Origin of the sequence: Carboxylicivirga mesophila (assembly GCF_018271975.1) — a bacterium.
GTDB classification, from domain to species: Bacteria; Bacteroidota; Bacteroidia; order Bacteroidales; family Marinilabiliaceae; genus Carboxylicivirga; species Carboxylicivirga mesophila.
Window position 1 is genome coordinate 1 of the sequence record NZ_JAGUCN010000004.1, and the last position, 115343, is coordinate 115343.

Genomic DNA, 115343 nt, shown 5'->3' on the forward strand with positions numbered 1-115343 from the left:
TGTGAAATGATTCCGTTTTTCAATTCCTTGCCTAGAATATCATACAGTTTGTAAGCTAATTTGTTGTTAATGCCTGAAATCTGAATAAGCTCTGTCGCAGGGTTCGGGTAAACACTAATGGTATTGGGCGATGTCACATCCTCAACGTCTGTTGATACAAGATTAAGCTTCACTATTTTGCCGTCTTCCTTTGAAATATACAGATCGTTTCCATTGTGAGCAATACCTAAGGGTAGTGACAGGTAGCTTATAACATCAATTACATCAGGATTCGTTTGTGTTACATCAATCTTGGAAACTTTGTTATGCTCATAGCGTGCAATATACAGTTCATCTCCTATGAAATGTATATCTTCTAAATAACCTAAGCCACTGGCTATGGTAACGGCATCAGCAGAAGGATTGGTAGTGGTAATTTTGATTATAGTTCCGTTGTCATACTGAGCAATATATAATTCATCATCTCTGAATGCTAATCCGGCAGGTCCTGATAAACCAGTCTTAACATCTGTAGCAACCGGCGTTGGGTCATTAAGGTTGATTTTAACTACTTTATTTCCTTGATAGAGTGCGATATAAAGTATGTCATTGATAAGAACCAGACCATCAGGTTCTGTCGCACTTCCAAAGCTCATAATTTCAGTGGCATTTGGAGTGGAGATGCTTAAGTCCATCTTGATGACTTTAAATTGAGAAGCATCGGCTATGTATAATTCATTTCCTCTATATGCAAGTCCCCATGGTTTAAAAACTCCTAAGATATCGGTTATAACCGGATTAGGACTGTCAATATCAATTTTGGAAACTTTATCATTATCAGCATCTGCAATATATAGTTCATTTTCAATAAAAATAATCCGTGTAGGCTTGCCGAATCCATTAACAACTTCAGTAACCTGAGCAAAAAGGCTATTTGTAGTGAAAAGCAAGGTGATAATAAGTGATATTCTGAAAATATGACGAGGGTATATAATGTGTTTCATATTGTATATTTTTAATAAATGGTAATATGGCTCTAATGCCAAAAAAACAAATCGTTTTACTGTCAATTTATTTTCCAGCATGTGCATCTGAAAATCTGGTGTACATTGATTTTATACACGATACCTGTTTGCTTCGCTTTAACTTGTCAGAGCAATGTTATGACTTTTGTTGCTAAAGCTTAGTTGTATTGTGCTTTACCGTTTAATACCAAGTTCTGATGCATAATAGGTATTTAATGCATGCTCTGTTGCGAGGGCACAGTAAATCCGGACCGGTACATAATAGACCCGGCACCGGCGTGTTATGGTGCGTAATGCATTAAATTGAATATGGAGGGGCCCGAAGTGAAGTGGTATTACGAAACCTCTCAGGCGGTACTTTTTTGTTGATAGCAGCCGCGTATCCGATAGTTTTTTTGATAACAAACTTTCTGGCTGGACTATGATTTACAAAAAAGAGCGAAGGTTTATCCTCTGCTTCATTGTTGACCGAACTGATTGAAAAAAAACAAGTTTTACAATCATGTTTTTCATGTTCATGCTCCAGGTGAGAGCAAGCATGGTGTTTGAATAACAGGTCGTTTAGCGCATCGATAGCATCGCAGCATGCTATGGTTGTATCAAGTGCAACCGGCTGATGGTTATGGGGTATTACATTGTATGAAAATACAATGCCGTACAGCAGTAACAAAACCGAGGATATGTTGGAGCGCCATAAAAACATTTTGCAAGTATACTCTTTTTTTGGCTTGATACAAACATCAAAAGGCCTTGTAAATACTGCTGATTATAAAAAGTTTAGTCCTTCAAAAATGGTAGGAAATAGCCATGGAAGTTGTGCAGAAAGGGTTTTTAGCTGATTATCGAGTGATTCATCTTACCTGTTAACCTTTCAACTCTGTTTTATAAGCTTTGGGTGACATATTCATAACTTTCTTAAATATTCGGGAAAAGTAAAAAGCATCCTCGTAACCAACTTTTAAAGCAATTTCCTTGATTTGTAAATCACTATGGTCGAGCAGGTGGCAGGCCTGTTGTATGCGTAGGTGGATGAAGTAGTCAAGTGGCGGTTTACCGGTGTTTTTCTTAAAAGCATAGGAGTAGTGGGAGGCCGACAGCCCAACGTTTTTTGCCAGCTTATCCAGGGTAAGTTTGTCACCAAGGTGCTGACGCATATATATAATAGAACGATCAATCATGTTAGTGCTTTCTTCGTTGCTTATTTGCCTGAACTGGCTCAGGTAGCGAAAAGAGCCAAGCAGATACCACAAGCAGATGTTGGCATAATTGATGTTGTCAGGACTAAATCCCATCTCAATGTTGGCAAATATTTCACTAAACAGGCGCAGCCGGTCTTTTATTCTGTCGTATGAAGAGGGGAGGATGTTTTGGGCAGACCTGCTGTTGTTTGAAAAATGATGGGCAATACGTCCATTGTAGTGAATCCAATATATTGTCCATGGATTATCGTTGTTAGCTGCATATGAATGCGCTTTTCGGGGAGGTATTATATAGTACTGGTTGGCCGTGAGCGTCACCTTTATGCCATCTACAGATACCCATCCGCCACCTTCAGTACAATATATCAGAATATACTGGCTGCAGCCTTGTTGACGACAGCGATAGTGGTTGCTCGCTTTGGGATAGAATCCTATATCCGTAATGTATAGCTGGCCGTTATGAGGCTCCTCTTTAATGAGCTCAATAATGTGGTCTGGAATAACAAAAGTACGTTCGCCGTCAAAGCCTTCTTTTTTGATCATCACAGGGAATAATAAGTGTATTGGCGAAAGTAATAAAATAGTCCATGTATTTAGTAGTGAAATCCATTTTAAAGCCCGGTTGCTATTAGTTTTTTTGTCTATGTCAGAAGCAATAGAAAAAACTAAATAACAGCACAAAGATGAATTCGGTTAATTACAATATAAAATACATTTTCGCTATATCCATGGTTTCGGCCATGGGAGGCTTACTTTTCGGCTATGATTGGGTTGTAATAGGTGGTGCTAAACCATTTTATGAGCTGTATTTTAATATCTCTGATTCGACCTCTCTACAGGGGTGGGCCATGAGTTGTGCATTAATTGGTTGTTTACTGGGAGCTATAACGTCGGGGGTGTTGAGCGACAGGCTTGGGCGTAAACGCCTGTTGCTGACTTCTGCATTTCTGTTTGCTTTGTCTGCTATCGGAACCGGTGCCACCAGTCAATTTAGCTTATTTGTGTTTTATCGTATTGTTGGTGGAATAGCCATTGGCCTGGCTTCCAATTTATCGCCAATGTATATAGCTGAGGTTTCGCCGGCTCATTTGCGGGGTAGATTTGTGTCTCTCAATCAGCTAACTATTGTGGTCGGTATTTTGGCTGCTCAGCTTGTTAACTGGCAGATAGCAGAGCCTGTGCCCCTGAATGCCGATAGTTCAGCTATTCTTGCTTCCTGGAATGGACAGGTTGGTTGGCGATGGATGTTTTGGGCAGAGCTTATACCGGCCGGTTTGTTTCTCATTTTATTGTTTTTTGTGCCTGAAAGTCCCCGTTGGCTGGCAAGAGCAGGCAATGAACAGCAGGTTAAAGGCATCTTGGCGAATATAGGAGGGCAAAACTATGCCCGAACCGAGTACCAGAATATTGTTTCTAGCCTTGATGCCGATAGTGATAAAATAAGTTGGCGAACGCTTGTTCAGCCTCGGCTGAAGAACGTGCTGTTGATAGGGGTGGTGCTCGCTGCTTTTCAGCAATGGTGCGGCATCAATGTCATATTTAATTATGCCCAGGAGGTGTTTGCCGCGGCAGGGTATGGTGTGTCCGAAATTTTATTCAATATTGTGGTGACAGGCAGTGTCAACCTTATATTTACATTTCTGGCTATTTACACGGTCGATTTATTTGGTCGGCGTGTTCTAATGTTGGCCGGTGCCGGCGGATTGGCCGGTATCTATCTGTTGATTGGTGTGGCTTATTACTTTAATATTATTGGATGGCCATTACTTCTGTTGGTTGTGGCGGCCATCGCCTGTTATGCCATGTCATTGGCCCCCATAACCTGGGTGGTTTTGTCAGAAATATTCCCCAATAAAATAAGAGGAGCCGCAATGGCGGTGGCTACTGTTTCGCTCTGGTTAGCCAGTTTTCTGTTGACCTATACATTTCCGATACTCAATAGATGGCTTGGCGCATATGGAACCTTCTGGTTATATGGGCTGATATGTGTGGCCGGGTGGGTGTTTATCTATCGGAAACTGCCTGAAACAAAAGGAAAAACCTTGGAAGAATTAGAAGAGGAATTGGTTAAGTAAGTCGCGTTCGATTTCGTGTTTTTAACCAGTACGCTTACAACCGTAATTATTTAGTGTGTTTAACTATGTGCAGTTGGTCCGATTGGCCATATATCTGGTTGTGCAACTGTATGTAAGACAATATAAATTTGAAGATGAATAGTATAGTTAAGGCCTGGAGCCAGAAAATAATTATCCCAACCTACGAAGTGGGGCAACCAGAAAAGAATCCGATATTTCTTGAGAAAAGGGTATATCAGGGAAGTAGCGGAGTTGTATATCCTTACCCGGTTATCGAGAAGATTGAAGATACTAAGGTTGATAAAGAATGGAATGCTGTTTATCTGGAGAATAAATACCTGAAGATAATGATACTGCCAGAGCTTGGTGGGCGCGTGCAGATGGCTTATGATAAAATTAAGCAGCGTCATTTTGTGTATTATAACCAGGTTATCAAACCGGCCCTGGTGGGCTTAACAGGTCCATGGATATCAGGAGGTATTGAATTCAATTGGCCACAGCATCATCGCCCGTCCACTTATGAACCTGTAGATTCATGCATTGAAAACAATGCCGATGGCAGTGTTACAGTGTGGTGCAGCGAAGTGGAACGGATGTTTCGGACCAAAGGCATGGCGGGATTTACTTTGTATCCCGATAGGGCCTATCTCGAAATAAAAGTTAAATTGTATAACCGCACTGCGCATCCTCAATCATTCCTCTGGTGGGCAAATCCGGCTGTTAAAGTCAATGATGATTATCAGTCTGTTTTTCCTCCTGACGTGGATGCGGTGTTTGATCATGGCAAACGGGATGTATCCAGTTTCCCAATTGCAACAGGTACCTATTATAAAGTCGATTATTCGGAAGGAGTTGATATTTCGCGCTACAAAAATATACCTGTCCCCACCAGTTATATGGCCATTGCTTCCAAATATGATTTTGTTGGAGGATATGAAAATGATACCCAGGGCGGGTTGCTTCATGTGGCCGACCATCATGTGTCGCCCGGCAAAAAACAGTGGACCTGGGGCAATGGCGACTTCGGACAGGCCTGGGATCGCAACCTGACCGATGAAGATGGGCCTTATATTGAGCTGATGTGTGGGGTTTACACAGACAATCAACCCGATTTCTCGTGGTTGCAACCATATGAAGAGAAGAGCTTCAACCAATATTTTATGCCATACCGTGATTTGGGTGTGGTCAAAAATGCGACCAAAGAAGCGTTGCTGAATCTTGAAACAAAGGATGGAAAGACACGCCTGCAGGTGTATGTGACAGGTGAGTACCAGGGGGCGTCTATCACTCTTATAAAAGATAAAGAGCCGGTGTTACAGGAAACACTGGACTTGTCACCCGACAGGGGCTATGAACGTACGCTCGAAGCAATGGATATAGTGCCTGGCCTACATGTTTGTGTGCGGGACCATTACGGGCGGGTACTTGTGGAATGGGAGCCTGAGCAGGAAGAGCTTAAGCCCATCCCGGATCCGGCAAAACCGTCAAAAGAGCCGAAGGATATTCAATCCGTTGAACAATTATTTCTGAGAGGACTGCACCTCGAACAATACCGTCATGCCACCTACAGTCCACTTGACTATTACCAGGAAGCTCTGAGAAGAGAGCCGGGTGATGTGCGTTGTAATAATGCCATGGGACTATGGCTGATGCGAAGGGGGCAGTTTGCCAAGGCAGAGCCCTATTTCAGAAGGGCTATTGCAACGCTTACAGAACGAAATCCTAATCCGTATGATGGAGAGCCCTACTATCATTTAGGTTATTGCCTGCGTATGCTAGGCCAGCAGGAGGAGGCTTATGGCGCCTTTTTTAAGTCAGCGTGGAACGGAGCATGGCAGGACAGTGGCTTTTTTAATGCAGCTCTCATCGACTCAGAGAGAGACGATTATGTCAAAGCTCTGGAGTTAACTGACCGGTCGCTGTGGCGCAATTGGCTCAACCAGAAAGCACGTCATCTGAAAATTGTGTTGCTGCGTTTGTTGAACAGGCAGGAGGAGGCCCTGAGAACAGTGGAGGAATCATTGGCCTTGGACCAGTTTAACTTTGGGGCAATCTATGAAAAATACCTGTTGTTGGATGACAGCTCCGTATTAGAACAGCTGCATATACTGATGCGCGGTAATGTTCATAACTTTATTGAGTTTTCTTTGGATTATGCCATGGCCGGCAGGTGGCAGGAAGCCAATGCCTTTATTTCGATGTATATTGAGGCATGCAAGGGCGACATCTACCCGATAGCCTCTTACTTTAAGGGCTATTACCTGATGAATGCAGGCAACACAGCTGAAGCTAAAGCAGCGTTTGAAGCAGCCCGTAATGCCAAAGCCGATTTTTGCTTCCCTAACAGGCCTGAAGAGTTAATGGCATTGCAACAAGCAGTATGTATCCATCCTGAGGATGCGAAAGCCTACTACTACATGGGTAATTACTGGTATGCCGGACGTCAGTACAACGAGGCCATTCAATGCTGGGAGAAGTCACGTAGTCTGGATGCAACGTTTCCAACCGTACATCGTAACCTGGCATTGGCATATTTTAATAAGCAGAATAACAGTCAGCAGGCTCTGGATTCCTTAGACAAAGCTTTTGAACTGGATACAAGCGATGCGCGTGTATTCATGGAATTGGATCAGTTGTGCAAAAAGCTGAATTTATCACCTGAAGAGCGCTTGCAGAAGCTTGAAGCATATCCGCAGTTGGTACTTGAGAGAGATGACTTATACCTCGAAAGGGCCACGCTGTACAACTTACTTGGGGAGCACCATAAGACCCTGGAGTTGATTTCGAGTCGCCAGTTTCACCCCTGGGAAGGTGGTGAAGGTAAGGTTACCGGGCAGTTTGTGATGAGCCATATCGAAATTGCCAAAGAAGAGATTTCTAAAGGAAATGCCAGTGAGGCTATCAGGCATCTGGAGGCAGCCCGTATCTACCCGTTCAACCTGGGTGAAGGAAAGTTACCCGGTACACAGGAGAATGATATTGATTATTGGATGGGTTGCACCTATGAAATGTTGGGGGAGCATGAAAAAGCAAAAGAAGCCTGGGAGGCTGCTTCAACAGGGTTATCCGAACCCTCAGTTGCAATGTATTACAACGATCAACAGCCCGATAAGATTTTTTATCAGGGACTCGCACTCCTAAAACTGGGAGATGAGAAAAGGGGCAGAGGCCGATTTAATAAACTTCTTAAGTATGGCGAGAAAAACTTGTTTGTGCCATTTGCCATGGATTACTTTGCGGTATCGCTGCCCGACCTCTTGATATTTGAAGATGTGTTGCAGGAACGCCATGAACAGCATTGCTATTATTTAATGGGTTTGGGCTACCTGGGACTTGGAGAGAAGCACAAAGCCAATGCTGCCTTTGAGAAGGTGTTAAGCGGCAATGTTACACATCCAGGCGCATTAATACACGTCAAAACATTTATTTAGGATACTTATTCGATGCAATTAAAAAAAATTAAATACAGCACAATGAACAGTAAAATAGTAATGCTATTTGTTAGTTTCCTGCTAGTTGGTAATATATACGGTCAGTATAGCATCGACTTGCAGGGGACCTGGAATGTTGAACTTGATACCGAAAATGTCATCTTCAAACAGACAGATAATACGTTTAAAAAGAGCGGCACAATACCTTTGCCAGGCTCTCTGGCTGAAAACGGATATGGTGAAAAAACAGTAGGATCGGATTATGGGGTGCTTACACCCGAATACAAGTATATTGGCAAGGCCTGGTACACGCGTACGGTAGATATACCTAAATCATGGAAAGGTAAGAGGCTAACCTTGACTCTTGAGCGGGTATTATGGCAGTCCAGAGTATTGGTGGATGGTCGGGAGCTGAGTGTGCAGGATGCCTTGGGCACCCCACACATCCATGAACTGGGTGCCATATCTCCGGGGCGGCATGAGCTGACAGTTATGGTGGATAACGAGATGATCTTCAATATTGGTGATAAAGGGCACGCTTACGGCGAGTACACGCAAAGCATCTGGAACGGGATGACTGGCAGGATGGAATTAAGCGCCAGTGACCAGGTCCGGATCGATGCCGCTGATACCTATTCTGATATCACACAGCACAATCTAAATATAAAGGTGCAGGTGCAGTCAGCTCTAAACACCTCAGGGACTATGACGTATGAGATTCGATCGGTGAGCACGGGAGAAGCCCTTATCACTGGTGAGGCAGCGTGTAATTTTACCAAAGGCGCCAACGGATTTGATATTGATGTGGATGTGGCCAATAAGCTGACTAAATGGAGCGAGTTTACGCCTGAGACCTATGTATTGCAACTTGATTTGAAAGCAGGTAAGGAGAAAGGATCGTTTGAGACAGAGTTTGGTTACTGCGAGATAAGTCATAACGGCACACATGTGCTGGTTAACGGAAACCCTGTCTTTTTGAGGGGCAATCTCGATTGTGTTCATTTTCCACTTAAAGGATATGCATCATCTGACCTGGACGACTGGATAAGAATATTCAGAATATATAAGGAATACGGATTGAATCACGCACGCTTCCATTCGTGGTGTCCGCCTGAGGCTGCCTTTAAGGCGGCTAACCGGGTAGGTATCTATCTGCAGGCCGAGGCATCTATATGGATAGATTGGTGGATGAGTGTTGATATGACTAAAGAAGGACGCCCCGAAATGAACACCAAAGGCTTTCCAAAGGGACTTGGGCATGATAGTGTGCGTGATAGTTTTGTTGTGGCAGAAATGAATCGCGTGGTCGACGTATATGGCAATCATCCATCCTTTACAATGTTTTGCATTGGCAATGAACTGGGTAATTCAGATTTTGAAGCAATGAGCCAGTGGGTTGCCGAGTTGAAAAAGAATGACAACAGACGGTTGTATGCGGTTTCAACTGCCAGAACAATAACTGACGTGGATGATTACTGTGCAACGCACTACATACAAGGTGTTGGGGGCACACGAGGCCTGAAGGGTGCTCATACAGATTGGGATTTTGAGAAAGTGTATTCGAAAATGAATATTCCCATTATTGCCCATGAAATTGGTCAATGGCCTGTTTATCCGCAATGGACAGAAATTGAAAAATACACGGGTGTGCTGAAAGCTAGGAATTTCATGGAATTCAGAGAACAGGCGGAGGAAAATGGCATTGTAGATCAGGATTATGACTTTGCAATGGCTTCCGGTGCATTAAACCAGATATTGTATAAATATGAAACAGAATCGTTTTTGCGCACAAAAAGCTGTGCCGGTGTTCAGCTACTAAGCATGCAGGATTATCAGGGACAGGGTGAAGCTCTTATTGGTTGGCTGGATGCACACTGGGAAAGCAAAGGCATTGTTACCCCCAAAAAGTTCAGGGAACATTTTAATACCACCGTTCCCTTGTTGCGGATGAAGAAGTTTGTTTGGTCGGCCGATGAACGTTTTGAGGCAAGTGCTCAGTTGGCTCACTTTGGCAACGCGGAGCTGTTGGCTGATTGTATATGGGAAGTTAAAAACTCATCAGGTCAGATGGTACAGGCGGGAGTGTTTAAGGGTAAACAATTTCCTATGGGCTCATTAACCGATTTGGGAAAAATTAATATCGACCTGGATGGATGTGACAAGGCTGATAAGCTGACTGTGTGCATCAGATTAGAGGGAACAGAGTTTCAGAACGGCTGGGACATATGGGTGTACCCTAAGAGTGTGCCAGAAAAACAGACAGGCGACGTGTATGTAACGGAGACGCTTGATGACACCGTCAAAAGCATGCTTGAAAAAGGAGAGAAGGTGCTGCTGATAGCCAATGAGCTGGGTGTGACTGAGAACTCTGTAAACGCCGGCTTTTATCCCCTGTATTGGTCCTTAACTTTTTTCCCGGGGCAAGGCAAAACAAATATTGGTCTGCTTGTGCAAAATAATCACCCTGCTTTTGCATCATTTCCCACTTCCTATCATTCCGACTGGCAGTGGGAAACAATCAGCAATGATTCAAAAGGGTTTATTTTAAATGAGCTGCCTAAGGCCTATAAGCCAATCGCACAACCCGTTGACGATTTTCATCGCAATAACAAAGTTGGTTCCATCTTCGAACTAAAGGTGGGACAGGGCTCTTTAATGGTGTGTGGTTATAACCTAAATGCGTCGCAGCCTGTGGCCAGACAGCTAAAGCAATCATTGCTTGACTACATGAATACACCTGAATTTAGTCCGTCGCAGGAGGTGAGCTACAAATGGCTTCAGCAGCTGCTGCCGCATGTGCCCAAAGCAAAAGCCGCCAAACTGCCCAAAGAGTTTGACAATGCAATATTGTATGTCAATGCAGCTGCAAAGGTGACCGACAAGGATGTTGATTCGAAATGGACAAAAGAGGCCGATGAGGTGAAGATGGCTGATCATACAGATTATGCGGTTGAGGCCGGTGGTGTTTGGAAAGATAACGATGGCGCAGCATGGTATGGTGCTCAGATGGAAGTGCAAATTGATGTGCCTGGTGGTATACTGGGAACTTTGTATGTGCATTTTCACGATTGGAACAAGTTAAACCGAGGCGGAATTGTGGAGTTTGAGGGGCGTAAGGTTAAACTGGAGAAACATGCAGGCAAAGGGCAATGGGTGCAGTTTCATGTTATGCGCGAAGATAGCAATGATGGTAAATTGGTGTTGAAGTCGAACGCTGAAACGGGGCCCAACTTAATGATTACCAAGCTTGTGTTGGTAAAGGAATAAGGGCGTATTAACTGAGGCTTATCACTGCACAACAATAAGCCTGTTGCACGCAGCCACATGTGCCTTGTTTGGTGCAATGGGCTTTGCTACGGCTGCTCGCCTGTGCTACGTGTGTTGATAATAGAATTAAGATGAGTAGTGTGGTTTATTGCTCATTGGTCAACAATAGGATGGTTTTCTTCGGGGGCTATTGGTTTTTAATAATCGATAGACCCCGATTTAGTTTACCCTTATTTGAACATTGTCGTAATGAGATGAAGATAAAAACAACAATAATGTTAGAATTGGAAATTTTCGCGTGAATCAAGCCTATTCATATAGCAGAACATGTGGCTAAGGTGAAAAGGGCTTAGTAACCGTTGCAGATGAAACTGAAGAGTATGGTGGTGTGAGAAATTTTCGTATTAGCAATAGAAAAAAAACAACGTAACCTCTTATCAAGTTGTCAAATAAGTTCAAAAGACCTTCTGAACTTAGCTGCATTCATTTTGAACCAAATCAAATTGTTATGACACTCAAATCAGAACGCGACGTCAGCTATGGGCGTGAAAAAATTTTCCGTGACCAGATAGTCACCATCGGCGATTTAAAAGACTTCAAAGAGGACCTGTTGCAACAGCTCAGCAAGATTGTAGCTGACAACCTCACACCCACCAAGAAGTGGATAAAAAGCGCCGAAGTGAGGGAGCTGTTGGGCATCTCACCCGGTACATTGCAGAACCTGCGCGACAATGGCAGTCTGCCATACACCAAAGTAGGCGGCACCATCTTTTACGAAATCAAAGACATCCAGAAGATGATCAGCAAAAACAAAGTCACCGCCCTAACTCGTTTTGAGCGATGAACTACATCCGGCACCTGAATCAGGTCTTGGAGAGTTTCACATCGGATAAGCGCATCATACCGCGTCATATCAGCATGTATATGGCGCTGTTCTTTCTGTGGAATAAATTCAAATTCCCGGAAACCATCTATTTTGCGCGTGGCGAACTGATGCCCTTATCCAAAATAGGCTCCATGAGATACTACCACCTGACCTTGCATGAGCTGGATGAGTGGGGCTATATCTCTTACCAGCCCTCCAAAAGCATGTACAAGGCTTCCTGTGTGACAATCATAGCATGTTGCAATAGTGCTACAAGTGGTGAAACATGCAGTGCAACTTCTACTGCAACATCTGGTGCTGGTAGCACTGGAACAAGTAGTGATTCATCCACTGGAATAAGCAGTGCTACAACTAGTGAAGCCATTAAAATAAACACTAATAATACAGTATTAAACACTATAAACAATCAGAAAACACTAGAAAACCTTAATGAGCACGCACGCGATGCTCACCCCGCACCAATCGATAACGAAGTGCAGTCAACCAGGAATGCCGCTGGCGAAAAAAGACAGCGCTTTCAGAAACCCACCCTGGAGGAACTGGAAAATTATTTTCAAAGCCGTGAAGGCCCGGTTGAAGAAGCGCAGCGCTTTTTCAACCATTTCGAGTCCAATGGCTGGCGGGTAGGAGGCAAAAGCCCCATGAAGGACTGGAAGGCGGCTGTGCGTAACTGGCTCCTGAATAGGAATAAATACCAACGCAATCATGCTGTTGGGAGAGATAATCCACTGGCTACCTTAAACGATAAAGACTATGGCGAACCCCTCTAATACCATCCGGTGGCAACAAGATGGCTGGATACACTATAGCTTTTCGGCCTCATTGGCCTGGATAGAAGCTGCAGGTAAGCAACGCTATGGTGCTCATTTTAGCTTGCAGGAGAAAGATCACCCCATCCTGTATAAACTGCTGATTTATGCCATTGGGGATAAGGATAATATGGCAAAACAGGGCCTGAATCCCGATAAAGGCTTGCTCGTATCCGGTCCCGTTGGTTGTGGCAAGACCAGCCTGATGCAACTGGTCAATTACTTTTTTCCGCCCAGGCAGCGCTTTACGATGCTATCCGCCCGACATCTTTCTTTTAGCTTTATACGGCAGGGCTACCAGGTGCTGCACAAATACACCGAGGGCTCTTACCAGTTTCAGTTTGGTTGCTATCAACCCAAAACCTATTGCTTTGATGATATCGGCATTGAACGGCCCGTTCATTATTTTGGCAATGAGTGCAATGTGATGGGTGAGATACTGCTCAGCCGCTACGACCATTTTGTCCAGAAAAAGATGATGACCCATCTGACTACCAACCTGTCTGCTTCAGAGCTCGAAGGGCTGTATGGCAACCGCCTACGCAGTCGTATGCGGGAGATGTTTAACCTGGTTAGCTTCGACCGTAGCTCGGGTGATAAGCGGCAATGAAAAATTAAAAAATCCTGATTAATTTTACGGCATGAATAAGCAGGAAGCGGATTTTACAGAACTGGTAAAAAAACACATCCAATCCATTGATGAGACAGCAGAAATTATGCTGTTGTTTCCACAAGGGAAGCGCCATGAGGAAGCCATTCAGATTTATGTACTGACTGCCGGTAAAGTGACCTTTGAAACAGAACAATCCTACTTCAAAGCCTGTTACCAGCTGGAGCTGGCCAGCACTTACAACTTTTCCATCTATATCTATGCCAAAGACAAGTGGCACCAACAACTTAAGAATACCCCTATCTATCAAAAGGTCACCAATGAAGGCATCCTTTTGTAAGCCAATGCCCCGGGCCCATTGAGAAAAGCCAGCACAATAGTAGCCATCTGTTTAATTCAATAGCAGCCATCATTCCCCAAAGCGCCCTTTTAGGCATAATAGCCTGATAGTCTCACCGACTCGCTGAGTTTGCCTTAGACCCATCCTAACCATACTCAGCTCATCGCTTTGACAAACAGGTCCGTATTAGCAGCTGATAGACAGTGATGCCGTTTTTTAAGCCATGACATCAGATATCGCGCCCGCAAAGGTATTACGGGAGGTGTGATGTGCAAAAGCGATTCTTGGCACCACAAAATTGATGCGCCTGCTATTGGCTGATCAAACGGGTGAAACACAGGTGGATTTTAGCAAAAATGGTGTGCTACGTTTCATTTCACCGAAGAAGCGAAAATAATCCACCTAAGTTTCCCACCGAATGAGGTCATGCCCATCAATTATTGCTCACTGCCAGAATTTCCTTTTGCAAATGACACCAATCCCTATTTATAAAGTGGCTTACGCGATATCAAAATGCCCCAATCCATATCAATAGAAAAGAATTTCTATCAACCTGTTAGCAAGTTGTCAAGTTTATTCAATCCAGGGTTGAAACTTTGTATCATGGTTGTTCTGAAAGCAGAATCGGACCATTGCAAACAACGATTTACTAACGCACAGCCCATGTTTGGATTAGAAGACATCACCCACTGGCAGTTTGCCAAAGGCATCCTACTCTGTTTGACCGGTTATTACCTGGTCATAGTGCTTTATCTGGCTTTGAAGAAAGGTAACCAACCACAAGAGACCAGCTTTGAAGCAGAAGCGCATCAAGTGCATCATATGGCACAGCCCAGAGCCATTAGGGCAAGCGACTACCCATCGGCACCCGCTCATTATGAGCTGAGGGATGAGGATAGCCTCCAGGTGATTATGAACGAGGAGCCTGACTTTAGCGGCTACGTGTTGGATGTGCTCCAGGGCTCGCAACTGGAAGATAAGGACACCTTTCTCAGCAACATCGAATACGAGCTACAGCAGAGCTAACGAATCCCCCATCTCTCTAACAGAATAAACAACATCACAAATCATAAACGCCTTATGAAACAACTAAGTAATCTCAGAAGAAGCCTGTTGATAGCCGGGCTGCTTGCCCTGCGCATCACCGCCACATTGGCCCAATCGGCACAAGGCATCGACCAGGCCACCTCCGAAGTCCAATCTTACGTTGACCCCATTGCCAACCTCATTATCGCCATTGGAGCTGTCGTGGGACTGATAGGAGGCATCCGCGTCTACATCAAATGGCAGAGTGGCGATCAGGATACTCAGAAAGCCCTGATGGGCTGGTTTGGCGCCTGTCTCTTTCTGATATTAGTGGGCGTGGTGATACGGGCCTTCTTTGGCTAGGATATGAAGGGCAAGCCAGTCTATCGCATCAGCAAGGTAGATACCCGCATCTATGTCAAAGGCTTTAGTGGTGTGCTTGTGTATAAAGCCATGTATGCCATCCTGATAGCCCTGGGTGTATTTGTCGGGCTCTACCTGCTGACCAGCCCTTTTATCGCTTTACTGGTCGTGCCCCTTTTACTAGTGGCGTTGTACCGACTCAATAAGCTACAACAGACACTGGGACCGGACGGCTATCAGAAAAGGCAGATCGCCAGACAACTACCGGCCTTTATCAGCATTAAACAAGAAATCAAACAGCTGTTTTAATCAAATCACTGCAAATGAAAGTCAAAAGTATTAGTGAGACGCTTCCTGTTTTAGGGTTTGATGGTGATATCCTCTTATCAACCAACCTGGATATGACCATTGGTTTGGAACTACAATTACCCGAGCTATTGGCCTGCAGTGAGTCCGATTTAAGCAAGCTGCACGATACCTTTCGGCGATTGTTGGCCATGTTACCGGCCGGTACGCTTCTGCACCGGCAGGATTATTTTATTGAGCAGGCCTATCAATGTCAGGATGAAGCGCAATCCTTTCTCAGCCAATCCTACCTGAAGCATTTTAAAGGCAGGAGCTGCCTGGAACATAAAGCCTACCTGTTTATCAGCCTTTTGAATACAGGACTATTGAAGACTTTTCTGGGCTCCAGTTTGATTCAGCCGGGAAGAGTCAGACAGAACGCCCGACAACAAACCGACCAGCTGGAAGAAATCCGGGACAACGTGGTGGCCCAGCTCAGGCAGGGCGGTATACCAAGTCAATGCCTTAGCCAAAGCGACCTTTGTAACCTAATGCAAAACTACCTGGGCATGAATTTTCAGAAGCCAACCCACATGCTGGGGAACCTGGATTTTCGGGATCACCTGAAAGTGATGAACCACTTCGTGGAGTGTTATAGCCTAAGTGACTATAATCATGTACCCTCAGAGGTTAGTTTTGCCTCTGCCCATGAGGGCACCCGGCTCCCTGTCTCCATGGTTTATCCCATTAGTTTTGGCTTGCCCTTTTCACACATCACCAACTGTTTCATTTACAAAGGCCCTCAAACTGCCATCAAAGCCCAATTGGAAGCGGCCCGTAAGAAAATCTATTCGCTCAGCAAGTTTTCGACAGAGAATAAGCTCAATGCCGAGCTCATCAGTCAGTTTCTGGAACAAGTGCAACAAGGGGGTGAGCCTATTGTGCAGGTGCATGCCAATCTACTGCTCTTTGATGAGTCTTTGCAGGGCTTGAAGGAAAAACGCAGCGAAGCCGGCACCGCTTTCTCACAGATGAATTGTTTGCCCTATCGCCATAGCTTTGACCTGCCCTTGATGCACTGGGCCAATATGCCCGGCAGCACCCAGCTGCCTGAGACCGAGCTGATGCTGATGCAAACAGGGGAGGCCTGTTGCTTTTTAAACTTTGAAGGGGCCATTAAAAGCAGTGATTCTTCTTTTTACATCCATTTCTCCGACCGACAGAATGGTTGCCCGGTGAAGGTGGACATCTCCGATGAACCCATGCGAAAATACCAGATACACAACCGCAATAAAATCATCATCGGCGGTTCCGGCTCCGGCAAATCCTTTCTGACCAACCACCTGATGCGCCACTATGCTGAGAGTGACAGTTGCCATGTGGTCTTGCTGGATGTGGGCCGTAGCTACGAACTGCTGGTGCATTACCTGAATGACTACCTGAAAGACAAAGGAGGCGCCATGCACGTGGAATTCACGGAAGCAAGCCCCATCTCCTTTAACCCTTTCGTGCTGACGGATGGATTGAGTACCGAACGCAAGCAAACCATCCTGTCGGTGCTCTATACCATCTATAAACCCAATTTATCGGAAATCGATAAGGACGTCATTGCCCAATCGCTTACTGCCTATTACAAAGTACATAACACGCAGCGCAGTTTTAACAGCTACTATGAATTTGTGCAACAGTGGATACCCCAACTGGTGAAGGACAAAGGCCTCATGTTCAACTGTGGGGAGTTCTTTTTTATCCTGAGTAAATACTATGAGGGAGGCGAGTACGACTACCTGCTGAATAAAGAGATGCAGACCGATGAATTCTTTCAGTGTCCCTTTATTGTTTTTGAACTGGATAACATCAAAGACCATCCCATCATCTTTCCGGTGGCCACATTGATCATCATTGACATTTTTATGCAGAAGATGCGCCGACTGAAGGGCACGCGCAAGGTCATCTGCATTGAAGAAGCCTGGAAAGCCATTGCCACGCCCCAGATGGCCGATTACATCAAGTATTTTTTCAAAACCATCCGCAAATTCTTTGGTGAAGCCATCGTCGTTACCCAGGAGATAGAAGATGTCATATCCAGCCCCATCATCAAAGATGCCATCATCAACAATGCCGACACCAAGGTACTGCTGGACATGCGCAAGTTTGCCAATAAGTTTGAGACCATCAGCCAGGTGCTGGGTCTGACACCCTTTCAGAAAGAACAAATCCTGTCGGTCAATAATAACCTGCCCACCAAGCGTAAGCTCAAAGAGTGCTTTATCGGCCTGGGCAGTTACTCACGTGTGTTTGCCGTGGAAGTCAGCCAGGCAGAATACTACTGCTATACCTCCGAAGAAAAAGAGAAGGAACACATTAAACAGCAGCTGCCATATTATGACAGTTTTATTGAGTTTCTGGCAAGTGTAGCAAGCTCATAAAGCATTACCGTTCTAATATAGCTCATTGCCTCTGCGATTCTCTGTTTATTTATTAACCATGTAAATCATTAACCATGTAAATCATTAACCATGAAAACCATCTACACCATTATTCTAACAAGCGTATTACTCATTGCAAGCCATCAGCTACATGCCCAGGCGGCCGTGAGTGATGTGGGAGCCGGCATCCAGCGGGAAGCCTTGTGGACACAGGAAAAAGGTATCCTGAGCAAGATGAACTGGTACAACCTGCTCATCAAAGCCCTGAACGGTGATATCAAAGGGCTCACCGGTGAGCTGCTGGGCATCGACCAGGAGCTGTTGGATGCCGTGGAGAATGTGTCCGGCCTGATAAAAGATTATAAGCGCATTCAGGAGACACGTCAGATGCTGAGTAAGATACTGGATATCTACACCGAGAAAGTGCCCCGGCTGATACAGGACCACAACTTCACACCCCAGCAGGCCGCCGCCATCCTCCAGGCCTTTGATATTATCCTGACGGACAGCCGTGACTTGGTGACCGAGGTGCTCAATACCATCACCATTGATAAAGCCTTTCTGATGGATGACAAGGCCCGCTACGATGTGATAAACGGCATCTATCGGCAGGTGCACCGTCATTACGGTACCATCTGCTACCTCTATAATAAAATCCTGTATGCCTCTTACATGAAAAGCTACCAGCTGGGCGACCTGAAAACCTTTGCCTTTTACTACAGCCTCTACGAAACCAATTAAACCATCCGTCATGAGAAACAAAGTACTACCACTACTAATCGTCTTTTTATTGATATCGAGTGCAGCCATGGGGCAAGGAGCTTTCGCCATCAAGAAATGGAAAGGACGCTACCCCCGCATGAACAATGACTACCCCTTGGCCTTTGTGAGCTGGAAGGGCTGGTTGCCACCGGTACCGCACTTTTTTGTACGGCTCTACCCCAGCCATTATTACTACTACCTGACTTCATTACCCGTGATAGATGCCAAGAGCTATCTGGATATGGGGCTATATGGCGGATTAAAGATGGTATTGAAAAACATCGATAAGGACGCGCTGTATCAGAGCCTGCAGGCCATTGAAGGAACTCAGCTCAATCAAATGGCCCATGAAGAGATAGCCGCCTTTATGCGGCAGAGTCGTTTGGTATCTATGCCCGATATCTACCAGACCAGCCTCTGTTTTGATAAGGCCATCCAGGCCCTGCATGACTTAAAACAGCAGGATGCGCCATCGGCTATCCACGCAGGTTTTGAGCAGGACATCCGTCATTACCTGGAGGAGCTACTCATGATCAACCAGCTGGATGCCAGGCAAGGCGATAAGCTGCAAGCCATGGCAGAACTGAACCGGAATGTGCAGCAATTAACCGGCACCATCCATTACACAACACATAAGATTCGGGCCTGCCAACACTGCAATGAAGAATGGCCATCCAACCTGGGTTTCCTGGGGAAACTGTAAGCAAACATATCTCCAAATACCATCATTACAAAGACCACTACCATGAACATCGAGCACTTCTTTGAATTTACCAACGGCCTGATACAGACAGGTATTGACCATGCCCGCCTGCTGGTGGATATGGCCCGGGCCATAGGGGGCATCGCCGCCTTTTTATTCATCGCCAAACGCATTTTTGAGCAGCTGATAGCCGATAATCCCATTGTGTTATTGCCCTTGCTGAGGCCTTTTGCATTGGTCTTGGTCATTACCTTCTGGGGCGCTTTTATCCAGCTGCTGCTGGTGCCCACACAAGGCCTGACCCACCTGTCAGAGGAAATCTATAATGGCCAGCAACCTCTGGTGGCAGAAAAGCTGCAGGAGAAGCAGAACGCCATCCTGATGACCGACCTGCCACTGTTTGTTGAGAACCAGGAGAAGGAGGCCGACCTGTGGGACAAAGGCATCAATGTGCTGCTCACCACCTATAATATTTTGAGTGGACGGGCGCTGCGCAATCAGATCAGCTATTACATCATGGAGGGGCTGCGGCAGGTTGCAGAAGTGGCTTTTGAAGTGGTGGTTTACCTGATAGCCTTTTTGCGCACCATCTTCTGTGTGCTCTTGGTCATCTTTGGTCCCTTGGTCTTTGCCATCTCCATCTTCGATGGTTTTCAGGAGAGCTACCTGCAATGGATAGCCCGTTTTGTCAATGTGAACCTTTACCTGCCCATTGCCATGCTTATCCTGTCACTGACGCAGCACCTGCTGATATATGTGCTGGATTTTGAGATTAACCTCATTAACTCCATGGGTATGTACCAGTCCTCCCTCTTTTTTGTGTCCGGCCTGATAGTGCCGGTGTGTGGTATCTGTGGCCTGGTGATGGTACCCAAGATTGCCACCTGGATAGTCAATGCCTCCGGCACCAATACAGGCGGCAGCCGCATGCTGCGTACAGCCGCCATGATGGCGGTCTCCAAAGGCACCCGTGGTTAGGAACCACAGCCAATAATTGATTTACATGATGTATAAAATGTAGCATGTCTAATAATGTGATGTAAAGTAATATAAAAAAACTCTGCGTCTCAGTGTCTCTGCGTTAAGCATTAAAAGTCAACATCTATTAATCTAAAAATGCAACAACTCATCCATATACAACGGCAGTTTCGAATGACCGTTTATGTGCTGCTGGCCACCACTATGCTGTCCATTGGAGCAGGTTTATATACCTATATCACTTCGCTTCAAATGGTGAAGGAGTCGCGCCAGAAAATTTATGTGCTGGATAACGGGCAGTCGCTTTTGCTGGCGCTCCGGGCCGATATATCAGAGAACCGCTCTGCCGAAGCCCGTCACCATGTGAAGCGCTTTCATGAGCTCTTCTTCACTCTGGAGCCTGACAAAGCCTATATCGAAAACAATATCCGCGAAGCCCTTTACCTGGCCGATAAAAGTGCCATGAAGCAGTACCGCACCTTCAAAGAAAACAACCTGTATAACCGGGTAATTGCTTCGGATATCAGCATGACGCTGCAGAGTGATTCCATCAGGGTGGACTTCTCCACCTATCCCTATCGCTTCCATTATTATGGCAGGCAGAAGATTGTTCGTAAGTCCAATACCACCATCCGGCAACTCATTACCAGTGGTCAATTGCGCAATATATCACGTACGGATAACAATACCCATGGCTTCTTAATCGAAGGCTGGATGATAAACGATAACAGTGATTTACAAACCACCCGGCGCACTAATTTTTAGTTGCTTAGGCAAACCTATCGGATATGAAAAACCAGATTAAGAAATATATCAAGGACTTGTTACAGAGAGCTGACGAACAAGATAAAGGACTCAGTCAGCAAAAGCGAAAGATTAAATGGATGGTCATTCTGGGCATCCTATTCATGTTCTATGTGCTGTCATTTATGCAATCCCACCTGTCCCTTAACCACCATTTGATGAAGGCCCCAAGCGGAGAGCCGGTGGCAGATTCCTTGGGCAATGACAGCACCCAACGGCCCCAAAGCCCCTTTGCCTTGCCCGTCGATTCATTTGAGCAACTACTAAACCAGCAAATCCATGAAGAAGCAGATTAAACAACACAAAGCCCTTTTTATCCTGCCATTGGCACTCTTACCCTTTATCGTACTGATATTCTATATTCTGGGAGGAGGGAGTCCGGTGAGTGACACTAGCCAAAGCGCGAGCTCAAGCGGTGCCAACTACCAATTGCCCGATGCCAACAGGGATATTGCCATCATGGACAAGCAGGAGGCATACCGGCAACTAGGGGAAGAAACGGTGGTAAAACCAGTCCAGTTGGATATTGACACGACCATGGTGCTCAATCCTCTAGAATTGACAGAGAACATGCCTGAAGAGCAAATCAATGAAGTGCTATTGGCACATGTCAAAAAACAGGAGGCACAATCCCGGGAAGCCTTGCAAGGCCAAAATCACCTAATGCCCCAAAGTCCAACAACGCGAAGGGATAATACAAACGCTGAACCGGTGACAAAAGAGTCGGATACCTATCGGACATACACTGGTTCACCTAAAGCGAGAAGAAGTTCCTATATATCAAACGATATGGAGCAACAGACCCTGACTCAATTACTAGAGGAGCACGAACGTTTACTTCGCCAGAATGACTCCTTGAACCATCAGCTTCAAAAGGCGACTGCCAATAAACAGGCGGTAGAGATTCAGGCCAGGTTGGATGTGCAAATCAACACAAATAGCGGCTTTGAGCCTGTGACACAGTCAAGGCAAGGTATCAAAGCCCTGGTCGTGGAAGATACCAAGGTATTATCCGGTAACCGGGTCATGCTGCAGCTGATGAACGATGCAGTTATTGGGGATAAGACCATTCGAAAAGGCACCCTGATATATGGCCTTTGCAAAACAGAGAATGAGCGCTTGCAGCTAGTCATTACCAGCGTTCCCTATCGGGATGCGTTTCTGCCGGTCAAGCTGAGCGCGTATGACCTGGATGGCATCAGAGGGCTTTACGTGCCGGATAACGTGCAGCGCAAGGCCTATAAGGATGTGGCCGGTGATGTGAACCCATCCGTTTTATTGTCACCATCGGACCATCCCTTGTCATACCTGGGGGTTAGTGCAGCAGCTGACCTGAGCAAGACCATGGTTAAGCGGGTCAGGCTAAAGCGGGTCTACCTGAGAAAAAACACGGTCCTGATACTTAAAAATGATAAATCCCTTAAAAACTAAGATGATGAAACTATCACTGCTATTGCTATTATTCCTTATGCTTCAATTTGAAACATTCGCACAAAACCATATTCAGGTGGCGGAGCACTCAACGGTGCATATCATCTGCCCCGAAGCCGTCAGCTACGTGCAGGTGGGCAGTCCTACTAAACTATTGGCCGAAGCCATTGCAGATTATCCCCATCTAGTGCGCATCAAAGCCCTGACTGCCATTAGCGATACCAGTTCGTTAACCCTGGTGTGCGGCAATGAGCTTTATGCCTTTCAGGTGAGCTACAACAGGCAATGTGCCTTACAGCTGAATCTGGACGATTTTAAAGGTGATGCGATACAAGAACAACAAGGAACTACCATGCCTTTGCATCAATTGCTGGCGTGCATGCGACAATTACAAGCTTCTAACAGTCGTCGAAAGCCCATCAAGTCAAGCAAACAGGAGCGGATAGAATTACTATTAGACGATATCAGGGTCAGGCAGGAACTACTGTTTGTTAAGATCACGATAAAGAACCACTCCAACCTGGTGTACAAAGCCAATGTGCCTGTTTTTATGATGCGCAATAGACAGCCAAAGAAAGCCGCTAATGTGCAGAAATACCTGCTGGAGCCCTGGCGTGTCTCTGAATCTGAGCTGATGGTTACACCACAGGAAGCAAAGACCGTGGTATTTGTTTTTAAAAGCTTTTCTATCCCCAAACACAAACAAGTGGAGGTCCTCCTGCAGGAAGAAACAGCCGCTTACACCGGGCGTGACCTGAGCCTCACCTTTGACAATAAAGCCATTGTCAAGGCGAAAGCACTTTAAACAGGAAGGCAAAATAGAAGGCACAAGGAACACAATACTCTAAATCTAAACAAAAAAAATGTCACAATCCGAAGGCATACAATTGATACGACTGCATGAAGCCTTTCGCTTTATCAGCTACCTGTTGTTACTGCTATCGTTTTACCTGACCTGTCAGGATTATTTTGTGGCGCAAAACTTTTATTTGAAAGGATTGGACTTTGTCTTTGAAAAGCTGCAGCAATTAAGCTTTCTCTCCCAATTGATTCCTTCCAAGCTATTGACCCTGGGCGTACTGCTCATCACCTGTATGGGCACCAAAGCACAGAAACAGCCGGACTTGAAAGTAACGCTGATAGTGCTGCAAATTCTATCGGGCTTAACAATATACTGGGCGAGTTTATGGTTACTGCCTCAGCAGCCATTGGTTTATATGCTCAGCTCCCTAATTGCCTTTGTGATGGTCAACGTAGGTTTTGATAACGTCAGTAAGCTCATCAGTGTCAACCTGATGAAAGACCGCTTTAATACGGGCAATGAGAGCTTTCTGCAGGATGAAGCATTGAGGACCAACGAATGGTCGGTGAACCTAAGAAGTGAGTACGTTTATAACTGTAAAGCCCGTCATGGCTGGATCAATGTGGTCAACCCCTTTCGGGCCAGCATGGTCATAGGTACGCCGGGCTCAGGTAAGTCCTATAGCGTGGTGCAGCCCTTTATCTCGCAACATCTGCGAAAAGGTTTCTCCATGTGCGTTTATGATTTTAAATACCCCGATTTGTCCGCCTTGGCCTATACGCAATACCTGCGTGGCAAAGTCAATGGACGCCTGCCGGTTCATACGCAATTTTGTGTTATTAACCTGGATGATATCCGTAAGAGTCAGCGCTGTAATCCGCTGGCGCCAGAGCTGATGGATAGTCCCATTGATGCCTTTGAAGCATCCCGCACCATTCTTTATAACCTGAACCGCGAATGGATACGCAAACAAGGGGAGTTCTTTTCCGAATCCGCCGTTACCTTCTTTGCTGCGGTAATTTGGTTTTTAAAACGCTACGAAAAGGGCAGATACTGCACTTTGCCTCATGCCATTGAACTATTGCAGCTGGACTATGATGAGCTCTTTGATATCATGGCCACCGAGCAGGATGTGGTGAACATCATCAACCCCTTTATCAATGCCCATCAGCGAGGCGCCAGTGAGCAGCTGGAAGGGCAGTTGGGTAGCCTGAAGATTGCCATCTCCAAAATCATCACGCCTGAAATCTACTGGATTTGCTCGGGCAATGATTTTACCCTGGATATCAATAATCCGGCATCCCCCAAAGTGCTTTGCCTGGCCAATAACCCCTTACGCATCGAAATCTATGGAGCCGTGCTCTCTCTGTTTATCACCCGCATGCTGAAGATCATCAACAAGAAGGGGCAACGACCATCCTCCTTAATCTTTGATGAGCTGCCCACCATCTATTTCAGAGGCTTGGACACACTCATTGCAACTGCCCGTAGCAATAAGATATCGACATTACTGGGCATACAAACCATCGATCAGCTGGTGAGGGACTATGGCAAGGAAGCGGCCAACGCCATCCTGACCAACATTGGCAATGTATTCTCCGGCCAGGCTACAGGCGATACGGCGCGTTACATCCAGAGCCGCATGGGTAAAGTCTTACAGGAGCGGCAGTCGATAAGCATTAACCGGGCCACTCAGTCCTCTACCATCTCCACACAGATGGATTACCTGGTGCCGGAAGGGAAGATAGCCACCTTGCCGCAAGGCTATATGGTGGGGCAGGTGGCTGATAGTTTTGAGCAGCCCATCACTCGCAAGAGCTTTAACGCCCTTATCAAGCCACAGATGGTGAATACCCAAAAAGAAATAGCCATGCCGGATTATTACGCTTTTGATAATAAAGAGAAGGTGCTGGAAGGCAATCGGCTGCGCATCTATAATGATATCCAAAGTATCTGCAGGCAGCGGATATCACCAGGTTGAAACCGACTATTGTTAAACCCTTAAATACAGAAATGATGGAACAAAAAACACGTTATGGACTGGATGAAGTGCCCATGGACAAACTGGAAAAGATGGGCATCAAAAGAGACTTCATCGACAAGATGGAGCAGAAGGAATTGACCGATTTTTTGAATGGGTTTCGTTCGCAGAAGTTGTATACGGTCAGTGCCAGAATCAATGACGAAAACTACCGCATACCGGCGAAGATAAGACTTCAGCGAGAGGAGGGAGAGATCAAAGTACGCATCCACCCGATTCAACGCCTGCATATACCGGATAGCTTTATGGGGCATGCCTTTTCAAAGGAAGAGAAGGCGGCCTTGCTGCAGGATAAAAACATCGGGAAGACGATTGAACTGCAGGATTTCTCCGGAAAGAAAGATAAGTACTATATCGGCATTGACGCCAAGACCAATGAGATTATCCCCCTAAAACAGAAGAATATTCAGATAGCAGATGCAATCAAAGGGGTGACCCTGACCGCTGCTCAGAAGGAAAAACTGTCCAATGGCGAGAAGGTGCAGCTCAAGGGTATGACCGGCCGTAACGATAAGAAGTTTTCAGCTACGCTGCAGATTAATCCGGCGGAGCGGAATATCGGGTTCAGCAATTTCAAGCAGGAGAAAGCTGCGACACAGACACAAGAAAAATCCGAAACACAAAAGCAGGGAAAAACTGCCAAAGTGGGTGGATGATTATAGCTGATTAATAGTCGAAAGGAAAAGTGGAAACGTCCTCTTTTCCTTTTTTTTAGCACTTATTTTTAACCCCAAAGAAGAGCTGATAGATACCTCTTACGAAGTGGAAGCAAGATGTGTTTTTTAGTACCTAAAAAACGAAAGGACTTGCCCCGTGGGACCGAAATGAATAAGAGTGAAAAAACAACAAAACCTTAATCATGACACCAAGAAAATCCCCAAAACAGCTGCGGACTATTCAGTTTAAAATCTACCTGACGGAAGCGGAGAAGCAGAAGATTATAACCAGCGTTAAGCAGGAAAAACACAATTCCATCAGCGACTATGCCCGTGAACGACTCTTGAAGGATCGTCTGTCAAAACGGATAACGGTCAGTGCCGAATACATTCGCATTTTTAAAACGATGGATTATAACCTGACCAAAATAGGCACCAACCTGAACCAGGTGGCACACAAGCTCAATGCCTACAATACCTATATGCTGACCGATGAGGATGGACAAACCTTCAAGGCATGCTTTGAACACTTAAAAAACTGTTATGTCTTATTGGGGCAGCACCTAAGAAAGATCAACTAGTGGTTATTAAAATCCACCAGACCGCCTCCACCAAAGACGCCTTTTACTACAATGAGCAAAAGGTAATGGAGGGTCATGCGCAATTTTTTCACAGTAAGAACACCACTGAATTAAGGCCTTTTGCTTATCCATCATCTCAACGTTTAGGGCAATTACTGGCAATAGAGAAAGGCAATAAGCGTTGTCGGAACAAGTGCTTTCATGTATCAGTGAATCCGACAAACGAAGAGTTAGTGAAACTCACCAAAGAAGGCTTGAAAAAGGAGATAGATGCTTTTATGCAGCACATGGGCTATGGCCATCAGCCATACTTTGTGTACGAGCATGCAGATTTGAAACGCACGCATTTTCATATTGTATCTACACGCATTGATGTAAAAACCAGCAAGAAGATAAAGGACAATAATGAGAAGCGTAAAGTCCATCAGTTTATCCAGGGACTTCAGCAACGCTATGAATTGGAAACGACAGCGAAGCTGGATAAACTACAACTCATTCCAACCATCAATAGTCCGAACCTACATGAAGGGATTCAACAAGTGTTTAAACTGCTCAATCTGTCCAATATTCAAAACCAGCAGGAATACCTGGATATTCTGAAAGCCTTTAACCTGGAACTCTACCAGACGGATAAAGGTCAATCAGTTATCATTAAAGACCAGGACGGTCAGATTTTGCGCCATCCCATAGCACTATCTCAGTTTAAGGAGCCACCCAACCTAGATACGTATCAGACGCAAAAAACTAATGAAGAACTGCAGCGTGAATTGAGACACAAAGTGGAGAGTCTGCTTAAGGAGCTGAATAGAAACTACCGTTTTTACACCATCCATGAATTGCGAGAGGCGTTTGTAAAGAATAACCTGTTGCCGTATCAGCTCTCAAAGAATGGCAATCTGAATATCTACGCACCATTGGACAAAACGGTGGTGGATGCGCAACAGTTATTAAAAAGATACAGGATGCGTTTACAAACCTTTGTTTTAAGCAACGACCAGTTTCACAGTATGATTCGTGAGTTGACCCATCAACTAGAGCAAAAACATGTCAATATTACTGAAGCCATACTTGATAAAGAACAATCGACTATAGGCGATTGTGAAAGCCGAAATCTTGTATTAAAAGAGCTGAATTTAAACGATTGTGAAGTCTATAATCACCTGGTGTCGCAGCTTGATAGTCAGGAGCAGGCAACCGTTCTTGAAGCCATCAAATCCCATTTGATATTTATGATGAATAAGGCGATTGATAATGCACATTCAACTTCCGAGTCCTACAACAATATACAGGATAGAAGCCGATGGGAGAAGTTTAATCACCAGTTTATGATAGAGCTGTTGAATTATCGGGATTGGGAAAACAGAAGAGATAAAACTCAACGGAAAGGATTAAAGAGAGCCTGGCGCAAAAAGGGACTAAGAAGGTAATAATAAGGTAAAATAAAATTTCCAAAAAGTACTATATTTGTAAAATATATTTTACTGTATGCCCAAGAAAAAGATTGTCATATTACCCAAAACAAAGCGTATTCTTACGGAAATGGGTGAAAACATTAAGTTAGCCCGCTTACGTCGGAAATTGAGTGCGGAGCAGGTAGCGGAGCGTGCTAATATAAGTCGCCCGACCTTATCAGCTATTGAAAAAGGTAGCCCCACAGTGAGTATGGGTGCCTATTTAATGGTTTTGCAGGTGCTTGGTCTGGAAAAGGACCTTGGTCTTTTGGCAAAGGATGATGAATTGGGTCGAAAACTGCAAGATGCAGAAATAAGCACAGCCAAACGGGCACCGAAACGATAGGATGAATAATGATGGATGATAAAAGAGAAATACTGGTTTATGCACATTGGACTGGGATGGACGAGCCACGGCCGATGGGTATATTATACTCAGATCGGTTAAAGGGCAAGGAGCTGTTCTCATTTGAATATAATAAACAATGGCTGAAAAATGAAGCTGTACAAACGTTAGACCCGGGTTTGCAACTGTATTCAGGCCTGCATTATTTAGGTGAAGAGCAATCAAATTTTGGTATTTTTCTGGATTCATCGCCCGACAGGTGGGGACGTATCTTAATGCGCCGCCGGGAAGCAGCTTTGGCTCGTAAGGAAGAGCGTGAGGAGCAAAAGTTATTTGAAACGGATTATTTATTGGGTGTTTTTGATGAGCACCGCATGGGCGCTATACGCTTTAAGTTACATGAAGATGCCCCGTTCCTAAACAATAACAGGGAGATGGCAGCTCCTCCATGGACTTCATTGAGGGAGTTGGAGCAGGTGAGTCTTCGATTGGAGCAGGATGATGTGATGGATGACCCTGATTATTTACGTTGGTTAAGCATGCTGATTGCACCGGGTGCTTCATTGGGTGGTGCCCGTCCCAAGGCAAGCATCCTTGATGACAAGGGTGCACTCTGGATAGCAAAGTTCCCAAGCCGAAATGACCAGGGAGACATTGGAGGCTGGGAAATTGTCACCTATGAATTGGCTATTGCGGCCGGTATAAATATGGCAGAATCAAGAGCTCAAAAGTTTTCGTCTAAACATTATACGTTTTTAACCAAGCGATTTGACCGGACGCAAGGAGGCGAGCGCATACATTTTGCCTCAGCGATGACCATGTTAGGCTACACTGATGGGCAAGATCATGCGGACGGTATCAGTTATCTTGAACTGGTTGAATTCATTCAAAACTATGGTGCAAATGTAAACAATGATTTGGCTGAGCTGTGGCGACGCATTGTCTTTAGTATTTGTGTATCTAATACAGATGACCACCTTCGTAACCATGGTTTTATACTTACAAATCAAGGCTGGGTGTTGTCCCCTGCCTATGACATCAATCCGGTTGAAACAGGAATGGGCTTAAAGCTAAATATCTCGGATGAAGATAATGCGCTTGATTTGGATTTAGCCTTAGAAGTAGCTGAGTATTTCAGGCTAAGCGAACAACATGCACTTGTAATTATTGACGAGGTGAAAAATGCCGTCAGTAAGTGGAGAAAAGTGGCTGACAAATATGGTCTTTCCAGAACAGAACAAGAGGTAAAAGCCATGGCATTTCGAATGGCTGAATTGTGATTGTAGTGTTTTTATAACAAACTATTTTATGCAGTAATTCTGTTAAAGGAGGTGCTTTGTAATCTGTTTTCTGACCCGTTTTGAAACACCACTATCATGAGCAATTGAATCCCAATGGCTTATGGCTTCACGCACTTCTTCGATAATTTGGTTTGCCTTTTTAACTTTGAATGTTTCGGCCAGTTTGAGCAAGTGTTCTTTGTCTGGGTTTTTACTTTCACCGGCAATCATCGTACTATGAAAGCCATAGGCTGAATGAGAAAAAGTCAGGTCATAGGCCGGGGCAAAGCGCCATTGTCCTTTCCCATTCATTAAAAAAGCAAAGTTCTTACTGTGGTCATCGCGGTTATGCGCAAACACATTGAAGGCGGCCAGGCGAAGGACTTTCTCGTAGGCATTTACATGGCGCTCCAACTGAAAGGCACAATCCATCAGGTGGCCGTAATCCATGGTACTCATCCGAAAGTTGTCGTGCATGATGCCACTGGCGGTATGCATATGTAGGCGATGTCCCTGGATGCGATCAAAACGCTTGGTGCCAAAATAGGCTTGTCCTGATTGGCCATGAAATAACTGACATTCATTCATTTCAATTCCAGCAGCCAATGCCATTTGATAATAAGCATATTCAATATGGGCTATCTCCTGATTATCCGAGAAGGATGGGAATTTAATGATCCAATCTTCAAATCCTTCCGGCAAATCATTGACACCATGAATGAGTTCTGAAGAATTCTTATTATACCCAACCAGTATTTTGGGGCGTGCACCACCTGAAGAACCACCGATTGCAAATAGCTCATCTAAAAGCTCTGTACTTTCACCTTTTAGCACGTGTGACATTTCCTGAGCCACCATATCTAATTCTAATTGTTTCTGATACTCTTTATCTTCAAATTGTGGCCTGTAGCTTAGAGACCCCATGCCTTTATCGCCCACATAAGCCAATCTGTCCAAAGGTGTTAATCGATGAATGTCAATGCCTTTAGAGCTGAGTGTTCGGTCTAAAAGCAAACGCCCCCAACCATCTGGCAGTGAATCGTTGAATACACCATAGAGGCCATCAAAGGGCTCTTTACTGGTAGTATTAATCTCACTATTAAAGGGCAATCGGATTGGGGATATATTTAAGCCGCTTCTAATAAAATCAAGATGATAGCGAAAGTAAATAGTTTGATTGTTGATGACCAATTCCCCAACTTCATAGACCTTACCTTCGATATTCAGTGAGACCAGTATGTTGCTTATCTGATCCATCATTTAGTGTTTTGTTGAAAATAATCGTTCCAACTCCTTTTTATCCTCTCGGGGTGTGAAAATAGTATCAAAATCAGATAAACGATTAAGCAGGTTGGCCAGTTTCAATAGGGACTCTAATGAAATCTGTCCGGTCGTCTCAAAACGCTTTAAACTTCCAAGAGATACACCGGCTCGATCAGCCAACTCGGCTTGAGTCAGTTTGAGTTGTTTTCGCAGAGCTTTATGGCGCTTGGCCAGTTCTTTACAGACGCTGTCAGGAGTGGATGAAATAGTGTACATACGGCTAAAATATTAGCTAATATACTATAAATATTTCAATATTGCTAATATGTTAGCTACATATTTAAGGAAGAAGGAGTAGAGGTGATGGCAAAAAGAACTTACTTACATCAATGATTTTGACAGGAACTACAGAATAGAAATTGAGGTAGTTATTGTTTAACCCATATAAATGAAACATTTTTGACTCAAAAAGGAGGCTTCCGATTGGAATTGCCTCCTTTAATTCGTTAAACCGAACCTTAGTTAATACTATCATCCAGAGCTTTACCTGCTTTGAATTTAGCTACATTCTTAGCAGCTATCTGTATTTCTTTACCTGTTTGAGGGTTTCGGCCGGTGCGGGCTGAGCGCTCAGAAACAGAGAATGTACCAAAACCAATTAATTGGATGCTTTCTTTTTTAGCCAAAGTTTCTTTGGTTGTTTCCACAAAGGCATTGATTGCTTTTTCGGCATCTGCTTTAGTTATGCCTGCTTTTTCAGCAATAGCTGAAACTAATTCTTGTTTATTCATATCTAATCATATTTAAATTTACTAAAGGTATATATTTTTTATTCATCTTAATCTGATGCTAGTTTATAAACAAATTAGGGTAACAGTCTAATTGATGAATAGGTATAGATACTAGATAAATTACCTATGTAAATCGGTATTATGCTAATTTGTTTTAGGTAGTCAAATTTTGATATTTGCATTTATAACACTCATGGTTATCATATTTAATCGAAAATAGCCTTAAAGTTATTTTGGGAAGATACCGGAATATTTTGGGGATCTTAAAAGGTGACAGGTGGGTGAACATTGTTTGCCCACTTGTTTTGTTGGCTTCTTCTTATCGGGATAGTCTTTAAATAATAAATGGTTTAAGGATGGTAATGAATGAAGCATATATACAAATCGCTCAGGCCTTAGAAACTCAGCTTGCTGAGTTGCAGTACAAAGAGCAAGAGCCACTGTTGCTGATGGAAGAAGCCATTGGACTGATTATATTTGCACTTCTTGAAATGAAAGAACAGGTATTAATTGAGGGATTTAATTGTTCTAAAAGCGAGGTTAATTTTTTTAAAGAAGTAAAACCAAGGGTGTATGGTCAACTCATTTATTATCTCAAATTGATGAAGGTGGAAACACTTCGTTTGGCATTGGCTAATGATGGACAAGTCCATTACTTATCATCAACAATTAAGGAACTTGAACAGTATTATATAAAGCATGCTGATTTATACCGGTATTATCGCTTGAATATGGATTACATGGATGAACAATATTTCTTGCGTACCTGTAACAGTGAGGTGAAAGATTTTGATCATATTCATCAAATGTTGGATGCCCAGTTCACTACCGCTCAAGACCAGGTGTGGGCTACATTTATAGCTCATGAACAATTAATTCGTCATCTTGAAAGTGAGTTGACGCAAGTTAAACAAGGAAGAGATAAGCGTAAGTTAGATAAATATCAACTATTAGAAGATTCTTCTTTATCTTGGACAGATTCAAAGGTTGCATTGGTAGAGCTAATATATGCGATGCATAGTGCTCGGTCAGTCAATGATGGGCGTTTCGAGATCAAGAAGATGGTGCGTTTGTTTGAACTTATATTTAATATTGAATTAAGTGATGCCTATCGGGTGTATATTAATATCAGGAATAGAAAGATTGAACGCACTCGCTATCTGGATCATCTAAAGCAAAGCCTTATCAATCGCATGGATGAACAGGACAATAAGGATATAAATAATGCCTAACATATATTGGAGTATCCCAATTATTAAATAATTTTGTGATGAAGAAAAGACTTAGTTAAATTAAAATATAGCTTGTAAGCTTTTATTCTGCGTACTAGAAAATCGTCAAAAATAATGCGTCGCAGGAATATTAGCAGATCACGCATGGCTTTGCGTGGACTGTTCGTATTTGCGACGCTGGGTGTTTGACGATACCTCTAGTACAGATATTGTGACGGTTCCACGCTCTTTTTTTGCCATCCTTATCTAAGCTATATGAATTCACTAAAAAAAGTAGATTTTTCAGGTGCTGACCTTTTTGTACCCATGTTAGAGTGTTTACATGGTCAGGTCATTGCCAATTGTCCTTTTAAGAAATATTGGAACTTATCAATACAAGAACGACTTAAACTCCTCAAGAATATGGATGATATCGAGCGTGATTATTTAAAGCGTTTTCACCAAGACTGTGTTCTTAATAAGTATCATTAATACTGTATTTGTATTGTCATTCTTTTGTACTATTAGAAATATACCTCACTCCATCTAAATTGCGTCAAAGTTATTCATCGCCGGCTTGAAAAGTCAAGTGCGGCTGAATGTGTTCATTCAAGGCCAGCCGTCCTCCGGAGGCGTTCAGTTTTAGCGATAGCCAAAACTGACATGCCCACTTGACAAGTATCTAGCCGGCTCAATGGTATATGCCAAAATTTAATGGCGTGCCAGAAGCCATAATAAATCTGTAAGGCAGCAGTGAAAACAATGAAAAACTTTGACATTTATGAATCAGTCACCAATCTTATTATTGAACGATTAGAGCAAGGAGTTATTCCCTGGGCAATGCCATGGAAAACTACGGATTCCATTCCAAGGAATCTGATTTCGAAAAAGCCCTATCGTGGATTTAATTTTTGGTATCTATTAAGCTTTGGTTTTGAGCAACCTTACTTTTTGACCTTTAATCAGGTAAAACAATTGGGAGCTTCTGTTAAAAGAGGTTCCAAGTCATTTATGGTTATTTTTTGGAAGCTATTGGAAGTAACAAAGGATGGTGAAATTGAGGAAATACCGATGCTTCGTTATTACCGGGTCTTTCACATAGATGATGTTGAAGGCGTTGATGCAGGTAAAATACCGGATGATTCGGCTTTTATTCATAACTTTGAAAGGATTGACTCTTGCGAGCAAATCATGAAGAACTGGGAAGATGCTCCAATAATTAAACGTGGGATGAATCGGGCTTGTTATTTTCCTTCAATAGATGAAATACACATGCCCGATGCCAAACACTTTTTCAAAGATGAGGAGTATTATTCAACCTTGTTTCATGAGGGAGTTTATCCAAACTAAATTATTATCCTAACATTCACATTTAGATGTCAGATATTCAGCTATATATAAATTTAAGAGTTGAGATAATATTTTTTTTACTTCAGCCCTAAAAAATCTACAAGTGAGTCCGTTTTTTTGACCCTTTTCCACTTTTTCACCATCTTTTTGGCAATATCATCTTCTATTGTCTCCAGGGCCTTTGCTTTTTGTTCTGTAGATACACCAACATATCCCATTGTGGTATTTATATCTTCATGGCCTAACAATTTCTGTATCATAACAATATTCAAACCTTCTTCTAACCAATGGGTTGCCCGTGCATGCCTAAGGCTGTGAGAATGCAGATTCTTTGGGATATCTGCGCATTTTTTGTTTGCTATTGATGTGTATAGTTTCAGTCTTTTATCAACAGCCGCTTGGGTGAGTTTCTTTTTTCCTCCGCCATAATGAGAGAAAAACAAAAAATCAGCTGGATTTGGTGCTGAGCCGTGAAAGGTTTTTATATAAGCCTTTATAATCGTAGCAACTTCGGGCAGGATAAATATTGTTCTACGTTTTGATCCCTTACCCCAAACGGTAATACAATCTTTATTTTTTCCATCAAGATTTAAGGAAGATATAGTTAATGAAAGGATTTCATCTATTCTGGTTGCCGTATGATAGATTAGGTTAAACAGTGTAAAATCGCGTTTCCCTATAGCTGTTTTGAGATTAGGAGCTGCAAACAAAGCTTTCACTGCATCTTTGTTGATTTCATCCTGCCTTTTTTCGGGCTTCTCATCGCTTTTATATCATATACTTCTGCTTCGATTTGTACAAATATTATATTTCTGCGACTCAGGTATTTGATAAAGCATCTCAAGCATGCTAGCCTATGATTACAAGTTGAGTTGCTGCAATTACGCTTGTCTTTTAACCATATCATCCAGGCTTGTATATATGAGCGTGAAAAACAACCAGATGACAGGTTGTTGGGTTTGACTGATTTCTCATCTTCCAGGAACCGGATGTATAAAGTCAACGCTTCGCGGTAGGCTTTTAGCGTATTTGTACTATTCGCCCTTACTTCAGGCAAATATGAGCCAAACCAATCATGCATGGCTGTAGCTATTATTATGGATTCAGATTGTGTCTTCATTAGAAAAATAGTTTGTTAAATCAGGTAATAACTTGTGATATTCTTCAGCTGTTAGTTCTTCCAGTTGTTCTGCAAACAATGGTGCCAGCTGATAATAGTAGCAAGTACTGCTTATGTTACGATGTCCCATGCTGCGGCTTAGATATAATAGTTTGTCAAACCATTCGGGACCGGTGTATCTCCAGTTATTAATATTTTTGACTGCATAGTGGCTACGGAAGTCGTAGCATCTTGCATAATCATTTGAAACTAAACGCCACATACGAACAAAATTATATGACTCCCACAACCGGTTGTATGGTTCATCATATTCATTAGGAAAAAAGTAATTACGATCAGGCATAAGTGCCGCCATTGCTTCATCATATCGTATCAATAGGTCCCACATCGTTTGGTGCAGTGCTATACGATGTTGGTCTAAACCTTTTGACTGGCTGACATTGATGACCCCATTCTTTAAGTCAACATCACCACTCTTTAATAGCCTGGCTTCCATCGTACGCATTCCGGTACTATAAAGCAATCGATAGAAAACAGGGATTTCAATCTTCCTGATTTTAGCAACTTTGTCACTCACATGTTTTGTATCCTTGAACGAGTCTGTAATTTTGAAGAATGCCTGCAATTGCTCCGGTCTAAAAGGATATGGTGTGTATTGCTTCTTTGACCAAGGTAAAAATTCCGGTAATCTTACGTCTGTCCAGCCGCGGCCATTTGCATACCTTAAAAATGAACGTATCGGTGATATCCTTTTATTATGGGATTCTGACGATTCTGTAATACGTTTATCACACCACCCGTTAATGATATTTTCAGTTATGGTTGTTGCGTCCTGATGGTGTGTTGCACAATAATCGTTAAAAAATCGGAGGTACTCCAGGGAGCTGTCACCCATTGCGTTAGATGCTTTCTTGTAGGACATGTACTTGTTCAGTAAATCGGACACTACAGACGAAGGCAAGTCTCTGTCTGATACAAAAATACGGTCAGGTCTCCTTTTTCGTAAGGATGTCGGGAGCCTGAGTGCCGTCAAATTATATTTATTCGTATATCTCAGGAATGACCGCATAACTACAACACGTGCATTACGGGATAGTATCGTTTCTGTTTCACGTTTGGCACACCACTTGGTCACCATTTCATCACTTAACTCTTTAGCCCCCGGATAATATTTGTGGCATAAACTATTGAACGAACTCAAATTTGCACATGCCGATATTCCAATACCACCATGTGCCTTTCTATATGATACATACTTATCCAGCAGACCGGATATTACAGAAGGATGATTTTTCATGGTAATACCTCCTTTCCCAACGGAAACATTTCGATACTTAAACCGCATTCCCTCAAACGTTTCAGGTCTGCATCAATATAAGGGTTAATTGATTCAGCAGAAAGGTGTCCAAGTATGTCACTAATGACCCTTACTTGCGCTCCGTTCTCTAATAATTTGGAAGCGATGTAATGACGAAAGATCCTAACTCCCCGCTCGCCGCCATTCGTTCTGATATTTAGCTTTGCTAAGAAACGAGCGGCAACACATCCAATACTTCTGATTTCAAGAACCTTGTCGGGACAATGTATGTTAACGAATAAATTGTTGATGGTTTCCCTGTTAATGCGTTCATGCTTAATGTAATCGAATATAGCATTACCTACAACTGCACGTAGTGGCAACTTCAGAGGGGCTCCTGTCTTTGACTGGGTCAGTGTTATTTGGTCTTTACGCCAATCAATATCAGAAACGCACATCCGGGCAATATCACTACCGCGCATGCCTGTATACATTGCTACTGATATGATGGCTTTGTCTCGTAAGGAGATCTTTTCACTACCATCATCTTCCAGACCACTCTTTATCTTTGCAATCTCATTGTCTTCTAAAAACTGAAAATTCTGTCTTCTCTTTTTTATTTCCGGTAGGGATCTAATAATACGGTTGCATTCTTCCCAGGATTCAAAGCCTTTGTTCGCCTTAAGGACGGCTTTTATATTCTCTCGATAAGATTTTGATCTTATCAGGCGTTTCCCGTCGTGAAAGAACATCAGTATCTGGGATTCTGTTATCTCAAACAACTTACTGGCTCCCTGTTCCTGCATGGCACACAGGAATGCAGCGCAATTAAGTGCCTCTGCATGGATTGTCTGCGGGCGCTTTTCAGTTTTTGACGCTGCTAATTTGTAGTTATCTACAACAGCTTTGAAGTCATCGTTAATTCGCGTGTACCCACATTTACGATAAAGAGTAGGACCAAATGAAATCTTGTTCGGGTAATGTTCAAATTCGTCAAAGCCTTGAATCGTACGCGTCATAATTCTGCTAAATTTCAAAGATCTTTTACCTGAATACAATCCTTCCTCTGATATACAGTTTCTATAAAATTCTGCATAGGTTTGGAATCGGTTCTCATTCTCAAAAAGAAGATTAAGGGTCCTTTTTATACCCCTAATATACTGGTTGCTATAACCATGCTGAACCAGATAGTTTAGCAACTTCGGATGTGATTTTTTCAATTGTGTTATGTTCATATCGTTGGTAGCTGTCCTTAGTTACAGCTACTAATAATATAGCGAATGAATTGAAATATTATCCGAACTTTCGATGCTTATAGCGTCTGTATATAAGAACATTAAAGAAAATGTTGGGATAATAATTTAGTTGGGATAAACTGCTTTATCCAAAATTTAGGATAAGGCAGTCCACAGCACAGGCCATCGCAAGCGTTTAAATCGCCATCAAAAGTTTCCCAATCTTAATTTTGGAAGTAAGGACTATAGTATCGAAGAATTAGTAGCCGAAATGGGAGCAGCTTACCTCTGCGGTATCAGTGGAATTGAAAATGTCACCATTGATAACAGTGCAGCCTATATCGAAGGATGGTTGAAAAAGCTGAAGAGCGATAAGAAGTTCATTGTATCAGCAGCCAGCTTGGCACAACATGCAATTGATTACATTTTAGGTCAATAGCCAAATTAAAACTCCTCGCTATCAGTGTTTCAATAGCGAGGAGTATCTGAATTTTCAGAAAACCGTAAGGTTGTCTTGACAAAGTTACAACATTGCTAGTTAGTTATATACATTCGGTGACAACTTGTTGCCTGCAAATGCCTACAATCTTAATTTTTGCCTTAATTGATTCATGTCCTCTGAAATTTTGGTTTCAAGCACCCTGGCATAAATTTGGGTGACGCTTAGTGAGCGATGACCCAGTATTTTGGAAACCGTTTCGATGGGTACTCCATTGGAAAGAGTAACAGTTGTCGCAAAGGTATGCCTGGCCATATGCATCGTGAGGTTCTTCTTGATGCTACATATGTCTGCCAACTCTTTAAGATAGCTATTGAGACGTTGATTGGAAGCCACTGGCAGAACACGTCCTTTTAGCAGTGCTTCAGGATAATCTGCATATTTACTTAGAATATTTATTGCATTAGAAAAGAGAGGAATGTGACATTTCGATTTTGTTTTGGTTCGGTTGATTACAATCCACAAGTTGCCATCATTTCTTTGTTGAAGATGAGACTTATTGAGTTTGGCAATATCTGAATAGGCCAGGCCTGTGTAGCAGGCAAACACAAAGACATCTCTTACGGTGGCTAGTCTTGCAAGTTCAATCTGCTTTGTTTCCAAACGAAATAGTTCGTCTTTTGTCAGAAAGTCTCGATGAGCCTCCTCTAATTTGACTTTAAATTTAGAGTATGGGTTTTTCTTGATGTGTTCCAGGGATATGGCCAGGTTCAACACCCTGCGAAGATGCTTATGGTAGTTCCAGGCGGTATTCTGGTGGATGCCATATTCAGCTTTAATATACATATCAAATCGATTCAGGAAATCATAGTTCACTTCATTAACCGGAAAATCTTTGCGAGAGAGCTGGTTGTTTATAAATTCACCCAGCTTTGTTCTGGAAACACGATAATGCTTAAGCGTTTGATAGGCATAGCCTTTTCCTAAGTTGGTTTCAATGGTGTTTAGGTAATAATCAAAAATGGTCAGAATTCCAGGTGTCTCATTCACCCCTAAATACCGGCGTTTAATGCTTCCGATGTCAAATGGTTTACCTATTGATACGAGTTGATTGTAGATGTCGAAGATATCCGTAGTCACCTTTGTAAGACGAATGTTATAGACTTGAAATCCCTCAACATCGGGGTTAATTTTTTGAGCAACTTCGTTCCAGCCATTGGGAGAAATAAAAATCCCCGTTGATAATTCCATCCGTTTTTGGTTCAGCGTCAGCCGTATGTAAATCGGGCAGGAGCCATCTTTTTTAGCTTTTGTTTTTTTAATCACATAGCAACTTATTAGTCTCATATCAGATAGTTTTTTAGGGAAGTGAAAATAGGTCTCGCCGATTATGTAAATTAAGGCCGATTTACGCTAACTTCCAAGTTTAAATTATATCAAAATGAGTCAAATAATATTTTGTGAGTCAGTGAGATAGGATTTGGCGAGACCTATTTTGTCTGAAAAAGCAATAGGTCTCGATTTAGTCCCTTTTAACCCCTGTTTTGATGCTTTTTGATGGATTTTTGTCCAAAACAAAAAGCGCTTAAATCATTGATTTTAAGCGCTTTTGTGTTGTTTTGAATTCATTAAAAGTGCCCAAGACTGGACTCGAACCAGCACGGACTAAATCGTCCACAAGGCCCTCAACCTTGCGTGTCTACCAATTTCACCACTTGGGCCAGTTGTGAAATAGTTGAGCGAAAAACGGGACTCGAACCCGCGACCCCGACCTTGGCAAGGTCGTGCTCTACCAACTGAGCTATTTTCGCAAATGCTGGGCAAAAATATAAAATTTACTATTGATTTCACAGGTTTGGGCTATATTTTTCCATTAGAAATTGGCCAAATCACTTGTCTTTTCAGGCAACAGCTACAGTTTAAGTCTGTTAGATGCCTAATTGTTTTTCGTCTTATTCTCAGATTTATTCTTAATTTAACCAGGGAGAATATTAATTGTAAATTTGGATTACCAATAGTTGGGAAATACTATCAGTTTTATAAGATGAAGAAGATTGTTATTGCACCTGACAAGTTTAAAGGTTCCTTATCGGCAATGGAGTTCTGCGCCATTGTTGAGCAAACTATTACAGGTATTTGCCCCGATGTTATCATTGAGAAATGCCCCTTGGCAGATGGTGGTGACGGAACGATTGACGTACTTCAGTACTATATTGGTGGTGACAGGGTAGAGCTACAGGTCAATGATCCGCTATTCAGGCCTGTTAATGCCAATTATTTACTGTCATCGGATTCAAAAAAGGCCTATATAGAAATGTCATCAGCATCGGGTATACGTTTGTTAAGTCATGATGAGTTAAATCCGATGCATACAAGTACATATGGCACAGGAGAGCTGATAAAAGATGCCATAGAAAGAGGTGTAAAGCATATTATCCTTGGGATAGGTGGCAGCTCAACCAACGATGCTGGTATGGGTATGGCAAGGGCTTTGGGCTATCGACTATTTGATGATGAAGAGCAGGAGTTGGCAGGTAGTGGTGCTGATTTGCTTAAGTTGAGGCATATTGACCTTGAACGGGTTTTGCCGAATCTGAGAGATGTTTGTTTTGAAGTAGCTTGCGATGTTGATAACCCGCTCTTTGGCTCAGATGGTGCTGCCTTTGTTTATGGCAAACAAAAAGGAGCTTCAGATAGTATGATACAGCAACTTGATGATGGTTTAAGGAATTTTAATGCTGTCATTAATCGTTTGAATCATATTTCTCTGCAAAATGTACCAGGAGCTGGAGCTGCTGGCGGATTAGGAGGAGGATGCATCGCTTTCTTAAATGCCCGCTTGTCTCCTGGGATAAGGCTTGTGATGAAGGAAGCGAATTTTCTGGCTAAGATTCAGAATGCAGATTGGATAATAACCGGTGAAGGAAGTCTTGATGAGCAGACCTTAGCAGGCAAAGTGGTGAAAGGGATATGTGATGCACAGGTTGCCCAGAAACTGGCTGTATTTTGCGGAAGCAATAAGTTACAAGATGCAACAAACTATTTTGATTATGTGGGAGAACTGATGCAGATTTCACCAAATCAGGAAGAGGCTATTGCCAATGCAGAGCATTATTTAAAAAAAGTAACAGAAGAATTTGTGAGTAAGCACCTTTGTCCCTGAAAAATAAAATCTACTTGACAGCTTCTGCAATAAATGCTTTTCTGTAGGCCTGGCGATCAGCCAGAACATGATAGAAAGAGTCAATCAGCTTAATGCACTCTTGTCTGGATTTCAAATCTAGTGGTTCAAACTCCAGCACTGTAGTTACCAGGTCGTTCTTTTTAGCCTGATAATGAGCAATGGCTTTCTCTAAGGCATCTATCGATACCTTTTTTCCTTTGTAGCGACTTTCAATCAGTTCACGGCCCATGTAAACTTTCATGTAGCAGGCATCAACAAATTCTGACATATCAAAATCGTAGGGTACAGCAATAGGTGGCGCATGGCGTTCGTCTCTTAACAACGCAACATTGTGTAATTTAGGGATGGACCAATCGGTGTTACCAATCATGTAGTTAAATAAGGCTACCTGTAATATATTATCTTCAATGAGTTGCTCTTGTGTTAGGTTAGCCATTTCAATTTCTTCAAGGCCAAGTCGCTCTGCCATTTGTTCAATTGACTCAATAAAGAACCCATATTTATTAAGTTCTTCACCATAGTTGATGTCAATGTACTTAACCTTAACTAATCGAACCCGCAGGCTTCTTTCGCTAATATTATTATATAGTCGGTAAACGAGAAACTCCCGTAGCATCGTTTCCTGCATTGTCTGGCTGGTGTCCCTGCAGTGCGTAACCAGTTTGAGCTTATCCTGACCTTCAAAAGCAGTGTTTATTGCATCGCGCGTTTTGAACTTAAAACGTAACGGGGGAAAATCGCAGTTTTCTTCTTTTAAACGAAAGTTACCTCTGGTCTTAATTTTGACAGGTACGCTCAGTGTGTCATCACCATCGGTGTATTCAATAGACGCCGTATGATATTCATTAGTGCTTCTGTCGCGATCGGCTCTAATAGCTTTAAAGTCCGCTTTAACGCTAATTTGCAATACATCATTACTCTCGAAAAAGCGATTAGCACTTTCCTTTATTCGCTCCTTTACCAATGCATCCAATTCATTAGTGGCACTAATGCTGCAGGTAATAAACAGGCATAATATAAAGAATGGAATCTTCATGGCTACCCCTTTAATTATACAACCATTGCTAATTGACGATCCTCCTGTGCAATTAATCTTTCCACTTTTCTAAGACGCGGCTTGAAGCGGTTATATTTAACTTTGTTATTAAGTGCAATTGTACCCAGACAATATTTGCTGATTGATAATGGAAGCACTCCTTGGTTTTTTAAAGTTCGTGCAAAAGCCGAGTAAACATCTTCTTTGTCGCGCTTTATTTCTATTATGGCACAGTTACCCAGTGAGTAAGTCTCTGATCCTTCATTACTGAAGTTAATATCTAAATCAATTGTGATGCGTTCACAGGCTTTTTTATTAACCAGGGTGATGCGGTTGAATTTGGTAGTTAACTTAGGTTCCAGTTGTTTAGGATCGTAAGGCGTACAATCATTCACCAGGCATTCTAAACCTTTTGCTATAGGATATGTAAATCTATCTATTCTTAAGCGTTGTTTAGCTGTTCTATTCTTGATCTTCTCTTTAACTTCTATGAATTTATCACCAGTTTCCTCGTATTGTCGGTATCTCACTTTGTAGCGATGGTTTTTACCATTATGATGCTCTTTGTACATGGCTAAATCGTCAGTGTCAAAGTAAATGGTATTATATGCGAGGTTGACCTTATTATTAACGGCCAATACTTCGTAGTCGTCAATATGTTTAGATAATGCCTTGACTAATACAGCCGGAGTCACAATGTATTTTGTGTCGACCCTGTTCAATAGCTTAGCCCGGCTCATCTCTTCAAGAGAAGTCGTATCGAAAAAGCTAACTAACTGTAATAAATCGTTCATGGTTGATATATTTTGTACTCTAAACTCAACAATCAATTCTTAAATTTCGCTGCAAAAGACTCATTTTTCATTTTCACGATATATGACTGAAATCATATTTATTGAAAGCTTAGAAAAATTAACACTAATTTAAAAATCAAAATGTGTCAGAGATTTGTAAAAGACAATAAATCAGATGGATGTGTAAACTTACAAATTGATTAAAATGTCACTAAAAAATGTTAATAATCATGAAATACTAAATTCCGTGTGAATGTTTGGTAACAATCTGTAAGTATTTGCCAATCGTTATTAGCTGCACACATACTTAGTGATTCAATAATCGATCCGTAGTTTCTAAGAAGTTGAAGGATAGGTGGTAGTGTGGAAAAGAGGAGCTTTGAAACCGTTCGTAATCGAACAAACGGACGAACACATGCGAACACCCGCGTTTTTTGCATAAAAAAAAGCTCCAAACGCTAAACTTTATCTGGCAATTGTCGTATTATTACTTCTGAACGCCCAAAACGTAAAAAATAATGGCACTATTTTCATCAAGTAAATATCCAAATACAGCTAAGTACGAGGCTGAGCAAAAAAAGAATAAGGCAGATTATGAGCGCTTTAATCAATATGCCAAGAGTGATGAATTGAAGCGTATCAATGAACTTGAGATATTGATTAACTCGGCTGACTTTACCAAGAAGGTGGATAAGTTGAAGAATGAGAAGTTTAAAGATACCGCTGAATTCAGGCAGTTACAGAAATACACAACTCAAAAGAAATCTGCAGAGTTTAAGAAATACTTCAAATATGTAGCTTCGGGTATGCCTGAACGTGTTAAGCAAATTGAGGTATCCTCAAAAAGGAAAGAGCTGGCTGAATTGAATGAGTACGTGCGAAGCAGTGAATTTCAGAGTGCCAGGCAGCAAAAAGGTTTTAAGAAGTCAGAAGCTTACCAGAAGTTTAAGCGTTGTAAGGCATTAACTAAAGACAAGGAAATAAGATTGTTTAATAAGCAAGTTAATTCCTCACTTTATAAAAACTACCTGAATATCCACGATTCAGAGCGATTAAAAACCTACCAGGAACTGGAGCAGGAAGTTACTTCTGAAAAATTTATTTCTTTCAAAAACTGGATGGAAGATAAAAAGAAGTTTCAGAAGTCAGAGGAGTATAGTTTAATTCAGGAGTACAATAAGCTGGTGAAATCACCCGATTATATATGGTATAAAAAGGTGGAGAAGGATAACTCCTTTGGTGAGATTAAAAAGTGGCAACTGCTATTTGAAGATGATTTCTCATCAACTTCACTGAATCGCGAGAAATGGATTACCGGTTACTATTGGGGGAAAGCGTTGCTCAATAAAACGTATGTGCTCGAAAACGAAAAGCAGTTTTTTACCGACAATAACATAAGTATAAGTGGTAAAGGCGTGCAATTGAACACGCGCAATGAGCATGCAGATGGATTGGTATGGGATTCTCAGCGAGGATTTATGCCTAAAGCTTTCGATTTTACAGCAGGGCTTATTAGTACCGGACAAAGTCATCGTCAGCAGTTTGGTAAAATTGAGGCTAAGGTGAAAGTTGATCACGTGCACCCGGTTCGTCATGCATTTTGGCTGGTAGGTGAAAAGATGGCACCACAGATTGACGTATTCAGGTTTGAAGATAAAAATGCTAAAAGCCATTTGGCAGGTTTGCAACTAATAAATGGTAAGGGGCCTGAACTGCAGTCTAAAGCTGTTAAGGGAGCTAAATTTGACAGCGACTATTTTGTGTATTCTATAGAGTGGACAAAGGATAAGTTAAGCTGGTTTATTAATGGTGTGAAAGTTAATGAGCAAACAAATAATATCCCTGATACACCAATGTACCTGGTATTTAGCTCGCATATTACAGATGATGTTGAGAAACTTGATGCCTCGGCTAACATGTATGTAGAATGGGTACGATGCTATCAGCAGAAAAACTAATATAGTCTATCAACTTGTAAAAAAGGGGATTGTGCTCGCAGCATAATTCCCTTTTTTTATAATAACGCAGGTGAGATGGTATTGAGTTATTTTTAAGTTAGTTTTGCTTTAAGTTTAATACAAGTGTATCTGTAATGAATAAACCAAAAACGGAAAATTATAAATTCTGCCAAAATAAGAAATGCGAATACTTTCCTTGTCATAAAGTGAAAAATGAGGAGGAATTTAACTGCCTGTTTTGTTTTTGCCCTCTATACATGCTCAAAGGTAATTGCGGAGGCCACTTCAAATATACAAATGGTGTTAAAGATTGCAGCGGATGTTTATTGCCTCATACAAAGGGTGCCTATGAACATGTAATGAGTAAAATGGGAGAGGTTATAAAAATTGGAAGTGAGCAGGAATGACACTATGTGTTGAACCTTGCACAATGATTACATATATCCGGGGAAATATGATAGCAAGTAGAACTATTCTTAGCAGTAACACCAATTGTTCACTAATATGAAGCATTGTATTTTTTTTCTGTTACTAGGATTTCTTTTTAACACCAGTTTGTTGGCCAGTGAATTGTCGTCATCTTTATTAAAGGCTATAAAGGCAACAGAGCACAAGTATAGTGAGCGTAAAAAGTTTGATGAGGTGAAGGTGCAGCGTATTAATGAACTGAAAAATCAATTGCAGGCGCAAGGTAGTACACTGAATGATTCTCAACGCTATGAACAAAATAAGCAATTATTCATTGAGCTTTATTCTTTCAAGAGCCAGGAGGCATTTAATATAGCTCTGCAGATGGAACAGCTGGCTAACCGGATGAAGTCGTCAGATAAGCGGGTGGAGGCCTTATTGTTTAAAACTGATGTATTGCTTTGTGCAGGTTTATTTAACGAGGCTATCGATGTTATTGCACAAGTGGGAGAATTATCATCAGAACAGTCCAGAGTGCATTATTTTAGCCTGATGACAAGACTGTATGGCGATCTGCTAGCCTATAATGATGTGTCTGCCTACCACCCGGAGTACAGGTTGTTAAATCATGCATATGCCGATTCTCTGTTGCAGGTAGCTAATGAAAACCATGTTGACTATCAGTTGGTGAGAGCACTGAAGTTGATTGACCTGGATATGGCAGAAGACGCTCTTGACCATTGCAGGCTGTTTGTGGAGCAACCCAGTGCATCAGAGCACGAAAAAGCAAAGATATATTCCTGTATGGCCTGGGCCTGCTATCATCTCGGGGATTTGGAAGGACAGGTTCGCTACCTGCTGAATAGTATTGAGTCAGATATTCGCTCGTCAACATACGAAACAACTTCCGGACGCTTGATGGCACAGGTATTGCTGGAAAATGGCGAAATCAGGCTGGCTCACCAGTTTCTGATTAGAGCCATTCAGGATGCAGAGTTTTACGGTGCCCGCCAGCGTAAAGCAGAAATAACACATATTGTGCCCATTATTGAGCTGCAACTGAAAGAAATACAGCAAATACGTTTAGCAGCTCTGGCGTCTATACTAATGGTCGTATGTGTTAGCCTGGTGGTGATCATCTATTTGTGGATGCGACTGGTACGCCGACATAATGAAGTCAAAAGGGGACGTGATATTATAAATGAGCAAAACAGCTTATTGGCCACCCGTAATGAACAGTTAACAGAGTCAAATAAAATTAAGGAAGAATCACTTACAAACTATTTCGAGCTAAGTTCTGTGTATTTCCATGAAATGGAGAAAATGCAGGCAAAGATCAGAAGTTTGCTTCTGCAGAAGAAATACGATGTTATTGCAGATTATCTGACTAAGAGTGGTCCGGGCGATGATAAAGAGCAACTGTTTGAACGGTTTGATGCCCTGTTTAATAGCTTATTTCCTACGTTTGTTGAAAGAATAAATGTGGTATTGGAGCCATCGATGCAGATTGAAGTAACCACACCTGTTACGCTCAGTGCCGAATTGCGTGTATTTGCACTGTCGCGATTGGGAATTGATAGTGCTGAAAGGGTGGCATCAATTCTTGGGATTTCCAGAAACACGGTTTATACATATCGGAACAGGGTAAAGTCCAGGGCTAAAATGGAACCGGATGAGTTTGAGCAATACGTAATGTCAATTCCTTCCTTTTAATAGCTGTGCTTTCGGTGCATCCATATTCCCGTAAACATGTAAATGGTGTAGTAGTGTGGCCAGTCAGGTAGTATTATACCCTGTATTGGATCTGTACTTTGTTTAGTGTAATATACAGAATATCAATGCGTAGTAATTTGTTATGTCTGTACTTAGTGTCTGTTTCTTTCTTTCGATTTGTATCCATTGTATTTTAGCAACATCGTATTACGACAGCTTGAGCTATCATAAATTGATTGGTATAGTCACACAAATTACATTATATACATGAAGACAATCTTGAACATTTCAGCGGTTCTGATATTTACTTTTGGACTGATGAGTTGCGGTCCGGCCGACCAGTACAAAATGGTTTCATCTCCCGATAATCAATTAAGCATTGGTTTTGATTTGAACGATGGAAAACCTTATTATCATGTTTTATACAAGCAGGACACAATTATTTATCCTTCGCAATTAGGATTTACTTTTAAAGAAATTCCTGCCCTAAAAGACGACTTTAAGGTGCTAAAAACACAGGTCAATGAGTATAATTCAACCTGGGAGCAACCTTGGGGCGAGAATAAGAAAGTGGACGACCATTATCGCGAACTCGCGGTTCAGTTGCAAGAGGCGAAAGAGCCGTGGCGTCAAATGAATTTATATTTCAGAGCTTATAACGATGGTGTTGCATTCCGATACGAATTACCTGAGCAAAATAACCTGGCTGATTTCGTGATCATGGATGAGTTGACGCAGTTTGATGTCAAAGGCAATCCGGACACCTGGTGGATTTGGGCTGACTACAATACTTACGAGAAATTATATCAGCAAACACCCATGGATGAGGCATCGTGGGTAGCCACTCCTGTTACCATGAAAGGAGAACAAAACATTCATATAAGCATCCACGAAGCTGCCTTAACAGATTACGCCGGCATGACACTTAAGCAGAAGGTGAAAGGTGTTTACGAAGCTGAATTGGTTCCCTGGGCCAATGGAGAAAAGGTGCGTGGTTCGGCTCCTATGAAAACACCCTGGCGCACCATCCAGATTAGTTCCGATGCTGCCGGTTTGGTGCAGAGTAATATGATACTCAACCTGAATGAACCCAGTCGTATTGAAGATACATCGTGGATTAAACCGATGAAGTACATCGGGATTTGGTGGGGGATGCATTTGGGAACAGAAACCTGGTATCCGGGACCGCGACATGGTGCAACCACCGAAAATGCGATAAAGCACATTGATTTTGCTGCGGACAATAATATCGAAGGTCTTGTTATTGAAGGCTGGAATGATGGATGGGAAAGCTGGGGGGCTAAGGATGCCTTTGATCACATTACGCCGGCCACTGATTTTGATCTGAAAAAGGTAGCAGCCTATGCGCGTGAGAAAGGTGTCATGCTTATCGGCCATCACGAGACAGGTGGAGATATCGAATCATATGAGAAATACATGGAGGCGGCCTATAAGATGTGTCACGATCTGGGGATGCATGCGGTAAAGACAGGTTATGCAGGTGGAATTTATCCGCGAGGAGAGCATCATCATGGCCAGTTCATGGTACGTCATTATCGTAAAGTGGTTGAGTTAGCTGCCAAATACCAGATTATGCTTGATGTGCACGAGCCTATTAAGCCAACGGGGATTCGACGCACCTGGCCGAATATGATGACTCGTGAAGGAGTAAGAGGCATGGAATGGAATGCGTGGAGTGAAGGAAATCCGCCATCGCATACTGTTATAATCCCATTCACAAGAGGGCTGGGCGGTCCTACAGATTATACACCCGGTACTTTTGATTTGCTGTTTGAAAATGCCGGTGAGCGCGTGAAGTGGAATACAGAAGATATAGGCATGACACGCACACATACAACTCTGGCAAAACAATTAGCCAACTTTGTGATATTGTATAGTCCGCTGCAGATGGCCAGCGATTTGCCCAAAAACTACGAAGGGCATCCGGCATTTCAGTTTATTGCTGATTTCAATGCAGATAGTGATGAGTCGCGCGTGTTGAACGGTGAAGTAGGACAATACATTACTATTGCCCGAAGAAGCGGGCAGGAGTGGTACCTGGGAAGCGCTACCAATGAGGAAGCCAGAGCGCTTGATGTCAAATTGGATTTTCTGACGCCGGGATTGAATTATACCGCACAAATTTACAAGGATGCAGATGACGCCGATTGGAAAACCAATCCTCAGGCCTATTCGATTATTGAAGAAGAAGTGTCATCCGAAACTGTTTTAAGGCTGAAGCTGGCTGCAGGTGGCGGACAGGCAATCAGATTTGTAAAAAAGTAACCCATCTTACAATTTTTAAGGTAAATCTCTATGAAAAGAAATCCAGGTATTCTTATAATTTTACTATTAGCCTGTGCACAATTTGTTGCTGCACAGGTAGGCTGGGAAATCAGCACAAATGAAAAGAACAATTATGTGCCCACCTGTGTGGCTAACGGTCAGATAGGTATTGTACCGGATGTAACACCTTTCAGGACTCGTGAAGTAGTGTTGAATCATGTTTTTGACAGGGCGGCACCTTACGATGTGAGTCGTGTCCTCAGTGGAATCAATCCGTTTAATCTGGTAGTGGCTGTTAATGGTGACACCATTCAATTGGGAGATTGTGGTAAATGGGAGCAGGTGCTGAATATGCGCGAAGCTTCTTTGAAGGCTGATTTCTAATTTGATAAGAAAGCTACTGTATCGTATTCAATTGGTGCTTTGCGACAAATGCCTTTTGGCGGACTGATGCAGGTTACCATCAATGCTGAGAAAGATATGGTTTTGGATGTGGCCAACCTCATTGAAACCCCTTCCAATTATAAGAATGTGAGGTCGCTATACCGTATGATGCAGGATTTGGATGCACGCATGCCTGTTTTTCAAACAACAGCCGCCAGTCCTTTTGGTGCACATGATGTTGCTGCTGCATCGGGTTTTATCTTCGAGGGGGAGCGACCTGACTTGCATCACAATGTGCATAACGTCAATCAGGCATATCAATCGTTTAGGGTCAAACTTAAAAAGGGTGAAAGCTATTCATTCAGTTTGTTTGGAGCGGTATGTACATCCAGGGACTTTAATGATCCATATGGAGAATCTGAACGTATGGTGGTTTTTGCCCAACGCGAAGGAGCCGCTAAGCTGCTACATAGACATCACCAGGAATGGAATGCGCTGTGGGAGAGTGATATTATCATTGAAGGCGATCCGGTGTCTCAAACCGACATCCGCTTTGCCTTGTACAACCTGTATTCCTATCAGCGCGTAGATAGCGACTTAAGCATTTCCCCCATGGGACTGTCGGCTCCCGGATATAATGGACACATTTTCTGGGATTCAGAATTGTGGATGTACCCACCTCTTTTATTGTTGCAACCTGCAATGGGACGTTCGATGATGAATTATCGTGTGGATCGTTTACATAAAGCCAAAAAAAAAGCCCGCAATTTTGGATTTAAGGGCGCTATGTATCCTTGGGAATCGGATGACTCGGGTGAAGAAGCGACACCAACCTGGTGTTTAACAGGTACATTTGAGCAACACATAACTGCAGATGTGGGTATTGCTGTATGGAATTATTATCGTCTGACAAAAGATATCGACTGGCTGAAAACGAAAGGATGGCCTGTTTTGAAGGCGGTGGCCGAATTTTGGGCCAGTCGTGTGACATCAAATCCGGATGGAACTTATTCAATTGAGAATGTGGTTGGAGCCAATGAATTTGCTCACGGAGTTACCGATAATGCCTTTACCAATGGCGCTGTTAAAGTCGTGCTAAGTGATGCTGTTAAGGCGGCCGGTTTGTTGAAAATAAATGCTCCGGCTGAATGGGCGATAATAAGCGAACAGCTTCGTATTGAGAAATTCAGGAATGGGATTACAAGGGAGCATTCGACCTATGAAGGTGAAATAATTAAGCAGGTAGATGTGAATTTGCTGGCCTATCCGCTTGGACTTATCACCGACGAAGAAACTATCCGAAAAGATCTTGAATATTATGAGTCTAAGATATCACCGGAAGGACCCGCTATGACTTTTTCGGTGTTTAGTATTTTGTATGCCCGCCTGGGCGATGCCGATAAAGCATTTGAAATGTTTCAGCGGGCTTATATACCCAATAAGCGCTCTCCTTTTGGTGTATTAGCTGAATCGGCTGTTTCAGATAATCCTTATTTTGCAACTGGTGCAGGAGGGATGCTTCAGGCTGTATTATTTGGGTTTGTTGGGCTGGAGTTAACAGATGGTGGAATTAAAAGCGGCAAAGCTTGTTTCCCTGTTCATTGGAAGTCGATAACGGTAAAAGGCGTAGGTCCACAAAAAGAAACCTTTGTCAGATACAATGATTAGTAAAAACATGAAGGTTTTCCAGTGATTATTGTGAGTTGAGAATGCTTGTTAAAAATTAAACGGCTGGTTACAGCTTAATTTTTATATTTGCTACACTCATTTAGTTAAGAAATTCCAGATTTTATGAATGAATACATCAAAGATATTTCATTTGATGATATTTTTAACCTTTATTATCCAAGGTGCATACTATTTGCAACCAAGCTGTTAGGTAATAGGTGGGATGCCGAAGAAGCAGTTCAGGAACTCTTTATCAACCTGTGGGCGAAAGGCAAACTGGACACTATTAATGGTTCGGTGAAGAGTTACCTGTTTAAATCAGTCTTTAATATTTGCATTGATGTGCAGCGGAAAAATAAAGTGAAACAGAAGAATGAAACTGATGCTCCTGAAGCTAATGATGCAGCCATTCCATTTAATAACCCTTTGCTCGAGGAGGAGTTGGAGAAGCACATAAGTGACGCCATCAATCAATTGCCGGAAAAGCGACGACAGATTTTTTTAATGAGTAGAGATGAAGGCTTGAGTTATCGTCAGATAGCAGAAAAGCTGGCTTTATCGGAGAAAACTGTGGAAACACAAATTTCTCGTTCCTTGAAGCAGTTAAAAGCTTCTTTGTCAGAGTATCTGCCAGGTATCCTTTTTTAACAGATTATTTTCTTCAAAAAAATATATAAGAGTGTCAGGGTGGCACTCTTTTTTTTCGTCCTTACTGTAGAAACAAGCATGTTATGATCGAATCGGAAAAAATAGAACTATTAATTCTAAGGCAGTTAAATCAGGAGATTAGCGATGCAGAGCAGATAGTTCTTGATAGCTGGATTAGGCAGAGTGATAAAAATAAAGTGTTTTACCGGAAACAGGTAGAACTATTCAAAGCACAGCAACTGATTTTTTCAAAAAACGATATCGCCTTATCGCGGGAGCAGACCAAAACAGGTGTCATTAATCACTTGCTCCGAAAGTCCAATAAGGTAAAAAACTTTGTGTATTCATCACTTTCTGTGATGGTAGTTGGGCTGGTTGTGTCTACACTTCTTTTTAATACCTCTATTGCCGAGAAGAATCGTTTGCTGGCCGGTGAGTTTAAGATTGTAGCACCGGCAAACAGCCCGGCCAGCTTTGATTTGCCAGATGGCACCAAAGTGATGTTAAATGCTGCATCAGAGCTGGTTTATAGTTACAATGCTGCTTCAAATAGCCGATTGGCAAGTATCGAAGGAGAAGCATTTTTTAATGTGGCACATGATAAAAAAAACGCCTTTCTGGTTGAGGGCTATCAGCATACTGTAAAAGTATATGGCACCGAGTTTAATATGAAGTCCAGCCGCCAATCAAAGCAGTGTGAAGTAACCCTCAGGGAGGGGTCAGTGGGCATACTCAATACCGCACAGCAGGAGATTGCCCGTTTAGAGCCCGGTCAGCAGTTCTTTCTTAATAAAGAAGGTGATGCTAAAATTCAGGCAGTTACGCATATGAACGAGGTGACCGATTGGACCACCGGTCGCTATGAATTTAAGGACGCTACGCTCGAAGAAATAGCCGCCACATTATCTGATTTGTATGGTGTTAATATTGTTATTCAGGATGAAGTACTTCGGAAGAAGCGCTACCGCTGTGTTATACAAAAAGAACAATCGGTACTTAAAACGCTGCAACGTTTTAGTATTATCACAAATCTCGATTATGAAATTAATAATGAATTAATCACACTTAAACAGAAATAGCTAAAAACAAATTTGAACTATGAAAGAAAAGGCTGGAGATAAAACTCTAGTTGAAATCAAACTGACTTAGCCAAAGAAAAACGGGAATAGCTGCAACTACTCCCGATGTAAGGTACAACCGGTCTGCAAACCGGCTATAACTAATTATAACAGTATAATTAAGCATTACAAATTTATGAAAAAAAACAAAACCGTAGTTGGTATCCCCCGGAACCAGCTCAAGAAACTAGCACTTGTTATGAAACTATGTGTTTTATTGATGATCGTGGGAATGATACAAGTGAGTGCAGCTACCTTTGCACAAAACGCTAAAGTATCAATTAACCTTAAGCAATCGACGTTATCCAGAGTCTTCGATGAAATTGAAAAGCAATCCAACTTCAATGTATTTTACAGTAAAGAAGATGTAGACGAAAACCGTCGGGTGGATATTCAAATGCAAAACGGAGGTATTGAAGAAGTATTAGATAAGGTACTCAACCTGGACGAGTACAAATACCATATTATTGACCAGGATATCATTATCACTAAGCGTTACCAGGAAGGACAAATGTCAAATATGCAACAGCAGATAACGATTAGTGGAATTGTTACTGATGATACAGGGGAACCGTTACCTGGGGTTAATGTTTTTGAGAAAGATAATGTAACAAATGGTACCATTACAAGTGTTGATGGCAGTTACAAGCTGACCGTCAGCTCAGAAGAAGCTGTGGTCGTTTTCTCATTCATTGGGTTTAATGAGCAGGAAATGAATGTGGCCGGTCGCAATACTATTAATGTCACATTGGTGTCTGAAGCCCTTGATATTGATGAGGTAGTGGTAACGGCTCTGGGTATTAAGCGCGAAAAGAAAGCACTGGGTTATGCTGTTCAGGATGTAAAATCTGAAGCGCTAACGCAGGCTGGCGATGCCGATCTGATTAGTTCATTGCAAGGAAAGGTTGCGGGTGTTCAGATTAATCAGTCGGGAGGTGGTATTGGCGGAACTTCACGAATTGATATTCGTGGAGCCAGTTCATTAACTGATAATAATGCACCGCTTTGGGTTGTAGATGGCGTGCCATTTGACAATGGTAATGAACGTGATGGAGGCATCTGGGGAGGTACATCCCGTGCAGGAGGTGCTTTCGACCTGAACCCCGAAGATATTGAGTCAGTATCTATTCTGAAAGGTCCTAATGCAGCAGCCCTTTATGGCGAACGAGGCGGTAATGGAGTAATTGTGGTAACTACAAAGAAAGGAACCAAACGCAAAGGTTTAGGTATAAACTACTCTGGCGGCGTTACCTTCTCTGAGGCAGCTTACATGCTCGATTTACAGGAGCGCTATGGCCAGGGAACAGATGGTGTTTATTACAAGGACAGTGAGTGGTCATGGGGTCCTGAAATGAATGGTCAGGAACTGGAATCCTGGACAGGCGAGATGCTGCCGTTTACAGCTCAAAAGGATCGTTTGAAAGATTTCACCAGAACAGGATTGAGCCACAAGCACAATTTGGCTTTTACAGGTGGTAATGATGATGGTACCTTCCGTGTATCATTGGGTAAAGACATTATGAATGGTATTTATGAAGATCATAAGGTTGAAAAAACAACCTTTGACTTTAGAGGAGACTATAACATAAACTCTTGGCTGAATATCGATACTAAGCTTTCGTATTTTGTGACTGAAGGTGATCAGCGTCCTGAGATTGGTAACTATAGCTACATTTCTTATTTCAACGGCATGCCGATGAATATCCGCAATCGCGACCTGAAGCCAGGTTATAATATTGTATCAGGTGAGCATGTAGAAAAGCTTTACACCACCGTTAATGCCAACAACCGTAATCCATACTTCCTGCAGGCACAAACCGATAACAGCGATAGTAAAAACCGAACCTTTGGATACATTGCCGCCAATATCAAGCTACATAAAAACCTGAAAGCAAAGTTCAAATATGGTCTGGATTTCTATCAGTTTAATGCGGTTGAAGGATACCTGTACGCAGATAATGTTGATCCTTCACGCCCTAACTATAACACTGAACAGAGTAACTTTAAGGAAGAGAATTATGAGTTTTTACTTTCATACAACAAAACTTTTAATGACGACTGGGCAGTAGGTCTTAATTTTGGTGCTAACAATATGTCGCGGGTTGACAAGCGTTTGCGCGGTACTTCTGGCCGTTTGGCTTCAGAAGGTGATTATTTCCTGGGAGCCGGTTCAAATATCAATGCAACCGAATCTATTACTGAGTCAGAAGTGCGTTCAATCTACGGATTTGGCCAGATTGCTTATCGCAACAAACTGTTTTTTGATTTCACAGGGCGTAATGACTGGTCATCAACCTTAACATCTGCTGATGCTGATTACGATAATTCTTACTTCTATCCATCTTTAAGTTTAAGTGGTATTATCTCAGATATGGTTGAAATGCCATCATTTATCTCATTTGCCAAAGCACGGGCATCGTGGGCACAGGTTGGTAAGGCTACCGATCCTTACAACACCAGTCAGCTGTATAAATTAGAAAGCTGGAACTATGGTTTAACAACGGGTATTGTTCCTGAAGATGCTGTTATTGAGGATTTAAAGCCCGAAATTTCTACCTCATGGGAAGCAGGTGTTGATTTACGTTTTTTTAATAATCGATTGGGCTTGGATTTTACCTATTACAATGAATTGACTAAAAACCAGATTGTGAATATAGAGGTGGTTCAAAGCTCTGGTTATAAGACGAAATACATTAATGCAGGTGAGATTAGTAATAAAGGTATTGAGTTTATGCTATCTACTATACCTGTTAAAACCAAAGACTTTAAATTAGGATTAGATTTCAACTTTTCGAAGAACGAAGGTATTCTTGAAGCGTTGCATGAAGACCTTAAAGAATATGATTTTGGCAGCAATGTATGGGCTGTTGAAGGTGGAAAACTTGGCGACATCAGAGGCTCTGTTTATGCCCGCAATGAGCAGGGACTGATTATAGTTGATGACAAAGGTTTACCAACATTAGCACAGGGAAGCGACCATGTGATAGGTAATATTCAGGCTGATTGGACTGGATCTGTTAACCTGACAGCTGATTATAAGGGTGTTTACATGTCGGCTTTATTCTCGGTACAGCAGGGTGGTGATATTTTATCAAGTTCAGAGCGTGGCGCTACCTCGGCCGGTACAGCTAAGCGTACCGATGTAAATAATCGCATGGCCTTTTTTGTTGATGGCGTGACAGCTGAAGGCGGTGCCAATAATGTAATGGTAAGTGCCGAAGAGTACTGGCGCCAGGTAGCTAAAGTAGATGAGGAGTTTATGTATGACGCATCGCACATGAAATTAAAGGAGATTGTGGTAGGGTATAATGTACCTAAAACACTCCTGCAGCGAATCTCATCCAATAATCCTATTCAATCGATGCGTATTGCATTAGTTGGTCGTAACCTATGGTATTTGTATAAAGATACACCAGGTACCGTGCCCGATGCCAGTGCTTACAGTTCGGCATATGCGGCTCAGGCCTTTGATTTTGCTCCTGTTCCTTCAACCAGAACCTATGGTTTCTCGATTAATTTAGGATTTTAATCAGCTAAAACATGAAAGACATGAAAAATATATATACAGCATTATTCGCCTTATTGCTCCTGATTACAGCTTCAGGCTGTTCCGATGACTTTGGCGATATGAATGTGCCGTCGGATGCAACAACCACCGTAGAACCAAAGTTCTTCTTCAATAAGATGCAACAGGAAGTATTTGCCAATTATCAGCGAAATGTTAACCTGTATCCCGATTTATATAGTCAGTATTGGGCTAATACTGTGTCTAGCTTCGGTTCACCACGTTATGAGTATGTCGATGGGTGGATTGGTAACCAGTGGAGTGAAATGTATACTCGTCATTTGCGCAGTTCACAGGCTATTATTGACCAGTTTGGTGATAATGAGTTTTATGTTGATGCGCTGGCTATTAATGATATATGGATGTGCTACTGGTGGTCGCGTATGACAGATACCTATGGAGATATTCCATATTTCGATGCCAGTAAAGGCGATCCGGTGCCTTATACAGCACAAAGCGAAATTTATGATGATTTATTTAAGCGTCTGGATGTAGCTGTGAAAGCCATTACAGGTGATACAGAACAGTATAGTTATGGATCGGAGTACGATTTGATTTACAAAGGTGATGTGGAGAAATGGAAACGCTTTGCTAACTCTCTGCGCTTGCGTTTGGCTATGCGCATTGCCAATATTGATCCTTCCCGGGCCGAGGCGGAGGCTAAAGCAGCTATTGCAGGGCCTGGCGGACTGCTGGTTGATAACGGTGATGTTGCCCGTGTGCCAATGTGGAGCGAAGGCTGGTACGATTACCTTCATCAAATGGCCTGGGCCTGGAATAATATCCGTATGTCAAAAACCATGTCAGATTACCTGTATTCTGAATCCACTGTTGATGAAGATCCGCGCACGCCAATATGGTTTGCCTACCAACGTATAGAAAACGATAAGGCAGTTCCTAAAACAAAAGAAGAAGTTGGAGAGGATAGGTATCAGGGGATTGAAAATGGTTACAATCTGGTACCGGCAAATGCTAAAGAGGCCTATGCCACCATTAACCTTGAAGGTGGATACGAAGATTTTGTAGGCAATGGCTCTGATAAGATGTACTGCCCGGTGATGTTTTATGCAGAAGTGAAATTTTTATTGGCCGAAGCAGCCTTGCGTGGCTGGGCATCGGGTGATTATGAGCAACTGTACAAAGAAGGAGTACAGGCATCCATGGATTATGTGGGAGTAGAAGGTGCTGATGCCGAAGCTTATATTGATGGCCTGCCAGCTTTTTCTGGTTCTAATGAAGGCCGCCTGAAGCGTATTATCACACAAAAATGGCTGGCCAACTTTCCCAATGGAGTTGAAGGCTGGGCTGATTTTCGCCGTACTGATTACCCTGATATCACGTTGCCTTTTGAAGGTGTTAGTGGTAGCTCTACGGTAGCATCCGGTACTTGGGTGAAGCGGGTTCGCTATCCGGATAATGAGCATCGTCAGAATGAAGAAAATATGCCGGAAGGTATGCGTTCTGAAGACGATGACAGAATGGATATTAAAGTATGGTGGGATACAGCTGATACCAAAGCGAAGGTGGATGGCTTAATGAATTCTAACTTCTAATAAATCCGAATTAAGATGAAGAAATTATATAATTACAGATTCACAATATTATCAGCAGTATTTGCTGCATTTATGATGGTAGGCTTTGTTTCATGCGAAGATGATGAAACAAGTGGCCCCTGGGATACTAATGCCCTGGATGCATTAATTGTAGAAGCCGAAAGCCTGATTGCCAGTTCCGAAGAAGGTGGTAACCCGGGTGATTTCAAGCCTGGTGCAATCAAAGAACTCCAGGAATGTGTTGATTGGTGTAAGTGGAAAATAAACAATTCAGATAGTCAGGATGATATAGTTGATGCCACTAATAAGTTGCAGATCTACATTAATAAGTTTAAAACAAATACGGTTGCACTTGCTATTCCATGGATTAAACAAAATTCGGATACTTACATACAGATTTCAGATAATATTAAGTCAGTGCTGGATGGTGCATGGACGATAGAAATCGAGTGTTACATTATTGATTTAAATAAGCTTGATTATTCGAGTTATCTGTTCAGCTGTGAACAGTCTGGTCCTGACAGTGGTTTTGGAGTGCGTTATTTCCCTGATGGAAATATTCAAACTGTTGTTGGTAATAATAACTGGGTAGATACAGGTAATCAAGCCGGTGCCGGAACAATGAAAGTAGGGCAGTGGATGCATGTTGCTTTAAGTAACGATGGTTCTCACCAGGTAATGTATGTTGATGGGGTTGAGGTGGCTACTAATGATAATACCCACATGCTATCGGCCGATAAACCTTTTGTGATTGGTAATAGCCCTATGTGGACAAGCAGAGCCTGTAATGCAATGCTTCGTGATTTGCGTGTTTGGAACGGAGTGCGTAGTGCTCAGCAAATTGCAGACAATAAAGATGCCGATATGAAAGGTGATGAGGAAGGTCTGGAAATGTACTTTCCGCTTGTAACTGACCTGGGCGATAGCTTTTCTGATGTAAGTGGAAAATATACCGCTAAATTAATTGGTGATATTCAATGGCAGCTGGATGGAACGCCTCCGGAAATCTCACTTGATTATACTGCCTTAAATGAGTCTATTGCCGAATTGGAAGCTTTTAGAGGTACCATTACAGAGGGAACTAATGATGGGGATTATCCGGCCGGTACAATTGCTTACATTAATGAATTGATTGCAGAAGGTAATTCAACAAAAGAAAACGCCAGTAGACAAGATGAGATAGATGGCAAAGCATCACAGTTATCATCTAAAATAGAGACGATTAATAAAATGCTGGTGTCTGATGCAGTTGGTATATTCGTAGATCGTGAGGATAAGGATGCTGTAGGTTTGCGTATTACACCAAATTACACTCCGCAAGGTGATTATACCGTTGAGTTTGATGTTAAGGTGCGCTCTCTCTTTGGATATGGAACAGGTGAGTTCTTTAACAATGGTGAGTATGGCGTGTGGGTATATGGCTACCAGGAATTAACGGAAGAAAACGTTTTGGCATCAGGTGGCCTTTGGAACTTTACTAATGCAGGTAATGGCTGGCAGGGTCCGAAAACCGATCCATTGGTAATGAAGACTGGTGAATGGCAGCATGTAGCTTTAGTGCATGATAATACTGCTCGTACAACCAAAATTTTTGTTGATGGAGTGGAGGAAGCTGTGTTTGAAGATATAGGAGCACCTAATGTTTCCGGTTGGGGCGAAATGTGGCTCGGCAATGGCTGGGGTAAGATGGATGGTTATATCAAGGACTTCCGTTTGTGGGATGTGGCTCGCGATGCTGCAGACCTGGATGCTGAGATCACCGGAACTGAACCCGGACTGAATGCTTATTTCCCGCTTGATAAGGTAGCTGGGGTTAAATTCGAGGATGTTACTGGTAACTATAAAGGTGAGATGCGTGGTATTTCATGGAATAAGTAGTGTTAACCTAATCTAAAACTGAGTGAAAAGCCGTGATAATTGGGTCACGGCTTTTTTTAATCCTGGTCAAATCTCTTTGAAAAGATGACCACAATGCGTAAGATTTATGCAACAAATCTATACATCAACAGTTTTATCCACCTATTACAAACATAAGGAGGCTGACAGGCAACTAGCTTGGGAACGCGCATTATTATTGTATGGACTTGAACAAACGTCAATTGGTCTGGCTTTCGAGCAGTATTCAAACGTTACAAGCCTTGCACTGCAACAGTTCTCACCTGATTTAGTATATAAAGCAGGAGCTGATTTTATTGTTATAGCATCCGATAAACTTCATTTAAAGGATATCAGTACCATCAAACAGCTTAAATCAGATGTAAGAACAGCGCATATTCCTATTATAGGATTGCTAAAACAATTTTCTGACCTAAAGCATATCAGTTGGCTAAATGCCGGCGTCGATCAGGTTTTTCAGTGGTCAATTGATGTACGTGTATTGTTGGCTAGTGCACATGCATTAATTAAAGAACGTAAACGCCTGAAACATTTGTATCAAAAAAGTGCCACTATTGAATCAGGCAATGGAAATGGTTCATTAGATCAGCTATTCATCAGCAGAGCACGTAATGTGGTACTTGATAATTATTCAGATACAGCATTCAATATTGAACAGTTTGTCAGCCTGATGAATGTAAGTCGTACAATGCTCTATGTGAAAATCAAACAATTAACAGGGAAAACAACAAGTGAGTTTGTGAGAGATATTCGTCTTGAAGAAGCAGCCCGACTATTAAAAGATGGTATGCTCAATGTTTCTGAGGTGGCTTATAAGGTGGGTTTTAAGGATCCCAAGTATCTGTCAAAGAAGTTCAAAATACGATTTGGAACTACACCAAGTGATTTTCGAAGAGGAAGATAGGGCATTATAAATGCTTTGGATGCAACAGCATTTAGAAGTTGTTGAGTGATGTTGGTATTGGTAGTTTTTTTATGTTAATTCCGGTATAAATGAAGGATGAGCTGGTTTATGGCTCATCCTTTATTCTTCTTTTACAAAGAGTTATCTTTTATGAATTGAATGATTTCATCAATGTATCCAAAAGCTACACCAACCACAGTATCAGCAGCCCCATAGTAAACCACTACTTTCTCATCGTCGTTAAGTGCTGCACAAGGAAATACCACATTGGGTACATCACCGGCCAGTTCATATATCTCGGCAGGCGCCAGTAAGTATGGTTGACTGCGGTACAGTACTTTATCCGGTTGCTCCAGGTCCAGCAGCGCTGCTCCCATCGAGTATCGGAAACCATTACAGGTGTTAATAACGCCATGGTAAAAAATCAACCATCCGTCTTTTGTCTTGATAGGTACAGCGCCAGCTCCAATTTTAGTGCACTGCCAGGCGCTGTCCTCAAAGGGGGTTACTTTCATCACACAACGGTGTTCGCCCCAGTATTTCATATCAGGGCTATAACTGAGGTAAATATCGCCAAATGGTGTGTGGCCATTGTCACTCGGGCGGCTAAGCATGCAATATTTACCATTTATCTTTTCAGGAAATAAAACGCCGTTACGATTAAAAGGTAAAAAGGCATTCTCGCATTGGAAAAATTCCTTAAAATCAAATGTGTAGGCGATGCCAATGGTTGGGCCATGGTAGCCGTTGCACCACGTAATCCAGTAACGATCATCAATGAAGGTAACACGCGGATCGTACTTGTAGTCCGAGTCAATCATTTGCGTATTACCAGCCTGCATCTGAATCGGTTCATGATCGATGTCCCAGTTGATACCGTCTTTACTAAAACCGGCAAAGATATTCATCTGAACAGCTTTGTTGTCGCAGCGAAATACACCTGCAAAGCCATCGCCAAATGGCACAACAGCGCTATTAAAAATGCTGTTAGATGTTGGTATGTGGTAGCGTCCGATGATAGGGTTTTCGGAGTAACGCCACATTACGTCTTTACAGCCGTCAGGGCGCTCTTCCCATGGAATTCTGTTAGTCATGATATGCTATTTTAATTAGTTTCATTTTCAGAGTGTACAAAAGGTACAAAGCGTGCCGCTAAAAGCGAAGGTATGGTGGCTATTAGTACCCATATAAAAAATACCTTATAGCCTAACCAATCACTCATCCATCCACTGAACATGCCGGAAGGGATAATGCCGAGGTTCATAATGCCCGAAGCAAATGCATAATGCGCCATTTTGTATTTGCCTGGGGCGATTTGCTGCATCATAAAAAGTATTAAGCCAACAAAACCAAAGCCATAACCGAACCATTCGGTTAGAACAGAGGCATATACCCAGCTTATGTTTTCGGGTCTGAAGAGCGATAAAAGGAAATAGCAAACAAATGGTATGTTAAAAGCAAAAGCAAGGTACATTAACGACCGCTTTAAACCATGCTTCGAAATAAAGTAACCACCAAGTAAGGAGCCAGCAACGAAAGATATACTGCCTGCTCCATACACCGAGGCAACCTTAGATGTGTCAAAGCCTAAGCCGCCATCCGCAAGTGGAGCTTTTAAGAATAAAGGCACAATTTTCAAGGCCAATCCTTCTGCAAATCGATACAAAACAATAAAAATTATGTGCCATATGATAAACTTCTTTTGGAAAAACAACCGGATGACCTCCAATAAAGCCCTGAAGCCTTCTTTTAAAGAAGAAACCTGATGGGTAGAGCTGCCTCCTGAAGGAAGCACTTTTAGATGATAAAACCCCAATATTATCATTAAAGCACCACAAGCTGCCATAGCCCACATCCAAGCCGTGGCAGGCCCCATTGTTTTACTTAGTGTACCAGCCAGGTAGGCAAATCCTGACATGGATATGAACTTGGCAATGTTGTATGCAGCACCTTGCCAACCAATAAACCTAGCCTGATCCTCGCTCGATAACGCGTTGATATAGACGCCATCGGTTGCAATGTCATGAGTCGCACCACTAAAAGCTAATATGGCAAAAAAAGCTATGGAGTATTGAAAAAATGATGGTAAATGCAGAGAAAAAGCAACAAACATCAGTGAGACACCTGTTATCCACTGAGTAATTAAAACGAAATGCTTTTTTGTTTTAAACATTTCCAATAAAGGACTCCAAATAGGTTTAAAAGTCCAGGGTAGAGTGATTAATGCGGTCCAAAATGTAATTCTGGCATCGCTAATGCCCAGGTCTTCATACATAAGAACTGAAGCCATACTTACCAAGGCGAAAGGTAACCCCATGGCAAAGTATACTGATGGAATCCATAGGGCTGGTGCTGTTGTTTTACTCTTATTCATTAATCGTTTGTTTATAGTCTATAACTGAATGACGTGTTCCGGTGGCTTTGCCCTTACTGGGGAGGTTCTTTTTTTGTAAAAAATACAGTTGTGCCATTTCCACGGACGCCCATCCAATATTATTATAAAAAACTGATGGTATTGTTACTGAGTTTGCCGATATTGCAGTAAGTATGTTTAACTAATCAAACAAATGTTTATGGGTGTTAGCTTTTTCGAAGCCGACTTTATTAATCCGGATGGTTTATTGCAATTATTAGTGCGTTTTGCATTTAACTTCATAGTAACGCTTATCCTTGTCAGGTTCCTTTATTATCAGAATGCACGTCGCAAAGACTACTTGTTTACTTTTTTGCTGATAAGTACGATTGTTTTTCTGTTATGTATCCTGCTAGATAATGTGAACCTTCAACTGGGTTTTGCTTTAGGATTGTTTGCTATTTTTGGCATCATACGCTATCGAACTACACAAATACCGATAAAGGAAATGACCTACCTGTTTATTACGATAGGTGTTTCGGTTATAAATGCGTTGAGTGGAGATAAAGTGAGCCTGATGGAATTATTTGCTACTAACTTTTTGGTTGTGGCTGTTACTTTTGGTTTAGAGCGTGTTTGGTTGTTAAAGCATGAGTCGAGTAAGCTGATTATTTACGAGAAGATTGAGCTGATTACACCGGAACGTTATGATGAGATGATAGATGATTTAAAAGAACGTACCGGGTTGGATATCCATAGAGCAGAAGTAGGCCGTATAAACTTTTTAAGAGATACAGCTGAGATCATTATTTACTATTATAATTCGGAGATGAGCAACGTCACTACATACGATAGTAATGATGACGATGATTAGCATATAACCATGCGAAGACATAAAAAAAACCGTCGAATGACGGTTTTTATTTTTTTATCTGGTAATCAGGTTGATGTCATCCATCAGCTTATCCTTATAAGATTTACCGATTGGGATAATTTTTGATCCACCCTCGTAATTAATTATTACTGAGTTATCCTCAATGACTTTAATCTTATTGAGATTAACAATGAAAGAGCGATGTACTCTTACATAGCGGTCTGGTGGCATCTTTTCCGAGATGGCCTTCATAGTAAAGTGAATGGTAAACTTATCTTTGAAGGTGTTTAAAACAACGTAATTTTCAAGTGCTTCTATCCAGAGGATGTCGTCATACTTAACACGCACCAGTGAACTGTTGTTCTTTACAAATATTTCGTTGGTTTCTCTTGTAACACTTTCTTTCTCCTCAAAACGTTCACGCGCTCTTTTAACGGCTTTGATAAAACGTCCGTACTGTACTGGTTTTAGCAGATAATCTGTAACGTTATACTCGTATGAGTCGATTGCATATTTTTCTTGAGAGGAATAAACAATAACCTGTGGAAGTTCATCCAATGACTTTAAGAAGTCAATACCACTCATTTCAGGCATTTCTATATCTAAGAAGATGAGGTCGATAGGCTCAATTCCTTGCTTAGAGAGATAGTTAATGGCACTCACTGCACTATCAAATTTCCCCGCCAGATTCAAATCATCTGTTTTCTCAACAAATTCCTGAATAATCTTTGTTGAGAGTTTGTCATCATCAATAATAATGCAATTCATAGAATCAGATTTTCTTCAAAAATAAAAAAATATCGTCATTATCAGTTGTATCCCACTTAAAATTTTAACACTTAAAAGTCAGTATTGTTTCTTTGGTTGAATTCGTCTACCAGCAAATCGCTTTTTTTAATAGATTTTTTCAGCCATTCAAAATAAAGGCATTTAAGTTCATCATCAGGGAGCTGCCAATTTATATTGCTTTGTTTTAGCTCAGTAGTAACATGTTGTAAGGTAATTGCTGCACAAACTGATATGTTTAAACTTTCAGAGAAGCCATACATAGGTATTTTCATAAACTCGTCAGCTTCTTCTTTAACGATGTCAGAAATACCTTCGCGCTCATTACCAAATACAAATGCTACTTTCCCTTTCGATAAATCAAGATCATTAAGGTTGACATCGTTCTCGTGAGGACTGGTGGCTACAACACGATAACCATCGCCTTTTAGTTTTTTTAATGCTGTAAGGGTGTTGTTTGGTCTTTCGTTATACCGATGCAGGTTGAGCCATTTGGTTGCACCCATAACAACCTGGGGGTTGACATTGAAGGTGTTTTCGTTTTCAATAATGTGAACATCTTGAATGCCAAAACAATCGCATGATCGCAGAACTGCACTGGCATTTTGTGTCTGGTATATGTTTTCTAAAACAACTGTGGCATAGCGTGTACGTTGATTGGCAATATCCCATAATTGTTGTTTTCTTTCTTCAAGTGTAAAATCTTCCAAAAAGTTTAGCAGCTTATCAATCATCTGTTTCAAAATTTTGCTAAAGATTGTGATAAAAAAAAGAGAGTGCAAAAGCACTCTCTTAATATTTTACGGTTGTTTTCTCTTAGTTGATAGCGTCACTTAATTCGCTACCAGCCTTAAATTTAACAACTTTCTTAGCAGGAATTTCGATTTCTTTACCAGTTTGTGGATTTCTACCAGTACGAGCGCTTCTTTCAGAAACACCAAAAGAACCAAAACCTACTAAAGCAACACGACCACCGTCTTTTAATGCATCGCCAGTTACTTTAATAAATGCGTCTAAAGCTTTTTTTGCATCAGCTTTTGTTAATTCTGCTTCGCCAGCAATTGCATCAATTAATTGAGCCTTGTTCATAATACTCCTTAATTTTAGGGTTATCTAATTTAATTCTTAAACTTTCCTCTACAAATATATAGTATTTCCAGTGTTTACCAAATGTTGAGCAAAAAAAGTCTAATAAAAGTCAGGCTTTAGAAAGACTATTATCTTCAATCGAGATTTTTTTCAAAAAAATCTGAATTTTTCAGGCTTTATAGGTTGTTTCGTACTGATTATTGTATATATTTGCACCCGCATTTAAGGAAATGCAAAATGAATTTATTGGAGAGATGGCAGAGTGGTCGAATGCGGCGGTCTTGAAAACCGTTGTACCGCGAGGTACCGGGGGTTCGAATCCCTCTCTCTCCGCAGTTCAGTCTGAATTTCAGGCAATTACAAAATTTACACGTAATGTTACACGCATCACCTTTTCAGGTGATGCGTTTTTTATTTCATTCCCTTCATAATTTGTGGCAATCACGATACAGCTTAAAATACATCTATTATATATTCGTTTCTTGGTTACAGCAAAGCTGCAGATGTCAACCCAAAGGGTAGAATAACGATATTAGCCGAAGGTCAAGAATCCTAGATTTTTCTCAATACACTCGTCACACAAGCATATTATTAGTTCTTTCATGTCGAACCTACTGCCATATCCTACTGTATCTCTGAAAACAGCACCGCCATCCCAAGCCAGATTCTCTGGCTCATCAGAAATAACTCCTGACATCTCTTTTACTGTCTTTTTACAAATAACACATTTTAGTTCCTTTACCATTGTATTTGATTTATATCTTTCAAATTTAATAATTGCATAAGAGCATGTATGGGTTGTTAGCCACTTTTTATATGCCATTCATACATTAAATATAAAAGAAACTCGTGCCCTAATTAATAAAGGGAAATGGTTTTTCGAGCTTTTCTTAGCTTTCTTAAGCTCATAATTTGCTTTATCCAGTAAAACTGTGCTTTTTTGAGTTTAATCGTGCTTATCGTTTGCTTTTTCTTGCTTAACTGCTGTTATTTTTTACTTTAGTCCATTTAATTACCGCTCTGTCTTAGCTTCTTCATGAAAAGGGATTGATAAAACTAGGTTTCATTTTCTCTTCAAGATAAAATTTATAGGCATTTCCACTTATAGCGATTTATTGTTTCTGTGAAATAATAAAATGAATGGTTATTTTTTTAAATCTTGATATTATTGTAGCCTAAAATTAATAATACCCTTAAATTATAGTCTTGAAAAAAGAATTTAATAATCAGAATAGACTATATTAATACGATATAATACCTTAAAAAGGTAGAATGTGATACATTAGTGTCATAGTAATTTTATATAATCTGATTTTGGTATTAAATTTGAATGTGTTAAAACCACTCAAAGGCTGTATTCTTATTTTTTTGGTAGATAAGTCTTATCGTATAAAATATCAGGCTGCGTATGGAAATTGGGAATTTATTTAATGTAGTTTTATTATTGGGTGCTGTTTTATCAGCATTATTATCATTCTACCTATATTTTTATCCAACACGTTTTTTTGCCAATAAAGTATTGGGACTATTAGCTTTCTCATGGGCCTTGACTGTATTTGGTTTTATGATTCAATCACCAGATTTTTTTTCGCGTTATCCTCACCTGTATGCTTCATTAGATGTGTTTGCATTATTATTTTACCCTTTGATGTATATTTATTTAAGAACCTATTTGTATGATGATACTCGAACGTGGAAGAAGAACCTGGTACACTTAATTCCTGGATTGTTATATGTTGTGGTTTTTATACCTTTTTTTATACAAAGTTCCGAAAGCAAAGTGCAGATGATTTTGGAACGTTCATTTCCACAGTGGTATATCTCATTGCAGTTATTTTTTAACCTTTTAATAGTTGTGCAAGGAATATTCTATTCTATATTATCATTGCGTAAATTACACCATTTTCAGTACTTTAGAAGAGTTCGGTTGACAAGATATCAGTTAGGATCATTGAAATGGCTAAAACTATTCATAAGCTTGAATATCTTATTGTGGTTATGCGGCACATCTGGTATTATTATGGAGGTTTTACAGGTTAATATTAAAATCGATCTTTTCGCTGTGTTCTATTTGGGACTTACCATCTTAACAATCTTTCTTGGTGTATTTACAATTAAACGACCAGAATTCTTCGCTGAGGAAGAAGATATTTTAAAATATATTACCAATAAACCTGTACAGCAAGCCTTTAAGGAAGAGAATACCAATCGTAATGACAAAGAGTTAATATTAAATTATTTCGAAGAAGATAAGCCATACCTCAAAACGGATCTTAAAATGCAAGACCTTGTCAACTCAACAGGCCTTTCTTATAAACGAATATCCGAAGTTTTTAATGTCGAATTCCAGAAAACTTTTTTTGATATAGTTAATGAATACCGGATGAGAACGGCCATTGAACTAATTAATTCAGGTTATCACCGACAACATACCCTACAACATCTTGCCGAGCAAGCTGGCTTTAATTCAAAAACAACCTTTAATCGAATTTTTAAGAAACAAATTGGTAAAACGCCTACCGAGTATATCCAGGCTCATAACTTGTAATGGGTGTTAATTCATAAGTAATCGTTTTAACTATCTTTTGGTAAAAACTTTTTAGAAACAGGTAGTAATTGTTCATTTCATTAAAAAAAACGGGGGCAATCTATGCCCGTATGAGTGCTTTTTAACTTTCTTTTGCACCTTATAAGTACCCTGTTTCCCTAAAGGGTCTAGAAAATAGGTGTTTCAATGGTTGTTAGCTTAAATCTCATATTAATAGGCGTATAGGTGTGAGTTGTACCAATGCGTACCCGCCCGATACCGTCATTGGCACCATACAAATTGCTATGGTTCTTCATTCAATTTATAGTCGCTTAAACTTGTGAACCACTTGAATGTGATCAGGTGTTAAGTAATATTCAAAATTTTTAAAAAAATTAAGCGATGAAAAGAAAACTATTGCCTTTTTTAATGATGGTACTAGTGGCCATTATGGGAAGCTGTGTCGGTGATGACATTGACAGTTTACAAGATCAAATTAACGATTTAGATGATAAAGTAGCTGAACTGGAAAAAACACAGCAAGAAGCTTTATTGGCTGAAATTGCAAAATTACAGGCAACTATCACTACTCTACAGGAAGCTATGGAAGCAGGTGATTCAGATTTGGCTTCACAGTATGATGCCCTGTTGAATAACTTAACATTATTAGAAGAAGAAGTAGCAAATAACAAAGATGCCGTGTATTACGGTAATTTAATTACCGATGAAGATTTTGCTGCATTTATGGCTCAGGGAGCTACAATTGTAACAGGTAAAATCATTGCTACAAGCCAGGCTCACATTGATGCATTAGGAGCTTTGAAATTAGTTGGTGGTAACTTGTCAATTTTTGGAGGTACTGCAGTTGAATTGATTAATCTACAAACGGTTAGTGGAAGCCTGATGGTTGAAGGTGTTAACGAAGAGAATGCTTCTATTAACTTGCCAGCCCTTGCAAGTATTGGTGATGAATTATGGGTATCAGAAAATGAAGGTTTAACATCTTTAAATGTAAATGCTTTAATACTTGTCAATGCATATGCGAGTATCGTTAGTAATATGATGCTTGCAGACCTGAACTTAGGAAATGTAAACTTCAATGACGATGTATTCATTAGTAGTGGCTTAAAGGGTACTTTGACACTAGGTCAGATCAATGGTACTCTTCAACTTATGTATACTGGTATTACCAATGTGGTGGTTAATTCAACTGTTATTGGTGGAGATTTGTATATGAGTGGGAACGGTGCTTTAGAAGCCTATGACATGGATAAAATTACTGAGATTAAAGGTAATTTGACCATGGAAAGTAATGGAGTATGGGGTGCAACGGATACCGAGTTTGCAGCTTTTGCCGGATTAACCACTATTGTTGGAAATGTGATGATTAGTTACAATTATGTTCCAGTCATCGAGTCGTTTAATGCAGTTACATCTGTTCAAGGTAATTCAATTGGTATTTACGGTGATTCGTATTCTCAGGTATCTGTATTTAATAATTTATTGTTTGATAATACACGTCATTCAATTGACATCAATGTTAGAACCGATTGGTTTAATGGCTTTAATGCTTTAAGTAATGCTAACATATTGAACCTTACACTAGAAGGGAATTCGAAGTTTGATGAAGTAACTGGTGAAACAACAATAACACCCAATAAGGTAAATGGCTTCTCAAGTTTAGTTGATTGTAAAGGCATCACATTAAAAGTACCTGATGTGTTTGAATTTGATGCATTTAATGTATTTGATAATTTTTGGTCTGCATGGGGAAAATACTGCCACATCTATGTGCCTTTAGATACCGATGTTGATTTGTGCTCGATGCAGCCTGTTTTAAATAAAATTGCTGCAGGTGATTTTGGAACTGCTGTGGAGGTGAAATTCTATGAAGGTTGGATGGAGTTAACTGATCCTGCTGCAGATATAATTAATAACCGTCTGATTGATGGCTGTAATTAATTAAAGCTAATGATTGCACCCCTAATCTGGGGTGCAATTACCTAATCCTATCCCAAACTAATTGAACAACTAAATTTTGAATCGTATCACATTTCTTGTTGAAGTGTGAATAACTGTAAACCTATTGTAATGAATAAACTAATTAGTGTAATAGTATTACACTTGTTATTGATCAGTCCAATGTTTGCCCAAGAGCTAACGCTTGAGGGAACTGTAGTGGACAAAACTGGGATAGGGCTACCCGGCGTAAATGTTGTGGTAGATGGTACGCAAATAGGCACTGTTACAAATTTAGATGGTTACTACTCGCTTCAAATACCATCCAGAGATGTAACACTGGTATATTCCTTTATTGGAATGAATACTGTAAAAGAAGAGGTGAATGGACGAACTCGCATTGATGTTATCTTAAGCGACGATAGTCAGAAGCTGGAAGATGTAATGGTAGTGGCATATGGTACTACTACCAAAGAAGCCTATACGGGAGCTGCTCAGGTGGTTGATAAAGAGATGATGGAAAACAGACCTGTTACCTCATTTGAAAAATCGCTTCAGGGAACTACGGCCGGGTTACAGGTAACCAGCAGTTCAGGTCAGCCAGGAGCACAGGCCACAGTGGTGATACGTGGTATTGGTTCACTAAATGCCAGTAGCACACCACTCTACGTTATTGACGGTGTGCCAATGGCAGGCGGATTAAATGATATTAACCCAAACGACATTGAAAATTTAACTGTATTGAAAGATGCCGCAGCTGCATCTTTATACGGCTCCAGGGCTGCCAATGGTGTGATTATTATCACTACAAAAAAAGGGAAAGCCGGACAAACCAGAATATCATTTAATAGCCAGGTTGGTATTTCGTCACGCATCTCAGACGGGTATAAGTTGATGAATTCTTCACAGATATATGAACAATCGTGGATGGGACTTTACAACTGGGGACTGCTTTATGGCGAGCATGAGAATGGCGATCCTTTTAACCGCCAGGATGCCATTGATTATGCACATGGTTCAGTGAAAGAAACCGTTGGATTTAATCCTTTTGGTGTTGATAATCCATTGGATGACAATGGCCAAGTGATTCCCGGAACCAAAGTACTAACTGATACCGATTGGAGAGATGAAGTTTATAAAACGGGCGTCATCCAAAATTATAACCTGAACGTAGCCGGGGGAACTGAGAATACAAATATATTCTTCTCATTAGGTTACTACAATGATAGCGGAACAACTTTAAGTTCTGATTTCACCAGATATACAAGTAAAATTAATGTCAATCATAAGGTCAATAGCTATATTTCAACCGGAATAAGCAATAATCTGACCTATTCGGAAACCAATGCTCCTCCGGGAGGTAGCGGCTTTGCCAATCCGGTTCGTTCAGCTGAAGTAATTAATGCAGCTTCTCCTGTATATAATAACGATGGAACTTATAACTGGGATAACAAAGCCATCAGGGACTTTAACCCTGTAGGGTTATCAGAGTTAGATATATATCGTTATAATGATGTCAGAGGTATCTTAAATGCTTATATCAACGTCAATCTATTACCTTCTTTATCTTTTCGTTCAACCGGTGGTGTTGACTACGCCAATAGTAAAGGGTTAAATTACTTAAATCCTTATCATGGCGATGGCGCAGGTGTTGAAGGACGAAGCAGCATGTCGCGTTCCGATAATATGATATTGAGCGTTTCTAACATATTTAATTGGACCAAAAGCGGAGCAGACTCTAATTTTGAAGTGCTGACCGGTCAGGAATTAACAACCGGTAAATCCACCTTTCTTTCAGCAGAAGCTACCAAGTTTCCTATTCCTGGATTTCCTGATTTGAGCTGGGGTGCTAAACCAGAACAGCCCAGCAGTGGTCCGTCAGAGTGGAAGTTACTGTCTTATCTGGGACAAGCTAAATATAATTATGGTGGTCGCTATTACTTTAGTGCTAGTTTAAGAGGTGATGCCAGTACGCGTTTTGGCGAAGACAACAAGTGGGGTCTTTTCTATTCTGTTGGTGCCAGCTGGAGACTATCAGAAGAAAGCTGGATGCAGGATATTGCGTGGTTAAATAATTTAAAACTGAGAGGTAGCTATGGTACCTCAGGTAACAGTTCAATTGGTAATTATGCATCATTGGGATTATATGGTAGTGGTGCCAATTACGGTGGGTTCCCGGGGATAGCTTTTGTGCAGCCGGAAAACAATGATATTGCGTGGGAATCCATTGCTTCTTTTAACATTGGATTTGAGTCAAGGCTTTTTAATCGTCTGGATGTCAATATGGAGTATTACCAGAGAGATTCAGATGGACTCTTGTTTGGCAAGCCTTTATCGGCCTCAAAAGGTTTCTCTGGTATCATAACCAATTTGGGTGCCATGGTTAACAAAGGTCTTGAAGCAACCCTTGATTATGATGCTATCCGCACAAGCAACTTCAAATATGCTGTAAGCTTCAACATTACAAGCAATAAGAATGAGATACTCAACCTTGTAAACGATCGTATCCTGTCAGGATCAAAACTATTGGAGCCCGGGGCTAGTTTGCATCAGTTCTATTTACAGGAGTGGGCCGGGGTTAATCCTGATACAGGACAACCCATGTGGTTTGTGAATGCTGATTCTGACGACAAGGCCGGTAATGTAATTCCTGAATCTGCTTATCTGGATCCACACGGAAGTGGACGTCAGGTAACAAGCAGTTACTCAGATGCTGAGCGTGTAAGAAAAGGAACAGCATTGCCTGATTTTTACGGCGGTCTGACCAATAACTTCAGTTACAAAAATTTTGATTTCAGCTTTTATTTCTACTACAGCCTGGGCAATCAGATTTATAACGATGACTATGCAACAAATATGCATGACGGTTCACAACCTGGTATTAACCTGGCGGCTGATGCACTTGATGCATGGACACCCAATAACCGATATACCAATGTTCCGCGCTATGTAGCTTATTCTCAGGATGAGGGTAATCAAATGTCAACACGATTTTTGGAAGATGCCTCCTACCTACGCCTGAAAAATATTACGCTCGGATACACCTTACCGCAAGCGTGGACAGAGCGATTCCATTTGCAAGGTCTTAGGGCTTTTGTATCAGGTGAAAATTTATTTACACTCACTAAGTTTAAAGGTTTTGATCCCGAAGCAGCCTTAAATGGTCGATTAGGAAATGCTATTCCGGGAGTAAAAGTAGTCACAGTGGGACTTAAAATTGATTTGTAATATTCAAATTATAAGTGATGAGAATTTCAACATATATATATATCGGACTAATATTACTGGCTCAAACATTATTTGTGTCTTGTAATGACGACTTTTTAAACCCACAACCTGAAACATCAATTGGTGATAAGGATGTTTTTAAATCATATGAAACGGCACAGGCAGCTCTTGTTGGCGTGTACGACCAGTTGAGTAGTTATGCTTTCGAAGGATTGTTTGTACCCATTATAAGTGATTTGACAGGAGAGGACGTGATGATTAGTCCTGAGAACAACTATAACTGGTTTGTAGCTCCTTATCAAATGAATACATTGCCTAACTATACGTTCTCAGAAAGTCCTTGGTGGGCTGGTTATAAGGTTATTTTTGATGCCAATATGGTTATTAAATATGCGCAACAAATACCTAATGCTACTCAGGAACAAAAAAACCGGATTGAGGGTGAAGCAAAAGTTATTAGAGCGTTTGTGATGCTGAAACTGGCGCAGATGTTTGCACCAGCCTATGCTGCGGATTCTGAAGCTCCATCTATCTTATTGGCGATAGAGCCGCTTAAGCATGATGATCCGGATATTGGCAGGGCACCATTATCTGCTGTTTATACACAAATGGAGGAAGACCTGCTGTCTGCCATCAACTTGCTTGAATACAAAAACGATATTCTAGACAAGGGCTTCTTTGATAAACGTGCAGCACAAGCAACGCTTGCCAGAGTGTATTTGAATATGCAGGAGTGGGAAAAAGCCAGGGATATGGCTGTGCTGGCACACCAGGATGTCAAGCTGATGGCAATTGGTGAATTAAGTAATGGTTTTTATTACCGTAATTCAGAAACGATTTTTACAGTGGCTTACACAGCTGACGATAATAACGTGTATTTATCTATTCCTTCGTTTTATTACCCGGTATACGGATACAGTTCTATGCGGGCGAATAATAGGTTTGTAGAGCAATTCTCAAACAACGATGCACGTAACTATTATTTTGTAATGGAACCACAAGTTGATAGTGAAAGATATCTGATTGTTAAGTTCTTACATAATCAGCAAGTTGGTAATGCCGAGCGTATCAGCATAAGAGCTTCCGAAATGCACTTAATAGAAGCTGAGTGTGAGGCCGAATTGGGCAACAATAGCGCAGCTCAGGATGCTTTACACGTTATTCGGAGCCGCGCCATACCGGGTGTTCAAAAAAGTTCGGCTGTAGGGCAAGCACTTGTTGACGAAATTTTAATAGAAAGAAGAAAAGAGCTGTTTGGCGAAGGCTTCAGGTGGAACGATATTAAGAGAAGACAGAGCCCGTTCGTACGAGCAGGCGATCATTGGGTGAGATTCGATTTCGAGGCAGGTGATAAGGACTATTACAGGATGACATACCCTATTCCTCAATCGGAAATTGACAATAACACGGCACTTACTAATGAAGACCAAAATATTGGTTATTAGTGCAAGGGCAGGCTTTTAAGGGACCTTTGGCTTGATGCGTTACCTAACGTATCAAGCTGGTTTTAGAAGGCTCCCGTTCAAGGCTTAGCTTGTCGACAAAAAGAAAAATTAAAAGAGATGAAACAAACGATTATAGGAACTTTGTTACTGTTGTCAATTGCATTACTCCATATTGGATGCAATAAAGACCAGGAACCGGTGATTCTCAATCCAGATGCGGGGGGCGACATTCTTAATGTTGAAAATGAAGGATATGTTGTAGGGCTAAATGCTGTTCCGGCCCCTGAAGGACAGGAAGGTAGTTGGAGAATTTACATGGGGGAAAATGGTCATTTTGATGATGAAAATGATCCAAAAACCAATTTTTATGGTGAACCGGGAGAGCGTTACCTGATAGGATGGGAATTGAGCGAACGAGGACAGTATGAGGCAGCTACCATCAATGTATCATTCAAGCCGCTTAATCCTGTTATCTTAAATACAGTAAGTGATACTGTTTACAATAATATATCCGTTTATCTGGAAGCAGAAGCTCCACGCTTTGGTGCCACCGGAGTGTGGAGTATAATAAGTGGAACAGATGCACGAATCATAAATGACATGGAGGGTGAAGCTGAATTTATTGGCGTTAAACACCAGGATTATACCGTAAGGTGGACGCTTAGTTATGGTTCTAAAAGTGTGTCAAAAGATATGGTCTTTACCACGGATGAATTAAAAGCCTTTGCTGGATTGGATAACCTGGATATTAAAACCGCAAAGGGCGTACCAAAATTCTTTACACTTGAAGGCTTTCTGCCTGCCGGAGCAACTGGTAAATGGGAAGTTATCGGTGGTCAGAATGGTATAGTACATACACCTGCAATCGACAACTCATTATTCGAAGGGGTGGTCGATACCGTTTATACACTTGCATGGACAGTTGAACTGGATGGCATCCAATCGGTGGATACAGTGGATTTACGCTTCAGAGGTAAGTGGGGCATGTGGACCGATGAGCGTGATGGACAGACTTACCGCTTTACTGAAGTGAACGGACTTGAATGGATGGCTGAAAACTATAACTATGCAGCTGAACCAGGTTATGGTTCATGGTACTATGGACAAGATGCCAGAAGTATTATTGAAGATGGTTATGCATTAGAAACCGAAGAAGATAGAAAGTACTACGGCCGATTGTACGATTGGCATACAGCTTATAACTACGCGCCTGAAGGATGGCGTCTCCCGAGTTCAGAAGAATTTAATAACATGCTGGTTGCCTTAGGTGGTGCATTGTACGCCGATGAAAGAATTAAAGAAGGTGGTGATACGGGCTTAGATCTTGGTTTTGCAGGATATTATAACATAGCAAGTCCATCAGATCCTGCCTTTAGAAATGCTTTTATTGGGCAAGATATGTCAGGATTATATTGGCTAAATGAATACTATGATTACAATGGCCGGGGAACTGTGTTTGAGGTCACATCAAGTTCCGATACACCTGGTATGGGAAGTTTACCTGTTGACTTCTTTAAAGTGTCGGTAAGGTATGTTCGTGATATTCAAGATTAGTAAGTGGTACCTTGATTAGAAAATGAAAAATATGAAGAATTATAAACTAATATACCTTCTCCTGATTGTCCTGATGTTGGTTCCTAAATCATTACTAGGACAAACTTCAGACATCAATATTGAGAACATTGAGAAAGGTAGAATTCGGATAAAGCTGAAAAAAGAGCAGTTGATCAGTGTCAACTCATCTTTAAAGTCGGCTACAAGTGCATTAAAAGGAGGAGTGACAGGTATTACAAGCCTTGATAATATTAGCAATCAGGTTGGTATTACCCAGATAAGGCGTGTATTTCCATTTTCACTAAAAAACGAAATGAAGCACCGTGAACATGGTTTGCATCTGTGGATTGAATTGGCCTTTGATGAAAGTGTTGATCCACTTACTGTGGTAGATCAATATAAAGGCTTGGAGGAGATTGAAATTGTAAAGCCGGTCTATCGGAAAATAAGGATAGATTCAGATAAAAAAGCCATACCCTATATGATTGAAGTAGTTAGTAAAGCTTCAAAACGGGCCAATACCTCAGCTTCTGTTTCATCAAGCTATACACCATTTTTTGACGATCCCTTATTGCCTAAGCAATGGCATTACGAGAGTGATGGAAGCATTGTAGAAGATGGATATGATATAGATTTATTTGAGGCCTGGCAACAAACATCAGGTAATTCAGATATCATTGTTGCCATAGTCGATCAGGGAGTAGATGTGTATCACGAAGACCTCCAGGCCAATATCTGGCGAAATGAAGCCGAGATTAATGGTGAAGAAGGTGTGGACAACGATCAGAATGGCTATATCAATGACTATTATGGATACAATTTCAGGATGGATGCTTCTGATATTGTCCCCGGAGATCATGGTACTCATGTTGCCGGAACAGTGGGGGCTGTATCCAACAATGGAATTGGAGTAGCTGGAGTAGCAGGTGGTGATGGCTCAGGTAATGGCGTGAAACTAATGTCTTGTCAGGTATTTGATGAAAGGGCTTCGGGCGGAGCTAATTTTGCACAAGCTATCGTTTATGGTGCCGATAATGGCGCTGTCATCTCACAAAATTCATGGGGTTATAATGGTGAAGGTTATTACGAACCTGAGGTGCATGATGCTATCAGATATTTTGTTGCCGAAGCCGGACAATATGATGGAAGTCCTATGAAAGGTGGTATCGTTGTTTTTGCTGCCGGAAATGAAGGTGTTGAAACATTAAGGTATCCTGCTGCTTTTGAAGAAACTATTGCTGTTACCTCTTTGGGACCAAATGGTGTGGCCGCAGCATATTCCAATTACGGAGACTGGGCATCGATAGGTGCTCCAGGTGGTTACCAACCTGATTTTGGTGAAGAAGGTGGTGTTTTAAGTACCATTGTTGATAATAAGTACGGATACATGGATGGTACGTCCATGGCATGTCCGCACGTGTCTGGTGTGGCTGCACTGGCCATCGCTAAGTTTGGAGGTGAGGAATTTACAGCTGAGGAATTAAAAACAATTCTGCTAAACTCAACAAAACGATTCATTTTTCAGCATAACAATAAATATGGTACAGGAGCACTAAACGCCGCCAGTGCATTGGCCGATGATAATCGCATACCACCCAATGCAATTACAGACTTAAGAGCTTCTGATATTTTTCACAATGAAATAAGGATCGAGTGGACCGTACCTGTTGATGAGGACAATGGAGAACCTCGATACTACTATCTGTGCATAGGAGCGAGTGAAATTACCGAACAAAACTTTGATAACCATTCTATTTTCTTGCTGGAAAATGAATTAAAGGCTGGCGAAACATTTAATATTGATATTTCCGGATTTCAGAAGTTAACAGATTATTGGTTTGCTATTAAATCAGCTGACCAATTCGATAATATATCTGATATCTCAAATATATTAAAAGTAAAGACCTCTAATTTGCCCCATTTTATGGAATCAACAAGAAGTGTTGATGTGGCAGTTGATGTCTCGCAAGAGTCCGTTAAAAAAGTGCAGATTGATTTATCCAATATAGGTGATGGAATAGTGTATTACAGCTCTACAGTACGCAATGAAAAATACTATTGGAAACCGGAGGCGCAAATTTTATCAACGCTTGCTTCCTCCATTGATGCGAAAGTGCAGACTGCAGAATTAAATCCTGAGTTGTACGAAACAACACGCCCTTATTCAAAAGATCTGCCATCTCTTAAAGCCGGGGTATCGGGGCAAACCGACTTAACCCATTGGAAGGATGATAATACAGAATGGGTTGCAGGATTAAGCTATCAAAATTCTAATCCACCTGCTAGTTTAGTAGGTTCTGGAAATTCGAATGCCGGATTGATTGCGGCAACACGATTTGATATTCCCTATGATTATTCCTTAAACGTTACACATCTTGAAGTTGCATTGTGGCCTGAAGTAAAGGATAAGCCAATAGTTATTGAATTGCGAAAAGGTTCAAAAGACGTAAAGGGCTCTGAAAGAATTTATATGCAGGAATACTATCCTGATACCACCAATGTATTGAAGTATTATCGTATACCCATATACCAACCGCAGCGATTTGAGGATGGTGAGATATTCTGGGTGGTTTTGCATTTCCCAAAAGAAATGGAATATCCATTGCCTGTCCAGTTTGGATCAATGGAATATGGGTACTTTGTCTTTTCTAAAGACAATGGTGTAAGCTTTCAGGATGGTTTATATTACTTGAGGCGTCCTATTATTCCAATGTTATCTGTTCTTAGCACCGGTGATGATGGTTCCTATGTGTTCCTCTCTCCTGGCTCAGGTGAGATTCCGCAGGGAACTACCGTTAGTGCAGATGTTATTATTGATGCCACGCACCTGACCGAAGGGAAGCATTTGGCATCCCTGGGTATTATTACGAATGATATTCATAAGCCAATGGTGAATATTGAAGTGAAGGTCGATGTGACTGGTCAATTACCAAAGATTGATACCGATAAGATACACCAGTTTAAAGCTTATGTGAACGAAGAAAATAGGCTGATATTCGACCTGCACAATGAGGGTTTAGCCGATTTAAAGGTATATGATGTTATCTCAACTACAGCAGGCATTACCAAGGCTTTTGAAGATACAGTTATTATTACGCCCGATTTCGATTCGAGTGTGCCGTTTAGCTATACGCCTGGCTCAACCGGCGTAATAAAAACAGGGGTTAAGCTGGTTACCAATGTTGGAGAGATAAATCTGCCATGTGAATTTTCAGTGGTTGAAGCTCCTGTATTGAGTATAAGTGCAGATAATAGTGTTGATGTGGTTTATGGCGAGACTGCAACACTTGTCCTTCAGCTGAGTAATGACGGTCTCTCTACTGCACTCGAGTATGATTTGAGCCATTATGACCCACTGAAATTAAGTAAAGGTTTGTTGGCAAATAAATTAGATTATCAGATACTTACTTCAACCGACGTCAATGGCCCTGAAGATAATGCCTGGGACGATATTATCGGTTTTGCAAAGCTTTATAATAATGAGCAGGTAGCGTTTAAAAAATTCAATCTGGGCTTTCGTTTCCCGTTTTATACCGAAAGGATGGAAGATGTGTATATGAATGCCAGAGGGGAATTATTTTTCTACAGAGATGGTATTTTCTCTAACGATCCAGATGCGGAATTTTATGGCCATGCAAAAGGGTGGTTATTACCTATAAAAATTGAGGATCACTATTTGGTGGCTGAACAGGTTTATCACCACACTTTTGGTGATAGAAGCGTGTATACCGTGAATGCTATAATAAGAAAGCCTGGAGATACTCCTGATGAAAATCACGGAGAAATTTCTTACCAGGTGGTGCTTTACCGAAATGGTACCATTGACTTCAGATATCAGAATGTAAGTGATTTAGATGCAGAGTGGCGATATAAAATTGGTGTTCAGGGATTAACCGGAGAAGATCTGCTCATTTACAAGGAGTATGATGATACTGGGAATGTGGTGTATGATGGAAAAGTAATTCGCTTTGAGCCGGTGACCGGCCTAAGCATGATTGTTTCTACCTCTTCAGCACATGGAGTAATAAGTGCCGGTGATGCAAGGTCGGTTGAAGTGACGATTGACCCTGAGGCAATGAGCTTAGTGGCTGGAAGCTATTCGGATAACGTTTTAGTACAAACTAATACGGCTAACAAAGCAGAATACTGGCCATTTACCATTAATGTAACAGGTACACCTGAAGTAGTTACTAAGGATACGATTGATTTTGAGACCGTGAAATTGGAAATGGAAAAGCATGCATTTATTTTAGTTGAGAACATTGGTTCATCTGATGTGTCAGTTGATAATGTCACTTTCGATCACGCTGTGTTCACGTCTAATAGTACATTCCCAATTAGCATCAATGGCCTGGCCAATCATCCCTTAAATGTAACTTACAATCCGGATGCTGTTGGTGAAATTGAGAGTAAGGCACATATTAGTTTGAGTGACGGAACACAAAAAACGGTCGTTATTACAGGGAATGGCGTTGAGGATCCATCTTATGACATTACAATTTCTGAAGAGGTGGTGGTTAATATTAATGCTGGTGACGTAACTACGCTTCCAATTAGCCTGAAGAACCATGATAAAGGAGTACCACTCGATTATACCTTTAAAGGTAATTGGCTATCCTATATTGATGGTATGGAACCTAAACGTGGAGAAGGCGATAATAACTTGGGCTCAAGTTATGGGTATTGGTGGCACATAAGTGATGAGAATACCCCATACCATAAGTGGGAAGACATTAGCAATGACTCTGAAATGCTGCTGATTGAGCAAGATAAACAACAGGAAATTGAGTTACCATTTGAATTTCCATTTTTCGGAGAGTATTATAATGTTATTTGGGTATCTAAAAATGGCTATGTCACAGTTGTAGAACCTGAGGTGGATTATTTCGATTTTGAGTTCCATAAAGATGATGGACTGAGTGGTATGATTGCACCATTCTGGTCACCTTTGTTACCTGATGAAGGTAAGGGTGTTATGCTCAAAATGGAAGACTCACGCGTGCTGCTGCAATGGGATGAGTTTACCCCTGAAGAAGGGGGTAATGGTATTTTAACATTCCAGCTGGAGATTATGAAGGATGGGACTATTCATTTCCATTATAAAAGTGTAGATCCTTTTACCGGAGGTCTTCAATATGGTTTAGAGAGTCCGGATGAAGAGGAAACTGTTGAGACAACGCGCTCATGGATCTTACGATGGTCCAAGCTTTCCAATGAGTGCTCGATAACGTTTGTGCCGCCACTTAAAGGAACCCTTGAGAGTAATGAGCAAGCCGATCTGACTTTGGCCTTAACTGCCGAAAGGGTCTATCGTTCTGGAGTTTATCGCGATACAGTTGAATTGTATACCAATAGCTCTAAGCAGGCCTTACATAAAATACCGGTTCAATTGACCGTAAGCGGCCAACCTGAATTGGATATTCCAACCTCGATGGACTGGGGTGAAACGGTGTTTAGACCAGGACTTGCCCTAACTCGTAAAATTAAGCTGGTTAACACAGGTTATGATGTGCTGAATATAGATAAGGTTGTGCACCAGCAACTGGACAACCTCATACTATATGATGAAAATGGCGTGAAAATTGTCAAAAGCAGTAGTGGTGAATTATTCTCTGATATTGTTATTGCACCATGGGATCAATATATAGTTAATGTGGAAATCCCGGTTAATGAATTTAACGATGTAAATGGCTCTATTAGCTGGGAAGGTGATTTTGAGAGTTTAGTAACACCAGTGACTGCCACCATTGTAGAATCTCCGGTATTTGCATGGAATGCTACAAATCAATCGTATAGGTTGAATAATAAAGAGACTGCAGAATATCAGTTTACTGTTACCAACCATGGAGAAACAACGCTCCATTACGATTTTGCACCAGCTGTTGCCCCAAGTGGAGGAGAAACGGAATTTCCTGTGGTTATCGATGGTGAAAGTAATTATACGTTGGAATATCCCATAACGGTTGATTCGTTAATATTAGAGAAGAAAGAAAAAGCTGATGGCAGCCTGATACCTTTGATAGAAGGTAACAATAAGGGGTTCTCAAACCGTTTTACTGCCCCTGAGGGCGGGTTTTTCTTAACACATGTAAAGGCTTTTACTTCTTTGTTAAATCTTAATGAATATGTACGAGTTGAAATATCCATGGGCGGTGAGTTACCTCAGGATGGTGAGCAACTCTACGAAGAATTCTTTGTAGTGGATCAAATAGTGGATGAAGGTTGGGTGTTTTTCCCATTATCACAACCGATAACTATTCCTGAAGGAGAAAAGTTTTTCGTTACTGTATATCAGACTAAATCCCATAAATATATGGGATTTGAAAATACGAATGATGAAAATTTAAAATCGAATAGTTTTTCAGGAAATCATAATGAAGGAGATGATTATTACTGGTGGGCGCACTATGAAGATATGGTATGGAAGATTAGACCACTAACAGCTGCCGGTGAGGACTCGTGGATTGAACTGGACAATTATTGTGGTGAGCTACAAGCCAACGAATCGGTGCAGGTTAACGCAACAATATTGGCATCAAAAGCTGGACATGGTGAACACACCGGGAAAATTATAGCTTTATGTAATGATGTAGATAATTCGAAGAGTGAGTTTAATGTGTCTTTAAGCGTTAATGGTGCTCCTGAGTTTAAATACTATCCAAATATTTACAAAGATACTTTAAGTGTTGTTGAGACCGAAGAACTGCTTCTCAACTACCTGTATGTTGATCCGGAAGGAGAGACCATGAGTTTTGATTTGGAAAATGCTTATCAGGGACCTCAAGTAAAATATAAGGTAACTGGCAATACAACTGTATCGGTTGAAATCAAAACCGGTTATGATGATGAAGGTACTTATTCATATCCGGTACAGGTTACCGATGCATCAGGCAGTATAGCCAATGACACTATTGTGATTAAGGTGGCAAATAAAAACCGGGCACCAATATTTAATGAGGATTATGCTGTGATTACTTTGAATCTGGCTGATCCAAGGGCTGTGGCAATAGATCCTAGCGATGTATTTACAGACCCGGATGGAGATGATATCGAGTTTTTAGCTGGCAACTATACACCTGATATTGTTGACATGTCATTTGGTTCAGTCTATATCAACTTAAACCCCTTAAGTGCTGGAACAGGTATGCTGGTTTTTGCTGCTGATGATGGTAAAGAAGATGGTTTTGTCATTTATGCAGTGTATGTACAGGTTATTGATGACCCGGATGCATTAGATACGTCACCTGACGGTATTTGGAAGGATAATCCGAATGAAACATTTCAATTCAGTATTTATCCAAATCCGGTAACGAATGGTCAATGTCAGTTAGCCATTAGTACCAAGGAAGATACTAATGCAGTAGTTGAATTATTTAATGCAGTTGGACAAAAGTTGAAAATCATTCAGATGGATAATTTACTTGCAGGTAAACATTTAAAAAGTGTTTCATTAAATGGTTTATCAAGCGGTATATATAATTGGCGCTTAATTATTGACGGAGAGCAGGTAGGAGTAAAGAAACTTATCATTAGATAGGGTTAGGATAAGTAAATAGGATGAAAGCCGGGAAGGTCATTGACCTGCCTTTCCGGCTTTTTAAAGATAGAAGGACGGACTAAGACTCTAATTAAATTAACTAAAAGAAATATGAAAAAAATAGAAGATGAAAAAAGAGCTTTTCTTTATGAAAAAAATGTGATTGAAACCGAAGCTCAAATGGTTATTTACGAGCAATTAAAAAAAGGTAAGCTAGTTTTGACAAACCACCGACTCATTTTCATAAATGAAGATGGAGAGGTGGTTAAATATTTCATGCTAAATAATATAGATTACCTATCTATAAGTAAAGTCCTTGGTTTTATGAGCAATGGATTTCGTCTGTGTTATAACGATTCCCTATATAAAGTCCGGGTAAAATATCCTGATGATTGGATTAAGTTAATATTGCTTCAAAAGCAATCAGACTAATGTTCAACTAATGCACCATATAACCAACATGAGATTAAAAGCCTAATCTCTTAAGAAAATAAACCTAATTGTCAGAGTCCTTATAATTACAATTTCCATTTATCAACTTAATAAGATTAGAAAAAAATAGTTTAAATACAAACATATATATCATTGGTAAATTGCGCGTTACAATACTAATTGGTACGACAGTGGGGCAAGTTTTTGTTTTAATTAGAAAGTTTGATCTTAATTGAGGCTTCTGCCGGTATTACTACCAAAATAGTTATAAGAACCAAAAATGAACCGCTGTTATACCAACTGGAAAGCCGTTTATTAATTCTTATTCTATCAATGATTCTTTGATTCAGTTTATATATACAAAATTAAAAAACGTTATCACTTATAAGTTGAAAGAATGTTTAGTAATAGGAGTATTTTAATGGCGATTAATGCATGTTCTATTGGAAACATTCAATTATTATTCATACACCATTTCAATATCATCAATAATTAGCTCACTACCTATTGCTCCTGCAAAATTTGCTCCATCAAAACTGGAAGAGGCTACAAAGGTTATATGTGTTGGTAACACAAATGTTGCTGAATCTTGGCTGACAAATCCATGCTCAACTGGCATCATGAATCCCGGGTAACTATTATCTAAATCTCCATACACAAATGGAATTTCCAGTGGTGAAAAATCGTCGTGCATTTCATCACTGCGAAACCATGCTGTAGCTAACCGCTGAATTTTACCTCCCTGACGAATTTCAAGTAAAGCGTATATATCACAGGCATCTCCATAATCAAGAATGTTTCCTTTTTTGTCTTTGTTTTCTTCACCCGGATTATAAGAAAAGGTAAAGCGCAGTTTATCAGGACGACCTGTAAAGGGTGTGCCAAATTCAATAGCTGCTTGTGGATTGGCAGGATCAATCTTATCCGGATTAAATACACCAGTAAAAAGTGATCCAGCCGAAATAGGCGCACCAAATGTTCCGGCAAGAGTACCATTATCTAAAGTAATCATTTTTGCCGCCAAATTATCATTTCCTAAATCGTTAGGAATAGTTGCTAGTTTGTTGAGAATCTGAGTCCCCCGATTTCCGGTCCCCCAAATCGTACTTTTTGCATCCAAACCTGGTTCATAATATTGTGATGCAGTTTTATACCACAGATTTAAATTGCCATTATCAAGTTGTGGAGTTGTAGAAGCAACAAAAGCCCTGATTCTCCATCCGTAAATAGTTCCATCTTCTGAAGTTACATTAATTTGTGCTTCTTCATAGAGGTTTAAAATATCGCCTACAGTTTTGTCGGAACTTGCAAATGATGAAATCTCAAAAGATTGGATAGTTATATTAGACAACTCAACACCTCCAGGGATCTCAATCGTAACCAATAAGCTATCAGTAGATATTTTAGCGTTACCGGATTGATTACTTACAACGATATGTTTTATGTTTCCATAGGGAGAAAGACCAAAGTAATCCTCTCTTACACAGCAAGTCAAAGTTAGTGTAAATAGTATTAAATATAAAGATCTCATTCTTAAATGTATTATCTTCTGTTTGCACCAAAATAATAAGCTAATCCAAGTTCCAGTGATAAAATATCAATATCGAAGTCCACATTTTGCCTAATTACTCTTGATTCATTTTCTCCGTTCACTATCTTCTCCGTCGCTTGCAGCTCATATCCCAAAACATTTAATTGTACCTCAAATGCGAAGTTTTCCATCGCGAAAAAGGTAATTCCGGGACTTAATCCAATCCTGAAATTATGTTCTTTGATAAAACTCTTTTCAACTTCATCCAGATTTTTAGTATTTCGCGTTAATGTGTTACCGACACCAAATGTGAATCCGATCTCCGTAAAAAAACTTAAGCGTTCATTAGCTGTCAATGGGACTGAAGAGCGAAAATTTGGAGTTATTGCAAAACCTCTTGTAAAAGAATTTGACTGCAAAGTATCCGGCTCTCTGAAAATAGCTCCTACAAACTTATTCTGATAATAGTTAATATTAACTCCGACCATCCCATATTCACCTGTATAATAACCTCCCTTAAGAAGAATGTTATAGTTTAAACGTTCCCCATCTATTATTTTCTGAATGAGATAATCTGTATTTTGCATTTTCTTATCTTCTATGGAAAAAGCAAAGCCAAGATATATGTTCTTCTTTTTAAATGGTCTAAAATCTTTATTGTAATAGCTAGACATAAGTTCATAAGGAGAATATGTACTGTCAGATTGCGACCAACAAACTAAATAGAATAGAGTAGAAAGGATAGTTAAAAAAATCTTCAGATTCATTTCTTAATTATAAGTTATTAAACCTTTCATTTCTGAAATCGTGTATCTGTAAAACTTTATCTAGTTAATTAATAAAAATCTTTGAGATTTCATGCGAATAATCGATTAACCTTTAAAGTCTGGGAAAAAGCCATTTGAAACAAAACAATCTTTTCACAGAAAAGTCTTCTATAATTAGAGACTAGAGCACTGTTATTTTGCCATTCATAATACTATATCCTGATGAGATGTTATCTGTTCCGTCAACTAGATACAGCTCAGATGTTTTACTTTCTATTTTAAGAACACCCTCCACAGTTACGGCAATAAAACGAGAATTAACTTCAAGTCCTTCTTTTGCTGTCAGAAATATTAATTGATTCTTAGGCGGAGGTGGGGTATGGATGCATGCCCCAACCCATGGAACTAATAAAAACTCTGTTACCTTATTATTGACATAATTCAAGGGTAATAAGTAGCCAGAGATCTTGATACTCTTCAAGTTTAAAGCGTTATTCACCTGTTCAGCCTGCTTTTTTCTCAGTTCAGCTATCTTGTATCGAATGGCTAATAGGCTATCAACATTTACCTGTTCGCTTGTTAATAACGCTACCAAACTATCTTTTACAGCCATTTCTTGCGAACTTAATCGTTTTTCAGAGTTATTCTCCAATGCTCTGAGTTTAGCTACCTGACTTAAATTATAAAGCTGATCATAGCTTAAAAGCTTAAAGGGATCACTAAACTCTATATGTGAAATCAAATCAGTCCAAGAAATATCTTTTGCATTTTGAGCGCTTGTCAATATATTAACTACAAATAACAAAAGTAAAATTAGTTGTCTCATATTAAATTTATTTTTTAACGACTAAACTAACGGCCATAGAGTTTTTATAAGACTTATATGCCGGAATTAAACCTATGATACCTCCCAGCAGGAGTAATAGCATCAGTAAAAATATCTCATTTAAACTAAACCAACCTATAGAAATCAAAACTCCCAGCTGCTTTGTTAAAATTGGTTTAAATAGATACAAACCGGCATATAAAAGAGAAATACCAGTAATAATACCCAAACAAATAATGCCAAATGACTCCAATAATATTAAACCGAAAATATGTTGCGATTTTGCCCCTGCCGAACGGAGAATGGATATTTCACGAATTCTGTCACTTAAGCTGATCATAATGGTGGTAAAAACGCCAGCCATGGCTATAATAAGAACCAAGATTGATATAATTATTAATGTTTGTTCAATTGGTTTCACGATTTCCCAAAGCTCCAATAGAGTTATTACTGGCATTATGGCTGTCAGTGGCTCATTAGTATATTCGTTTATAGTTCTTTGCAATGATAATAGACTAGATTTAGACTTAACACCCAATAAAAAGCTACTTAATGCTTTCGGATTTTGCAATTGTGTTTCATGATGATGAGCATGCCCTGCGTGATTGTGCATTCTATCCAAATCATTAAATACATCATGGCTATTACTATAAAAATGTGAATGGATGGCATCCAAAGTATATATAGACACAAATATACTTTGGTCAACGGGTGTTCCTGTTGTCTCAAGAATACCTGCTACTTTAAATGGCTCATCCTCATGCCTAACAAATTCGTCATGTCCCATCCCATGGGTGACCACCATATTATCCCCAACTGTATACCCCAGATCTTTGGCAGCTTTAGCTCCAAGAACACATTCATATCCATGTACACATGCTTCCCCCCTATTAACCTGTAGATTTAATTTCCCACCATATTCATAATGTTCAAAAAACTGTTCAGTTGTTCCAACTACTGAAAACCCTTTATGAGAATCGCCAATAGAGATCGGAATTGACCATTTTACATCTTGTCGGGTTGAAAAATATTCATATGTCTCCCAGCTTACATTTTGGCTGGGATAGCCTATGTGGAAAATACTCGATAACAAAAGAGGAACATTACCCGAACGCGCACCTACAATCAAATCTGTACCTGAAATAGAACTGGTAAAACTCTCTTCAATAGTAGAGCGTAACCGTTCAACACCTAATAATAATACCACGCTTAATGACACAGATATTAAGCTTAAAATTAAAGTGGCTTTACGATACCTTATACTTTTAAAAGCTAATTTAATAAGCACACTCATTACTGACCTCCAATATTAGTTGTTAGTAGCTCTTTAATACTACCATTCTTTAGTTCAATAACCTTCGTAAAATATTTGGTAAACCGTATATCATGACTCACAAATAATAAAGTTGTTTGCTTTCTTGTACATTCTTTCAACAGTAAGTTGATAAAAGCTTCCTGGGCATCTTCATCAAGTGAGGACGTAGGTTCATCTGCAATAATTAATTCGGGACTGCCTAATAACGCCCGACAGGCCGCCACCCTTTGTTGTTGTCCAACACTTAACTCAGTAGCGGATTTATTTAAAAGATCTGACCCCTCAAGTCCAACAACCTGTAAAAGCCTTTTTGCCTCTTCTTCAGGCTCTATGCCGGTGTTCTTAATCCGTTGAAGCCTTTCGTTTGAGAACTGTATGGGTAACATAACATTGTCTAATACCGATAAATAGGGAACCAGGTTAAAGGTTTGAAATATATAACCCATGTGATTGGCTCTAAACACATCCCTATGAGAAGGCTTTAAAGCATTAATAGTCTGATCAAGAACTTTAATAGTGCCATTTTTAGGAACAATCATGCCTGAAAGCAAATTGAGTAAGGTGCTTTTTCCACTGCCACTGGAGCCTTTAAGAAAAACTCGTTCACCTCTGGTTATATGCAAGTAGTCAATATTTAGTAACTCTTTATCACCATCTTTCCATTTATATGAAAGGTCTTTTATTTCTACCATAAAGGCTTTCGATTTTATTAGTACATACAACAACATTAAAACAGCGGTCTCACATCTCCTTCGCGCAATAAAATTTTACGTTGGGTAATCAACTACTTGTAACATTACACATACAATCTCTGTTGTGAGGCGATTCTCATTGGTTGTATCTAGTGCTCCAAAACTAATATTGTATGTCATTGTTTTTTATGAATTCCTTTTTTAAAAAAGGCGGTGTAAAAATAATGATGCCAAATTCAAAACCCGAGGCGGAACTACCATCAAAACAAGAACCATAGGAAATGGCAGGGATAATATAATCATTCGGTTCCCATCGTAATCCCACCTTATATTCAGTCTTTGAACTAATTTCTCCTTCTATTCCATAAACTTCAGCAACTATACCTGTCCGAGGAATGATCTTATAAATAGCCACTCTTGTTGACCAGGTGAATCCCCAAGCTTTCTTTTTATTACTCCCATAATCAAAATCAACCAATGCACCCGGCATAATATCCCACGAAATAGCATTATTAAATAAAGGGAATGTAATTGGAATAGCTGTCCAATAGTTCTTATGAAAGGCTGAATAACCACTTTGATTATAATAACCCGGAGCTCGACCCACACCCAAGAACATTGCCGCACCACCTGTATTAGCATCATTAACCCAAAACATGTATTTACCAAAAATATTGGTACTGAAATGTTGTGGTGAATTTGCTTTTTTATCTTCCCAAAAAAGTGCTGATGAGAAATTTAACTCAAACTTAGGGAGTAAGCTAAAAGTAGCATACATGGCAGAGTTGCGTTCTCCAGTTGATAAAACAAAGGTACCGGTCCCATGGGGCATGGTCAGATAATTATCAGAGTTAAATTGTTGAGACAAAACTTCATTTCCGGTTATTGGTAATAATACAATAGTGATAAATAATATGATTACCAGCTGTTTGGAATGGTTAGATAACATAGGTTGCACTATAATAATTATTCTTAGTCTACTGATATATTTTAGAACGCATACTTTATCATGGCTTGAATTCGTGAAGCATTTCCTTTTGCATTATCAATGTTATTTCTGTTACCCCATGCATATTCAATACCTGTCATGGCACTTGCATCAATTGTCCACATAATATTGGCATGCCCCATTAAGCCTTTCTTCAAAGTATCATCCGGACGAAAATCTAGGCGGCCTCTGTTAAACTGGGCAAGCGCAAAGTTAGCAGAAAAAGACTTTGATAACTGATAGCCACCACCTACTGCTAGGGTAATTGCCTCATCCAAATGTAAATCTCCTGATGGAGTGAGTACAGCTCCTTGTTCTGAACCCGTAAATATTAATATCTGACTAGCCATTCCACGATTATAGGAGGCGTGCCAGGTGGCATAGAATCTTTGAGTTATTGTTTGACGGCCATTAAAGACCGCACCCCAGGATAAGGCGGTGGCGGTGGGCCCCTGCTTTCTGCCATACCAACGTAATTGTTCCACCTGGGCGCCAAACATTAGCATGCCATTATCTCTGTTATTACTCAGTCGGGCCGAGAACACCGGCAAAACCGGCATAATCTCCCCTGCTTGTTCATTTGGGTTGTATATGCCATCAATCTCAGGCATCTCCAGTGACACACCATACTGCCAATGCTCTTTAAAATTTTGTTCCCAACGTATTTGAACAGATCTTCCTCCAAATAAGGCATCTCCAGCAGAAAAATCCATAATAAATGGGAAAACTCGCAAATCAGAGAGGTTGGTCCATGTCTGGCCAATAACAAGGTTACCATATTTAACAAAGGCATGTCGCAAGCGAGGTTGTCCCGACTTTAATGATTCATCAAAAAAATCGAATTCAATAAAGAATTTAAGAGAGCGACCTAAGCCAGTGGTGCGTCTGATGTCTAAATTAAAACGTGTTTCACGAACGTGCATATTAAAAAACGGACCTGCATCAGCTTCTGGGGTTCCTTCTACCGGTATTTGTCCAATCAATAGCTGATTGCGTGAGCCTGCACCATTAAAATCATAGATGGCATCAATCCTGAAGTACCCACCTATTTTCATATATAAATCGGTGCCAGGTAAATTCCAGGCACCTGGAAAATTCTTGGTCATCAAACTATCCTCTTCGCTTCCTCTAAGTTGCGAATAGGGATTTTGTGCCAACACATTGAGTGAGGCACTTATTGTAGTTAGCACAACTATTAATGAGGAAAATAAAATACGATTGTACTTCATAATATGAGCTTTATTATAATTTTCACCTAACTGTTACCAAGGCAGAGGAACTACGGGTGCAACAGTAAATCTAATCTGATGTTGAGGTCCAAATGCATCTGGGCGAGCAACGTAGTACCAGTACTGTAAACCTAAACGAATAGGCATTTTACCGGCTTTAAGCACTTTTTGTGCACCAGTAGCAATTGGAAAAGTAAATTTATTTCCATCTGTGCCATTATGATTGTAGGAATAAGTCGGTGTGGCATTTATCTGCCATCCATTCTTCAGGTTTATAGTGTAAAAATATTGCCCTGCTGTAACACTGGCATTAGCCGAACCACTGGCCGCAATCCAAAAATCATCAGGTGTTACTGTAGTGGATGTAGCGTCAGGATCACTCGGGTCACCCACTCCCCAGGCATGACTTATGATAATCCCAAGTGCACCAAAACTTGTTAATTTAGCTACCATAAACTCAGGACCTAGAGTCACTTGACTTGATCTCAATGCTTTATTGGTTGCTGTAGGAAACCCTCCAAATACACCAGCCAAGGTTATCCACTTCGATGGCCATGTTTTACCAATAGCAATATCCGCACTTATATTGCCCAATCCACCTTTCGATTCAAAATCACTGGATCCGATAACCGGCTGGGATAAATAGATTGGTATGAGTGGTCTTACGTATAGATTAAGGCCTTCAGACACTGGTATGGGCAAAGAAGGCTGAAAGTTCAGAAGAAAGGCATTTTGATTATTGGCATCGGGTATATCTCCACTATAATGGATATAGTCAATTGGAAACAGCATTTGGCCCAATGTAGCATTGGGGTTCGCTAATTTCTTTGCTAAATCAGAAGCACTTTCTTCCTCCTGGGCAAAACCTATTATGCTAAGAGAAAATATAATTGAAAATAAAAGTGTCTTTTTCATTTTGATTTATATAATTAGGTAAAAAAATGGGCGTAAAGTACATCACACCCATTCATTAATAATATGTCAAAATTATTTGGTGGTATTTTTATACACCTTGCCGTCTTTTATAATTACTACAAAGTTTTTTTCTGGATCTCCAACCAACTCGAGGTTCTTTAGCGGATTACCATCAACAAGGATTAAGTCGGCATAAGCACCTTCCTTTACAACTCCAAGCGAACCTTCCTGGTAGGGATGACGAGGGCCACTCATTTCCAGAAGTCGCGCATTTTCTGATGTGGCAATTTTTAATACTTCGTAAGGAGTAAACCATTCTCCCAAACGAACTAAATACAGACTCTGCTGATAAGCCTTCGAAGCATCTAATAACTGATCGGTACCAAAGGCAATATTAACACCAAACTTTTTTGCTCTTGGGTATAAATCTGCCACTGCATCAGTAACTTGCTTATACTTGGCTGCACTAATTGGATTTGCCCAAACCATATCCTCTTCTTTCATGGCCTGAGGGCTCAGCCAGGCACCTTTTTCCTTCATTAACCTAAGGGTTTCATCTGACGCAAAAAAGCCATGTTCAATACACATAACACCTGCTTCAACAGAAGCGCGTACTCCTCTGTCAGTCATCACGTGAGATGCCACATAAGTATTATAGTTAGTTGCTTCTTCAACTGCTGCTTTTACCTCAGCAATAGAATATTCACTTACATCCAGTGGGTCATAAACAGAAGACACACCACCACCTGTGCAAATCTTAATCTGCGTAGCTCCATATCTAAGAATATCTCTGGTTCTTAGTTGTACTTCTGCCACGCCGTCTGAGGTCATCCCCATCATGTTGCGCTCCCAATAACTCATGATATTTTTATCTCGAGGAGAATCGAGCTTACTGTAAAAATCAGCATGCCCGGCAGTTGGACTCATAAAAGGGCCTGATGGTAGGATTCGATGACCTGGAAATTCACCTGAATCAATTAGTTTTTTTATAGCAAAAGGATTTCCTCCCATGTCTCGTACGGTTGTAAACCCTCGCAAAAGGGTTTCTTCTGCACCTTTCATACTAATGATAGCCACTTCCGCCATATCACCCCGGTTTGCCAAAAGAATTGTTGCTGGTGTATAAGCATAAGTAGTATGCCAGTGTGCATCTATTAGGCCCGGTATAAGCGTACGGCCTTCACCATCAATTTTGGTTACCTTTACCTTTTTCTTTGTGTTTTTTTCAGGCTCGTACACCATTACGGTTTTTTCGCCACGGTCTGAAAAATCATTGGCATAGGCACCAGGCATAGCTTTTAACCCACCTGTTTTTACGTCAATTTCGTAGGCATCGGCAATTTTAATATTCTTATCAATCTTTTTAATCAGATTCTTGACTACTAGAACGTCATAGCCTTCCAGCAGTTTTTCGTTGACACCATCAAATATATTGACATTGGTAATTAACGTGACCGATTCATCTTGAGCATGAGCACTGAAACTCATTACTACAAGCATAAGCACTGATAATCTCAGAGTTACAACTTTTACTTTCATAGAAATTAATGTTTGATCAAAGTTTGACATAAATTTAAAATACAGAACATTTTTGCTTAAACTCTTAAAAGAGAGTCGTAATAAGGCTTCTGTTAGTTGTTAAATTCAAACTTACAATATATTTATCCATTTATCTATAAAAGTTGGGTGGACAAAAAGTAGACACAATTGTGTATTTAAGGTTGATAATCCTACTTATGTATTATCAACTTTAAAAAGTCCGACCTCGATTGCCTTGTAAATAGCATCTGAGCGATTATTTACACCTAGTTTTTTATACATCCTGTATAAAGATTTTTTAACAGAATCGGTGGTGATGCCAATTTCCTGTGCAATTTCTTTATTTTGAAAATTATTGTGAAGCATTTTCAATAAATTTACTTCATTCATGGTGATTTTAACTTTCCCAGACTGAGGGTTAATAAAAGAGGCTTTAGCTAAGCTTTTCTCAGCAAATCGCTTGTTAATATTTTCTTGCAAAAAGGCATTATGAACAACTTCAAAATAAGGGTGCGTAAACCCGTGGTAAATGTAATTTTCAATCAGGGTTTGCATTTGAGTACCAACATCCAGAAAATTGCGAACTACTCCCTTTTCATAAGAAAAATTAAGGGCTTCAATAAAGGCAGCCATGCATTTATGATGATCACCAATAAGGAAAAATAAGAGTGCCTGTAATGGTTTGGCTGCAAGCAAAAGGTTAATACGGTTTGTTCTGATTCCGAAGTCAATCAATTGGTCTAATTCTTTTTTAGCTTTTTGCAGTTTGCTATTTGTTCGTAAATACAGCCATAACTTTATTTGTGTCAGTTGAGGAAAGAATGCGAAACAATAAGGGGGGAAGGGGTTAAAGTCGGCTTCTGCACTTAATTTTCTAGCCATTTTAATATCATTATTAATAAGGCATACATCTGTTTCAAATGCCTTAACAATTGATAATATGGGCGTTTGTGGATAGTTACTTGCAAATTCGTTTAATTGGTTCATTACTGTTTTTAGTTCTGAACGTTTTCCAAGTGCATTAAGAACAAATCCTTTCGTAATTAGAAAATTAAGCCCCCAGATTGGGCGGCCCATGTAAATGTATTTATTAAGATCAATGCCAGATATATTTGCTTCAGATAAATCATTCTTTAGGTATGAAGCTGTTTGGTAAAAGTAATGAGCATATATTTTTGATACGTAAAGATTACTGTTTTTCGACAAAGCGATGCACTTTTTTGCGAAACCTCTAGTTCCATCAATGTCTCCATTAAAAGCATTTAACATGGCTTTTAAGGCGAATAAACGCATCCGCTTATCATTATCTGAAAAAGGAATTGCATTAAGCACGTTCTTATATTCAGATTCAGCTATGCTCTGTTGGTTTTTAGTCTGGAGTGCCAGCAGTTTAAGGAAAAAAGCAACATCTCTCACATAACTTGCTTCAGAAGGTAATTTGTTTAACGCATCTTGACTCAGAGCTATACATTCATCAATTTGTTCGGTCAGATACATTAGTGAAGCATGAGCTACTTTCACCTCAGCCCACCATCTGGCTTTATCACCTGTTAAGGTTTTTTTATACGGAGTACATTGGCTAAATAATTCACTATCCTTCTGCATAGCTACATAATCGGCATTACTATCGTGGAAAAAGATTCTGGTTGCCAGTATTTCAGGTTCATTTTGCTGCCATTGTTCAGGGACAAGGGTCAACCATTTTTGCAATCTTGTAAACTGGTCTTTATTCAACAATGAATGCTTATATTTTTTAAATAGACCAACTACATACTTAACATCATTGGCTTCAATGCCATGCTGGATGGCTTTATCAATATTTTGATTTTGCTCATAAAACAATCCAGCTTTTTTATGCATGCCTTGTATCTCAACCTTGGTTTTTGTTTTCTTTAATAATTCGGACAGAAAATCGAAATAGTAATGATGATATCTATACCAATTACCATATTCATCTAAGGAAATAATAAACTGTGAGGAAGTAACTAATTGTAGGAAGTGTGTTTTTAAATCATTGGGTTTATAATTCGTTTTTTCATTGATTAAGATTGCTTTAAGAAATTCTAAACTAAAGGAAGTGGAAATAGCAGAAACCAACATCAGTTTTTGCACAGGTTTTGATAATACAGCAATTGTTTCCTGTAGCAGGTATTCTTTAAAGTGAGATTTATTTAACTCAAATTTATATTCAAGCGTGTCAGAATTATTCTGATTTGAACAATACAACAAAGCCATCTTCACACCTATAACCCATCCTTCGGTGTAGTTTAATATTGTTTGAGCAACATCTGGCTTAATGCTTCTGTAATGAGTTGATTGTGATAATACTTCTAATTCTTCGTTATTTATTATTAGGTCCGTTACACCAATTTCTTTTAATTCACCAAATGAAAGTTGCTTGCTAATATTAATGTCAGGTTTTTTTCGTGATATTAAAACCAAATGTACTTTAGGACTTGGACTGTGTATCAAGGTCTCGACAAACCTATTTATTTGAGGGTCGGAAATTAAATGGTAATCATCAAATACTAAAATGAATTCCTCATTTACATTACAGAATTCATTAGTTATATAGTCTGCTATTACTTTTTCGGGAGGTAGGTCCGAATTGATATTAGCAGATACATATCTATTGAAAATGCCGGGTAATTTTTTGGATAAACCATACAATAAGTGCCGGAAAAAACTATCTGCTGCATTGAGGTCATCATCAATAGAGAGCCAACAATAGTATTTTGAGGAAGACTCTAACCACTGGCTTACCAAAATGCTTTTTCCGTATCCGGTAGGTGCTATTACAAGTGTTGCTGTTTTATTAACATTGTTCTCAATGATTGAAGATAATCGGTTTCTGGTAATTATATCGTTGTTAATCTTTGGCCTGTGAAATTTTGTATTTTGAATCATAATTTTGTTAGGTTCTGTGGCAATTGTGTATAATGGTAGTGTGGTCTTATGTTTTAAGTCAAAATTTTTGACAAATTTATGCTTAAAATTAAGAGATACTTTTTATTCTCCAAACAGCTAAATCAGGTAAATAATGATGAGCTGTTGTAAACTTTAAGAGTTTTCATTTGCTACTAGGATTCAGCTTTCTTATGCTCCTTATCCTTTCTTGAAGTTTGATTTTTAATTTGCATTCGTTAATGTAGGCGTTGTTCTGTATTGTCTAAATAATTGTCAGATGGTGTTAGCTATCTAACGCTTCATGTCAATACTAATTATGGTAGTAATTGTTAAATGCTAAGCTGTTACGTAAATCATCCAGGCAGAAATAGTTGTTTTGTTTAATTGTATTCTTCATCATCCTGTGATACCACTCAATCTTGCCTTGAGTCATGGTATGATATGGTACTCCCCTGACATGCCTCATGCCAAAATATTCTATTAATTTTGCAACTCATGCAAAATATAGGATGAACTATTGTCCGATAATATACTAGACCTTTCAATCTTCGTGCAATCCGGTTGTTGTCAGAGCCTTATTTATGAAAATTACATTACTAGCCAGACTTTTTTAGGCATGCGTTTTTCAAAATTTAACTCTGACACCAATTGCCTTAGGCCGATGTTCAAAATCTTCAGAAAGTTTACTTCATTAATATTGGCTTCATTCTTGGTACTGCCAGTTAATAGGTATTTGCTGACTTCTAGAAAATCTTTCCTCCGTTTACAGTATAAATTGGCGTTAATTTCTTCTATAAGGCGCAGTTCAGCGATTCTTATTTCGTCTCGTGCTATTTCCTCAATATTGTGCTGGTTTTGAGCATTTATAGCGCTTTTGTCGCGAAAAGTTGATCCAAATGATGTTCGCATTTCTTGATAATATCAAGAATATCTTCAATAGAGATGGTTCCCTTTATGGTAATTTACACATTTCCAATACACTTATCTATGAGATTATTCGTTGAATTATTCAGTCAATAATTTGGTGAAGCTGTGAAATTGTCCTTATTCTTTCGAATTTGATAATTGACTTTTGCCAGTCATTTTTCTGGGTATTATTGTACATCTGAGCGTTTGGCTTCGAACTCTGATGTGCGTAATAGGCAATTTTACTTCATATAGTGCTGTTTTTTACAAAGCGGAGAAGATGCCAGCTTTGTTGTTAATTCTAAATATGTTATTTATCTCTTTCTAAAATAAAGCGAGTAAGCTGGTCATTATTTAAAATTATGTCACCTCTATCTTTCATATAGACCATTGTCCACTCACCTATAGTCATAATATCCATTTGGCCATAGAATTGTCCATATCTACCAGAGCTAAATTTTCTAATCATATCAGCTAGCTCTGAAATTGTTATACCATTGCATCGCATTAGAATATTCAAAGCGCATGTACTAAGTTGTATTTCATTTAACTTTGCATCTTCCTTAATGTTTAGTAAATCGCAAAAGTTAATCAGATATGCAATTACAAAATTTTTTGCCACTCCTTTCCCGTAAATCTTGTCAATTTCGCATAATCTAATGGCAGAAGAATAAATTAACTCTTCTTGTGGTAAGTGGCCTTTATGCTCAATTATGCGAGTATAGTTGGCCGCCATAAAGAAGCTTGTGACAGTTGGGAATCTCTGCTTATAATAGTCTATCATCCATTGCCGCGACGCTGGCAAGGAGGTTTTGTTTTGCTTGTTCTGTGCGGGTAAGCTTTGGTTCTTCAGTTCTATTAGCTGATTTTTGACTTCTGTTTTTATTTGTTTCATGGCTTGTCGCTTTTGTTTGATTGAAAGAAGGTGAACGAATTATCCAGTTTTTTGCAGCCGATTTCCAATTCTGCATTTTACTACTTCCCATCATCCAACCATTCCCTGTATAATGGTTCGTGAATTTTTCAGCTTCTACCTTTGAACTTACATTTTCTAAAAAGAAAGAAATAATGGTTTCAAGTGAGGGAGGGGTAAACTCTCCATTTTCATTATTAACCTTATTCTCCTTATTAACCTTATTGTTAGTGTCGGTTTGATGTTGGTTTGATGTTGGTCTGTTGCCCGTTTGATGTTGGTTGTTTTGATAATGGTCGTAGTTAACAATTGTTAGAATGCTAGTTAGCTTGCTATTTTGTTGACTTATCATGCCATCGCTTTCTAACTCATTTAAGAATCGTTTAACCTTATCCCTTGACCATCCCCACCTTTCTGCAAGTGTTTTCTGAGACCAGCCAAGTTGTCCTCTTGCCAATGGTACTCTAATGCCTCTGACTCGTATATAGCCCGCAGAGTGATTTGTCAGTAATATCATATCAACCCAGGCCTGACCTCTGGTGAATTTTTCAGAAAGCCACAATGAAGAAGAAGTAAGGGTTCTATGCACGCTCACCCATCCGTTAGAATTATTTATAACTGACATGTATTAGCTAAAAAATGATTGGTATATTTTGGATAGTGGCGGCTCTACTGAACTCATAAATGGAGTAACTAATATTTGCGAGCTTGCTATCAGCTTGTTCAATGCCTGAGTTATGCTTCCATTCAAAGAACTGATTTAGGTTGTTAACATCCATATTACCTCCCTCTACATTGATTAAACAACTCAATAGCCTTATTCTTGTCTACAATTATTTTTCGCCCATTCTGCATTACGGCATCCTTAAGAATGGTGTCTTTATATCGTTGTGCAGTGGCGTGCGAGACATTGAATAATCTCCTAATACCAGACAAGCCATAGACATAACTTTTCTCTTCATTATTTATAAAACTCTCCTGTTTTAATTCCACTTCGGCTCTTTGTCCAATCAGTGCCTTTAATTCCCCAACTGTAAGCATTACAATTGGAGTTTCGTCATTATACATCTTTACTAATTTTTATTGAATTAATAATTAGTACACTAGCATACTTTAATTAATCAAATTTGATGCTACGAAACTATAATCGAACAAAGCATAAAAAAACCCACGCAAGATTGGGTTTACGTGGGGTCAGTTGGGGTTTTTCAGAAAAATCACCTCATATCAATCACATTATGAGATATATGACTATCATTTCTTTTGTGGGGTCACTTTATTGGTAAACAATACTCAAATGATAAAAGATCACTTGCTTTGTCTTTAAAATGCAAATTATACTGCGTTTTAAAGAATTCATCAAGAGGCGTATTGACATTGTTCTTTGGATTGTGATTATTAGTCATTTTTCCTTTTCCATTATCAAAAACTGTATTTGCTTTTGCCACATCTAACTTAAATATGTTCGCAACACGAAAGATATCAGTATGCGTTCCATTAAAAGCAATCTTCTTCGAGCTTCTTCCGCTCAAGTATTTATAGACTGCCAATTCCTTTAATTGCCTCCTGGATACATCCATTATTTTATTTTCCCTGCAATAATTATCAAAAGCTTCAATGAACTTGCATTCACTGTCATTTAACATTTGTGTTATTCTATTTTCGGTGTATCCAATAACACCACATACATCTTTAAATGTTACTTTTTCTGCCTTTAAACTTTCAAATGGATTAAGTTCAATATCAACTCCTAAAATAGACCTGTAGAAATATTGAACATTGTCAGATATTTCTTCCACAACACAAAAAAAATCATCGATATACTCTTTGATTATTATATATATATCATTATCAGGATTATCCGAAACTTTAGCATCTACCCGTCTTGAGCATCTTATAAGATGAACTAACACATAGATTAAGTCTGTCTCAATTCTTTTAATATAAATATCTTCAACCACCTCTCTGCCTCCCTTAGATTGGAGAGAAAAAAAGATTGTCTCTAAGGCTGAAAGTATCGCAGTTGGGTCACAATCATCGATATCATAAATAAATTCTTCATTTTCAATCCGTCTAGAAAGCTCCTCGAAATTGTCAGATTTAATCTCTTCTTTCATCATATCGATTATTAAAAGAAGAATTTCAATGCTCTTATTTATTTCATTTATTGCATTATACATTATGAATTAATTTAAAAGTTAATATACTTATCTACCATATTGTCAACATCCTTGCTAACAATATCAATATATGGCTGCATCGCCTTATAATCGGAGTGACCTGTGATTTTCATAACAGCATGGGCTGGCATCCCATTCAATAGAGCATTACAAATAAATGTTCGTCGACCGGTATGAGTACCTACCAAACTGTACTTTGGATAGGTGTTCTCAATCCTTCTATTCCCAACAAAATCAATAGCAGTTACTGGCTCATTGATTTGCGCTAATTCACAAAGCTCCTTTAGGTAATCATTCATACGCTGATTGGAAATAACGGGCAGGGCCTTCTCATCCTTAAAATGAAATTCCTTGTATTTATCAATCAACTCTATCGCTTTTGAGTTAAGTTTAATACTTAACTTATCAGTTGTCTTCTGGGTTACTATCTCAATCTTACCCTTCTTGATATCATGCTTTTGTAGTTTATACACATCAGAATAGCGCAATGATGTATAACAGCAAAACAAGAACACATCTCTCACTCGTTCAAGGTATTGTTTAGATTCCGGAATCTTATAATTGCGCACTAAATCCAGTTCGGCAGAACTTAAATAGATAACCTGCTTATCAGCTGTTTTTAACTTCGGTTTAAAGCCTTGATAGGCATTATTGTTGGTGTGATTTTTTTCTACTGCCCACTTGAGAAACCACTTCAAAAAGCCAAGTTGCTTTTTTATCGTAGTATTCTTCATTTTTCCTTCCTTACGCAGATATTCAACAAGGTCGGTCAATTTCTCTTCATCCAGCTTATCCAGATGTAGCTTTTTGTCGAAATTCACTAAGTGCTTCTTAAGAGATTTGAATTTCGTATAGGTGGGCTGCATCCAATCATTTTGTTTGCCTCTCTCTTTGACAAATAGGTCATATAATTCAAAAAAGCTCAATTCTTGCTCGACTTCCTGATGCTTAACATTTTTCTTCCGAGAAAATTCTTCAGCAAAGTCTACCTTGAGCTTCTCAAGGTCTATCTCTAATCTTTCAATCTGATGTTTAAGAGAGAAGTTATCGAGAAAGCTTTTCTGTAATGCAAGCTTTGAGTTGATAATATTGTATGGTTCCTTTTGTTTATTATGGTATCCCTGCAACACTACCTGACCTTTTTCATCCCATGCTTTCGCATCAATACGATAACCCGTTGACAAGGTAATGCGTTGCCCATTGTGATTAACTGCAATTCGGATTGGCACGTTCTCTATAATTATCTCGCCATCCTTTTTACGCTTTTCTAATGACAGTTTATATCTCATTTTGTGTGTAAAAATGTTACACGCAATTTTACACGCATTATTTGAGATATCAAAGTATATTTTGATAAATTTAATTAAATGCCAAATTTTATTAATACCCACTATTAACGGGATATATGAGGTAGTCTTAATACTATCAAAATTCTAGGTTCGAGAGCCTCTCTCTCCGCTGAAAGCGGAAGCAATTTTAAAAACCCTGTAAGTGAGTACTTACAGGGTTTTTTTTAATGTGTATTAATTAATCATCAAACACTATCTAATCTGGTTATTAGGAGAATACTGTTATCCGTTCTGTCAACAGCTTTTATCTTGCTTAAAACAGTACCTTAAAATTTGCCACCACCTAATAAAGTAGTACTTTCAACACTGTAACTGAATAGAACTAAACGATGAAAAGTACCGACTTATCTAAATATAATAATGACTGGTTTGATGAAGGAGCCGGTTATTTTAAAAGGACCATCTGGTTTTTTGTTAATGCCCTGTTTTTCATCAATCCATGTAATCCATTATCTGGTCTAAAAGTGCGATTGCTTCGTCTGTTTGGTGCCAAAGTAGGGAGAGGGGTAGTGATTAAACCAGGTGTGAATATTAAATATCCCTGGAAGTTAGAGATTGGCGATAATACCTGGATTGGCGAGCGCGTGTGGATTGATAACCTGGATAAGGTTATTATCGGGAAAAACTGTTGTTTATCGCAAGAAGCCTTCATTCTGATCGGCAACCATAATTATAAGTATTCCACCTTCGATTTAATGGTGGCACCTGTTTTCCTTGAAGATGGAGTGTGGCTTGGGGCCAGAAGTATTGTAACTGGTGGTATTACCTGTGGGAGCCATTCAGTTTTGAGCGTTAACAGTGTGGCCTCCTCCTCACTGGAACCATATGTGATATATAGAGGTAATCCGGCTGATAAAGTCAAGGTGCGAACTATTAGTTAGGTGTTTGCATCCAGTTTGGTAACTGAGCAGGTGATGATTTTCGACCATAAAAAAAGTCATCCATCTTAACCGCCCAATAGCGGAAGTTTGGAAAATGTCGAATGCTCCACCTCACCATATTGTGCAGGGTGTTGTTGGGGTGCGAATATGGACAGGTGCTCATGCAACGCCCGCAATCGGTGCCGGCACTACACCAATAGTTAAAGCACTTTTCGGAGTTTATTTGCCATCTTTCAACACCATCAATGTTGGTTTTATTCTTTTCTGGTATAGCAGTAGCGGGGCAGTTTTCGGCACACTTGAGGCATTTGGTACAGAAGTCTTCATAACTATTATCATATTTCCGGTTTTCAACTGGTAAAGGCATATCAGTTGTAATAACACCTATTCGTACCCTTGGGCCATGTTCAGGAGTCATTAATAATCCCATCCGCCCGATTTCTCCCAGATTAGCATCACGTGCTACCAGAGGAGCTACCACTTGGTAGTTTCCGTCAATATGGGCTCGTGCATCAAATCCGCAATTGCGTATAAACATGGCTATTTGTGTGGCAATAATACCTGCTTGCAGATATTGATTAGCCGACTCCATGATAATTGAACTTCTGGGAGCGGCAGCAACCATATCATGATCCATCTCAACTGTGAAAGCAATAGCGTTAGCATGTTTACGTTCTATCGTTTTCCCATAGCGTTCGCCTCGTCCGCCAACAGAATACCAATGATAATCCTTTAACTGTGTATAGCCAATGGATACAGCGCCTGATTTTTTCGCCCACTGCTTAATAAACTGACCATAGTTATCTGGGGTAATGGAGTGAGATATGTCTTTGGCTTGGCCTTCAACATACTGGTGTAAGCCATCCACAATATGAAAGAGGGCATCTGTTGCCCCAAACGAGAGCGGATTATAAAATGTAGACTGTGGACTTAATAAACCAGGTAGCTTTCTGAACTTTTCATCATTATCCAGATGGTCGGGATGCATCTGGTAGTATTGTTGGTATTGTTGAGTGTTGGGCTTTAGTTCATTTCGCGAGAACATGATGGTTCTTTCATCAATTTGTCCTGAGGCAAGAGCTTCATTGTATGTCTTAAAAAACATGCGGGGGATAAACAGGTATAGCCCGGCAAGTATAACCATTGAATCAAATGCAATAATCAATCCCTTGTATGTATTGTCAAGGAGGTAAGGAAGGGTTGCAACAACTGTGCAAATAAGCATTAATACAGCTGCCTTAACTACTGCAGGGGTGCGCTTTTCTATTAGTGAGGTAATAAGCATTAATAGCATTAGTCCGGCAAGTGAAGCACCTGTCACGGTCATGAAGATATTGAAATATGGCATGGTCAATGTTTCTATGGGCATGCAAAATACACCTATTGGATCACTAAAAAGCTGATTTGCATCAATAGTAGGCTGCTTCTAATGGTTAATAAATTGATTGAAAAGCGGTTCAAATTCCTCGCGGGATGAATAAGGAACGCCGCCTCCAGCCACAGTAGTGGATAAAGCACCGCTTTTGCACCCCATATCTATGGCTTCATCAGTGTTTTTACCATCAATAGTACCGGCCAGAAACCCTGCCGTAAAGGCATCGCCTGCACCAATACAGTCCACCGGTTTTGTATTTTGGTATGACGAGTAGGAGCGTCTTGTTTTCAAACTGATAAGCTGAACCCCATCACTGCCGCAAGTATTAATAATCTTGGTCTGATAATCTTGAAGCAGCTCTTCGACCTCCAGTTTGTTACCTTTTAGCAGTAATTGAAGTTCCTTCTCATTGGGTAAGAATACATCAACATAAGGAAGCAGCTGCCTGAGGTTGGTATTCCACTTCTCTTCTACATCCCACTGTGGGTCTAATGATGTATGTACCTGATGCTCTTTTATGGCTTTAAAAAACTGGGGCAATACATTTCGGAAGTGTGGTAATACATATGGATTTGACATATGAAAATAAGGTGTTGAGGCAAGCAGATCAACTGGAATATCTTGTGGTGTTAATTGAGCCATTGCACCTGCATGCGTCAGGTTTGCCCGGTCTTCATCCTTACTCATTACTACCGTACAGCCTGTTTTATAAGCTTTTTTTTCAATCATATAGTTGGTGCAAACCCCGTATGAACCAAGCAACTCTTTAAACTGCTGCCCAAAACTATCGGCACCAATGGCACCAATATATGCCACATTAACACCCAATGCAGCCAGGTGAGCTGCTGTAATGCCTGCCGAGCTTCCTAAAACAATATCAAAATCATGAGCTATTACTTCTTCTCCAAAGTGCGGTATCTTATTGAAATTATTGAAAATGATATCTATGTTGCAGTCGCCGGTAACGATGATATCGTATTTTTTCATGGTGGTATTTTGCTTTATACAGTTCTGATGAAATCAATGTTTACAGATTCAATTTTCTCGAGTTTATTTATTAAGGCTTCTGTTTCGGACTGACGGCAACTTAACTCAATAGCACAACGCAAGTTAAAATCCTGCTGATGAACATTAGGATTCTCATCTTTAATAACCTTCATCACATCATTCATCACGCCGTAATCGAAATTTATCAAGTAATGGTCATTAACTGTTTTTTCAATAATAGTGGCATTATTAATGACATCAATACTGGCCTCTTTATAGGCGCGTATAAGTCCGCTGGTGCCTAGCTTAGTGCCACCAAAATAGCGGATGATTACAATTAGAATATTGGTTAGTTCATGTGAGCGTATTTGTCCCAGAATGGGCTTACCGGCTGTCCCAGAGGGCTCTCCATCGTCATTGGCTCTGAATTGTTTGCCATCAACACCTAATTGCCAGGCATAGCAATGGTGACGTGCATCGTAAAATTGTTTTTTGAGTACGGCAATGTGCTCTTTTATTTCATCTTCATTTGTTATGGGGTAAGCATATGCTATAAACTTGCTACCTTTCTCTTTATAAATACCTTCTGATAATTGGGCGATTGTGTTATACTTATCTGGTAATGTCATTGTTTCGCAACCGTTCTGTAAAATGAGTGAGTGAAAATAGTAAAAAAATATCAGGCGGGTCCAATGTTAATTAATCGTTAAGTTTAGTTACTTTTGATATGGAAAGTAAAACTATCATACATGAATGTATACTTTTGTTGCCCGAAAATAATGCTTTATCATTGTTGAATGATGTTCATTAGATTCACACACAGGAACATAGGACTAGACAAAATGAAAAATACATTTGCATTATTGTGTCTGCTGTTGATAGGAGGAGTGACAGAAGCGCAAGAAAATGAAGCTAGCTCAATTAGCTTATCCAATTGGTACGACAAAATAAAAGTTAACGGATATATGCAGCTCCGTTACAATGATTTGTACAAAACAAATCCTGATATGGAAAATCCTCAGGGTGACCGTACTTATGGTGGGTATGACGGATTCTCAATTCGGCGGATGCGACTAAAAGTCAGTGGCCAGGTGCATCCTCGATTATACTTCTATTTTCAGGCCGACTTTGCTTCAGATGGTAAAAATCTTGGACAGTTGCGCGATGCTTATTTCGACTATTTTCTTGATCCGGCAGGCGAATGGAGAATGAGAGGTGGACAAAGTAAAATTCCTTTTGGTTTTGAAAACCTGCAATCGTCGCAGGACAGGCTGGCACTCGATCGTAATGATCCGCTTAATAGTGCTGTTAGGGATGAGCGTGATATGGGAATCGGTATTCATTATGCTCCTCAGGAAATTCGCGAGCGTTTTAAAACGCTTAAAAGTAAAGGAATTAAGGGATCAGGTGATTATGGGATGGCTTACGTCATGTTTTATAATGGTCAGCGGGGTAACAGCCTCGTTCCTGATGAGAAGAAAATTCCACATATAGCTGCACGTTTTGCCTATCCAATCGAACTGAACTCTGGTCAGTTTATGGAATTCGGTCTGCAGGGATATACAGGCAAATACAAGATGACATCGGTTACTGATGGCGTTGTTGTAAGAAATAATGACGGTAGTTTAAGCTCAGAATCGGCTATGGACAAAACCTTTGCCGACCAGCGTATAGCAGGTACGATTGTTTATTACCCTCAGCCATTTGGTTTTCAGGCCGAATATAATTTTGGTGTGGGACCGGAGTTTGCATATGATGCAGCCAATGAAACTGGCTCAATAGGTAAAGAAAAGTTACACGGTGGCTATGCCCAGGTTATGTATCGCATTCAGCATAATAAGCAAGAGATTTTTCCCTTTGTGAAGGGGATGTATTACGATGGAGGTAAAAAGTTTGAGCTGGATGCCCGAAGCTATACCGTTAAAGAATTGGAAATTGGCGTCGAGTGGCAACCAATTAAAGCCTTTGAGGCAGTGGCTATGTACACTATCTCCGATCGCCGCTACGAAGACATGGCCAATCCGGTTAATCGTCAGACTGGTCAGCTAATCAGGATTCAGTTACAGGTTAATTTCTAAACAAAACAAAGCTATGAAACAGTTATTCTTCCTATTACTTGTAAGCATAAGTCTGTGGGCCTGCGGAAGTAAACCGCAACAGGATGTCTATAGTACCGTGAGTGATGAAGTTAAACAGACGATCTTACAGCAGATGGAAGATTCGCGTCAGGCGTGGAATGATGGTGACTTTGAACGATATATGCAGGTGTATTGGCAATCAGATTCACTTTGTTTTATGGGACTAAACAGCATTACCTATGGCTGGCAAAATACCTTGGAAAGGTATCAGAAGGGTTACCCGACAGCCGGGCATCGAGGAACTTTAACCTATCGGTTTAAACGGTTTAAACAATTGGCCGATGATTGTGTTATAGTTATCGGAAGTTTCCACCTTAAACGTCAGATGGGGGACGCTGAAGGCAACTTTTCGCTGGTATGGAAATATATTGATGGTCAGTGGAAAATTATACTTGATCATACCTGAATAATGTAAGAATTGTAAGTAATATAGTCGGAACAAGGGCTCTTCATAATTAATTTGAAGGGCCTTTTTCTTATCTTCGCACTAAAAGTGAAAACAGAATGAGTAATTTCAAGGAAGATTTAATGAAAGTGAAGGCCTTTGTCTTCGATGTAGATGGTGTGTTATCGTCCCAGATGATACCTATGCATCCTTCGGGTGAACCTATGCGCACAGCCAATATTAAAGATGGTTTTGCCTTGCAACTGGCTGTTAAGCTGGGATATCCGGTGGCTATTATATCCGGTGGCAATACGCTAGCGGTGCAAAAAAGGTACGAGGGGCTGGGAGTGAAGCATATTTACCTTGGAATTTCAAAGAAGTTGCCCTGTTTTGAAGAGTGGCTGGAAGAAACAGGTGTGCATGCCGGTGAGGTGATGTATATGGGGGATGATTTACCTGATTATCCGGTGATGAAACGCGTGGGAGTGCCTGTATGCCCATCAGATGCCGTCGAAGAAATTAAGTCATTATGCAAATATATATCAGATAAAAAAGGAGGGGAAGGTGCCGTGCGCGATGTGATGGAGCAGGTATTAAGGGCACACGGTAAGTGGGCTTTGGATTATATTTGGTAACCTAAGCAACCGGACAATGTATATACTAAAACTGATACGCCTTAAAAATCTTTTGATGATTGGCGGAATGCAATATGCATTACGCTATGGATTAATTCTGCCTATTCTCGAACAGTTTGATTTGCATCCGGTTTTATCCCATTTTCGATTTGCTTTGGTGGTGCTGGCTACTTTGCTGCTGGCAGCATCTGGCTATATCATTAACGATTATTTCGACATCCGTATTGACAGGATTAATAAGCCTGATAAGGTGCTGGTGGGTAAGTATATCACCCGCCGGATGGCCCTTTTTCTACATGTGCTGCTGACCATTAGTGGTATACTAATAGGCTTGTTTATAGCTTACGTATCCCGCAAAGAAATTTATGCCCTCATGTTTATCAGTACTCCGGTCATACTATGGTATTACAGTACAACATTTAAACGGCATATTGTTATTGGTAACCTGGTAATTTCCTTCTTAACAGGTATTGTTGTGTTGCTGGTGGTGTCGGTTGAGTTTGCTATGTTGAGTAAAGTGCATGGACAGGCTATAATACGTACCGAGGCTTGCTCAACAGCCTGGTTCTGGACCAGTGGCTTCGCCATTTTTGCATTTATTAGCAATTTTATTCGTGAGATAATTAAAGATACAGAAGATATAAAAGGCGATAAAGCGGTTGGTTGTAAAACCTTGCCTATTGCCTTGGGTTTACCGCTGACCAAAGCTTTTGTACTAATCATTGTGGCTTTCTCGTTATTAGCCATGTGGGGTGTTTATTTTTATGTAGATGATTTTCAGGATATCCCGTATGTATTGCCTTATTTTATAATCGGATTTACATTGCCACACTTCTTATTGGCAGTTAAATGGATAAAGGCCGGTACGCCTGCAGATTATCATCAGGTCAGCAACATCAGTAAGTTAATTATTCTGTTGGGAGTACTGTTTATTCTCATGGCTGGTCAGATGTTTTAAAACACATAGGCTATCTGCGCAATCCAATTTCATTGGTGCGTAATTGTTTTATATTTGCCTTTTGCATATTGATAACCTTAAAATATAGTTGCTCAGTAATGACTAACTACAAATTGATTTTGGCTTCACAATCGCCTCGCCGACAAGAGTTGCTTACTCATCTGAATATCCCTTTTGATGTAATGGTTAAAGAGGATGTTGAGGAAACGTATCCGGATGATATGCCGGCACATGAAGTACCTCTGTACCTGGCCCGGAAGAAGGCGCAGCCTTACGAGACCGATTGCAAAGCAGACGATATATTGGTGATAACAGCCGATACAATCGTGTGTTGTGATGAGCACATACTGGGTAAACCTGCCGGGAAGAAAGAAGCGGAGGAGATGTTGCAGATGCTGTCGGGGCGTGCGCACGAAGTGATAACTGGCGTTGCACTTACCAGCGGCAGCAAGCAATCAGCGTTTACTGTTTCAACCAAGGTGTTTTTTAAAACACTGACGCAACAGGAAATTGACTTTTACATCGAACAATACCAGCCTTTTGACAAAGCAGGGGCATATGGTATTCAGGAGTGGATTGGCATGATAGGTATTGAGCGTATCGAAGGTTCTTACTTTAATGTGGTGGGACTACCTGTGCAGAAATTATATAGCGAATTACAGAAATTTTAAAAATCCTTATAAAATCAACAGAATGATTAAAAGAATAGTATTGACATTGGTGGCGGCATTGTTTTTACAAACTTTTGCCAGAGCCGATGAGGGAATGTGGATTCCGATGTTACTGAAGAAATACAACATCGAACAGATGCAGGAGATGGGCTTTAAGCTGACAGCGGAAGATGTGTACAGTGTTAATCAGGCTTGCCTGAAAGATGCAGTGGTGATTTTTGGCCGTGGCTGCACTGGTGAGCTGATTTCTGATAAAGGACTAATTGTGACCAACCATCATTGTGGCTATGGTCAGATTCAGTACCATAGCTCTGTTGAGCACGATTACCTGACGAATGGTTTCTGGGCGATGTCACCCGAGGAAGAGTTGGTGAACCCCAATCTGACAGTGACTTTCCTGAAACGAATGGAAGATGTAACGGCGCGCGTGCTTGATGGCGTGAAGGATGACATGAAAATAGAGGAGCGTAATAAAATCATTGCCCAAAATATCAAGGCGATCAAAGAAGAGGCGATTAAAGATACGCACTACACAGCTGTGTTGAAGCCTTTCTTTCAGGGTAATCAGTATTTTTTGTTTGTTAATGAGGTGTTCAAAGATGTACGTTTGGTAGGCGCTCCTCCATCGGCTATAGGTAAGTTTGGTGGTGACACTGATAACTGGATGTGGCCCCGTCATACCGGTGATTTTTCCATGTTCCGTATTTACGCCGACAAGGATAATAAACCGGCAGACTATTCAAAGGATAATGTGCCTTACAAGCCAGCCAAGCATTTCCCGGTATCGCTTAAAGGCGTTAATGAAGGGGATTTTACCATGGTATTCGGCTATCCGGGTAGCACCTATCAGTATGTGCCATCATACCACTTGCAGATGCTGACCGAAACAGTGAATCCAAAATTAATTGACGTGCGTACCGAGAAGCTGGCTATTATGAATCGCTTTCAGGAAGCTGATCCGGCAGTTCGTATTAAATACGCAGCTAAAAATGCCCGTATCTCCAATAGCTGGAAACGATGGATTGGTGAAAACAGGGGGCTGGAAATTCTGGATGCCATCAACAAAAAACAAGCTTATGAAGAAGGATTTACAGCATGGGCTAAGGCTGAGGCACCGGAATATGCTGAGTTGTTGAGCAACTATGAGAAAGTTTATAAAGCGTACACAAACTATAATCTTACCTACGGTTACTATCGTGAAATGATACCGTCGAATGGTATTGAGATTGCTAATCTGGCTGGTAAGATGGAGGCTCTGGTGGCCCTTTATAAAGCCGAAGAACTAGATGCTGAAGCTGCACAGAAGCTTAAGGACGGGTTGGTGAAAAGCGTCAAATTATTCTTTAAAGATTACTATCAGCCGCTTGATAAGGAAGTTTCGGCTAAGCTGTTAAGTATGTATGCCGAAAATATTGATGCCGCCTTTCAGCCTGATGTGTATAATTTGATCAATGGCAAATTTAAGGGCGATGTTAATAAATATGTCGACTATCTGTTTGCTAAATCAGTGTTTGATGAGGAAGCCAAAGTAATCGACTTTATCAATGCTTTCTCAGTTAAGTCCTTTAAAGTATTAGAGAAGGACCCTGCTTATTTGCTCAATAAGAGCTTTGCTAATGTATATAGCAATAAAGTGTATCCGCAGCTGAAAAAGTACCGCAGTGAGCTGGCCGATCTGGATAAGGCCTACATGGCTGCTCAAATGAAGTACGAGTCGGATAGGGTATTCTATCCTGATGCCAACTTCACTTTGCGTGTGTCATATGGTCAGGTGAAGGGGTACACGGCACGCGATGCTGTTTACTATAAGCACTATACAACTCTTGAAGGGATTATGGAAAAGGATAATCCGGATATTTATGATTATCGCGTACCGGCCAGGTTGAAAGAGCTTTATAAGAATAAAGACTATGGTCGTTATGAAGTGGACGGAACAGTGCCGGTTTGTTTTGTTGCTACTAACCACACAACAGGAGGTAACTCTGGTAGCCCGGTATTGAACGCCGAAGGCCATCTGATTGGTATTAACTTCGACCGTGCCTGGGAAGGGGTGATGAGTGATTTGATGTTCAACCCAGAGCAGTGTCGTAACATATCGCTCGACATGCGTTACGTGCTGTTTATTGTTGATAAAATGGCTGGTGCTGGTTACCTGCTCGATGAGATGACTATTATTGAGTAATTATTACTCATGCAAGCATATTTCAAAGGCCATCCCATCGGGGTGGCCTTTGCTTTTGGGATGATATGGTCTGCTCTGTCAAATACTAATCGTTTCAGCTGACTTTCGTAAGCGGGTATTCTCTTCCAGCGTCTGGTTATTTAAACGATACATTTGGCTTACTTCAATGCTTATAAAGCCATACTCTTCCACTACTTTGCCACGTATAAGGTAACAGCCTGGCCCTCTGAAGGGGTAGCGTTTAAATGAATGGGCAAAATGTACCGTGTCCAGCCAGTATCCATCAATATCCAAAAAAGTGCCAAATGACATATGCTCACCATTGCTGGTGCGTGTGGGTTTGCGAGTTATCAGGTAGCCCACTATAACTACTGTTTGATTAATGAAATGGGGCAGGTTGGCCGATTTTAGCTGGCTGGGCAACTGCTTTTCTAGGAGCTTAAAGGGCGAAGTCAACGGAAAACCCAGTAATTCCAGTTCGTCAAAGGCATTTTCGAGCTCGTGCTCCCATAAAAGGGGCAACTCAAATTCTCTCACTACTGTTTGAAAAAGGGTAGGCTCGGGTTTGGTCGCTTTTGTGTGGCCTAGCAGGTAGTGAGCATCCCATAGGAGTTCTTTTTTTGTTTTGCCGGTAAATCGGAAGGCATCAATGCGGATAAGTATCAAAAGCTGTTCCAGCGATATGGGTACGCGTGTTACAAAATCGGCCAGGCTTGAGAACTCACCAAACAAACCACGCTCGTTGAGCAATAGTTCTACTGATTTTCGTTCGAGGCCATGGAGCATGAAGAACCCCAGGAACAATCGTTTCCCACTAATGATACAAGGCCAGTCGCTCCGGTTAACACAGGGCGTTTCAATAATAGCACCATGCATGCGGGCTTCGTGCAGGTAAAGCTCAGGGCGATAAAAACCACCACCGTTATTTAAAGTAGCAACCATATATTCGCGCGGGTAATAAGCCTTAAGGAACAGAGCCTGATAACTCTCAACGGCATAGCTGGCCGAATGCCCTTTGGCAAAGGCGTAGTTGGCAAAGCTCTCAATTTGTCGCCATATATCGGCAATGGTTTGCCTGGCATAGCCTTTCTGTTGGCAGTTGCTGAAAAACTTATCGCGCACCTTCCAGAATTCGTTGCGCTGCCTGAATTTCCACGACATACCACGGCGCAACACATCAGCTTCGTCCAGCGACAGACCGGCAAAGTAGTGTGCTACCTTAATCACATCTTCCTGGTAAACCATCACACCGTAGGTTTCTTCCAGCAGGTTGTATAGTTCAGGCAGTTCCTCCCGTGCTTTTTCACGTCGTCCCTCATCCTGAAAGCGCAGAATGTATTCACGCATCATTCCGCTTTTGGCTACACCCGGGCGAATGATAGAGCTGGCAGCTACCAGGCGCAGGTAGTCATCGGCCTTCAATTTGGTAAGCAGCATGCGCATGGCCGGCGATTCGACATAGAAACAGCCAATGGCTTTACCCACCTTCAGTAGTTCTTTAATATGCTCATCATTTTTAAGCCTGGGGATATCATCAATATCAATGTCCTTACCGGCATTCTCGTGGATGATTTCCAGCGTGTCTTTAATCTTGCTTAAGCCCCTTTGACTCAGAATATCGAATTTGTGAAGACCAACATCCTCAGCAATGTACATGTCAAACTGGGTGGAGGGGAAGCCTTTGGGCAGCAGTTCGGTGGACGAGTAGCAGCTCATGGGCTCTTCGGAGATGATGATACCGCTGGAGTGGATGCTGCAGTGGCTGGGAAAACCATCGATGAACTGGCTGTACTTAATTACCCACTCGCCATACTTACTTTCGGTGGCTGACGATGGGTTTTTCTGTAAGGCTACTATCTCGTCGTCGGGCAGTCCGAACACCTTGGCTATCTCCCTGATAGCCGATTTGT

General features: G+C 40.6%; 92 protein-coding genes, 3 tRNA genes and 2 pseudogenes (1 of these 97 running past the window's edge). 56 read left to right on the forward strand and 41 right to left on the reverse strand.

Annotation, left to right across the window (positions count from 1 at the left end; translation table 11 throughout):
• On the reverse strand, positions 1–983 hold a 983-nt coding region (locus KEM09_RS04745; RefSeq protein WP_212226180.1), incomplete at its 3' end, for an NHL repeat-containing protein.
• Between the two features lie 884 nt (positions 984–1867).
• A complete protein-coding gene (locus KEM09_RS04750) occupies positions 1868–2746 on the reverse strand; it encodes an AraC family transcriptional regulator (protein ID WP_212226186.1) in 879 nt (292 codons plus the stop codon).
• Positions 2747–2886: 140 nt separating this feature from the next.
• On the opposite strand from KEM09_RS04750, the gene KEM09_RS04755 reads away from it, so the two are divergent.
• From KEM09_RS04755 to KEM09_RS04870, 24 genes are all read left to right on the forward strand, one after another.
• Positions 2887–4278 carry a sugar porter family MFS transporter gene (locus tag KEM09_RS04755; protein ID WP_212226200.1) on the forward strand — a complete coding sequence of 464 codons (1392 nt, stop codon included), beginning with the start codon at positions 2887–2889 and terminating at the stop codon, positions 4276–4278.
• Between the two features lie 134 nt (positions 4279–4412).
• Complete coding sequence (locus KEM09_RS04760) at positions 4413–7709, forward strand: DUF5107 domain-containing protein (protein ID WP_212226203.1); 3297 nt, start codon at positions 4413–4415, stop codon at positions 7707–7709.
• A 42-nt stretch (positions 7710–7751) separates the two neighbouring features.
• Positions 7752–10976, forward strand: a complete 3225-nt coding sequence (locus KEM09_RS04765) for a glycoside hydrolase family 2 TIM barrel-domain containing protein (RefSeq protein ID WP_212226212.1) — start codon at positions 7752–7754, stop codon at positions 10974–10976.
• 508 nt (positions 10977–11484) lie between these two features.
• Entirely contained in the window at positions 11485–11820 is a 336-nt protein-coding gene (locus KEM09_RS04770) for a helix-turn-helix domain-containing protein (RefSeq protein ID WP_212226214.1), read from the forward strand.
• Complete coding sequence (locus KEM09_RS04775; RefSeq protein ID WP_212226217.1) at positions 11817–12632, forward strand: hypothetical protein; 816 nt, start codon at positions 11817–11819, stop codon at positions 12630–12632. The genes KEM09_RS04770 and KEM09_RS04775 overlap by 4 nt, the downstream gene beginning before the upstream one ends.
• Positions 12616–13281 carry a P-loop NTPase family protein gene (locus tag KEM09_RS04780; RefSeq protein WP_212226220.1) on the forward strand — a complete coding sequence of 222 codons (666 nt, stop codon included), beginning with the start codon at positions 12616–12618 and terminating at the stop codon, positions 13279–13281. The genes KEM09_RS04775 and KEM09_RS04780 overlap by 17 nt, the downstream gene beginning before the upstream one ends.
• A 31-nt stretch (positions 13282–13312) precedes the next feature.
• Complete coding sequence (locus KEM09_RS04785) at positions 13313–13621, forward strand: hypothetical protein (protein WP_212226223.1); 309 nt, start codon at positions 13313–13315, stop codon at positions 13619–13621.
• Between the two features lie 603 nt (positions 13622–14224).
• Complete coding sequence (locus tag KEM09_RS04790; protein WP_212226227.1) at positions 14225–14647, forward strand: hypothetical protein; 423 nt, start codon at positions 14225–14227, stop codon at positions 14645–14647.
• Positions 14648–14701: 54 nt separating this feature from the next.
• Positions 14702–15010: a DUF4134 domain-containing protein gene (locus tag KEM09_RS04795; protein WP_212226230.1), complete on the forward strand. Its 309-nt coding sequence runs from the start codon at positions 14702–14704 to the stop codon at positions 15008–15010.
• A gap of 3 nt (positions 15011–15013) precedes the next feature.
• Complete coding sequence (locus KEM09_RS04800) at positions 15014–15319, forward strand: DUF4133 domain-containing protein (protein WP_212226241.1); 306 nt, start codon at positions 15014–15016, stop codon at positions 15317–15319.
• A gap of 14 nt (positions 15320–15333) precedes the next feature.
• Positions 15334–17724: a TraG family conjugative transposon ATPase gene (locus KEM09_RS04805; protein WP_212226244.1), complete on the forward strand. Its 2391-nt coding sequence runs from the start codon at positions 15334–15336 to the stop codon at positions 17722–17724.
• Between the two features lie 90 nt (positions 17725–17814).
• Complete coding sequence (locus KEM09_RS04810; RefSeq protein WP_212226247.1) at positions 17815–18465, forward strand: hypothetical protein; 651 nt, start codon at positions 17815–17817, stop codon at positions 18463–18465.
• A gap of 10 nt (positions 18466–18475) precedes the next feature.
• On the forward strand, positions 18476–19189 hold the full coding sequence (locus KEM09_RS04815) for a hypothetical protein (RefSeq protein WP_212226249.1): 714 nt from the start codon (positions 18476–18478) through the stop codon (positions 19187–19189).
• A gap of 42 nt (positions 19190–19231) precedes the next feature.
• Positions 19232–20167, forward strand: coding sequence for a TraJ family protein (locus tag KEM09_RS04820; RefSeq protein ID WP_212226250.1), 936 nt, complete (start codon positions 19232–19234; stop codon positions 20165–20167).
• A 138-nt stretch (positions 20168–20305) separates the two neighbouring features.
• The gene (gene traK, locus KEM09_RS04825; protein ID WP_212226252.1) at positions 20306–20932 is read left to right on the forward strand and encodes a conjugative transposon protein TraK; all 627 of its coding nucleotides are present in this window, start codon (positions 20306–20308) and stop codon (positions 20930–20932) included.
• 23 nt (positions 20933–20955) lie between these two features.
• On the forward strand, positions 20956–21267 hold the full coding sequence (locus tag KEM09_RS04830; protein WP_212226254.1) for a hypothetical protein: 312 nt from the start codon (positions 20956–20958) through the stop codon (positions 21265–21267).
• Complete coding sequence (traM, locus tag KEM09_RS04835; RefSeq protein ID WP_212226255.1) at positions 21251–22402, forward strand: conjugative transposon protein TraM; 1152 nt, start codon at positions 21251–21253, stop codon at positions 22400–22402. The genes KEM09_RS04830 and traM overlap by 17 nt, the downstream gene beginning before the upstream one ends.
• Position 22403: 1 nt before the next feature.
• The gene (locus tag KEM09_RS04840) at positions 22404–23207 is read left to right on the forward strand and encodes a DUF4138 domain-containing protein (RefSeq protein WP_212226256.1); all 804 of its coding nucleotides are present in this window, start codon (positions 22404–22406) and stop codon (positions 23205–23207) included.
• A gap of 58 nt (positions 23208–23265) precedes the next feature.
• Positions 23266–25185: a type IV secretory system conjugative DNA transfer family protein gene (locus tag KEM09_RS04845; RefSeq protein ID WP_212226257.1), complete on the forward strand. Its 1920-nt coding sequence runs from the start codon at positions 23266–23268 to the stop codon at positions 25183–25185.
• Between the two features lie 32 nt (positions 25186–25217).
• Positions 25218–25901, forward strand: coding sequence for a DUF3945 domain-containing protein (locus tag KEM09_RS04850; protein WP_212226259.1), 684 nt, complete (start codon positions 25218–25220; stop codon positions 25899–25901).
• Between the two features lie 203 nt (positions 25902–26104).
• On the forward strand, positions 26105–26482 hold the full coding sequence (locus KEM09_RS04855) for a plasmid mobilization protein (RefSeq protein ID WP_212226264.1): 378 nt from the start codon (positions 26105–26107) through the stop codon (positions 26480–26482).
• Positions 26482–27909: a relaxase/mobilization nuclease domain-containing protein gene (locus KEM09_RS04860; RefSeq protein WP_212226275.1), complete on the forward strand. Its 1428-nt coding sequence runs from the start codon at positions 26482–26484 to the stop codon at positions 27907–27909. Before KEM09_RS04855 ends, KEM09_RS04860 begins: the two co-directional genes overlap by 1 nt.
• Positions 27910–27967: 58 nt before the next feature.
• Positions 27968–28279, forward strand: a complete 312-nt coding sequence (locus KEM09_RS04865) for a helix-turn-helix domain-containing protein (RefSeq protein ID WP_212226276.1) — start codon at positions 27968–27970, stop codon at positions 28277–28279.
• Positions 28280–28287: 8 nt separating this feature from the next.
• Positions 28288–29559, forward strand: a complete 1272-nt coding sequence (locus tag KEM09_RS04870) for a type II toxin-antitoxin system HipA family toxin (RefSeq protein ID WP_212226278.1) — start codon at positions 28288–28290, stop codon at positions 29557–29559.
• Between the two features lie 42 nt (positions 29560–29601).
• Here KEM09_RS04870 and KEM09_RS04875 read toward each other — a convergent pair whose 3' ends face one another.
• From KEM09_RS04875 to KEM09_RS04885, 3 genes are all read right to left on the reverse strand, one after another.
• Positions 29602–30819: a type II toxin-antitoxin system HipA family toxin gene (locus KEM09_RS04875; RefSeq protein WP_212226281.1), complete on the reverse strand. Its 1218-nt coding sequence runs from the start codon at positions 30817–30819 to the stop codon at positions 29602–29604.
• A complete protein-coding gene (locus KEM09_RS04880) occupies positions 30820–31098 on the reverse strand; it encodes a helix-turn-helix domain-containing protein (RefSeq protein ID WP_212226284.1) in 279 nt (92 codons plus the stop codon). It abuts the gene before it with no gap.
• Between the two features lie 242 nt (positions 31099–31340).
• Positions 31341–31613, reverse strand: coding sequence for an HU family DNA-binding protein (locus KEM09_RS04885; RefSeq protein WP_212191679.1), 273 nt, complete (start codon positions 31611–31613; stop codon positions 31341–31343).
• Between the two features lie 362 nt (positions 31614–31975).
• On the opposite strand from KEM09_RS04885, the gene KEM09_RS04890 reads away from it, so the two are divergent.
• Entirely contained in the window at positions 31976–32845 is an 870-nt protein-coding gene (locus KEM09_RS04890) for an RteC domain-containing protein (protein ID WP_212226287.1), read from the forward strand.
• 741 nt (positions 32846–33586) lie between these two features.
• Positions 33587–34174, forward strand: coding sequence for an ArdC-like ssDNA-binding domain-containing protein (locus KEM09_RS04895; RefSeq protein WP_212226290.1), 588 nt, complete (start codon positions 33587–33589; stop codon positions 34172–34174).
• Positions 34175–34251: 77 nt separating this feature from the next.
• Here KEM09_RS04895 and KEM09_RS04900 read toward each other — a convergent pair whose 3' ends face one another.
• The 4 genes from KEM09_RS04900 to KEM09_RS04915 are packed head-to-tail and all read right to left on the reverse strand — an operon-like array spanning position 34252 to position 37610.
• On the reverse strand, positions 34252–34893 hold the full coding sequence (locus KEM09_RS04900) for a tyrosine-type recombinase/integrase (RefSeq protein ID WP_212226293.1): 642 nt from the start codon (positions 34891–34893) through the stop codon (positions 34252–34254).
• Positions 34890–35294: a site-specific integrase gene (locus tag KEM09_RS04905; RefSeq protein WP_212226296.1), complete on the reverse strand. Its 405-nt coding sequence runs from the start codon at positions 35292–35294 to the stop codon at positions 34890–34892. The genes KEM09_RS04900 and KEM09_RS04905 overlap by 4 nt, the downstream gene beginning before the upstream one ends.
• Positions 35278–36639, reverse strand: a complete 1362-nt coding sequence (locus tag KEM09_RS04910) for a tyrosine-type recombinase/integrase (RefSeq protein WP_212226300.1) — start codon at positions 36637–36639, stop codon at positions 35278–35280. The genes KEM09_RS04905 and KEM09_RS04910 overlap by 17 nt, the downstream gene beginning before the upstream one ends.
• On the reverse strand, positions 36588–37610 hold the full coding sequence (locus tag KEM09_RS04915) for a tyrosine-type recombinase/integrase (RefSeq protein WP_212226302.1): 1023 nt from the start codon (positions 37608–37610) through the stop codon (positions 36588–36590). Before KEM09_RS04915 ends, KEM09_RS04910 begins: the two co-directional genes overlap by 52 nt.
• A gap of 394 nt (positions 37611–38004) precedes the next feature.
• On the opposite strand from KEM09_RS04915, the pseudogene KEM09_RS04920 reads away from it, so the two are divergent.
• A pseudogene (locus KEM09_RS04920) lies at positions 38005–38265 on the forward strand (zincin-like metallopeptidase domain-containing protein); the annotation flags it as partial.
• 141 nt (positions 38266–38406) lie between these two features.
• Here KEM09_RS04920 and KEM09_RS04925 read toward each other — a convergent pair.
• The 3 genes from KEM09_RS04925 to KEM09_RS04935 all read right to left on the reverse strand — a co-directional run bounded on the left by KEM09_RS04925 (position 38407) and on the right by KEM09_RS04935 (position 40076).
• Positions 38407–39612, reverse strand: coding sequence for a site-specific integrase (locus tag KEM09_RS04925; protein ID WP_212226306.1), 1206 nt, complete (start codon positions 39610–39612; stop codon positions 38407–38409).
• A 288-nt stretch (positions 39613–39900) separates the two neighbouring features.
• Positions 39901–39986: transfer RNA gene (locus tag KEM09_RS04930), tRNA-Leu, on the reverse strand.
• A gap of 17 nt (positions 39987–40003) precedes the next feature.
• Positions 40004–40076, reverse strand: a tRNA-Gly gene (locus KEM09_RS04935).
• A gap of 233 nt (positions 40077–40309) precedes the next feature.
• Here KEM09_RS04935 and KEM09_RS04940 point away from each other — a divergent pair.
• Complete coding sequence (locus tag KEM09_RS04940) at positions 40310–41428, forward strand: glycerate kinase (protein WP_212226309.1); 1119 nt, start codon at positions 40310–40312, stop codon at positions 41426–41428.
• A gap of 10 nt (positions 41429–41438) precedes the next feature.
• Here KEM09_RS04940 and KEM09_RS04945 read toward each other — a convergent pair whose 3' ends face one another.
• A complete protein-coding gene (locus KEM09_RS04945) occupies positions 41439–42485 on the reverse strand; it encodes a hypothetical protein (RefSeq protein ID WP_212226312.1) in 1047 nt (348 codons plus the stop codon).
• 14 nt (positions 42486–42499) lie between these two features.
• Positions 42500–43279, reverse strand: coding sequence for a polyphosphate polymerase domain-containing protein (locus KEM09_RS04950; RefSeq protein ID WP_212226315.1), 780 nt, complete (start codon positions 43277–43279; stop codon positions 42500–42502).
• Between the two features lie 518 nt (positions 43280–43797).
• Here KEM09_RS04950 and KEM09_RS04955 point away from each other — a divergent pair.
• From KEM09_RS04955 to KEM09_RS05010, 12 genes and pseudogenes are all read left to right on the forward strand, one after another.
• The gene (locus tag KEM09_RS04955) at positions 43798–45237 is read left to right on the forward strand and encodes a glycoside hydrolase family 16 protein (RefSeq protein ID WP_212226318.1); all 1440 of its coding nucleotides are present in this window, start codon (positions 43798–43800) and stop codon (positions 45235–45237) included.
• A 134-nt stretch (positions 45238–45371) separates the two neighbouring features.
• On the forward strand, positions 45372–45644 hold the full coding sequence (locus tag KEM09_RS22120) for a cysteine-rich small domain-containing protein (RefSeq protein WP_212226320.1): 273 nt from the start codon (positions 45372–45374) through the stop codon (positions 45642–45644).
• 97 nt (positions 45645–45741) lie between these two features.
• Positions 45742–47358, forward strand: a complete 1617-nt coding sequence (locus KEM09_RS04965; RefSeq protein ID WP_212226323.1) for a DUF6377 domain-containing protein — start codon at positions 45742–45744, stop codon at positions 47356–47358.
• Positions 47359–47625: 267 nt separating this feature from the next.
• Positions 47626–49644 carry a glycoside hydrolase family 97 protein gene (locus KEM09_RS04970; RefSeq protein WP_244824843.1) on the forward strand — a complete coding sequence of 673 codons (2019 nt, stop codon included), beginning with the start codon at positions 47626–47628 and terminating at the stop codon, positions 49642–49644.
• 30 nt (positions 49645–49674) lie between these two features.
• Positions 49675–50028 (forward strand): hypothetical protein, encoded by a 354-nt coding sequence (locus tag KEM09_RS04975; RefSeq protein WP_212226325.1) that lies wholly within the window; start codon positions 49675–49677, stop codon positions 50026–50028.
• 12 nt (positions 50029–50040) lie between these two features.
• Positions 50041–51696 (forward strand): annotated as a pseudogene (locus KEM09_RS04980) (kojibiose hydrolase); the annotation flags it as partial.
• A gap of 123 nt (positions 51697–51819) precedes the next feature.
• Entirely contained in the window at positions 51820–52344 is a 525-nt protein-coding gene (locus tag KEM09_RS04985) for an RNA polymerase sigma-70 factor (RefSeq protein ID WP_212226330.1), read from the forward strand.
• 83 nt (positions 52345–52427) lie between these two features.
• A complete protein-coding gene (locus KEM09_RS04990; protein ID WP_212226333.1) occupies positions 52428–53423 on the forward strand; it encodes a FecR family protein in 996 nt (331 codons plus the stop codon).
• A 175-nt stretch (positions 53424–53598) separates the two neighbouring features.
• Positions 53599–56991, forward strand: a complete 3393-nt coding sequence (locus tag KEM09_RS04995; RefSeq protein ID WP_212226339.1) for a SusC/RagA family TonB-linked outer membrane protein — start codon at positions 53599–53601, stop codon at positions 56989–56991.
• Between the two features lie 20 nt (positions 56992–57011).
• Positions 57012–58580, forward strand: coding sequence for a SusD/RagB family nutrient-binding outer membrane lipoprotein (locus tag KEM09_RS05000; RefSeq protein ID WP_212226340.1), 1569 nt, complete (start codon positions 57012–57014; stop codon positions 58578–58580).
• Between the two features lie 15 nt (positions 58581–58595).
• A complete protein-coding gene (locus KEM09_RS05005) occupies positions 58596–60458 on the forward strand; it encodes a LamG domain-containing protein (protein WP_212226341.1) in 1863 nt (620 codons plus the stop codon).
• Positions 60459–60564: 106 nt separating this feature from the next.
• Positions 60565–61380 (forward strand): helix-turn-helix domain-containing protein, encoded by an 816-nt coding sequence (locus KEM09_RS05010; RefSeq protein ID WP_212226345.1) that lies wholly within the window; start codon positions 60565–60567, stop codon positions 61378–61380.
• Between the two features lie 131 nt (positions 61381–61511).
• On the opposite strand, the gene KEM09_RS05015 is transcribed toward KEM09_RS05010, so the two are convergent.
• Together KEM09_RS05015 and KEM09_RS05020 are read right to left on the reverse strand one after the other, a co-directional pair.
• A complete protein-coding gene (locus KEM09_RS05015) occupies positions 61512–62474 on the reverse strand; it encodes a glycoside hydrolase family 130 protein (protein WP_244824844.1) in 963 nt (320 codons plus the stop codon).
• Between the two features lie 11 nt (positions 62475–62485).
• Complete coding sequence (locus KEM09_RS05020) at positions 62486–63754, reverse strand: MFS transporter (RefSeq protein WP_212226347.1); 1269 nt, start codon at positions 63752–63754, stop codon at positions 62486–62488.
• Between the two features lie 199 nt (positions 63755–63953).
• Between KEM09_RS05020 and KEM09_RS05025 the strand changes: the two genes are divergently transcribed.
• A complete protein-coding gene (locus KEM09_RS05025; protein WP_212226349.1) occupies positions 63954–64607 on the forward strand; it encodes a DUF4956 domain-containing protein in 654 nt (217 codons plus the stop codon).
• Positions 64608–64661: 54 nt separating this feature from the next.
• Here the strand turns inward: KEM09_RS05025 and KEM09_RS05030 are convergent, their stop codons facing one another.
• From KEM09_RS05030 to KEM09_RS05040, 3 genes are all read right to left on the reverse strand, one after another.
• Positions 64662–65375, reverse strand: a complete 714-nt coding sequence (locus KEM09_RS05030) for a LytR/AlgR family response regulator transcription factor (RefSeq protein ID WP_212190742.1) — start codon at positions 65373–65375, stop codon at positions 64662–64664.
• Positions 65376–65446: 71 nt separating this feature from the next.
• Positions 65447–66127 (reverse strand): TrmH family RNA methyltransferase, encoded by a 681-nt coding sequence (locus KEM09_RS05035; RefSeq protein WP_212226351.1) that lies wholly within the window; start codon positions 66125–66127, stop codon positions 65447–65449.
• A gap of 82 nt (positions 66128–66209) precedes the next feature.
• Positions 66210–66482 carry an HU family DNA-binding protein gene (locus tag KEM09_RS05040; RefSeq protein WP_212226352.1) on the reverse strand — a complete coding sequence of 91 codons (273 nt, stop codon included), beginning with the start codon at positions 66480–66482 and terminating at the stop codon, positions 66210–66212.
• A 248-nt stretch (positions 66483–66730) separates the two neighbouring features.
• Between KEM09_RS05040 and KEM09_RS05045 the strand changes: the two genes are divergently transcribed.
• Positions 66731–66815, forward strand: a tRNA-Ser gene (locus KEM09_RS05045).
• Between the two features lie 199 nt (positions 66816–67014).
• Here the strand turns inward: KEM09_RS05045 and KEM09_RS05050 are convergent.
• A complete protein-coding gene (locus KEM09_RS05050) occupies positions 67015–67227 on the reverse strand; it encodes a hypothetical protein (protein WP_212226355.1) in 213 nt (70 codons plus the stop codon).
• Between the two features lie 663 nt (positions 67228–67890).
• Here KEM09_RS05050 and KEM09_RS05055 point away from each other — a divergent pair.
• Positions 67891–69030 (forward strand): helix-turn-helix domain-containing protein, encoded by a 1140-nt coding sequence (locus tag KEM09_RS05055; RefSeq protein ID WP_212226358.1) that lies wholly within the window; start codon positions 67891–67893, stop codon positions 69028–69030.
• 167 nt (positions 69031–69197) lie between these two features.
• Here the strand turns inward: KEM09_RS05055 and KEM09_RS22000 are convergent, their stop codons facing one another.
• Positions 69198–69326, reverse strand: coding sequence for a hypothetical protein (locus KEM09_RS22000; RefSeq protein ID WP_262898260.1), 129 nt, complete (start codon positions 69324–69326; stop codon positions 69198–69200).
• Positions 69327–69411: 85 nt separating this feature from the next.
• Here KEM09_RS22000 and KEM09_RS05060 point away from each other — a divergent pair, with 85 nt between their 5' ends.
• The 6 genes from KEM09_RS05060 to KEM09_RS05085 all read left to right on the forward strand — a co-directional run bounded on the left by KEM09_RS05060 (position 69412) and on the right by KEM09_RS05085 (position 85164).
• A complete protein-coding gene (locus tag KEM09_RS05060; protein WP_212226361.1) occupies positions 69412–70971 on the forward strand; it encodes a coiled-coil domain-containing protein in 1560 nt (519 codons plus the stop codon).
• Positions 70972–71100: 129 nt separating this feature from the next.
• Entirely contained in the window at positions 71101–74196 is a 3096-nt protein-coding gene (locus KEM09_RS05065) for a SusC/RagA family TonB-linked outer membrane protein (RefSeq protein WP_212190753.1), read from the forward strand.
• 17 nt (positions 74197–74213) lie between these two features.
• A complete protein-coding gene (locus KEM09_RS05070) occupies positions 74214–75641 on the forward strand; it encodes a RagB/SusD family nutrient uptake outer membrane protein (RefSeq protein ID WP_212226364.1) in 1428 nt (475 codons plus the stop codon).
• 117 nt (positions 75642–75758) lie between these two features.
• Positions 75759–77195 (forward strand): FISUMP domain-containing protein, encoded by a 1437-nt coding sequence (locus KEM09_RS05075; protein ID WP_212226367.1) that lies wholly within the window; start codon positions 75759–75761, stop codon positions 77193–77195.
• 31 nt (positions 77196–77226) lie between these two features.
• Positions 77227–84732, forward strand: coding sequence for a S8 family serine peptidase (locus tag KEM09_RS05080; RefSeq protein WP_212226377.1), 7506 nt, complete (start codon positions 77227–77229; stop codon positions 84730–84732).
• A 111-nt stretch (positions 84733–84843) separates the two neighbouring features.
• Complete coding sequence (locus tag KEM09_RS05085; protein WP_212226379.1) at positions 84844–85164, forward strand: hypothetical protein; 321 nt, start codon at positions 84844–84846, stop codon at positions 85162–85164.
• A gap of 460 nt (positions 85165–85624) precedes the next feature.
• Here KEM09_RS05085 and KEM09_RS05090 read toward each other — a convergent pair whose 3' ends face one another.
• The 16 genes from KEM09_RS05090 to KEM09_RS05165 form a co-directional block, all read right to left on the reverse strand.
• Positions 85625–86695: a PCMD domain-containing protein gene (locus KEM09_RS05090; RefSeq protein ID WP_212226382.1), complete on the reverse strand. Its 1071-nt coding sequence runs from the start codon at positions 86693–86695 to the stop codon at positions 85625–85627.
• An 11-nt stretch (positions 86696–86706) separates the two neighbouring features.
• A complete protein-coding gene (locus tag KEM09_RS05095) occupies positions 86707–87462 on the reverse strand; it encodes a hypothetical protein (RefSeq protein ID WP_212226385.1) in 756 nt (251 codons plus the stop codon).
• Between the two features lie 181 nt (positions 87463–87643).
• Positions 87644–88288, reverse strand: coding sequence for a DUF3299 domain-containing protein (locus KEM09_RS05100; protein ID WP_212226388.1), 645 nt, complete (start codon positions 88286–88288; stop codon positions 87644–87646).
• A 7-nt stretch (positions 88289–88295) separates the two neighbouring features.
• Positions 88296–89582, reverse strand: coding sequence for an ABC transporter permease (locus KEM09_RS05105; protein ID WP_212190764.1), 1287 nt, complete (start codon positions 89580–89582; stop codon positions 88296–88298).
• Positions 89582–90295, reverse strand: coding sequence for an ABC transporter ATP-binding protein (locus tag KEM09_RS05110; RefSeq protein WP_212190766.1), 714 nt, complete (start codon positions 90293–90295; stop codon positions 89582–89584). Before KEM09_RS05110 ends, KEM09_RS05105 begins: the two co-directional genes overlap by 1 nt.
• Before the next feature lie 163 nt (positions 90296–90458).
• On the reverse strand, positions 90459–91244 hold the full coding sequence (locus KEM09_RS05115) for a hypothetical protein (RefSeq protein ID WP_212226391.1): 786 nt from the start codon (positions 91242–91244) through the stop codon (positions 90459–90461).
• Positions 91245–91285: 41 nt separating this feature from the next.
• Entirely contained in the window at positions 91286–92512 is a 1227-nt protein-coding gene (locus KEM09_RS05120; protein WP_212190769.1) for a DcaP family trimeric outer membrane transporter, read from the reverse strand.
• Between the two features lie 33 nt (positions 92513–92545).
• On the reverse strand, positions 92546–93427 hold the full coding sequence (locus KEM09_RS05125; protein ID WP_212190770.1) for a hypothetical protein: 882 nt from the start codon (positions 93425–93427) through the stop codon (positions 92546–92548).
• A gap of 72 nt (positions 93428–93499) precedes the next feature.
• Entirely contained in the window at positions 93500–94966 is a 1467-nt protein-coding gene (locus KEM09_RS05130; RefSeq protein WP_212226399.1) for a metal-dependent hydrolase family protein, read from the reverse strand.
• 195 nt (positions 94967–95161) lie between these two features.
• Complete coding sequence (locus KEM09_RS05135) at positions 95162–97873, reverse strand: LuxR C-terminal-related transcriptional regulator (RefSeq protein WP_212226402.1); 2712 nt, start codon at positions 97871–97873, stop codon at positions 95162–95164.
• Positions 97874–98461: 588 nt separating this feature from the next.
• Complete coding sequence (locus KEM09_RS05140) at positions 98462–98782, reverse strand: hypothetical protein (protein WP_212190775.1); 321 nt, start codon at positions 98780–98782, stop codon at positions 98462–98464.
• A 307-nt stretch (positions 98783–99089) separates the two neighbouring features.
• Complete coding sequence (locus tag KEM09_RS05145) at positions 99090–99515, reverse strand: hypothetical protein (protein WP_212190777.1); 426 nt, start codon at positions 99513–99515, stop codon at positions 99090–99092.
• Positions 99516–99546: 31 nt separating this feature from the next.
• The gene (locus tag KEM09_RS05150; RefSeq protein ID WP_212226405.1) at positions 99547–100317 is read right to left on the reverse strand and encodes a helix-turn-helix domain-containing protein; all 771 of its coding nucleotides are present in this window, start codon (positions 100315–100317) and stop codon (positions 99547–99549) included.
• A gap of 155 nt (positions 100318–100472) precedes the next feature.
• Entirely contained in the window at positions 100473–100760 is a 288-nt protein-coding gene (locus KEM09_RS05155) for a DUF3853 family protein (RefSeq protein ID WP_212190781.1), read from the reverse strand.
• Between the two features lie 203 nt (positions 100761–100963).
• Positions 100964–101872 carry a hypothetical protein gene (locus KEM09_RS05160; protein ID WP_212190783.1) on the reverse strand — a complete coding sequence of 303 codons (909 nt, stop codon included), beginning with the start codon at positions 101870–101872 and terminating at the stop codon, positions 100964–100966.
• A gap of 11 nt (positions 101873–101883) precedes the next feature.
• A complete protein-coding gene (locus tag KEM09_RS05165; protein WP_212190795.1) occupies positions 101884–103161 on the reverse strand; it encodes a site-specific integrase in 1278 nt (425 codons plus the stop codon).
• Positions 103162–103550: 389 nt separating this feature from the next.
• Between KEM09_RS05165 and KEM09_RS05170 the strand changes: the two genes are divergently transcribed.
• Entirely contained in the window at positions 103551–104102 is a 552-nt protein-coding gene (locus tag KEM09_RS05170; protein WP_212226408.1) for a WcaF family extracellular polysaccharide biosynthesis acetyltransferase, read from the forward strand.
• On the opposite strand, the gene KEM09_RS05175 is transcribed toward KEM09_RS05170, so the two are convergent.
• From KEM09_RS05175 to KEM09_RS05185, 3 genes are all read right to left on the reverse strand, one after another.
• Positions 104095–105450, reverse strand: a complete 1356-nt coding sequence (locus KEM09_RS05175) for a 4Fe-4S dicluster domain-containing protein (RefSeq protein ID WP_212226410.1) — start codon at positions 105448–105450, stop codon at positions 104095–104097. The two genes, KEM09_RS05170 and KEM09_RS05175, sit on opposite strands and share 8 nt — an antisense overlap.
• Before the next feature lie 78 nt (positions 105451–105528).
• Positions 105529–106464 (reverse strand): carbohydrate kinase family protein, encoded by a 936-nt coding sequence (locus KEM09_RS05180; RefSeq protein WP_212226412.1) that lies wholly within the window; start codon positions 106462–106464, stop codon positions 105529–105531.
• Between the two features lie 14 nt (positions 106465–106478).
• On the reverse strand, positions 106479–107093 hold the full coding sequence (locus KEM09_RS05185; RefSeq protein ID WP_212226419.1) for an IMPACT family protein: 615 nt from the start codon (positions 107091–107093) through the stop codon (positions 106479–106481).
• A 213-nt stretch (positions 107094–107306) separates the two neighbouring features.
• Here KEM09_RS05185 and KEM09_RS05190 point away from each other — a divergent pair, with 213 nt between their 5' ends.
• The 6 genes from KEM09_RS05190 (at position 107307) to KEM09_RS05215 (ending at position 113433) form a co-directional block, all read left to right on the forward strand.
• Positions 107307–108542, forward strand: coding sequence for a porin (locus KEM09_RS05190; protein ID WP_212226420.1), 1236 nt, complete (start codon positions 107307–107309; stop codon positions 108540–108542).
• Positions 108543–108555: 13 nt separating this feature from the next.
• Positions 108556–109008: a nuclear transport factor 2 family protein gene (locus tag KEM09_RS05195; RefSeq protein ID WP_212226421.1), complete on the forward strand. Its 453-nt coding sequence runs from the start codon at positions 108556–108558 to the stop codon at positions 109006–109008.
• A gap of 98 nt (positions 109009–109106) precedes the next feature.
• Complete coding sequence (locus KEM09_RS05200) at positions 109107–109622, forward strand: KdsC family phosphatase (protein WP_212226422.1); 516 nt, start codon at positions 109107–109109, stop codon at positions 109620–109622.
• A 16-nt stretch (positions 109623–109638) separates the two neighbouring features.
• Positions 109639–110580, forward strand: coding sequence for a geranylgeranylglycerol-phosphate geranylgeranyltransferase (locus KEM09_RS05205; RefSeq protein WP_212226425.1), 942 nt, complete (start codon positions 109639–109641; stop codon positions 110578–110580).
• 98 nt (positions 110581–110678) lie between these two features.
• Positions 110679–111251, forward strand: coding sequence for a Maf family nucleotide pyrophosphatase (locus KEM09_RS05210; RefSeq protein WP_212226428.1), 573 nt, complete (start codon positions 110679–110681; stop codon positions 111249–111251).
• A gap of 22 nt (positions 111252–111273) precedes the next feature.
• Complete coding sequence (locus tag KEM09_RS05215; RefSeq protein ID WP_244824845.1) at positions 111274–113433, forward strand: S46 family peptidase; 2160 nt, start codon at positions 111274–111276, stop codon at positions 113431–113433.
• Positions 113434–113511: 78 nt separating this feature from the next.
• Here KEM09_RS05215 and KEM09_RS05220 read toward each other — a convergent pair whose 3' ends face one another.
• Positions 113512–115343, reverse strand: partial view of a DNA polymerase III subunit alpha gene (locus KEM09_RS05220; RefSeq protein WP_212226430.1) — the 3' portion only. Its footprint extends 1144 nt past the window's final position; 1832 of the gene's 2976 nt are visible here — the last part of the coding sequence; the start codon falls outside the window, past its right edge — the gene reads right to left on this strand; its stop codon occupies positions 113512–113514.

Excerpts from the sequence above, each read along its gene's own strand:
- KEM09_RS05190 (WP_212226420.1), top strand. The coding sequence starts at position 107,307 with ATGAAAAATACATTTGCATTATTGTGTCTGCTGTTGATAGGAGGAGTG.
- KEM09_RS04790 (WP_212226227.1), top strand. The coding sequence starts at position 14,225 with ATGGTTGTTCTGAAAGCAGAATCGGACCATTGCAAACAACGATTTACT.
- KEM09_RS05075 (WP_212226367.1), top strand. The coding sequence starts at position 75,759 with ATGAAACAAACGATTATAGGAACTTTGTTACTGTTGTCAATTGCATTA.
- KEM09_RS05010 (WP_212226345.1), top strand. The coding sequence starts at position 60,565 with ATGCAACAAATCTATACATCAACAGTTTTATCCACCTATTACAAACAT.
- KEM09_RS05160 (WP_212190783.1), bottom strand. The coding sequence starts at position 101,872 with ATGTATAATGCAATAAATGAAATAAATAAGAGCATTGAAATTCTTCTT.
- KEM09_RS05095 (WP_212226385.1), bottom strand. The coding sequence starts at position 87,462 with ATGAATCTGAAGATTTTTTTAACTATCCTTTCTACTCTATTCTATTTA.
- KEM09_RS04845 (WP_212226257.1), top strand. The coding sequence starts at position 23,266 with ATGTCACAATCCGAAGGCATACAATTGATACGACTGCATGAAGCCTTT.
- KEM09_RS05090 (WP_212226382.1), bottom strand. The coding sequence starts at position 86,695 with ATGAGATCTTTATATTTAATACTATTTACACTAACTTTGACTTGCTGT.
- KEM09_RS04780 (WP_212226220.1), top strand. The coding sequence starts at position 12,616 with ATGGCGAACCCCTCTAATACCATCCGGTGGCAACAAGATGGCTGGATA.
- KEM09_RS04950 (WP_212226315.1), bottom strand. The coding sequence starts at position 43,279 with ATGAACGATTTATTACAGTTAGTTAGCTTTTTCGATACGACTTCTCTT.
- KEM09_RS04890 (WP_212226287.1), top strand. The coding sequence starts at position 31,976 with ATGAATGAAGCATATATACAAATCGCTCAGGCCTTAGAAACTCAGCTT.
- KEM09_RS04840 (WP_212226256.1), top strand. The coding sequence starts at position 22,404 with ATGATGAAACTATCACTGCTATTGCTATTATTCCTTATGCTTCAATTT.
- KEM09_RS05030 (WP_212190742.1), bottom strand. The coding sequence starts at position 65,375 with ATGAATTGCATTATTATTGATGATGACAAACTCTCAACAAAGATTATT.
- KEM09_RS04865 (WP_212226276.1), top strand. The coding sequence starts at position 27,968 with ATGCCCAAGAAAAAGATTGTCATATTACCCAAAACAAAGCGTATTCTT.
- KEM09_RS04785 (WP_212226223.1), top strand. The coding sequence starts at position 13,313 with ATGAATAAGCAGGAAGCGGATTTTACAGAACTGGTAAAAAAACACATC.
- KEM09_RS04995 (WP_212226339.1), top strand. The coding sequence starts at position 53,599 with ATGAAAAAAAACAAAACCGTAGTTGGTATCCCCCGGAACCAGCTCAAG.
- KEM09_RS04770 (WP_212226214.1), top strand. The coding sequence starts at position 11,485 with ATGACACTCAAATCAGAACGCGACGTCAGCTATGGGCGTGAAAAAATT.
- KEM09_RS04795 (WP_212226230.1), top strand. The coding sequence starts at position 14,702 with ATGAAACAACTAAGTAATCTCAGAAGAAGCCTGTTGATAGCCGGGCTG.
- KEM09_RS05150 (WP_212226405.1), bottom strand. The coding sequence starts at position 100,317 with ATGTCAGTTATAAATAATTCTAACGGATGGGTGAGCGTGCATAGAACC.
- KEM09_RS05140 (WP_212190775.1), bottom strand. The coding sequence starts at position 98,782 with ATGCGAACATCATTTGGATCAACTTTTCGCGACAAAAGCGCTATAAAT.
- KEM09_RS05145 (WP_212190777.1), bottom strand. The coding sequence starts at position 99,515 with ATGGCGGCCAACTATACTCGCATAATTGAGCATAAAGGCCACTTACCA.
- KEM09_RS05085 (WP_212226379.1), top strand. The coding sequence starts at position 84,844 with ATGAAAAAAATAGAAGATGAAAAAAGAGCTTTTCTTTATGAAAAAAAT.
- KEM09_RS04850 (WP_212226259.1), top strand. The coding sequence starts at position 25,218 with ATGATGGAACAAAAAACACGTTATGGACTGGATGAAGTGCCCATGGAC.
- KEM09_RS05105 (WP_212190764.1), bottom strand. The coding sequence starts at position 89,582 with ATGAGTGTGCTTATTAAATTAGCTTTTAAAAGTATAAGGTATCGTAAA.
- KEM09_RS05170 (WP_212226408.1), top strand. The coding sequence starts at position 103,551 with ATGAAAAGTACCGACTTATCTAAATATAATAATGACTGGTTTGATGAA.
- KEM09_RS05060 (WP_212226361.1), top strand. The coding sequence starts at position 69,412 with ATGAAAAGAAAACTATTGCCTTTTTTAATGATGGTACTAGTGGCCATT.
- KEM09_RS04855 (WP_212226264.1), top strand. The coding sequence starts at position 26,105 with ATGACACCAAGAAAATCCCCAAAACAGCTGCGGACTATTCAGTTTAAA.
- KEM09_RS22000 (WP_262898260.1), bottom strand. The coding sequence starts at position 69,326 with ATGAAGAACCATAGCAATTTGTATGGTGCCAATGACGGTATCGGGCGG.
- traM (WP_212226255.1), top strand. The coding sequence starts at position 21,251 with ATGAAGAAGCAGATTAAACAACACAAAGCCCTTTTTATCCTGCCATTG.
- KEM09_RS05195 (WP_212226421.1), top strand. The coding sequence starts at position 108,556 with ATGAAACAGTTATTCTTCCTATTACTTGTAAGCATAAGTCTGTGGGCC.
- KEM09_RS05205 (WP_212226425.1), top strand. The coding sequence starts at position 109,639 with ATGTATATACTAAAACTGATACGCCTTAAAAATCTTTTGATGATTGGC.
- KEM09_RS05000 (WP_212226340.1), top strand. The coding sequence starts at position 57,012 with ATGAAAAATATATATACAGCATTATTCGCCTTATTGCTCCTGATTACA.
- KEM09_RS04955 (WP_212226318.1), top strand. The coding sequence starts at position 43,798 with ATGGCACTATTTTCATCAAGTAAATATCCAAATACAGCTAAGTACGAG.
- KEM09_RS04800 (WP_212226241.1), top strand. The coding sequence starts at position 15,014 with ATGAAGGGCAAGCCAGTCTATCGCATCAGCAAGGTAGATACCCGCATC.
- KEM09_RS04830 (WP_212226254.1), top strand. The coding sequence starts at position 20,956 with ATGAAAAACCAGATTAAGAAATATATCAAGGACTTGTTACAGAGAGCT.
- KEM09_RS04750 (WP_212226186.1), bottom strand. The coding sequence starts at position 2,746 with ATGATCAAAAAAGAAGGCTTTGACGGCGAACGTACTTTTGTTATTCCA.
- KEM09_RS04940 (WP_212226309.1), top strand. The coding sequence starts at position 40,310 with ATGAAGAAGATTGTTATTGCACCTGACAAGTTTAAAGGTTCCTTATCG.
- KEM09_RS05035 (WP_212226351.1), bottom strand. The coding sequence starts at position 66,127 with ATGATTGATAAGCTGCTAAACTTTTTGGAAGATTTTACACTTGAAGAA.
- KEM09_RS04820 (WP_212226250.1), top strand. The coding sequence starts at position 19,232 with ATGAACATCGAGCACTTCTTTGAATTTACCAACGGCCTGATACAGACA.
- KEM09_RS05065 (WP_212190753.1), top strand. The coding sequence starts at position 71,101 with ATGAATAAACTAATTAGTGTAATAGTATTACACTTGTTATTGATCAGT.
- KEM09_RS04760 (WP_212226203.1), top strand. The coding sequence starts at position 4,413 with ATGAATAGTATAGTTAAGGCCTGGAGCCAGAAAATAATTATCCCAACC.
- KEM09_RS04965 (WP_212226323.1), top strand. The coding sequence starts at position 45,742 with ATGAAGCATTGTATTTTTTTTCTGTTACTAGGATTTCTTTTTAACACC.
- KEM09_RS04810 (WP_212226247.1), top strand. The coding sequence starts at position 17,815 with ATGAAAACCATCTACACCATTATTCTAACAAGCGTATTACTCATTGCA.
- KEM09_RS04815 (WP_212226249.1), top strand. The coding sequence starts at position 18,476 with ATGAGAAACAAAGTACTACCACTACTAATCGTCTTTTTATTGATATCG.
- KEM09_RS04880 (WP_212226284.1), bottom strand. The coding sequence starts at position 31,098 with ATGTACACTATTTCATCCACTCCTGACAGCGTCTGTAAAGAACTGGCC.
- KEM09_RS05165 (WP_212190795.1), bottom strand. The coding sequence starts at position 103,161 with ATGAGATATAAACTGTCATTAGAAAAGCGTAAAAAGGATGGCGAGATA.
- KEM09_RS04765 (WP_212226212.1), top strand. The coding sequence starts at position 7,752 with ATGAACAGTAAAATAGTAATGCTATTTGTTAGTTTCCTGCTAGTTGGT.
- KEM09_RS04970 (WP_244824843.1), top strand. The coding sequence starts at position 47,626 with ATGAAGACAATCTTGAACATTTCAGCGGTTCTGATATTTACTTTTGGA.
- KEM09_RS04755 (WP_212226200.1), top strand. The coding sequence starts at position 2,887 with ATGAATTCGGTTAATTACAATATAAAATACATTTTCGCTATATCCATG.
- KEM09_RS05135 (WP_212226402.1), bottom strand. The coding sequence starts at position 97,873 with ATGATTCAAAATACAAAATTTCACAGGCCAAAGATTAACAACGATATA.
- KEM09_RS04905 (WP_212226296.1), bottom strand. The coding sequence starts at position 35,294 with ATGAAGACACAATCTGAATCCATAATAATAGCTACAGCCATGCATGAT.
- KEM09_RS05120 (WP_212190769.1), bottom strand. The coding sequence starts at position 92,512 with ATGAAGTACAATCGTATTTTATTTTCCTCATTAATAGTTGTGCTAACT.
- KEM09_RS05175 (WP_212226410.1), bottom strand. The coding sequence starts at position 105,450 with ATGCCATATTTCAATATCTTCATGACCGTGACAGGTGCTTCACTTGCC.
- KEM09_RS05025 (WP_212226349.1), top strand. The coding sequence starts at position 63,954 with ATGGGTGTTAGCTTTTTCGAAGCCGACTTTATTAATCCGGATGGTTTA.
- KEM09_RS05130 (WP_212226399.1), bottom strand. The coding sequence starts at position 94,966 with ATGAAAGTAAAAGTTGTAACTCTGAGATTATCAGTGCTTATGCTTGTA.
- KEM09_RS04775 (WP_212226217.1), top strand. The coding sequence starts at position 11,817 with ATGAACTACATCCGGCACCTGAATCAGGTCTTGGAGAGTTTCACATCG.
- KEM09_RS04985 (WP_212226330.1), top strand. The coding sequence starts at position 51,820 with ATGAATGAATACATCAAAGATATTTCATTTGATGATATTTTTAACCTT.
- KEM09_RS05020 (WP_212226347.1), bottom strand. The coding sequence starts at position 63,754 with ATGAATAAGAGTAAAACAACAGCACCAGCCCTATGGATTCCATCAGTA.
- KEM09_RS04870 (WP_212226278.1), top strand. The coding sequence starts at position 28,288 with ATGATGGATGATAAAAGAGAAATACTGGTTTATGCACATTGGACTGGG.
- KEM09_RS05110 (WP_212190766.1), bottom strand. The coding sequence starts at position 90,295 with ATGGTAGAAATAAAAGACCTTTCATATAAATGGAAAGATGGTGATAAA.
- KEM09_RS05185 (WP_212226419.1), bottom strand. The coding sequence starts at position 107,093 with ATGACATTACCAGATAAGTATAACACAATCGCCCAATTATCAGAAGGT.
- KEM09_RS05080 (WP_212226377.1), top strand. The coding sequence starts at position 77,227 with ATGAAGAATTATAAACTAATATACCTTCTCCTGATTGTCCTGATGTTG.
- KEM09_RS05005 (WP_212226341.1), top strand. The coding sequence starts at position 58,596 with ATGAAGAAATTATATAATTACAGATTCACAATATTATCAGCAGTATTT.
- KEM09_RS05040 (WP_212226352.1), bottom strand. The coding sequence starts at position 66,482 with ATGAACAAGGCTCAATTAATTGATGCAATTGCTGGCGAAGCAGAATTA.
- KEM09_RS05200 (WP_212226422.1), top strand. The coding sequence starts at position 109,107 with ATGAGTAATTTCAAGGAAGATTTAATGAAAGTGAAGGCCTTTGTCTTC.
- KEM09_RS04910 (WP_212226300.1), bottom strand. The coding sequence starts at position 36,639 with ATGCGGTTTAAGTATCGAAATGTTTCCGTTGGGAAAGGAGGTATTACC.
- KEM09_RS04895 (WP_212226290.1), top strand. The coding sequence starts at position 33,587 with ATGAAAAACTTTGACATTTATGAATCAGTCACCAATCTTATTATTGAA.
- KEM09_RS04945 (WP_212226312.1), bottom strand. The coding sequence starts at position 42,485 with ATGAAGATTCCATTCTTTATATTATGCCTGTTTATTACCTGCAGCATT.
- KEM09_RS05115 (WP_212226391.1), bottom strand. The coding sequence starts at position 91,244 with ATGTTATCTAACCATTCCAAACAGCTGGTAATCATATTATTTATCACT.
- KEM09_RS05015 (WP_244824844.1), bottom strand. The coding sequence starts at position 62,474 with ATGACTAACAGAATTCCATGGGAAGAGCGCCCTGACGGCTGTAAAGAC.
- KEM09_RS04885 (WP_212191679.1), bottom strand. The coding sequence starts at position 31,613 with ATGAATAAACAAGAATTAGTTTCAGCTATTGCTGAAAAAGCAGGCATA.
- KEM09_RS22120 (WP_212226320.1), top strand. The coding sequence starts at position 45,372 with ATGAATAAACCAAAAACGGAAAATTATAAATTCTGCCAAAATAAGAAA.
- KEM09_RS04975 (WP_212226325.1), top strand. The coding sequence starts at position 49,675 with ATGAAAAGAAATCCAGGTATTCTTATAATTTTACTATTAGCCTGTGCA.
- KEM09_RS05125 (WP_212190770.1), bottom strand. The coding sequence starts at position 93,427 with ATGAAAAAGACACTTTTATTTTCAATTATATTTTCTCTTAGCATAATA.
- KEM09_RS05070 (WP_212226364.1), top strand. The coding sequence starts at position 74,214 with ATGAGAATTTCAACATATATATATATCGGACTAATATTACTGGCTCAA.
- KEM09_RS05055 (WP_212226358.1), top strand. The coding sequence starts at position 67,891 with ATGGAAATTGGGAATTTATTTAATGTAGTTTTATTATTGGGTGCTGTT.
- KEM09_RS05215 (WP_244824845.1), top strand. The coding sequence starts at position 111,274 with ATGATTAAAAGAATAGTATTGACATTGGTGGCGGCATTGTTTTTACAA.
- KEM09_RS04925 (WP_212226306.1), bottom strand. The coding sequence starts at position 39,612 with ATGAGACTAATAAGTTGCTATGTGATTAAAAAAACAAAAGCTAAAAAA.
- KEM09_RS04805 (WP_212226244.1), top strand. The coding sequence starts at position 15,334 with ATGAAAGTCAAAAGTATTAGTGAGACGCTTCCTGTTTTAGGGTTTGAT.
- KEM09_RS04875 (WP_212226281.1), bottom strand. The coding sequence starts at position 30,819 with ATGATGGATCAGATAAGCAACATACTGGTCTCACTGAATATCGAAGGT.
- KEM09_RS05100 (WP_212226388.1), bottom strand. The coding sequence starts at position 88,288 with ATGAGACAACTAATTTTACTTTTGTTATTTGTAGTTAATATATTGACA.
- KEM09_RS05050 (WP_212226355.1), bottom strand. The coding sequence starts at position 67,227 with ATGGTAAAGGAACTAAAATGTGTTATTTGTAAAAAGACAGTAAAAGAG.
- KEM09_RS04990 (WP_212226333.1), top strand. The coding sequence starts at position 52,428 with ATGATCGAATCGGAAAAAATAGAACTATTAATTCTAAGGCAGTTAAAT.
- KEM09_RS04915 (WP_212226302.1), bottom strand. The coding sequence starts at position 37,610 with ATGACGCGTACGATTCAAGGCTTTGACGAATTTGAACATTACCCGAAC.
- KEM09_RS05210 (WP_212226428.1), top strand. The coding sequence starts at position 110,679 with ATGACTAACTACAAATTGATTTTGGCTTCACAATCGCCTCGCCGACAA.
- traK (WP_212226252.1), top strand. The coding sequence starts at position 20,306 with ATGCAACAACTCATCCATATACAACGGCAGTTTCGAATGACCGTTTAT.
- KEM09_RS05155 (WP_212190781.1), bottom strand. The coding sequence starts at position 100,760 with ATGTATAATGACGAAACTCCAATTGTAATGCTTACAGTTGGGGAATTA.
- KEM09_RS05180 (WP_212226412.1), bottom strand. The coding sequence starts at position 106,464 with ATGAAAAAATACGATATCATCGTTACCGGCGACTGCAACATAGATATC.